This window comes from Clostridium sp. AF15-41 (genome assembly GCF_003604095.1).
Lineage (GTDB): Bacteria > Bacillota > Clostridia > Lachnospirales > Lachnospiraceae > Coprococcus.
The window spans coordinates 144,051-259,393 of record NZ_QTMQ01000002.1; the positions used below are offsets into that span (position 1 = coordinate 144,051).

Genomic DNA, 115,343 nt, shown 5'->3' on the forward strand with positions numbered 1-115,343 from the left:
AAAACAATCGGGAAGAAGATTTTTTTTGTTAATTCAAAAGGAAAGATTGTACTGAAATCCGGTTGGAAAAAGGTGTCAGGTGTTTATACTTATTATGTTTCCGGAACCGGTACGGCATCTGTAAAGCTGACGGGAAAGAAATATTATAAGGGGTCAAGAGGCTCTTGGAAAGCCCAGAGTCTTGCAAAACATAAGAATGACCGGATAAAGATCCAAGGAAAATATTTTTATGTAGATAAGAACGGATCAATGATTAAGACTGCCAAGACAGTAAAATCCGGTAATTACAAGTTCACGATTAAGGCGGATGGAACATGTACAAAAACAAAGATTGAAACAAAAACTCCAGATAATTCCAATAGTGGAAAATCAGACAATACAGGTGAAAATAATAACGGTAAGACAGATGATACAATTCCGGCTCACACGCACCAGTGGTCGCCTTTGGCAGAAGATCATACCATGTTAAAAGATACGAACTATGTAAAGCATGATGCAGTTGTTGAAAATGTATATAAAGAAGTTACGCCAGAACATAAAAAAGAAAACTATACAACTACAAGCGTGTATGTATGCTTGACATGTGTTTGGGAAAAGGAACCGAAGGAAGGAGAGCCGTGGGTAGATCTGGACGGGGATGGTAAGTGGACCGCACTGGTGGAAGGTAGCGAATACTTTAAGTATTTTTATTATTCAGACATTAATGGATTAACGAAACATATGATTAATTATCCATCTCATGGACAATCTACTGTTACACATGTCCACCTTGGTACTACCATTATTCCTGCCGAATACGCCTATGTTCCAACCACAATCACCCCAGAATGGTCCGAGTGCGATATGAATGTTAGGTGTACAGTTTGCAACGAAATGATGAAGATTCATGTGGTTAGGACCTATGATCCATACAGTGTAAAGTGTACTCCGGAAAAAAGTGGAGATTTGGTAAATATATACGGAAAGAAGTATGCCTCAGTTACGGCAGGCGTTTCGTATGAGGACTAATTATTGACACTATTATATTAATATTGTACTGTTAATACAGTTTTGATTCCTTTTTACGGCACCGAACCTAGTTCTCTGAAATAAAAAAGGAAAATAATCTGAAAATAATAATAACAACCAAGGTGAAGAATTTGAATTCTTCACCTTGATTATATTTTATGGGAAAATAGATAAAAAGTAATTTTGTATTCATCAAACCAAATAAATACCTTTATTAAATACGGAATAGGCAGGAAAGTGTGTGGTGGAGTAATAAAGAAAACCTCATGGTAATTTAAAACTCAATCTGTAAATTCTCACCGAGGTGTAACAGGAAAACCAGAAAAGTGGGGGAAGAAATAAAGGAAAAAATTTGGGCCGACCGTCGCAGTTCCCGCCTTGTGTGGGGGCTGCGACCAAAATTAATTCGCATAATACGCAATGCGATTGGTAGGAAAGATGGGGAGAGGTTTAGCTGTTGTATTAGAACGTATCGCTTCGATCATTTGACAGACCGCCCATCTGCTTGCGGTAAGCATTCGGTGTCAGACCATATTCTTTTTTAAAACAATTTACAAAATGACTGCAGGACGCAAAATACAGAAATGAACTGATTTCTGTACAGCTTGCCTGGCTGTTTAACAGCATGTAGCGGGCCGCCCTGCATTTTTCTTTTATGATATATTGTGAGAGACTGCAGTTCATATCTTTTTTGAACAGACGGGTCAGATAGTCCGGGTGGAGCTTCACTGCATCGGCGACATCCGATACCCGGATCGGTTCTGTGATATGGCTGTTAATGTAGGAGACGACCTGCATGACATGATAAGACAGTCCGGGACTGTTATGAAGCTCGTGCATGGCAAGTACAAAATCCTTCACAACAGCCCCTTTTCGCGGATCCAGTTGTTCCGGTGTCAGACATGCATCGATCTTTCGGATATGCATATCACTTAAAGTATAGGCCTGTTCCGGATCCAACCCGGCTTCGATACAGAAACGTGTGATCATGGCAGTCAGAATGACCAGGTGGTATTTTTTGTTTTGCAGTGGGGATGAAGACAGCTTTCCCATGCCTTCCATGGTATCTGCATTCATATTTAGTTTCAGTAGCTCCATATCCCCATTTGCGATCCGCCGGTAAAATGAATACTCTGCCTCCATCGGCAGGTGATAAGACTGTTCCTCCTGCTGCGTTAATAACAGTTTCTGTAATTCTTTATTCATGGAAATACTCCTTTCATATAATATACAGCTATAAAAAATATTTGCATACAAGCAGTACTTTTTCAAATGAACGGATTGTACATCACCCAAAATACAATCAGAACAATGAAGGTCAGCTATTTGATATAAAAATCGGATATGTTATATTCCATACATATGCATTTATAGTATCATAAATTCAGAAAATAACAATTACAATTTATTATTTGCTAAATGAAAAGGAGATCATGCATATGAAGACATGGAAAGGGTATCAGAAGGGTGTTAATCTGGGAGGCTGGTTTTCCCAGTGTGATTATTCCGAGGACAGATTCAATAATTTTATTACGGAAGATGATTTTAAAGAGCTTACAAGCTGGGGACTGGATCATCTCAGGCTGCCGGTGGATTATAATCTGGTAGAGACAGAAGACGGACAGTATAAGGAAGAAGGTTTTGCACGGATCAAACGCGCGCTGGAATTGGGACATAAATATGGTTTCAATATGATCCTTGATCTGCATAAGACCGCCGGTTATTCCTTTGATCCGGGAGAAAAACAGAGTGGATTTTTTGGAAACGAAGCTCTTCAGGAACGCTTCTACAGATTATGGGAAGAATTTGCAAAGCGCTTTGGCGGATATGGAGATAAAGTTGCATTTGAATTATTAAATGAAGTAGTAGATAAAGAAGATGGTGCCGTATGGGCAGAGATCGCACCAAAGTGTGTAGAACGCATCCGTGCATATGCACCGACAACTGATATTCTGATCGGTGGTTACTGGCATAACAGCGTGCAGGCAGTCAGAGATATTCCGATGCCGATGGATGAACATATCATATATAATTTCCACAGCTATGACCCTCTTCTTTTTACACATCAGGGCGCACAGTGGGTAGATGACATGCCGGCGGATTATCATATGGAATTCAAAGGCAGCATGGAAGATTTTTGTGCATATGCAAAAGCACACCTGCCTGCAAAGCTTGCCGGAACGCTGTCGATCCTTGATTATAAGGGAAATCTTGATTCAGCATATTTTGAAGATCTGTTTGCCGATGCGATCGCTGTTGCAAAGGAACGAAACGTAGCACTTTATTGCGGAGAATATGGCGTGATCGAAAACGCAGACCCGGCAAACACTGTATTATGGTATAAAGCCATCCATGAAGTATTTGTAAAATACGGTATCGGTCGTGCGGCATGGTCATACAAGGAGATGGACTTCGACCTTCGCGCTGACCGCCTGAAACCGGTATTTGCTGAACTCAAGAAATATTTTTAAGGCTGTTTATCCATATACCCGGGTAAGACAGATAGAGATGGTGGGTTGGTTGTGACATTTGCATAATTTCCGAATAGAAAGATCACATTGCCAGCGAATGCGGGTGCATGTCTGAGCCAGGAGGGCGAGTTTGCACAAGAGCATGAGCGGATCGAGCATGTGTGCCTTTCTCGGAAATGAAGCAAGTCTCAACCAACCCACCATTTCTGTCTGCCTTACCTGGGCCATGGCATTCTTTTAATCAAGGCGTTAATTCTATTTAAGAAACTTTTTCCGGCGTATGCTTGCTTATTCTTTTCGTATGGATTATAATAACAAAAGCTGATTTTTATAGTTAGAAAAGAAGTAGGAGAAAACAAGATGGTAAACGAAGAAAAGGTCAGATTAATGACCAGACTTGCCATGTATGAACAATCAACGGGAAAAGAAGATCTGGAAAAAGGCAGATACTTCAAATCAGATTATGTAAAATATAATTGCCTGAAAACCTTAGTGTCTACAACGATCCTGTTTGTGATAGTTGTAGCGGCATATATTTATTATAACATGGGTAAGCTGATTACAGAGCTGGTAGATCTTGATCTGCTTGGTATGGCCTATAAGCTATTGATCGTATATGCACTTGTATGTATATTATTTATGGTTCTTGCATGGTTTCTATACTCCCATAGATACGCCAAGGCAAAACCTCATATTATAAGATACAATCAGGATCTTAAAAAACTGATCGCATTTTATGATAATGAGGATAAGACCAAAGGAAAGAAAAGGAGGAAGTAATCATGGCATCATTGCTGAGTTTTCGAGATGGTATAAAAAATTTCTGCAGTAAATATGATAAGATCGTGGTACCGGTGATCAGATTTGTGCTTGCACTGCTGATGTTTTGGTCGATCGTACATATAACAGGGGGACATAATGAGACAGCATCCAGCGGATTGATCATTTTCCTGTTATCGGTAGTATGTGCGTTTGTTCCGGATGGACTTGGATATGTATTTGGCGGAGTAATTGCATTTATGAATTATTTTTCCGCAAGCAAGGAGATCGGAATATCATTTATCATCATATTTATTGTGATGTATTGTCTGTATATCCGTTTCTTCCCGAAAACAACATGGATCATGATGTATGCTCCGCTGTTCTTTGTACTGAAGCTGCAGTATCTGCTTCCTGTTCTGGCAGGCATGATCGTTGGACCTACAGCGATCGTACCGATGGCATTCGGTGCAATATTTTATTATTTCTCACTGGATGCGGCAGGTTATCTGAAGGAACTGGAGAAATCAACAGATCCGGAAAATATGCTTGAAAGTTACAAATATATATTCCAGCATTTGATTGATAATAAGAATTTATTGCTCACAGTTGCAGTATTTGCAGTTGTGTTGGTGATCGTATATGTTATCTACCGGATGTCTGTAGAATATTCATGGTATGCGGCTATCATTGTCGGTGGTTTATTTGAAATTATTCTTTTCCTGATTGGAAATGTCGTTTTAGAGGCAAGTATTTCGGTTGGACAGATTTTGCTTGGTTCCGTATGTGCAGTGATCATCGGAGTGATCGTACAGTTCTTTAAAACAGTTGTGGATTATTCAAGAGTTGAGAATACACAGTTTGAAGACGACGAATATTACTACTATGTTAAAGCTGTTCCGAAGATCGTTATGGCAAAACAACAGAAAAGTGTAAGAAAGATCAACGCCTCATCACAGGACTCTATGGAGGACGATACGATTAGTGGTGTTACCAGATAATAGAAATTCCTGCATATGACCTGACTATATTGTCAGGTCATAACTGTATATGACAACAGATCACGGCTCAGGCTTTGCCTGACTTATAACAGCTTGTGGAAAGGAGAGATATCAAATGGATAAGCTTATGGCTTTTTTAAAGACCTATTTTGACTGGTTTTATATTACCAGACCGGATGTTAGTGATATTATTGAGATCCTGATACTCTCGTATGTCATCTATAAAATACTGCTTTGGTTTAAGAGCAGTCGTGCTTGGACGTTGTTAAAAGGTATTGTATTGATATTTTTATTTACCATGCTTGCATCTTTATTGCAGTTCAATACGATTCTGTATATTTTAAAAAATGTATTCAGCATCGGTATTCTGGCGGTGATCATTCTGTTTCAGCCGGAGTTCCGTCGTGGACTTGAAACATTGGGACGAAAGAAGTTTTTTGACTACATCATGCACGAGGATACAGAAGAAAGAGGACTGTCTGATAAAACGATATACGAATTGATCAAGACCGTGACGGTTCTTTCTGCAAATCGGACAGGAGCCTTGATCGTAATTGAAGATAAGGTTGCTCTTGGCGAGTATATTGATACAGGAATTCCGATTGATGCGGTGGTTACCAACCAGTTGCTGCTTAACATATTTGAGCATAATACACCGCTCCATGACGGTGCGGTTATTCTTAGAAATAACAGAGTTATTGCGGCAACCTGTTATCTTCCGTTATCTGCAAATCTTTCTATTAATAAGGAACTGGGAACAAGACATCGTGCAGGGGTTGGTATCAGTGAGGTATCAGACAGCGTGACGCTTATCGTATCTGAGGAGACCGGTTCGATATCGATCGCAAAGGGCGGAGAACTGTATCGGAATCTGGATACAGAGAGTGTTCGTAAGCATCTGGAGCTTTTGAGTCAGGATGATGTAAAGAAGAAAGATGAACGTCGCCTGAAAGACAGTAAACGTAGACGTAAGAGTACAAAGAAAAGTACCGGGAAAAAGACGGACTCGAATAATATAAAAAACGGAAGGTCTTCTGACAACAGAAAGGAGGCTGACAGTGATGAAAGATAAATTATTCAGTAATTGGGGACTGAAACTTCTGTCATTGATCCTTGGATTTATCGTATGGGTGACTGTTTTGAATGTAGATGACTATTCAACTACACGGCAGATCAAAGATATACCGGTTACTTTGATAAATACAGATGCGATCACGGATAAGAATCAGTTGTACGATATTGTATCCGGTGAAACGGTAGACATAATTATAAAGGGCAGACGATCTGTTGTGAATTCGCTTGGGGCATCTGATTTTACTGCAGTTGCAGACATGTCAAAATTATCGATCACAAATGCTGTCAACATTACAGTAACAGCAAATTCTCCGTCCGTTAATAATAACATCAGTATTACGATCGTAGATAATGTGCTTCAGGTTGAACTGGAGGAAGAACAGACAGCATCCCTTCCTGTAACGGTAACTACAAAAGGAGAGACTGCAAAGGGATACACAACAGGTGTTCCGGTATCTACACCAAATCTGATAACGGTTAAAGGTGCGGCAAGTGTGATCGAACGGATAGAAAAAGCAGAGGTGCAGGTGGATGTATCAGGACGATCATCTGATGTAACAGCAACATGCACACCGATCTTCTATGATGCGAATGGTGAAGAGATATCCGGTAAGAAGTTGGAAAGCAAGGCCACGGGAATCTTGGTAACTGTACCGGTGTATAAGACGAAAAAGGTAGCTGTCAAGATTGAGACAACAGGTGTCCCGGCGGAGAACTACAAAGTTGTCAATGTAGAATATGTTCCAAGTGAGATTACGGTCGGCGGTCCTGCAGATGTGTTACAGAATCTGACAGAGATAAAGATAGATGACATTGATGTAGCCGGATGTAATGAGGATCTTGAAAGTACGATTGAGGTTGCAAAATATCTGCCTGAAGGCGTTGTACTTGCTGATGAGAATACAAGTATCAGTGTGCGTGTCACGATTGAGCGGAATATCAGCAGAACGATGACGGTATCGGCAGAAGACATTACGATCAATAATAAAATGACCGATTATGATTACTCGATTCAGTTCCCGGAGGGGAATACGGTTGTGATATCCGGTCTGTCAGATGAAGTGTCCAAGCTTACTGCGAAGGACTTAAAGATTATAGTTGATGCAGAGACATTGTCCGTGGGAACAAATACTGTTGAGCTGTCGATAGAAGACAGCGATACATATACGATCGAGAGTACCTGTAAGGTAACGATTGAGGTTACGGCTATGCCATGATACGGTAATAACAGGCAATAGTAAAACGCTGGATCAGGCAGTTTCGCTATTGCCTGTTTATATATTATGCAGAAGGGAGATTGATATATGGAACAGGTGAATGAGAAAATAGCAAGGTTAAAAAAAATTGTTGAAGAATCCGAACGTATGGTTTTCTTTGGTGGGGCAGGTGTTTCTACAGAGAGTGGAATTCCGGATTTTCGAAGTGTAGACGGACTCTACAACCAGAAATACAAATATCCGCCGGAAACGATCATCAGCCATAGCTTCTATATGCGTGATCCTGAAGAGTTTTACCGGTTTTATAAAGATAAAATGATTTATCGGGATGCAAAACCGAATACGGCACATAAAAAACTTGCCGAACTGGAAGCACAGGGCAAGCTTGCAGCGATCGTAACACAGAATATTGATGGTCTGCATCAGATGGCAGGAAGTAAGAATGTGATCGAGTTGCATGGCTCTATTCACAGAAATTATTGTACAAAATGTCACAAATTCTACGATCTGGATTATATTATTCAATCAGATGGTGTGCCAAAATGCAGTTGTGGTGGAATAATTAAGCCGGATGTAGTATTATATGAAGAGGGTCTGAACAATGACGATATCGAGAATGCAATCCGGTATATTTCGGAAGCAGATACATTGATCATTGGCGGAACTTCATTGGTTGTTTATCCTGCCGCCGGATTGGTTCGGTATTTCAGGGGAAAACATCTGGTAGTTATTAATATGTCACCGACACAGACGGACGGTCAGGCAGATCTTCTGATCGCTGACAAGATCGGAAAAGTGCTGGGACAATTATAAAAATGAAAATAAAACGAAATGGAGAAAGACATGAACAAACTAGACCTTCAAAAAAAGGCTGTTGACATCCGTAAAGGAATTATTTCCTCCGTACATTCTGCAAAAGCAGGACATCCGGGCGGATCACTTTCGGCAGCAGACATTTTTACTTATCTTTATTTTGAGGAATTACATGTAGATCCGAAGAATCCAAAGGATGAGAACAGAGATCGTTTTGTATTATCCAAAGGACATACAGCACCGGGTTACTATTCAGCCCTTGCTGAGAGAGGATTTTTTCCGGTTGAGGATCTTCTGACTCTGCGTCATATCGGTTCTTATTTACAGGGACACCCGGATATGAAGCATATTCCTGGTGTGGACATGTCATCCGGTTCTCTCGGACAGGGACTTTCCGCAGCAGTCGGTATGGCACTGGCAGCGAAGATGTCCGGTAAGGAATACAGAACCTACTGTCTGTGTGGAGACGGAGAGATCCAGGAGGGACAGATCTGGGAGGCTGCTATGTTTGCAGGTCACAGAAAGCTGGATAACCTTTTAGTGATCGTAGATAATAATAACCTTCAGATCGACGGAACCGTTGAGGATGTATGTTCCCCATATCCGATCGATAAGAAGTTTGAAGCATTTAATTTCCATGTAATTAATATCGACGGAAATGATTTTGATCAGATCGATGCAGCATTCAAGGAAGCAAAGGCAACCAAGGAAATGCCGACAGCGATCATCGCCCATACCGTAAAAGGTAAGGGAGTATCCTTCATGGAGAACAATGTGGGATGGCATGGTAAAGCTCCGAATGACGAGGAGTATGCGATTGCAATGGAAGAACTGGAAAAGGCAGGTGACGTGTTATGTCAGAAGTAAAGAAGATCGCAACAAGAGACAGCTATGGTAATGCATTGGTTGAGCTTGGAAAAGAACATGAGAACCTGATCGTACTGGATGCAGACCTTGCAGCAGCAACAAAGACCGGAATCTTCAAGAAAGCATTTCCGGAACGCCATGTAGACTGTGGTATCGCAGAATGTAATATGGCAGGCATCGCAGCCGGAATGTCAACCTGTGGATATGTGCCGTTTATGAGCTCCTTTGCGATGTTTGCGGCAGGCAGAGCCTTTGAACAGGTGAGAAACAGTATCGGATACCCACATCTAAATGTAAAGATCGGAGCAACCCATGCAGGTATCTCCGTAGGAGAAGACGGAGCGACCCACCAGTGTAATGAAGATCTTGCCCTGATGAGAGAGATCCCTGGCATGGTGGTTATCAATCCATGTGATGATGTAGAAGCAAGAGCAGCCGTAAAGGCAGCATATGAATATGTAGGACCTGTCTATATGAGATTTGGAAGACTGGCAGTACCGGTCATCAATGATGAGACAACCTACAAGTTTGAGATCGGCAAGGGCGTAGAATTACGTCCTGGAAAGGATATCACGATCATAGCAACCGGACTTCCGGTATCTGAGAGCTTAGAAGCTGCGAAGCTGCTGGCAGAGGACGGTATCGATGCACAGGTGATCAATATCCACACCATCAAACCGCTTGACGAGGAACTTGTCGTAAAGGCAGCACAGGCAACCGGCAGAGTGTTCACGGTAGAGGAGCATTCGATCATCGGTGGACTCGGCTCAGCGGTTATGGAATGTCTGGCAGAGAAGAATCCGGTTAAGGTAACAAGAATCGGTGTTCGCGATACCTTCGGTGAGTCCGGCCCGGCAAAAGACCTGCTTCATAAGTATGAACTCGACGCAGAGGGCATCTATAAGCAGATCAAAGCAGCATTATAAAATTTCATAAGATTCTTCCGGGAGTCTTTGAAACAAAATAAAAGACAGTATTATATATTATTCCGCAAGACACTTTCGTTCTATCCTCATGTAACGGTACTAAGCTCCCGCCTGTCAGCGGATCGCTAAGGACCGACATTCGGACAGGCTTGCTTCATAATATTAATACTGTCTTTCATTTTGCTTAAAGTACCGATGGCAGATTTAACTTGTAAAATTTTTATAACGCTGCTTTTTATAGATAGAGGGTATGGCGGCAGACAGGGCAATAAAATGAGATACACATATGTAGAGTATAGATAATATTGAGCTGCCCATTAATGAATAAAATGGATGAGAGATATACTATTATGGAGTAAGCCTTATCCGAGGCCGGTACTTAAGTTGCGTCTTTTGCAACTTTATGTACCGCTGCACGAGGATACGAGCGGAAGCGTCTTACGGAATAATATGTATATTCTTATTCATTTTTAATTCATTAAGGGCAGCTACGTGCAAATAAAACTATATATGTGTATCTTACATGGATTCCTGTCTGCCGCCATCCCTCTCTATCATAATTCTAAAATCTTCGGCGCAGTTCTTAAATAAGGATAAAGTCGGTTGACAGAAGCCGGAAGTTTCATTTATCATATCAAGTAGAGTATATCTAAATCTATTATTTCAATAAAATCTTTTCATTCATTGTTCCGTTCATGTTTGGAACAGATACGAAAAATCTATAAAAAGATCAGGAAATAAAACTACATAGGGACAGAGAATTGACAGATCAAAGGGACACTTATACTTATTGTCGTGTACAATCCAGTGAAACAATATGCGTTGGAGCGATAACAGGGGCTTTTATATGTGTACCGGAAAGGGAGGTTGTTTATGCAGGAACAGAAAGTCGAACAGGAAATTGATATCACGAAATTATCGAATGAATTTACCTACAGAAAATACATGATGAGCAGGGACTCCGTACGGCATTTATTTTCTAAATTAAGTGTTGCGGAATATGTCGCGCTGCAAAGTATAGAGGCGATCAGCGGAGATTCCGCTATTTATGGAGGAAAGGCATATCTGACCGATCTATCGGTGCGTATGCAGATGAGTATCCGTAAGACATCAAAGGCAGTCCGGGATCTCAGAGATCGCGGTTATGTCAAATGGTCACATGATGGAAATGGTACGGACGGAACTTATGTAACGATCACGGATGCCGGTGCGAAACAGCTTCATGAGCAGGAAACGATCATTAAGGACTTTTACGGAAATGTAATTAACAAATTCGGCAAAGAGAATATGATCAATCTGTTGATCCTGATGAAGGAGCTGGATACGGTTATGGAGAGTGAGATTGAAGAAATGCAGGTGGTGAAGAATGATGATGAGTCTGATGAAAATGAATGAGTATGTGGCAATACAGGAAAAGATATGCGAAAAAAATGATTATATCGCACCAAGATTATATGATGAATATGGAGTAAACCGCGGACTTCGCGATGACCGCGGAGTTGGTGTATTGACCGGTCTGACGAACATTTCAAAGATTGTATCCTCTAAGGTGCAGGATGGCAAGAAAGTACCTTGTGACGGAGAACTTTGGTACAGGGGTTATCGGGTGGAGAATCTGATCGGAAGCTTGGGAGAAGATGAACTGGGATTTGAAAAGGTGGCATATCTCTTGCTGATGGGTGAGCTGCCAAATGCAGAGGAACAGCATGAATTTGAGAAGATCATCGGTGGGCTTCGTACGCTGCCATCGAATTTTACAAGAGATGTTATCATGAAAGCGCCGACAGAGGATATCATGAATTCCATGACACGTAGTATCCTGACGCTTGCATCGTATGATAAGAATGCAAAGGACACCAGTGTGAATAATTCTCTGCGTCAGTGTATTCAGCTGATCAGCGAATTCCCGATGCTGGCTGTATATGGATATAATGCATATAATCACTATGTAAAGAATGACAGTATGTTCATCCATCGTCCGGCAAAGAATCTGTCAACGGCTGAGAATATTCTCATGCTGCTTCGTCCGGATAAGAAATATTCCAAGGTAGAGGCGAAGGTACTTGATACGGCACTGATCCTTCATATGGAGCATGGTGGCGGTAATAATTCAACCTTTACAACAAGAGTTGTTACGTCCTCCGGTTCTGATACCTATTCCACAATGGCGGCTGCCATGTCATCCTTAAAGGGACCAAAGCATGGTGGTGCCAATATCAAGGTTATGGAAATGATGGATAATATTCGCGAACATATAAAAGACTATGAAGATAAAGATGAGATAGAAGCATACTTAAGCAAGATCCTGAACAAGGAAGCATTTGACAATAAGGGACTGATCTATGGTATGGGACATGCCGTATACTCCCTGTCAGATCCGAGAGAGCGGGTGTTCAAGGATTATGTCGTTAAGCTGGCTCATGAAAAGGGCAGGGAAAAAGATCTCAGGTTGTACGAGAACATAGAGGAGCTTGCCCCGGAGCTGATCGCAAAGCAGCGTAAGATCTTCAAAGGTGTAAGTCCAAATGTGGATTTCTACAGCGGATTTGTATATGATATGCTGGGAATCCCGATGGAGCTTTACACAGCGATGTTTGCAGTCGCACGTATCGTTGGATGGAGCGCACACAGGATCGAGGAGCTGATCACGAATAACCGGATCATGCGTCCGGCATATATGAGTATCATGGAGAAAAATCCACAGATATAAACAATAGCCAAAAACAAAGCATAGTTTATAACATGAAAACAGACAGTTTATAAGGCCCGTTGAGGTTCTTACAGACTGTCTGTTTTTATGTATGGATTACTGTGTCAGCTATAAAATAGATCAGATAATACAGTATAAAATATACAGTAGAAAATATACAGAAGGAAATATACAGAAGGAATCCGCATAAACATATATTTTACATAAATAGAAAAGCAACGGATCACATATACTTAGAAAGAAATGTAAAATTTCCCGATGCTTTTCAGGGGTTATCAGAAAGAACCGGAAATAAGGGAAATTATTTGGGGGATGCCGGTAATACATTGAAAATAAATGATTTTACCATGATTTTACAAAGAATTTTCAAATGCTTGATAGCGACAAAAATCGGGATGGTGTAAATTGAAGAACAGTGAAGCAGAAGAGAGATAGATGGTATATGAAAGTAACACTTGAAGATGTAAAGAAGAACAAAGCAGTTCAGACATATATAAGGATGGCAGATGAATCTCTGCGCGCAATGGGATATACGGAGCATGGATTTGCACATGTAGAACGCGTGGCAGAGACAGCAAGGGAGATATTGTTGACGCTTGGCTATTCAGAACGTGAAGCGGAGCTTGCGAGTATCGCAGGGTATCTTCATGATATCGGAAACGTTGTGAATCGGGAAGGACATGCACAGTCCGGAGCAGTTATGGCATTTCGAATATTGGACGATATGGGAGCAGATCCGGAGGACACAGCTGTAATTATAACAGCAATTGGAAATCATGATGAGTCAGCGGCATTTCCGGTAAATCCGATCGCAGCAGCATTGCTGATCGCGGATAAAAGTGATGTGAGAAATTCGAGAGTCAGGAATACGGATATTTCATCTTTTGATATTCATGACAGAGTGAACTATGCCGTAAAAGAAAACAAACTGAAGATTATCAAGGATTCACATATTGAGCTGAAATTAAAGATCGATAAATCCATGTGTGCCGTTATGGATTATTTCGAGATCTTTTTACAGCGGATGATCCTGTGCAGGAAGTCGGCAGAGGTGCTTGGGCTGAAATTCTGGCTTACGATCAATAAACAACGGGTAATCTGACAGGGGGTGTATGGCGATTCAAAGAATATTTCATTACATAAAAGAGAAAATAACAGGAGCGATTCAAAGAATGAATAACGAAGAAAAGAATCTGAAAAATCAGGAGTCTGTAACTACAGATGGAACAGAGAAAGTAACGATCATAACAGGTAATACGGATGTATCTGAGGATTGGTCAAATGATGACATACGAAAGGATGAATCAAAAAACAAAGTAAAGGGTATTCGGTTTGGAAGAAAAAATAAGCAGAAGGAAGAAAATGAGAAAATACAGGAAGAGAAGCCGGTAAAAAAGGTGAACCATGTCGGACTGTATGAAAATCGTGAATTATCATGGTTGAAGTTCAATGAGCGTGTGCTGGAGGAGGCAGAAGATACCTGTGTTCCATTGTGTGAGCGGATGACATTTCTGTCTATTTTTCAGAGTAATCTGGATGAATTCTTTATGGTGCGTGTCGGTTCTTTGGAGGATCAGAAGCTGTTAAGCCAGAAGCTTCGGGAGAATAAGACGAATATGACAGCGGGAGAGCAGATCGATGCAATCTTAAAGCGTGTATCCGAGTTGAATGACAGGAAGGATGCCATCTATACGTCTATTATGAAAGAGGTTGGAGAGAAAGGCGTTCATCTGACTGATTTCAAAGCACTTACAAAATCGGAGAGCAAATATCTGGAAGAATATTTTATGAAAGAGATTGTGCCACTGTTATCTGTTATGATCGTGGGAAGAAAGCAGCCGTTTCCATTTTTGAAGGGACAGGAGATTTATGCGCTTGCGGTTCTTGGAACACGAAGTGACAAGAAAAAGATCGGAATCATTCCGTGCAGCAGTTCTGTATTCCCAAGACTGATCCGGATTCCGACGAAGGATGATACTTATATGCTGGTCGAAGAACTGATCCTGCATTTTCTGCCAAAGGTTTATAAAGGCTATAAGGTTCTTGAAAAATCCGTGATCCGTGTAACGAGAAATGCGGATATTGATTTTAATGCAGTCTATGATGAAGACCTTGATTACAGAGATAAGATGGCACAGATCGTAAAGCTCAGAAAGAAGCTGGCACCTGTACGACTGGAATTATCCCGAGATATTAATGGAGATATGATAAAGCAGGTATGCGAGTATGCAGAGATGGAGGAACCGCATGTGTTCTTAAATCAGGCACCGCTTGACCTCTCCTTCTTGTTCCAGATTGAGGATATCCTGAGAAAGGATGCAACGCTTGTCTATCAGAGACGTGTACCACAGGCATCTCCGATGCTAAAGAGCAATGAGCATATCATACCACAGATATTGGATCATGACGTATTGTTATCCTATCCGTATGAGAGCATCAAACCGTTTTTGCAGATGCTTCAGGAGGCTGCCCGCGATCCGGAGGTTATCTCTATTCGTATGACACTTTACCGTCTGGCAAGAAACAGCAAGGTGGTAGAGGCTTTGACCGAAGCTGCCGAAAATGGCAAGCAGGTTGATGTGCTGGTTGAATTAAAGGCCAGATTTGACGAGGCAAATAATATCGAGTGGAGTCGGACATTAGAGGATGCGGGCTGCCATGTTGTATATGGTATAGATGGCTTAAAGGTTCATTCAAAGCTATGCCTGATCACCAGAAAGGTTGGAGATGAGATTCAGTATATTACACAGGTGGGAACCGGAAATTATAACGAAAAGACTTCCAGATTATATACGGATCTGTCACTGATCACGGCAGATAAAAGGATCGGTGAGGAGGCAGCAAAGGTATTCCAGGCAATCCTGCTTGGTTCCGTGGTAGAAGATATGGAGCATCTGCTGGTTGCACCAAAATGTCTTCAGAATAAAGTAATTGCTATGATCGAGAATGAGATTCAGATCGCAAAGGAAGGAAAGCCGGCTTATATCGGAATCAAGATCAATTCGCTGACAGATAAGAAGATCATAGATAAGCTGATCGATGCATCCAGAGCCGGAGTAAAGATCGATATGGTGATCCGTGGTATTAACTGTTTGAGAAGCGGAATACCGGGGGATACCGATAATATTCATATTGTAAGTATCGTGGGGCGTTTTCTGGAACATTCCAGAATCTATATATTCGGAACGCATGACAGAGATAAGGTCTATATCGCATCGGCTGATTATATGACCAGAAATACACTTCGACGTGTAGAAGTAGCAGCACCGCTTTATGATGAGACGGTAAAGAATAAAGTTCGTAAGATATTTGCAACGATGCTTCGGGATAATGTGAAAGCGAGAGAGCAGCAGCCGGACGGCAGCTATAAAAAGCTTCCGATGGTCGGACCTGTGTTGAATTCTCAGGAATATTTCTATGAGGAAGCATACAAAGAAGCAGGTGATGCCTTTCATCAGTTGCTGCGCAGGCAGGATGCGGAACAGGAAAATAAATGGCAGATAATATAAGCGAATAAGCGATAAGAATAAAACAGCTGTAGAACGCGCATAATTTCTATAGCTGTTTTATTGCTGTATTTTGTATTATTAGGTTGAAAATAGCGGGTTAAATAGATATAATAAAGTAGTCGAAACAGGTAGATTTTTAGAGAATTATTTTAGGCAACAAACCTGTCACTGATAAAAATGAGTAAGGAGTTTTAACAGCAGCATGAAGCTTTCAATTATATGGAGATTATCTGACAGGGAGGAAAAGAACCTCATTACAGGGAACAGCCTGCAGAAGCAGCTGGAGGATTATACAGGTGATATTCAGCTTTTGATCTACAAGGGAAACGGACAGACATTTGAGGAGACTTTGACAGGTAAAAATCTTGATATTTCTATATATGATATAAATAAAATCCCAGAGAACAGTAATATATTTGAAGACGCCAAAAGTCATGTAACAGGTGATTATGTTACATTTACGGATAGCGGTGACCGGTGGTCAGACGGAGCATTTGTACGTCTTGTAGCAGAACTTGAGATGCATAATAAAAGTACGGTTATTATGCTGAAAAAATGCGGCCCAGATGGGTCTGTTGATGCATTTGCAGGGGATACGACAGGGAAAAAGGTGATCGATCAGGTGCTTCGTAAGAAATTCCACTGCCATCCGTTTTATTTTGGTGGAACAATTCTACGTACAGATAAAATGAATAAACTGGAATTCAAAAATGAATATAAGCAGGCAATGGAACAGGCCAGTATGCTGGATATCTGTGCAAAAGAAAAGAATGTATTATATATCAGCTATATCACATATTTGCGTGATATGGATGAAAATCAGCCATATGCAAAGAATCAGACGGATCTGTTCCGGACATTCTGGCTGCCATTTCTTGCAGAGCTGCAGACTCAGTATGAGACAGTTCCGGTATTTATTCAATATCATTTGATGCATGTGTTAAAAGGCTTTATAGAGCAGAATATGACGGATTGCGGATTTGGAGAAACTGATCCTGATCGCGAAGTGGTGTTTTCCGAGATTAAACAGCTGCTTTCATATGTAGAAGATGATGTTATGCTGAACTGCTACAAATTGAAGGAAACACAGGTTCCGGATATTGTAAAGATGTTTTATGGAAAATTAAAGTATGACGAAGAATATGTCTTTGAGAAGAAGTATTTTGATGCAGAAGCATATTATGGATCGGCAAATACGATCCTGGATAAGATAAGTAATCTGAAGCTTCAGATCGATCAGATCAAATACAGGGATGGAAATTTGTGTGTGGATGGACATGTTCATCCGATCCTTGCTGCTATGGCTGATCAGGTTTATTTTATGTTTGGTGGCAAGAAGAAAGTATTTGTTTACAGCGGCAGTTATACAGGAAAAGAGATTATGGGGCAGACGATGTATCAGGAAGCGATGATACATGTAGATATGCCATTTGAGGATCGAAAAGATTGTTATCTCTTATGTTTTGCTAATTTCGGTGATGAATCTATCAGGATTCCTTTGGGATTTGATTCGGCATATGTTCCGATAAGTGATCCAAATGTTGGAATTGAATGGAATCTTGGCGGATACAGTGCCAGATCAGAAAATGATGGTATTTATTTTTTCAAATGTTCTAATCAGGATAAATGCCAGAAAGAAAAATTATTTGAGAAGAAACTGGGAAAAGCTCGTACACAGGCTGCAAAAGAAAATTGCAGGCTCAGAAAAATGTTCTATAAAGAGACTGCAAATAAGAATAATGCAGTAGTGTTATTCATGGCTGATACGGATCAGACAGAGAGTCGTATCACGGAATTATATCAATATGCAGTATCTGAAAAAGATGGAAATGAATATTATTTTGTTTCAGAACCTGGAAGCACAGTATGGAAAAACCTGGAAGCTGCCGGGGGCAGAATGGTAGAAAAGAACAGTATGCAGCATAAACTGTTAATGCTGTTAGCAGACAGATTGATCGTATCTGTTACAGATATCAGAGGCTATATTCCATTTGACAGAGAACAGATGGATTATGTCAGGGATCTGTTGCATTTCAATGTAGTTTGTATAGGAGAGCGTGCGCAAGGAACAGATATCGTTACGGACAGATATCACTGGGAGACTCCGATCCGGCTTTATTTCTGTACATCCGAAGAACAGTTGCTTCATATACAGAAACCGGGATTCGGATTCTATGGAAGGGATATTCTGCGTTATAAAGAAGACATATCTGAAATATATAGCAGCATTAAACTGGAACTGAGCGAGGAAAAGAAACCGGAAAAGATACATTTGCTTCCGAATCAGTCAGAAGGACTTGTTGACTGTAAGAAGACCACAGAACCGGATACTACAGAACATAAGGAATGGGAATCTCAGGTTCAGGAGATGGTAGAGCTTGCAAAAGAGAACAAGGTAAAACCCGGTAGGAAAAATGTAACAGATGCTTATTACGGTCGTAAGATCGTTCCAAATACGGTTGCTCTGGTAGGACTTGGAAAAGGCGTGCGTGGTTCCATGCAGTATATCCTGAATGAACTGAATTCAAATGACTGCTTCAGGGATTTTAAGATCTATGTGCGGACGGATGAGGAAACGGATGCAACAGTTCAGACCTATATTAAGAATAATAACTGGACGCGGACACAGACCATTATAAAAGATGCACAATATATGGAGATAATAGAGTCTGCACAGTATCTGCTCACTGAGGTATATTTCCCGGTTGGCTGGGTGAAAAAGGATGGCCAGACCTATATCAATATCTGGCATGGCACACCATTAAAGAAGCTGGGACTTGCCAAGAATGCAAACGGAAAGCATAAAGATGGAAACACACAGAAGAATTTTATAGATGCAGATTATCTGTTATATCCAAATGAATACACAAAGGTGCATATGCTGGAGTCATATAAGGTAGCAACACTGATGCAGGGAAAAGCTTTGAACCTTGGTTATCCAAGAACCGGCGGAATGCTTGCAGCATCAAAAGCAGATCTGCATGAGCTTCGTGCCGAGCTTGCGCCGAACGGTGAACATCTGTATGCATATATGCCTACCTGGAAAGATTATCTGGATGTAGAACAGGTTATAGATGAGTCAAAAGAATTATTAGATTATCTGGATGCAAATCTCAGAGATGATCAGATCTTATATGTAAATCTGCATCATAAAGTCAGTGATTCTCTTGATTACAGTGTATATAAGAGAATTAAGAAATTCCCGCCGACGGTAGACAGTTACCAGTTGCTTGCGCTTACAGATGCATTGCTCACGGATTACTCCAGTGTATTTTATGATTATCTGGTGCTGCGCAGACAGATCATTCTGTATTGCAATGATTATGAATTATATCGCAAGAAACGTGGAACATACATGGATCTGATGGAGCTTCCATTTGACAAAGTGCGTACGAAAGAAGAAGTGCTGGAAGCAATTAACCGCGGAAAGACATATGACGATGAAGCTGCATATAAGGAATTCTGCGCTTATGATTCTGTGGATAATGCGAAGAAGCTCTGTAGTCTGTTTACAGGTACAGAGGAATATGTAGATGTAGAGCCAATTTCGGATCATGCGAAGAAACAGGTGCTGATCTATTCGGATTCCTGTGGAGATTCGGAAGATACCAGACGTCTTCGAACCTATATAGAATCTGACGGACATGATGATATGGATGTATTCATTTCATGTAACCGATATCTGACAAATGACAATAAGGATACAGCTTATCCGATGCTGAATAAAATACCGGTTATTGGAACTCATGATGAATATCATTTGAGTGGAGCAGGTATTGCAGCACAGAAGCTCTATGACAATAAAAAGATCACGATCGAACAGGCAATACAAATATGGAAGTATGACTATGCAGCTGCGGGACGACGTTTCTATGGACATGCCCCGTTTGATCTGATCGTGTTATATGATGTCGTAGATGCACAGAAGCTTCTGTCATTGACATTTATGGAAACACCAAATAAAATATTATGTATCAGTGATGACATGTTCAGGAAACTGGTGGTGGAAAAAGATCAGTTTCTTAAGGATGCCCTGAAGGTGTGCCTGCCATACATGAGGGGAATATTTGTAAAGACAGAAGAACAGCGGATGATTTTCAAAGCCATATACGGTGATGCATATGCAGTTCAGCTTATTACAAATGAAAAAGATTTAAAGAATCTGATTGCGTTAGCTGTCAGGGATGAAGGAGAATGATATGAAGAAGGTAATTACGTATGGAACATTTGATCTGCTCCATTATGGACATATTAACCTGCTCCGCAGAGCAAAAGAGATGGGCGATTATCTGATCGTTGCATTATCAACAGATGAATTTAACTGGAATCAGAAGAAGAAGAAATGTTATTTTTCATATGAAGAAAGAAAACAGCTTCTGGAAGCAATCCGCTATGTAGATCTGGTTATTCCGGAGGAAAGCTGGGAGCAGAAGAAAGAAGATATCAAGGAATTTAAAGTAGATACCTTTGTTATGGGAAATGATTGGGAAGGAAAATTTGACTTCTTAAAAGAGCAGTGTGAGGTTGTATATCTGCCAAGAACACCGGATATCTCAACGACACAGATCAAAGATGATTTAGGAAAATAAAAGGCGGTTAATCAGCATGAAGGTTCATGTGCCACATTTGAAGTTAGAGCATAAGACAAGAAGACTTGTATATGTAGGAAATGGTGCAACATCAGTAGACAAAGAATATAATAAGACAGAATCGGCAGATTGTGACCGGCGTTTTGTCAGTACTATATGGAGCGGATTCTCATATCCGAAACTACAGAACCCTTTTGTAAGAGAAGATGCAGACTGTATCGGGTTTTATGCCAGAAGACGGACTCCTGCTGTATGGGAATGGTACTGTACGGATGGAAACTGGCACAGAACAGAGGCGGATATGCCGGAAAAAATGCTGCTTCCGGTTGGATCATCAGTGAAAGAGCTGTATAAGGATGAGAATAGTATTTATTTTGTCACACAGTGGGAAGATAAGCATGGAATTCGCGTGAACTGCGGATCAGATATATTCTCAAAGCCTTTGATGGGACATGCATTTGGTGGCATGGATGACAAGACTTATCATAATACGATGGCAGCACTGGAGCATGGGATAGGAACAGGTTATAAGGATTTTGAGATCGATTTTTCCTATACTACTGATGGTCGGTTGGTACTTAGTCATGGTTGGTCGCCGAGTAACTGCAAGTGTCTCGGAATTACATATAAACCGGATTTTGATAACATGACATATGAACGTGTGATGAATATGCCGATTCATGGGAATCCGATCATGGATGCGAGACAATTTTATGAAAGAGTAAAGGACGAACCGGACTACAGGTTTGAGGTGGATTTTCATAGTAAGAAAGATGGAAATGAAATTAAAGAAATCACAGAAATTTTGTTGGATGATTTTCAGCATGATGAGGCATTCCTGGATCGACTGCTGGTACAGGTATACAATAAGACAATGTATGAACAGATAGATTCTGTATATCTTTTTAAAAATTATATGTATCTGATTGGACGGCGGACGGAAAGGCTTGATTCCATTATTACGTATTGTCTGGATCATGGAATATGCAGCATAGCTATTCGGATGAATTATGTGAATGAGAAAATGATTCATAAAGTTCATAATGCAGGATTGTATGTATTTTGCTATACGATTAAGAAAGATGCAGATTATGCAAAACACCTGTTGGATTCCGGTGTTGATACAATCTGTACGGATTTTGTTACAGAGGAGCTGTTGGATGAGGCGGATGGGTTTGGATATTTTCCATTCTATATATGCTATAACAGTGACCGAGCTGATGTAGAAAATCATTATTCAGAAGATGTTCAAGATCAGTTTTTACAGACGAAGAAGGGAAATCTGGAGTACAAGGACAAAACGGTTTGGGAGAATGACGGAACAGGAACACTTCGTAAATGTGAATTTTCGGTTCCGGGAAAACGTTTCGTTGGTTGGAAGCTTCGCGTAACCTTAGATGGAAATACATTCTGGTATTGTAAAGATGGATTGTATCATATCAAGAAGGATTTCGATGAGACAAAGGATGTCATACCTTACATATTTGCAGATGAGGCGGTCATTCCTGTCTGGAAGGTAAAACGAAACATGAAATTAGTGATGGTAGCTATATGGGAGGATCTTGGGTGATTCTCCCATATTTTCTAGGTTTTCCGATGTTCTATCCGCCTGTGCCTGCTGTCAGGGTGGAGAGGAAAACATAAAGTGTAATTTCCGTTATGATGCCGGCACAAAGCCCTTGTCTGAACCCATAAGGGTGAGTTAGGGCGACTGACGGCAAATAGGCGTGCGGGCAGAATAGGAAATGGAACGCGTTTTCTCTCCACCCTGACCGCAGGCACAGGCGGATGGAATGCGGCATATGTTGATAGCTTGTTTTTACCAAGCACGGCTGACCGCAGGCACAGGCGGATGGAATGCGGCATATGTTGATAGCTTGTTTTTACCAAGCACGGCTGACAGCAGGCACAGGCGGATGGAATGCGGCATATGTTGATAGCTTGTTTTTACCAAGCACGGCTGACAGCAGGCACAGGCGGATGGAATGCGGCATATGTTGATAGCTTGTTTTTACCAAGCACGGCTGACAGCAGGCACAGGCGGATGGAATGCGGCATATGTTGATAGCTTGTTTTTACCAAGCACGGCTGACAGCAGGCACAGGCGGATGGAATGCGGCATATGTTGATAGCTTGTTTTTACCAAGCACGGCTGACAGCAGGCACAGGCGGATGGAATGCGGCATATGTTGATAGCTTGTTTTTACCAAGCACGGCTGACAGCAGGCACAGGCGGATGGAATGCGGCATATGTTGATAGCTTGTTTTTACCAAGCACGGCTGACAGCAGGCACAGGCGGATGGAATGCGGCATATGTTGATAGCTTGTTTTTACCAAGCACGGCTGACAGCAGGCACAGGCGGATGGAATGCGGCATATGTTGATAGCTTGTTTTTACCAAGCACGGCTGACAGCAGGCACAGGCGGATGGAATGCGGCATATGTTGATAGCTTGTTTTTACCAAGCACGGCTGACAGCAGGTACAGGTAAATGGAATATCGAATAACAAAGATAAAACAGGGAAGGAAATATGATTATGAAGATAGTGTTTTTGGATCGTAAGACGATAGGAGAAGATATTGACTTGACAGACTTTGAGACTTTGGGTGAGGTTGTAACATATGAAATGTCACAGCCGGAAGAAGTTCCGGAGCGGGTAGTAGATGCAGATGTTATCATCGTGAATAAGGTACCGGTAAACGAGCAGACGATCGGAACTGCTCAGAATCTGAAGCTGGTCTGCGTAGCAGCAACCGGAACAAATAATCTGGATAAAGATTATCTGGATAAACGGGGAATTGAATGGAGAAATGCAGCCGGATATTCCACCACGATCGTTGCACAGCACACATTTGCCATGCTCTTTTATCTGCTCGAAAAGCTTCGGTATTATGATGATTATGTAAAGAATGGATCATATCAGAAAAATGATGTATTTACCTGGTTTGGCGAGCCGTTTACAGAGCTTGCCGGAAAGACATGGGGCATCATCGGACTTGGAGCGATCGGAAGGAAGGTAGCGGATATAGCAAAGGCATTTGGCGCACATGTAATCTATTATTCAGCATCCGGCAGACCGGTACAGGAGGGCTATGAGCAGGTTGACCTGAATACACTTCTTCGGACATCTGATGTTATATCGGTTCATGCGCCATTAAATGAATATACCGAGAACCTGATGGATAAAGCGGCATTTGCAAAGATGAAACGATCCGCGATCTTCCTGAACCTTGGACGTGGACCGATCGTAGTAGAAGAAGATCTTGCGGAAGCCTTGAAGCAGGGCACGATCGCAGCCGCAGGCGTAGATGTCCTTCGGACGGAACCGATACAGCCGGACAATCCTTTGCTTGCTATAAAGGACAGCCATAAGCTATTCATCACGCCACATATCGCCTGGGCAAGCACCGAAGCCCGCACCCGCCTGATGCAGATCGTCCTTGACCATGTAAAAGGTTTTGCTGAGAAGAGATAGCATTATACAAAAAACGCAGGGATAGCTTAATATGCGGAAGCTGAATGTGATACCTGGAATCGTCATTGATCTGAACGCATATATGGGTATAAATGATATAAGATCAATCTGATACCCGGAATCGTCATTGATCTGAATGCATATATGGGTATAGATGATATAAGATCAACCTAATACCCGGAATCGTCATTAATCTGAATGCATATATGGGTATAGATGATATAAGATCAACCTAATACCCGGAAATTATTAAGAAGATGGGTATGGTGTGAAATAAAATGATTTCAGGGTATGAAAGATTTCTATGGATGATAATACCCGAAAGTAAGGTAGAGATAAGGGTATAGATTATTAAAATGAAAGCAGATACCCAAAAAACAAAATTTGATGTGGTATGAAGTGTTATAAAGTGGTTTAATACCCACCAATTATATAACTATATAGCTAAGGGAAAGAATTAACGGCGTAATACCTGATGCGGATACGACCTTTAATTGATATAACTAAGAAAAAGAATTAACAGAGCACAGAAAAAATAAGAGGACTCGGAGGTATGGAACTGTACCTCCGAGCCCTCTTTATATAAGAGAGATGAAAAAAATCCCGGTCAACTATTTATACATTTACTGTTATGCAGTAAACCTGCCGGTGCGTTGGTATTAAGGATGCACATTTTGCAGCCTTATGTACCGCTACAACGTAGGTAGAGCAGAAGTGTTTTGCGCAATAATATGTAAAGTGTATAAATAACGACCGGAACTTTTTCGGTATATATTATTCAAAAGGCTGCTTATTATGACGGCTGAAGAAATCACGCGTTTCCCTTACAACCACACCGCTTAAAGCAAAGATGGCGATCATATTAGGAATAGCCATCAGTCCGTTGAAGATATCGGCGATCGTCCATACAGCAGAAACTGTCATGTAAGGTCCGATAAATACAGCAAGAATGTATAACCATCTGTAGATCATGATGGATTTCTTTTTGCCGCCGGATAAGTATTCCAGACAACGCTCAGAATAATAATCCCATCCAAGGATAGTTGTAAATGCAAAGAATACCAGACAGAGCATTAACAGGAAGCTTGATATCGTTGCAGGAATCGGAAGTCCCTCGTTAAAAGCATATGTGGTAACCTGAACACCCTGTAAACCTTCTACTTTCCATGCACCGGTAAGAACGATGGAAAGACCTGTCATTGTACAGATAATGATGGTATCGATGAAAGTACCTGTCATGGATACAAGACCCTGACGAACCGGTTCCTTTGTCTGGGCAGCGGCTGCTGCGATAGGAGCAGAACCAAGACCGGCTTCATTTGAGAAGATACCACGCGCTACACCTTTTTGCATAGCAACGATAAATGAACCGGCGATACCACCTGCAACAGCAGAAGGCTTGAATGCGCTCTTTACAATGATAACAACAGCCTCAGGAATCTTAGTGATGTTACAGATCAGTAACATCACACATATAACAATATAGATAACAGCCATAAATGGAACGATGATCTGGGATACGCTTGCGATACGCTTCAGTCCGCCGATCAGAACGAGTGCAACACATACACTTAAGATCAGGGAAGCGATAACAACGGTCCATGAATAAGTACCGATCCCTGGAATATTAATCGTCCACTGCATGTCAGGATCAAAGAATGAATTAACAGCGGAAGAAATACCATTTACCTGAGAGAAGGTTCCGATACCGAACAGACCTACACAGATACCAAAGAAAGCAAATATTTTTGCAAGCCATTTCCATTTTGATCCCATACCTCTTTCGATATAGTAGAATGGTCCGCCAAGTGCATGGTTGTCCTTGTCAACGACACGATATTTGACAGCCAGAAGACCTTCTGCATATTTGGTTGCCATTCCGAAGAATGCAGCAAGTACCATCCAGAATAATGCTCCCGGTCCACCGGCTCCGATCGCAGTTGCTACACCAACGATATTACCGGTTCCGATCGTAGCGGAAAGAGCAGTACACAGTGCACCAAAGGAAGTAACTTCGCCTTCGCCTTCTTCTTCGTTTTTGATCATCCATTTGAGTGCTAATGGCAGTTTGCGGATCTGAAGAACGCCCATCCGGATTGTGAGAAGAATTCCACCGACCATAATAAGGACCATAAGTGGAGGACCCCACACAAAATCATCGATTTTTGTTAAGATTTCATTTACAGTTGCCCACATGATTTTCTCCTTTTCATTTTTTGTATTGTGGTGATGTGTTATTCTCATAAATTATATGAATAAAGTAAAGAATTATATTACAGAAAAATCAAATATTTATAAAAATAACACAATATTTTAATATAATACATACTTTTCTACGCTAATGCAACAGAATTCGTTTAATTTCGTGAAAAAACAGCGGTAAACACAGCAAAAATTACAAAAAGAAGACTATTTTTTGACTTGCGGAGTTGGGAATCCGATAATAAAATTACTATGGAAATAAAAATGCCGGATAATATCAGATGCGGTTCATAGGAAAAAATACCATATAATACAAGATAGGTTTCATATAAATGCGTTGCAAAATACGGAGTCATATTAACATACTGCATTACATGGTAAAGAATATATATTAACGGACTGCGTTGCAAAATGGTAAATGTTTAAATAGAAAATACAGGAATTTTACAGGAAAGGATATAATCACAGAATGAATCAGAAATTAACTATCAGGGAATGGCTGCCGCTCATCGGAATGACGGTAGCGGCATTTATATTTAATACATCGGAATTCATGCCAATCGGTCTTCTGACCGATATCGCGGATGATTTTCAGATCACGGAGGCAAAAGCGGGGATGCTGATCTCAGCATATTCGTGGGCGGTTATGCTGTTATCACTGCCACTTATGCTGCTTGCATCAAGGATCAGCTTCCGAAAGCTGCTGTTGGGAACGATTGCATTATTTGGAATCGGTCAGGTATTATCAGCGGTTGCAGCCGGATATGCGATGCTGATGGCGGCAAGGATCATAGTTGCCTGTGCACATGCGGTCTTCTGGTCGATCGCATCACCGGCAGCAGTTAAGATCGTGCCGGAGAAGTTCAGGTCGTTTGCGATGAGTATGGTAGTAACCGGTACATCCATTGCGATGATATTTGGACTTCCGCTTGGAAGGATCGTTGGATTATATGTAGGATGGAGAATGACATTTTTCTGTGTTGCAGTTGTTGCATTTCTTGCCCTTATCTATATGGCATTTGTATTTCCGAAGGTTGAAGGCGGTACATCCTTTAAAATGAAAGAACTGCCGGTGATATTGAAGAACCCGGTTATGCTTGGGATCATATTAATGTCGTTCTTAGTTGCGGGTGCATACTATACAGGCTACAGCTATATTGAGCCGTTTTTGAAGCAGGTAGCAATGTTTAAGGATAATCTTGTTACTATAACTTTAATGTTGTTTGGAGCTGCCGGAATTCTTGGAAGTTTTCTGTTCTCCTGTGTATATGACAAACACAGATATCATTTTATCCGTGCATCGATCACATTGATCGCTGTTGTCATGCTTTGCCTGAAACCGGCATCGAAATTTACATGGACAATGATATTGATCTGTATGCTGTGGGGTATGGCTGTAACGGCATTTAGCGTTACTTTCCAGTCAGAGACGATCAAAGCGGTTCCGGAGGAAGCCTCCGCTGTGGCCATGTCAATGTTCTCAGGAATCTATAATCTGGGAATCGGATGCGGAACCTGGATCGGTGGTCTGGTATGTACACATGCATCGATGGGGTATATCGGATTTGCAGGGGGGATCATGGCAGTTATAGCAATCCTGTATTGCAGCTTTATACTGATCCCACAGATGAAGAGAAAGTAGATAAATACTTGTATAGAATGCGAAACTATAAACTGTGATGATCAGTTGGAAAAGGCATGGTTAATAATCTCTAAAAAAAATATAAATTTATCGTTGACATGAGTAATCCCCGGTGCTATACTCATGGACATAGCAAAGGCGCTACGAAATATTCGTAGTGCCTTTTTCTTTTATCGGGAGGTATAAGTTCCCCGGTACAGGACAAAGAAAAACCTGATATCCGGCTATACGCGCGGACCGGATGAGGGGAAAAATGAAGTAAAATGCGATGCAATGGGGCGTCTGTTATGGATAAGTCTCCGTGTATCGCATTTTTGAGTTTTAGGAGGTAAGAACTATGACAAGTGAAATTTTAGATGCAATTTCTGGTGAAGTGTACGGTGTCTGGTTCCTGATCGGAGCGGCATTGGTATTCTGGATGCAGGCAGGATTTGCGATGGTAGAAACAGGATTTACCAGAGCAAAGAATGCCGGAAACATTCTGATGAAAAACCTGATGGACTTCTGTATTGGTACAGTTGTATTTATCCTTCTTGGTTTTGGACTCTTACTTGGTGAAGACATGGTTGGTTTGATCGGTAAACCGGGATTTGACATATTTACTGATTATGCAAATTTTGACTGGTCCAACTTCGTATTTAACTTAGTGTTCTGTGCAACAACAGCGACAATTGTATCCGGCGCGATGGCAGAACGTACAAAATTCATTTCTTATTGTGTATATTCAGCAGTTATCTCAGCAGTTATTTATCCGATTGAGGCACACTGGACATGGGGCGGCGGCTGGTTAGCTCAGATGGGCTTCCATGATTTTGCCGGTTCTAACTGTATTCATATGGTTGGTGGTATCTGTGCATTGATCGGTGCAGCAATCCTTGGACCTCGTATCGGTAAGTTTGTAAAGGGCAAGGATGGTAAGGTTGAAAAAGTAAATGCATTCCCTGGACATAACCTTCCGATCGGTTGTCTCGGTGTATTTATCCTCTGGCTTGGCTGGTATGGATTCAATGGTGCAGCAGCAACAACCGTTTCAGAACTTGGTTCCATATTCGTAACAACAACAATTGCTCCTGCTGTTGCAACAGTTGTAGCAATGATCATTACCTGGGTAAAATATGGTAAGCCTGATGTTTCAATGTGTCTGAATGCATCTCTTGCAGGTCTGGTCGCAATTACAGCTCCTTGTGATGTCTGTGATGCTTTCGGTGCTATCGTGATCGGTGCTGTTGCCGGTGTATTGGTTGTATTCGGTGTATGGCTCTTAGATTACAAATTACATATTGATGATCCTGTAGGTGCTGTTGCAGTTCACTGCTTAAATGGTATCTGGGGAACAATCGCAGTTGGTCTTTTCGCTACAGATACAGCTCCTGCATTTGCAAGAGGTATCGGTGATGGTGTAACATATGGTGCAAACCAGATCGCAGCCAAAGGTTTATTCTATGGCGGTGGTTTCAAGCAGCTCGGTATTCAGTTCGTAGGTATGGGCGCAACCATCCTCTGGACAGCAGTTACGATTACAATTGCATTCCTTCTTATTAAGAAGATCTTCGGCCTTCGTGTATCAGAGGAAGAGGAAATTGTTGGTCTGGATTCATGCGAGCATGGTCTTCCATCTGCATATGCCGGCTTCAGTATTGTTGATGTATCAAATACAATGACAATGGATGTAAATGAAAATACAGATCTTGGTGTAGCTGATTATGATAAGGCTTCTGACACATTAAAGAATGCAGCAGTCAAGGTTGCGGAAGCTCCTGTTACAGCATCCCCAAGCGGTATCTACAAGGTAGTTATCATTGCAAAGCTTGCACGGTTTGAGATCTTAAAGAAAGCTTTAAATGACCTCGGTGTTACAGGTATGACAATGAATCAGGTTATGGGCTGTGGTATCCAGAAGGGTGCCGGCGAGATGTACCGTGGTGTTGAATTAGATGCAACCCTTCTTCCAAAGGTTAAGGTAGAAGTCGTAGTCAGCAAGATTCCTGTCAGTGCAGTTATTGAAGCTGCTAAGAAGGCTCTGTATACCGGACATATCGGTGATGGTAAGATCTTCGTATACAGCGTTGACAAGGTTGTTAAGGTTCGTACCGGTGAGGAAGACTTTGCAGCTTTACAGGATGTAGAGTAAATTACAAATAACCTATAATTATATAGAAGAAAGAGCCAGGCCGGTGAGCACCGGTCTGGCTTTTTCTTTTAAGTGTAGAAATGGAAATCAGATAGTTCACAAAATCTTCACACAAAATTAGCACTCACATCTTGACAGTGCTAATAAACGGTGCTATAACATAGATAAAGATAAGGAAAGGGATTAAGAAAGAAGATAAAAGAAAGAATCCCGGAACTTATAACATACAAATTCGACACTTCAGTTTCTCTGACAGTGCTAAACATACAAAAGTCTAAGTGCCTCAAGGTTCCATAAGGAGCTGAGATTTCCGACACTGGTTTGAAATTGAAAGGAGTAATGACTTATGTTAAGACCTAGTATTTTTGGAGAAAGTTTATTTGATGATTGGATGGATGATTTCCCATTCGGTAAGGAATTTGAAAAGGAAATGTTTCCAGAGAAAAGCCCGTTGTATGGCAAACATGCTAAGAACATGATGAAGACGGATGTCCGTGAAACAGATGACAGCTATGAAGTAGACATTGACCTTCCTGGATTTAAGAAGGATGAAGTAAATGTCAAACTGGAAGATGGCTACATCACTATTTCCGCTGAAAAAGGTCTGGATAAGGATGAGAAAGATAAGAAGACCGGTAAGTATATCAGACGTGAACGTTATGCCGGCAGCATGAGCAGAAGTTTCTATGTTGGTGACGGTATCAGTCAGAAGGATATACATGCAAAATATGAAAGTGGTATTCTTCGTCTGACCCTTCCAAAGAAAGCACCGGAAGCAATCGAAAAGGAGAACTTCATTGCCATCGAATAAAATGTGTTGATATCGAGCCGTGCGAATAAAAACATGACCCCTTATGTATATGTATACAGATATAAGAAAGGGAGTGTAGATCATGGATAAGAATCCAAAGCATCCATTGAAGAAAAAGAAAGCAGTTCAGAAGGTATGTGCAACAGCTAATCATAATGCACAGGAGGTTGAAGCTGCAGTACCAAAGTCAAAGAAACATACTTATTAGAGTGAATAAATCAACAAACAAAGAAAAGGTTCCCCGCATTTGCCTGTAGCCCGAAGAACTACAGGAGACAAGTGCGGGGGATTTTTTTGCTTTATAGGAACAGAAGTATCATCGGAAGAATTTCCATCGAAGGGCTTTGGTGACAAAATCAAAAAAATATACATGGAGAAGTGTAAAAAACCACAGTTATGTGATACTCTATAAACGGAGGTGGTTTTATGCAGAAACAAAAAGGAGCAAAAATAGGAGCATTTGTTTTCTTTTGCTTTGGCGTGATGATGCTTGCACTCGGAGTATGGGGCATAACAACCCTGTATGATCAGGGTGGAATCTTAACATGGGGGATCGTACTTGGATTCGGATTAATATTTGCATTGACAGGTGTTGTATTATTTATTAATTCGATGGAAAGTGTATCCAATCGGGTCAAACAATTACTGGGTTGCATTCTGGGAACTTTGGTATTCATGAGTTTTGGCTTTGTGGGCCTTTTTGCAAAAGGACTAGGTGTCATGAGACTTTTCCTTCTGTTTTTCGGGGGCATAGGAGTGCTGCTTCTGATCCAGGGAATTCGTAACTTTTTAAAAGGAGACAGCGGTGATGCAGACCAGAAATCCGGCAGGGTTCAATGGAGCGGCGGTGTCGGTGATAGAATTAATGGACAGGAAATGGACGGTGGATATCAGCCATATCAGACGCCGGAATATGGAAGTTATGACGGCGAATATAACGACCAGTCCGGATACAATAGTCAGTCCGGATACAACAGCTTATATGGTGTGTATGGCAGTCAGCCGGCAGACATAATAATAGAAAATAGCGAGAAAACATCACCAGGGGCTACAGATACCGGGCAGAATTCACAATGGCAGCAGGGAACTCCGGGCACACCATTTTCAGGAGATGCTGGAAACAAGGTCTATACCAGTCAGGTGAATAGTGGTGGTACAGTATATGGAAGCGGTATGTCGCCTGAATTTGATCAGATGATGAATGGCATGGGTATGGATTCTGCACAGCGGGAGCAGGCAAGAAAGGTTGGTTCCGCAGTTCGGAAAGGCGCGAATATTTATGCCGGAGTCATATGTATTGTAGTCGGAGCCGGCTTTATATTAGTAAATGGCATTAGTGTGCTTAGCTTTATTTTTATGCTCATTCAGACGGCCAGCCTCACGATTGTTATGGGTTCTTTGTTTCCAACGGTAATGTCAGCGGCATTGTTGATCGTAGGTGTATTCATGATTGTTCGTGGTGTGAAGATCCTCCGGGAAAAATAAATGATACTTATCTGAAAGACATACAAAATCACTTGCATAAGTGAAGCGACAGAGCAGATCGGTAGAAACAGTGTGCGATTTACATACAGGCAGGAGGACAAAAGGTGAATCAGATGGAGTTAACGATTTTAGATTTTATACAGGAGCATATGAGAAATGCATTTCTTGATGTAGTGATGCCATTTGTATCGACACTTGGAAATGCAGGGGTCATCTGGATCGCACTTACGATCGTGCTGTTGATCAGTAAGAAACACAGAAAGACAGGAATCCTGATGGCACTTGCACTGGTATTTGATGTTATACTTTGTAATGGCATATTGAAGAATGCGGTAGCAAGGACAAGACCCTTTGATGTAAATACAGCGATTTCCCTGTTAGTGAAGAAGCCGACAGATTATTCATTCCCATCCGGTCATACGGCAGCGTCCTTTGCAGCAGTAACTGCATTGTTTTTTGCAAAAGAGAAATATCGGTATCCGGCACTGGTGCTTGCGGTGCTGATCGCATTTTCCAGACTATACCTGTATGTGCATTACCCGACCGATATCTTAGGTGGCATTCTGGTTGGAATTCTGTGTGGAGTAATAGCATATCTGATTACAAGAAAGAAACTGAAGTTTGGTTCAATGAACGGACAGAAAGAAAATGGGGGGCTGGTTATCACCTGAATAAAGACGAATAAAGAATTAACAAAATTTAACATTTATTTTCGTTTTCTTTTCATAGGAATGTAGTAGAATGGTGTAAAAGTTTTGATAACACAGACCAGAGAGGAAATCTTATGGACGATACAAAGGCAAATCAGATCAATCCTTCGATCCGGGGACTGACAGAAAACGAAGTAAAGAAACGAATCGAAAAAGGGCTGACGAATCAGACCGATATATCGACGGATAAAACGACGAAAGAGATCATTCTGTCGAATACACTTACATACTTTAACTTAATATTTCTTATTATCACAGTATTATTGATCCTTGTTGGTTCCTTTCGGAACCTGACCTTTCTACCGATCATCATAGGTAATACATTGATCGGTATCATACAGGAGCTGCGTGCGAAGAAGACACTGGAAAAAATGAATTTCTTAAATGCACCTCATGCAGATGTAGTCAGAGATGGGGTTTTACAGCAGATCCGTTCGGAAGAACTGGTAAAGGATGATGTCATTTTACTGACAGCCGGAAAGCAGATCTGTGCAGATGCGGTTGTTATCGATGGCAGCATTCAGGTAAATGAATCCCTCCTTACCGGTGAAGCGGACGAGGTAGAAAAGACGAGCGGCAGTTCGCTGTTATCCGGCAGCTTTGTGGTGTCCGGTGAATGTTATGCCAGACTGGAAAAGGTCGGAAATGAATCCTATATCTCAAAACTCAGCATGGAAGCAAAGACCATGGGAAGCGGTGAACAGTCCGAGATGATCCGGTCGATCAACCTGATCGTAAAATGGGTTGGTATCATCATTATACCGATCGGTATCATTCTGTTCTGGCAGAGCCATTTCGTAAATGATGACTCGATCCGGAAGAGTGTAACCTCGACGGTTGCAGCTATCCTTGGTATGATCCCGGAGGGGTTATATCTTCTTACTACGATTGCACTGGCGCTCAGTACGATGAATCTGGCAAAACGAAAAGTCCTGCTGCATGATATGAAAAGTATCGAGACGTTGGCGCGTGTCGATGTGCTGTGCGTGGATAAGACCGGAACGATCACAGAACCGGTTATGAGTATCAAGGATGTATTCTTAAGTAAGGACAGCCGGAATCCGTTAAAGACGATAGACGAATTAAAGGGGCTGCTGATCGATTATACAGCAGCGTCACAGGATAATAACGCTACGATGGAGGCATTGAAGAAATATGCCGATGAGGCAGACGGTAGTGTCGGAAAACACAGAGTACCGCTTGATCGTCTGGCATTTTCATCCAGTTTGAAATACGGTAGTATTACATTTTCGGATGGCATCTATCTGCTTGGCGCACCGGAATTCATCATGCGAGATGATTATGCGTCAATCGAGAAAGAGATTCTTCCTAATGCCGAAAAGGGAGATCGTGTGCTGTTATTTGGAAGATATGAAGGAAGCAGTATTGCAAATGGATTATCTGACAGAGTAACACCGCTTGGCTTTGTGGCACTGGCAAATCCGATCCGTGAAAATGCGGTAAAGACCTTTGCATACTTTAAGAGTCAGGATGTAGCGATCAAGGTTATATCCGGTGATAATCCAAAGACGGTATCACAGATCGCAGTTCAGGCGGGTATTGACAACGCAGAAAGTTATGTGGATGCAACGACACTTGATACGGATACGAAGATTAAGGAAGCCGTACGGGAATATACGGTATTTGGCCGTGTGACGCCGAAGCAGAAGCAGAAGCTTGTGCAGGCACTTAAAAAGCAGGGGCATACCGTGGCCATGACAGGTGATGGTGTCAATGATATCCTTGCAATGAAGGATGCGGATTGCAGCGTGGCGATGGCGTCCGGTAGTGAGGCTGCAACACAGGCAGCACAGGTCGTTCTGTTGGATTCAGATTTTGCACATATGCCGGATGTGGTATACGAAGGACGACGGGTTGTAAATAATGTACAGCGTTCCGCCAGCTTGTTCCTTGTTAAGAATATATTCTCACTGTTGATGTCGCTGTTCTCGGTTATCTTTATGATCACCTATCCGCTGGAACCGGCGCAGATCTCATTGGTCAGTATGTTTACGATCGGTGCTCCCGGATTTCTGCTGGCACTCGAACCGAACAGAGACAGGATCAAAGGACATTTCCTTACAAATGTTATGTTCAAAGCATTTCCGGGTGGTCTTACTGATGTAATTGCGGTTGGTGCGTTGGTAATCTGTGGTGAGGTATTTGCCCTGCCGGGAGAAAGCATCGGTACGATCGCAACAATGGTGCTTTGCGTTGTTGGCTTTATGATCCTGTTTAAGATCAGTGAGCCGTTAAACAAGATGAAATATGGTGTGATCGGACTGAACATCGTTGGATTTATATTCTCAGGATTTTTCCTGAAGAAGTTATTTGCATTGACTGATCTGTCAAATATCTGCGTACTGCTTATGGTGGTATTCGGATTCGCGGCAGAATCCCTGTTCCGCTACCTCACCCTGTTGGTGGAGAAGCTGCAGGAATACTATAAAAAGAAAAAGCCAAAGCTTAAGAAATATCTGGAGCTTAAATAGAGACAGGCAGCCTACAAAGCAGGGCTGCCTAATTTTTTTGAGGTCAGAAAAAATCCTTGACTTATATATAAGAGGTGTTTGTGCGTATTGACATCACATTTTATTTCCTATAAAATTAATGATACAGTACGTATCAAAAAGGAACATGGTAATGAACAAATCAGAGAAACAAAAAGCAAAAGAAAATGAACGACGACAGCGGATCCTGGATACTGCATTTCGCATCTTTGTAGAAAAGAAGATTGAAGCGGTAAGTATGGGCGAGATCGCAGAGGCGGTCGGTATCGGCAGGGCGACCTTATTCCGGTGTTATTCGAACAAGACAGAACTCGTGATCGCAGTCTGTATGGCACAGTGGAAATCATATCTGGACGAGCTCGATAGAAACAGACCGATTTCATCGGTTCAGGATATTCCGGCGATCGATCGATTCATATTCACGCTGGACAGTTATATTGAAATGTATCTGAATCATAAAGAACTGCTTCAGTACAATGATAACTTTAATCACTACGTCACGCATGAGGGCGTAGACCAGGAACAGTTTGAGAATATTCATACGTCGGTGTATTCGGCTGATACCCGATTGCATATGATGTATGAGAAAGCAAAGGAAGATCATACCTTTCGCACGGATATACCGGAGGATGAATTTATCCGTGTGACCGTACATACGATGATGGCAGCATGTACCTACTACGCGGGAGGCTTTATATGGGGCGCAGAAGATAACAGGGATTATATGCCGGAGTTGATACGTTTAAAGGAAATGATCATAAACTATGCGACAGCATCCGTATAACAGGATGCAGGGGTACTAGGGATATAAGGGATACGTGCATGAACGAAAGGGAGGTAAATATGAGTAAATTAAAAACAAAGAGAAAAAAGCATTATCTGGCAGCCGCCATGCTTGCCATGCTTGCGATTGCGACGCCCATAACGCTTTATGGGTCTGTGACAACGTATGCACAGACGGATGACGCGGCCGGGGCAGAATCTGGTGAAGATACTGGTGAAGTAACCAATGAAGAAACCGGATATCACTATCAGAAGACTGGTGAACCATTGGTGGAGGAAAAAGATAACAACGGAAATATATGGCGAATCTATGCAGCTGCAGAAAATACAGCAGATACGGAAGCTACGGCAGACACAGCAGATGCAGTGGATACAGAAGATACATCAGTGAAAAAATATATTGCTACGATCACATATGGAGGCGTAGATACAAACAGCAGCAGGGCTGGTGAGTTTAGTGTATTCTCAGGTTATGCAGACGTATTTGCCAAGTACAATATCGTGCAGGTAGAAGTTGGAGAAGGACTGACATATTTTAATGTATATAGTCCACCAGAAAATCTCCAGTATGAATATATCTATCTTCCAAGTACGATGCAGAAATTAACAACAGCACTGGTGCAGCAACAGAAGAAGCTGAAGGAGATCACGATTCCGGCATCTGTTACAGAATTCAATTCAGGTTCGTTCAATCATGGCATGTTCTATATGGATGAGTCACTGGAGAAGATTACATTTGAGGAAGGATGCAAGCTTACTTCATTTGGAAAGAATGTTCAATATTTACTTTACGGTTGTAAGTCTTTAAAAGAATTTACGGTTCCGGCTTCCATTGAAACGATACCGGAGAGGTGCTTTTATAATTCACAGTATCTTGAGACGATCCGGTTCGAAAAAGGCTCAAAGGTTGAAAGCATAGGAAAGGAAGCTTTTTATGCCTGTTACGCTTTGAAAGATGTTGAATTAGCGGAAGGACTTACAACGATCGGAGAATCAGCATTCCGAAATCTGGATCAGATGGAGAAGCTTGTGATTCCTGGTACAGTCACAACGATCGGTATATGTGCATTTTATGATTGTGACGGATTGCAGGAGATCGTGATTCCGGATTCCGTGACATCAATTGGAAAAGCAGCATTTGCTTATTGCGGTAATGTTACCAATATACAGCTTCCTGGCCAGTTAGAGACGATTGAGGAGCAGGCTTTCATGGGATGCTCAAAGGTAACATCACTCCGGATTCCGGACAGCGTTAGGACAATTAAAGATGAAGCGTTCCGTTATATATATATAACCGAGCTGCCGTATATGCAGAACGTGACTACCATTGGAACTCGGGCATTTAGCATCAGTAATCTGCGAAGCCTTGAATATCCAAAATGCTTGACGGATTTTACAGCGACTTCATTGGATGGTGGCGGAAATGCAAAAATCAAGTACATAACATTTGAAGAAGGATGTGCCTTGAATACCTTGCCGGAAGGCTTATTTTCTACATATAAAGAAAATAATACAAATCTGAAAGAACAACGTGAGATTAAGCTGCCTCTTTCTTTAAAAGAGTTAAATATGAATGTATTTTGTGGTTCATGGAACCGAACGATGGTAGAGATTCCGCACAAAGATAACGATTCTTTACAGTTAACTTTAACAGATTATGGAGATAAATCAAAAGAGACGATAGCGAATAGTTTAAAGAGCATGTACTATATGGTACATTCATTTGAGATTTACAGATGCCTGACGGAGACCTTTGGTGTGCCAAGAGATCACATCACTTTCCATGAGGAAAAGGTGGGTTGGAAGTTGACCGGTGTAAAGGATGGCATATATACCTATACGGCAGAATGTAGTACATGTGGAGAAGTCAGCAAGAGCTTGACCTATGATGAAAATGGATTTGCAACGATGGATGGTTCCTATCAGCCGGCTGAGCAGGTCACGGCGGAGAATTGTAAGGCATTTGGATTAGACGAAAATTACATAGGATACTATGCAGTAAGCAATGCCGGACAGTTATACTGGTTTGCTGATTATGTAAATGGAAACGGAGATGATGCTACGGCACATCTGTCGGAGAATGTCGTTCTTTGCAATGATATTGAGATGAATGATACAAGTGAATGGGATGTATGGACAGATGAAACGACAAATGTGATCAACTGGCCATCTCTCGGATCTTATAATGTTAATTTTACGAAATATAACATTATATATCAGGGAGTTTTTGACGGAAATCATAAGACGATCCGGGGCTTGTATCGGAAAAATCCGGGATATGATAATCAGGGCGGACTGATCGGATATATCGGCAGATCGGGAGCTTTAAAGAATCTGACGATAGAGAAGTCTTATGTAACTGCATGTGCAGTATTTGCAGGGTTCAATAATGGATCCGTTACGAACTGTACAGCCGGAAGACTGCGCACAAAATATTGTGGGCATGGCGGTGCTGTTTTTGTATATAAGAATTATGGAATTATGGATGCCTGTGTGAATACAGCAGATGTAGAATGGATCGATAAACAGCGTGAAAATTGCTTTGGCATAGTAGATATGAATTATGGCATTGTAAAAAACTGTGTCAATCGTGGAGCAATCAATAATACCGGAGGACGCATTAGCGGAGATGTGGGAGGAATTTGTGATTGGAATAAGGGCAAGATCCTGAACTGTTATAATGAAGCGCCAATTACATCAACCGGTCAGGCAGCCGGTATTGTAAGAGATAACAAGGGATATGTTGCTAACTGCTATAATAAAGGAGCACTTACAGGAACATATGTCGGAGGTATTGCAGCAGGAACCGGCGTGGCAGAAGGCGGTGATGTAATAATCGTAAATCCATCCATTGGGGGGTGGGAAGATACATCCGGCGGATCTTCTGATGATTCGGGAAGCGGTTCTACGGAAGCGGAGGAATTGGTTCCGGTTTCTCTGTCACAGTATGGAATCTATTATTGTTATAATACAGGAGCTGTTACAGCTTCGGACAGTTGCGCCGGAGGTATTGCTGCTTATGCAATATGTAGTAAGGGTACGATCTACGGCTGTTATAATACAGGAGATGTTGAAGGTGGTTCCCATACCGGAGGAATTGTAGGAGGGGTAGAGAATGCTCTGATAAGAGACTGCTATAATTATTCCACGAATATAAAGACAACAAATGTTGCAACCAGCTTCCAGAATAATGAACCGCATGCATTTGCAGCGCCTATTGCAGGTTGTGTTTCATCTTATTTGGGAAATGCAGAGGTATCTGCCTGCTATTATGTGGGAGATATTGATGTGAAAGCTTACGGATATTCCATGGATTTGAAGGGACATAAGGTGACATTTACTGATAATGAAGCTATGACAGCGGAAGATTTTGAATCCGGTAAGGTCGCCTGGAAACTGCAGAATGGTATCAATGAAGATCTGAAGGCTTCCGGAGGAAAGCAGTTATTTGTATGGAAACAGATAATAAGCGGAGCAGTAATCGAACGATATCCGTATCTTGATTTAACAGAGGAAGAAACAAGTAGAAGCGTTATGCAGATGACCTTCCATTATACGACCGGTGGTAAAGAGCTTGCAGGATATGGATATACGAATTGCAACCATGCAGTTACCGAGGCCCAGGCACCGACTGTAACAGGAAAAAATGATGCGATTCATACATTCGACTGGTATGAAGATAAGGAACTTACGACCTTGTATGATTTCACGCATGTATTAACTGCAGATAAGGATGTATATGCAGAAGCATATGACCTGTATACTCTGGAATTTAAATTGACGGAAGGTAGTTATGCATCGGCAAGCGTTGATAAGAAGAAAGTGACAGAGCTTATCACCGAGACCGGTGAGACTGTTGTATTTACAGTAACACCGGATACAGGATGCATATTAGAAGGGGTAAGCTTGGATGGAAAGACACTGAAGCCGGATGAGGATGGCAATTATACGATATCCGATATCTCGGCAAATCATACGGTAGAGATTACAACAAAGGAAACAGAAGTTACATTTACCTACAAGGCCGGCGAGCATGGAACAGTAAAATGGGTAGGTGACAAGACCGGTTCCGGTGAATTGACAGAGACGATCAAGGCAGTAAGCGGAACACCAAAGGGAGTTCTTCCGGTGGCAGATCTTGGCTGGCATTTCGTGAAGTGGGTTGACAGCAAGGAGGGTAGTCCGTCCTATTCCATAACCGGACTCTATCCAACTGCGGTAAACGGTGTTTTTGAGGGCGAGACCTACACCGCAATCTTTGAAAAGAATATAGAGACTTATGCGATCTCCGGAACTGTTCGCGATCCCGAAGGCAATCCTGTACCGGGTGTAACAGTTAAATTAAAAGGAAACGGTGATACAAAAAAGACGACATCAGCAGAAGATGGCTCTTATCGGTTTGAGAAATTAGAAGAGGCAGAATATCAGTTAGCAGCCATAAAGTATTATGAGAATAACTGGAAGGCAGAGAGTGAAACCGCTGGTGTCAGATTAGAGGGATCGGATGTAACCGGTCGGGATCTTAAGCTTTCGATGAACAGAGCGACAAATACGAAACCTGACGGATGCATCGAGTATTACAGAGTTACACTTACAGAGAATGCGCAGGACTATCTGGAAGAAACAGGTGGCGACGTAGTTGAAGATTCAGACTATACATTATCGGCAAGAGATAGATACAGCAATGCCCATGCGGTTGTGTATGTATACGAAGCGGTGAGGGGATTTGATGGCAACTATTATAAACTGTCTGATGAAGTGGCAGAGGCACTTAAGACAGATGGCAGATGCTATACCATTAAGAATATTGGAAAAGACTACATCATAGATGTGAAAGCAGAAGATGTGATCCCGAACCGGTATGAGGTTACAATCCCATCCGGTGGGGATGATTATACGATCCTTCCGGAGAAAGAGGGAGATACGATCAGTTATGGCGAGGATTATTCCTTTACAGTTAAGGCTGCAGCCGGTCGATGTGTTCTTGTATCTGCAAATGGCACAAGGATAGAATTTGCAGATGGAAAGTATACGATCAAAAATGTGACAAAACCACAGAAGATCGTGGTTGAATTTGCGGATCAACATACCTGTGGAGAATGGAAGGTTGTTACACCTGCTACCTATGATGCGGCAGGAGAAGAAACAAGAACCTGTTCTGTATGTGGAGCGGTTGAGATAAGAGAGCTGGCGCAGCTTATCTGTGATCATGAGGCAAAACGTCTGATAACAGATAAGGAAGCAACCTGTACGATGGCAGGAAGCGGACATTATGTTTGTGATACCTGTGGAAAGACGGTGCAGGAGAATGTCAGTATAGCAGCAAAGGGTCATATCTGGACTGCATGGACAGTGACAGTGAAGCCGACTACCTCAAAGGCAGGGGAAGAAAGCAGAACCTGTTCCGTATGTAAACAGACAGAGAAACATCAGGTTAGTAAGTTAAGCCAGAAGAAGTATAAGATTACATATAAGTTAAATAAGGGTAAGAATAACAAGAAGAATCCGAAGACCTATACATCAGCGAAGAAGGTTGTATTAAAGAAACCGACCCGGAAGGGATATGCATTCAAGGGCTGGTATACAGATCGTAAATGCACGAAGAAAATCACTTCGATCAAGAAAGGTTCAAAGAAAAATTATACCATATATGCGAAGTGGTCGAAGGTAAAGGTGAAGAAGACAACCGGACTTAAGGTTATGAATACGAAGGGCAAGAATCTGGTTGTGAGGTATTCAAAGGTATCCGGGGCAAAGGGATATCAGATCACATATGCGACCAATTCTAAGTTCACCAAGGGTAAAAAGGTTGTCAATACAACGAAGAGAACGAAGACCATACAGAAGCTGAAAAAAGGAAAGACCTATTATGTACGGGTTCGTGCATATAAGAAGGATTCCACAGGCAGGAAGGTATATGGTAAGTACAGCACAGTAAAGAAGATCAAGATAACAAAATAATATATTGCGAAGTGAAATGGTTGTTTTGTTAGACAAGGCAGAGTTAATTGCAGCAGCAGGTATATTCCCGGATATATTTATTGTATGGTCAATTGATTGTAAAGGAGCATGATTAAGAATGCAATCAGGGGCAGGATAAAAAGTTTGCTTTTTATCCTGCCCCTGAATCTGATTATTTATTCTATTTATCAGCATCGATTACTGATTGGATCTGTTTCATAAGAGTGTCATAGTTATTCTGGTCATCGATACCGCCGAGCATAGGATCTCCGACGATATTACCATTCCTATCGACAAGTATGGTTGTAGGAAATGCCATGATGTCGGAGGCATATTTACCTATGTTTGAATCAGAGTCAATGGAAATATTGCGGTATTTGGCACCCTGACTGTCAAGAATGGCTGCGGCTTCCTTGATAGCATCTTCGTTTCCGTCAAAGGTCTCTGTGTTGATACCTACTACCTCGCCTCCCATCGATTTGATGGCATCGTTTAATTCATTAAGCTTGGATAATTCTGCGACACAAGGTTTGCAGCCAGTAAACCAGAAATTAACGACAGTTACTGCATTATTGGAAAACAGGCTTTCGTCAACAGAATTACCATCAAAATCCTTGCCGGAGAAACTCTTGAAAGGTGTGATTTCTTCGGAACTGTCGTTCTGGTCGGTGCTTTCTGATCCTGTATTATTTTCGATTTCGGATATCTGCTTTTCAATCTGTCTGATGGTTTCAATATCATCGTTAAGTGTTTTCAGTTCATCATCTGTAAAGGATTCCTTGTTTGATTCCACGGTGCCGGCCAGATAATCGGCATAATCTCCGCTTGGATCAGCGCTGCTTTTATTCATCATGCCAAATACCTTGTTCCATACATCTGCATGATCTGCAAAGATCTGGTTCTCCTGCTGATATAAATCATCCAGCTTCGTGTTGGAATTGTCCGCAGCTTCAGTGGTGGCTTCTGTCTGGGTTTTTTGTGAACTCTCAGTTGTGGCAGATCCTGATCCGCTACATGCCGTGAGAGATAATGCTGCACAGAGAGTGATAATAGATAGTAATGTTTTTTTTGTCTTCATAGATAATTGCTCCTTTAAATAATAATTTAGATAATATTAGTGTGGCTGATTGTTACACGTTGGTTTTGGAAGATTGCTTATGTCCCTTTTGGGAACATGGTCTTCCCATAAACTGGTAGTGGATTGCGTCTTTTGGACAGGCCTTTATACAGGCTCCGCATCGTATGCATTCCGGATGATTCGGAGTCTTACAGACATCGACGTCCATTTTGCATACCTTTGAACATTGGTTGCATCCGACACATTTGCTGCTTTCAACCTTGATATTCAGAAGGCTGACCTTGTTAAATAATGAATAGATTGCTCCAAGCGGACAAATCCATTTGCAGAAAGGCCTGTAGAACAAAATACTCAGTATAATAACCGTAATTAAAATAAGGCACTTAAAAGAAAAAAGCTTTCCGAGAGCAGACCGTATAGCGGTATTTCCAAGTGAAAGTGGTATAGCTCCCTCTAAAACACCCTGTGGGCAAATATACTTACAGAAGAACGGATCACCCATTCCTATGGAGTTCGTTACAAGCATCGGCAGAAGTATAACGAAAACGATCAGGATGATATATTTCAGGTATCTTAACGGTTTCAGCCTGGCTGTGGAAAACTTTTTTCCGGGAATTTTGTGAAGCAGATCCTGAAACCATCCAAATGGACACAAAAATCCACATATAAATCTTCCGAGAATCACACCGAGTAAAATGAAAAAACCGGTTATGTAGTAAGAAAATTTAAATTTGAATGAGCCGACAACTGCTTGGAATGCCCCGATAGGACAGGCTCCGGTAGCAGCAGGACAGGAATAACAGTTTAATCCCGGTACGCATACTGTTTTAGCTTTGCCCTGATAGATCTTGCCTTTAAATAAATTGGGGATGTGAATATTGGTAAGCAGCGTGGCAGCTGCCTGTATCCATCCGCGTATTCTGGCTGTTTTTTTTGATATTGATTTGTTCTTATCCAATTCCTACACACTCCAGACATAATTTTATTGCTTTGCTGAGCACGGCAGCCGCTTCACCTCTGACTACACCATAGCTGATCATTGCTATACCTGTGATGAGTAAAACGATCTGAGATATTTTCCTGTACTTCAAGATATTGCAGCTCCTTTCTTGATTGTGTTTGTTGACCAACTGACCTGGGTATTATACAATAGCTGATGTAAAATTTTTGTTAAGAAACAGGTGAAAGATTTTTGAGATTATTAATAGTTGAAGATGAGAAACAAATATGTGATATGGTTGCGAAAAGCCTGTATGGTGTTGGGTATGAAGTGGATACCTGTTATGATGGGGAAGAAGCTCTTGAATGTATCCTTACGGAGGATTATGATCTGATCGTTTTGGATCTGAATCTGCCCGGTATGGATGGAATGGAAATCTTAAGAGAACTCAGACGAGAAAATGAGGAGACAAAGGTTATTATATTATCTGCAAGAGGACAGATCGCGGATAAGGTTGAGGGACTTGATGCAGGTGCAAATGATTATATGGAAAAACCATTTCATATAAAGGAACTTGAAGCACGTATCAGAAGTCTGACAAGAAGAAAATTTGTGCAGAAGGATGTATGTCTGGAAAGCGGCGGGATAAGCTTTGATACGATAAAACGTGAGGCATATGCAAAAGGGAAAAAGGTTTCCCTTACAAGAAAAGAAAATGGTATTTTAGAATATCTGCTTCTCAATCTGGGAAGACCGGTAAGTCAGGAAGAATTGATGGAGCATGTCTGGGATGCATCCGTGGACAGCTTTAGTGGAGCAATCAGAGTACATATGTCCTCGCTTAGAAGAAAGCTTAAGGCAGTGCTCGGATATGATCCGATTTTGAACAAGGTGGGAGAAGGGTATAAAATACGAGAGGAGGCCGACAGATGAAAAGAATATCGCTACAGTGGAGACTTACATGTATAATTACATTATATATTGCGCTTATATGTGGATGCCTGACTATGCTTATTTATAAAAATGGTGTGTACTATATTGATTCTCTGCAAGAGACTGTTGATGCCAGGGGAGATGATAACGGAAGCTCTTCGGATGAAATATATATCAGCATTCCGGAGGATAACTGGGATGATTTTGCAAATGATTTTTCCGTTCAGGTGTACAATAACAAGGCAGACTACAAAAAAAACAGCCTGATAATTTCAGCCTTGCTGGCGCTTCTGGGTGGTGTGGCCACGTATTTTATCAGTGGACATGCCCTAAAGCCGATTGGTAAGTTTTCTGATAAGATTGAAGAGGTACAGGCACAAAATCTGGCAGATTCACGAATAGAAGAAAACAATGTTAAAGAACTGAACCAACTGAGTGTTTCGTATAACAAGATGCTTGAACGTCTCTCGGATGCATTTGATATACAGAGACAATTTACCGCAAATGCGGCACATGAGCTTCGAACCCCATTATCTTTAATGCAGATACAGCTTGATTCATATAATTCCAATCCGCATCCGGGCAATGATGCAGATACCGAGCAAACGATAAAGATGGTTACGGAACAGAATGACAGACTCGGTAAAATGGTAAAAACCCTTCTGGATATGAGCGAGCTTCAAACTGTGGGGAGAGACGATGTAATAATGGTCAATGCTCTTGTTGATGAAGTATTGGCGGATCTGGAACCGCTTGCACAGGAAAAAAATATAAAACTTATTGGAAAATGCACGGATATAAGGATGATCGGAAGTGATATCCTTATTTACAGGATGGTATACAATCTTGTTGAGAATGCTATAAAATATAATCATTCTGGGGGACGGGTTACAGTGACCGCATATCAAAAGGAAAAACATATTTACCTGTCAATAGAGGATACCGGAAATGGAATCCCGGAGGAACTCAGGCAGCGTGTGTTTGAACCGTTCTTTCGTGTGGATAAATCCAGAAGCCGGGAACTTGGTGGTGTCGGACTTGGACTTGCGCTTGTTCATGAAATCGTAAGTGCGCATGATGGGACAATTACAGTCCGGTCTAATCCATCCGGAGGTACGATTTTTGATGTGAGTTTTACCCAGTGATCATTCCTGAAATGTGTGTGAAAAAATAAAATAAAAATAATTAGCACTCACCTCTTGACAGTGCTAACAAAAAGTGTTATGTTAACTACTGTAATGAAAGCGTATCTTGAATTACAGTAGTTTTTATATGTCAGGAGGTAAATGATTATGGATATGGACAAATACACAAGAAAGTCGCTTGAAGTAATAGAAAAAGCGAAAGATAAAGCCCTGGAATATGATAATCAGGAGCTTGCACAGATTCATTTACTTGCAGGATTGCTTGAGATAGACGAAAGCCTTATTTCGAAGATTTTTGAAAAACTCGATATAGATGTAACAGCAGCGGTAAATAGGGTGGAAGATAAACTTGCATCACTGCCAAAGGTAAGTGGCGGAAATCTGTATGCCGGAAATAATTTTTCAAAGGCGCTCATTCAGGCTGAAAAGGAAGCAAAGCAGATGGGAGACAGCTTTGTATCGGTTGAGCATCTGTTCCTTGGACTGATCGAAAAAGCCGATTCCGATGTGAAGCCATTGCTTAAAACATGGGCGATCGATCGGAACACATTTTTAAAGGCTCTGGCAGATATCAGAGGAAATAAAAAGGTAGACAGTGAGAATCCGGAAGATTCCTATGAAGCAATGGAGAAGTTCGGATATGATCTGGTGGAACGGGCAAGAGAGCAGAAGATTGATCCGGTTATCGGACGAGATGCTGAGATACGAAACGTGATCCGGATCCTTTCCCGTAAGACCAAGAATAACCCGGTTCTGATCGGTGAACCCGGTGTAGGTAAGACAGCGGTTGCAGAAGGTCTGGCACAGCGTATTGTCAGAGGTGATGTGCCGGAAGGCTTGAAGAATAAGAAGATATTCGCACTGGATATGGGTGCGCTGGTTGCCGGTGCCAAGTATCGTGGTGAATTTGAGGAACGTCTGAAGACGGTTCTGGATGAAGTAAAGAAATCAGAAGGTGAGATCATCCTCTTTATTGATGAGCTGCATACGATCGTTGGAGCCGGTAAGACAGATGGTGCAATGGATGCAGGCAATATGTTAAAGCCTATGCTTGCCCGTGGCGAACTGCATTGTATCGGTGCAACGACACTTGACGAATACAGACAGTACATTGAAAAGGATGCCGCTCTGGAACGTCGTTTCCAACCGGTACAGATCGATGAGCCGACGGTAGAAGATACGATCTCCATTCTTCGTGGTATCAAGGAAAGATATGAGGTGTTCCATGGAGTTAAGATCTCGGATGGTGCATTGGTAAGTGCAGCGGTACTTTCCAATCGGTACATTACAGATCGTTTCCTTCCGGATAAAGCGATCGACCTTGTCGATGAAGCCTGTGCGATGATCAAGACGGAGCTTGATTCTATGCCGACCGAAGTTGATGAGATTACAAGAAAGATCATGCAGCTTGAGATCGAGGAAGCCGCACTGAAGAAAGAGGAAGACCACCTGAGCAAGCAGAGACTGGCGGATATACAGTCAGAGCTTGCGGAGTTAAAGGATAAAGCAAATAACCTGAAAGCCAAATGGGAGAATGAAAAGGCAGGCGTTGAGAAGATCCGTAACCTGAAAGAGGAGATCGAGAAGATCAAGAATGATATTCAGGTTGCCCAGAGAAATTACGATCTGAACAAAGCAGCCGAATTGCAGTATGGCAAACTTCCGGCAGCTCAGAAAGAGCTGGAACTGGCAGAGCAGGCCGCATCGGAGAAAGAACGAAAGCTGGTACATGAGGTCGTATCAGAAGAAGAAATTTCGGAGATTGTATCCAAGTGGACCGGTATTCCGGTAGCCAAACTGACGGCGAGTGAAAAGAGTAAGACACTGAATCTTGCAGATGAACTTCATAAGAGGGTTGTCGGTCAGGATGAAGCTGTTGAATATGTCAGCGATGCGATCATCCGTTCCAAAGCAGGAATCAAGGATCCAAGCAAGCCGATCGGCTCATTCCTGTTCCTTGGACCAACCGGTGTAGGTAAGACAGAGCTTGCAAAGACACTGGCAGAAGCTTTATTTGATAATGAACAGAACATGGTTCGTATCGATATGAGTGAATATATGGAGAAATACAGTGTATCCAGACTGATCGGAGCGCCTCCTGGATATGTAGGCTACGATGAAGGCGGACAGCTTACCGAGGCAGTTCGTAGGAAACCATATTCGGTTGTCTTATTCGATGAAGTTGAGAAGGCACATCCGGATGTATTCAATGTATTATTACAGGTATTGGATGATGGACGTATCACGGACTCACAGGGTAGAACGGTAGACTTTAAGAATACGATCATCATTATGACATCGAATATCGGTGGTGTGGATATCGCAGAAGGCGGTGGCGAGATTACTGATGAGATACGGGAGACAGTTATGAATAAACTGAAACAGCACTTCCGTCCGGAGTTCCTGAACCGTATCGATGAGACGATCATCTTTAAGTCATTAAGCAAAGAGAACATCGGCAGTATCGTTGATCTTATGGTCAAGGATCTGAACAAACGTCTGGCCGGACAGGAGATTACGATTAAGCTTACAGATGAGGCCAAGAGTGCGATCATCGATCAGGGCTATGATCCGGTCTATGGTGCAAGACCATTGAAGCGTTTTATTCAGAAGAATGTCGAGACACTGGTTGCCCGTATGATCCTTGCAGGTGAAGTATCCACCCAGTCAGCGATCATCATTGACTATGACGGTCAGAAATTGACAGCGAGAAATGAGAAGTAGTAATATAAACAGGTAGTAAATGCCTGGTGACAACTAAAATAAGCAAGATAAAAGGGATTGGCATTGAAAATATTTTTCGGTGTCAATCCCTTTAATCTTATTTTAATGATGGTATGCCATTGTATATTAGGATAGGGAGGTTGTGCCCATGCGCATTTTGGTTGTTGAAGATGAATTGGATTTAAATCATATAATATGTAATAAACTGACAAAAGAAGGATACAATGTAGATTCCTGTTTTGACGGGCAGGCAGCACTTGATTATCTGGAGACGGCAAGTTATGATGGAGCTATAATGGATATTATGATTCCGAAGAAAGATGGTATGTCGGTTTTAAAAACAATCCGGGCAGAAGGAATACAGGTTCCGGTGCTTTTTTTGACTGCAAAGTCCGAAACGCAGGATATTGTCAGAGGATTGGATGCAGGAGCCAGTGACTATATGACAAAACCATTTGAGTTTTCGGAATTGCTCGCAAGGTTAAGGGTTATGCTTCGTACTGTACATATAAGTAATGACAGTATTTTGAATTATGGGTCATTACAGATTGATACAAATAATCACCGGGTTGTCCGGGATGGTGTGACTGTTGATCTTACAGTCCGGGAATATGCAATCCTGGAATATCTGGTGCGTAACAGGAACATTGTTGTTACAAGAGAGCAGATCCGTGCTAATATATGGAGCATTGATGATGATATCAATTCAAATGTAGTTGATGTATATATTCGATATCTTCGCAGGAAAATCGATGATCCTTTTGAAGAAAAACTGATACATACGATCCGGGGAGTAGGTTATAGACTGGAATGTTAAAAAAGAAAATCTCATTTATTAATTTCACTGTTATTGTTTGCGGACTTATCATTGCAGCAGGAACGATATGTCTCTTATTGATGCAGAAGAATCTGATCACAGAGGATACTAAATATCTGGCTTATACAGAACTGGCGCAGGAAGTGAAACGTGCAAAAAAAAATATAGGATTTGATGAGAATGAAAATCCGTATATAAAAAGCGATTTTTACGATCTGGAAGAGAAAGATACTTATAACGAAAATGTATATGTGTTTTTACAGTCAAGAGATGGAAGTTTTCTTGATGGCAGAATGCCGGATGATTCCAGAACCGGCCTTGATATCGGATTACAGAGCCTTACAAAAGTAACCTTTCAGGGAGAGCGTTATTACGTAGCAACCAGACGTGGAAAAATGAGGAATGGAACAGAGGATAGCAGTTTTTATCTGGTATGTGCTATGATATCGGAACAGGCGGTGAAAGACAATTATCGCGGACTGTGGCATCAGTCATATTTGGTGATAGGAGTTGTTGGCGCATTTTTTATTTTATTTGCCCTTTTATTAAGATATCTGATCGCTGTACCAATGAGACAGTTGAATGAATCGATAAAAAAGAGTGGGGAGAATCTGGATTTTACGGATAGTCTGGAATATAAAGGACGTTTTAAAGAACTTCAGATGTTAACAGATGCAAATAATCATTTGTACCAGAGAGTTCAGCAGGAGTTGGAACGTCAGGAAGAATTTAATGCGAATGTATCCCATGAACTTCGGACGCCTATTGCTGTTATGCATGCACAATGCCAGGTGTCGAGAGAGTTGGCAGAAAAGAAGCAGGATAAAGAAGCGATAAAAAGTATAGAGGTATTTGAGCGACAGACAAACCGTATGAAGAATCTGGTCGATCAATTGCTTCAGATGACTGCAATAGATAGAAAGGGGACAACGTTCAGTATAGAAGATATTGATGTTCGGGATGTAATTGAATCTGCATGTGATGATATAGCATATATTGATACGAAACAGATTACATTTGAATATTCCCTTCAGCCGACTATCATACATGCAAATATGAATCTTATCTATATTGTTATAAATAACCTGCTTTCAAATGCTGTAAAGTATAGTAGTGAAGGAGCTAAAATCTATGTGTCCTGTGGAGAGAAAGAGGGAAAGTCGTATATTCGTATTCAGGATGAAGGCTGTGGAATAAAGCAGGAAAATATATCCAAAATATTTGAAAGCTTTTATCGGGAAGAAAAAGATCGTAATGCGGAAGGTTTTGGTCTGGGACTTTCACAGGCAATGAAGATTGCTGAGTTATATGGGGGTGGGATTTATGTTGAAAGCACAAAGAATAAAGGAAGTATTTTCACATTTTTTATTCCAAAACCCTAAAAATATATAGAAGAATGTCGAATTTTTAATAGAGCTTTAATATTGGATTTTTATAATCCGATATTAGGGTTCTTTTTTTTATGTAGAAAGAACAATATATCGAGTAGGACTTGCTTGGAGGATTATATGAGAAATTATAAACGATTGATTCATTTGTTACTTGGACCGGTTCTATTCCTGTTGGCATGCTTTCTTTTACCGCATGCAGTTCTGCCGACATTTGCAGAACGGGCAGCAGTTGGAACGGTATTCTGGATGGCATACTGGTGGGTAACAGGTCCGGTAGATTATGCAGTAACGGCGTTTTTGCCGATTGCGATCAATGCCGTAGTTCCTATGGCGGAGATGAAGACTATAATATCGAATTATGCGGAGGAAACGATTCTGCTGCTGCTGGGAGCTTCGCTCATAACCGTATTATGGGAAAATACAGGACTGGATAAACGAATTGCGATCACGTTTCTGCGTCTGATCGGAAACAGTCTCAGAATACAACTTGTGTTCTGGTTTGTGTTGTCAATGGTATTATCTGCGGTGCTTCCGAATGCAGTCGTATGCGCAACGATCACACCGATCGCAGTTTCTATGCTGAAATATATTGGAATGGATGACGTGAAAAACAGTAAGACGGCATCGAAGATCCTGCTGACGATCGCATATGCGACAGGTCTTGGAGGTCTGGCATCTCCACTTGGTGGGGCTATGAATCTGGTAACGGTGGAATATATCCAGCAGTTGACCGGAAAAGAATATATGTATTCCTCCTGGGTTATCCGGTTCCTTCCAATTATGCTGATCTTAACGCTGATCAATGTAGTATTTACTCTTCGTGATGTAAAGAAGACAGATCTGTTAGGTGGTTCCAGTGAATATTTTGCGGAACAGTACCGGAAACTTCCAAAGATGAGCTTTGAAGAAAAATCTGCACTTGTGCTGTTTGTAGTGGCAACAGGTCTGGCATTTACCAGACAGCTTTATCAGGATATATTGCCGGGATTAAAGCCTGCATATGTATTTATCATCTGTGCAATCATTGCCTTTCTTTTTACAAATAAAGAGGGAAAACGGATCATGGTCTGGAAACAGGTGCAGGGAAAGATCGTCTGGGATCTGATGTATATATTTGCCGGAGGTCTGGCGCTTGGAAGCCTGATCAATGCAACAGGTGTTGCAAAAACACTTGGAGAAGTGATTTCTTCCTTTGATATGAAGGGCGGTTTTGTAACGATCCTGATCATTCTGACTGCAACACTACTGTTGTCGGATGTGACCTCAAATACAGCTACGGCAGCGGTTGCGATTCCACTTGTGATCTCAATCACACAGGGATGTGGGCTGAATCCGATTCCGTATATATACGTAGCATCCATTGGTGTGAACCTGTCTTATATGCTGCCAACGTCGATTCGTGCGATTCCGGTGGGATATGGACTGGAACCAAAGTATATGTTCCGGGAAGGCTGGAAGATTTCCCTTATCATTATTCTTGTAATGTCGATCATTTGCACATTGCTGTTAAAATACTGGAGCACATTCAGTACGGTGTAAAAAAAGCCATACAGAAACGGGCGTGAAACAAAGAGAAAGAAATGGAGAGAAGGCATGTCTGTCGTATCATACATATTTATAGTATTCTTAGCAGTTACAGTTTTGATATATTATATAGTACCAAAGAAAATCCAGTGGTGGGTGCTCCTTGCCGCAAGTGTGGTTTTCTATGCTTATAGTGGGATTGATGATCTCCTGATCGTAGTTGGAACCGCATTTCTGGTATATCCGTTGACAATGTTGATGGAGAAAAATCTGGAGGAACAGGACCGGCTGCTTCTGGATGCAGATAAGAGAACTGCAAGAAAGATAAAAACAGCACAGAAAAAGAAACGAAAGAAATATCTAGTGCTAGCATTGCTGATCGTAATAGGTGCGCTTATTGTATTCAAGGTGACAGGATTTGCCATCGAGAACATCAAACGTTTTCTTCCATACGAAGCGATACAGCGGATTCCGGACTGGCATTTCCCTGCACCGCTTGGAGTTTCTTTTTATTCCTTTATGATGATCTCTTATCTGGTTGATGTCTATAACGGAAGGATCCATGCACAGAAGAATTTTCTGAAATATCTGTCGTATGTATTATATTTTCCACATATTACGCAGGGACCGATTGCGCGATATGAACTGGTTGCGCATCAACTATGGGAAAAGCATAAGTTTGATTATGATACGGTGATAAAAGGTACATGGTTGATTCTGTGGGGAGCACTTAAGAAAATGGTGATGGCAGACCGTATCAGTCCATTTGTGACAGAAGTATTTAAACATTCTGATCAGTATGAAGGTATGATCTTCTTTCTGGCGGCGGTTATGTACTCCATCCAGATTTACTGTGATTTCTCCGGATGCATGGATATCGTACGTGGCGCATCGGAGTGCTTTGGCATTACGCTTGGAGAAAATTTCAGGCGGCCATATTTTTCCCAGACGTTGCCGGAGTTCTGGAGAAGATGGCATATTTCACTCGGAGCGTTCTTCAGAGAATATGTATTCTATCCGGTATCGACTTCAAAGATCCTGTTGAAATGGAATACCAAGGTGCGGAAATATCTGGGAAATACCATAGGAACCGGATTTGCCTCTTGTGTACCGATCCTGTGCGTATGGATCCTGACCGGACTCTGGCATGGGGCAAAGTGGAATTATATCGGCTGGGGATTGTTTCACGGAATTCTGATCTGCTTATCGACATTATTTGAGCAGCCGGTCGCTAAATTAACAGAGAAACTGAATATACGGACAAACTGTATAAGCTGGAATATATTCCGGATGCTTCGGACATTTTTATTATGTGTGATCGGACGTATCATTTTTATGGGAAAGGGAATCCGTGCGAGTTTTCAAATGATTACATCCTGTATAGTAGATTACAGAAAAATTTATGATCTGGTAAATGATTTTTCTATATCTCAGCGGGAGTGGGGAGTAATCTTTATCGGTGTACTGATTTTGTTATGTGTATCAATTGCACAGGAGATTCGGGAGCAAATAGGAATAAAGGAAGATATCAGAGACTGGCTGCTGCGTCAGAATCTTTGGCTGCGATGGACGGTTCTTATTGCCGGTATTTTATGCGTGCTGATATTTGGAGTATATGGAACCGGCAGCCAGATTGTATTTATATATGAGCAATTCTAAAAGGAGCTAAAATGAAATTAATAAACACAAAAGGATTTCAGATTATAAAGAAAATAATATCTGTTATAATATTTTTCGTTATATTAGTATATTTGGTTTCTAAGACTGGTCAGTTTGCAAGACCGGATGATAATGATACAGATATGTGGGCAACATATTATGCGGAAGATAAAAATACTATTGATGTGATCATGATTGGTTCAAGTGCCTTGTATCGTTATTGGATAGCTCCGCAGGCATATGAAGAACAGGGGTTTACGTCCACGGTTATAGGAAGTGCCAGTCAGGATATCTGTCAGATACCATATATTATGGAGGAAGCAGTCAAAAGTCAGGATGCAGATTTGATCGTGGTAGAGCTTAGAAATATAGTAGCGAGAGATCAGTATGATGCGATTAGTCCGGAAGAACAGAAATATCGATTTGAGGTTGTAACATCCGGAATGAATCCGTCAATTACACGTTTAAAAATGATCAATGATTTATATGATGAAGATTTGATAAGTAAGATGGAAATGATGTTCTCGGTATTAAAGTATCATAATAATTTAATGGAATACGACAGAGACTATTTGATCGAGCGATTAAAAAATGAACCGGTTTCAGACAAATATGTAAATGTAAGAGCAGATGTAAAAGCAAAGAAAAAACTGGTATATGAGTCAGATGATGATACGATATTATCGGAGAAATCTAAAACTTATATAGATGCAATTGAGGACAAGGCAAAAGAGCTGGATAAAAAGGTGCTTTTAATATTTACCCCATATAAACCACGCAAAGATCAGATCGTTGAACAAAAGCAGATCGGTGAATACTGTAAGAAACAGGGATATGATTATCTGGATATGAATCTTTATGTGGATGACATAGGGCTTGACTTTTCAACGGATTTATACAATGGCAAACATACCAATGTTGCAGGTTCGCAGAAAGTGACAACATATCTGGCAGAATACATGAAACAACAATATGGATTGAGTGCTGATTTGGATAAAAAACAAAAAGCTGAATGGCAGCATGCCTGTGAACTATGGCACGAAGAGAGAACTACACTTATGCAGAAATGGGAAGATAATATTGTAAAGGAGAAATAATATAGAAATGGAAACAGTGCTTCATTATATAAAAAAATATTCGGAGACACAGCCGGATACACCGGCTGTCTGTGAGTTAAAAAAATATCTGACATATTCGGAGTATTGGACAGCGATCAGAAAGATGGCAAATGTGCTGGTCCGAAATGGTATAAAAAAGGACGCACATGTTATTTTGCGATGTACTCAGGATATTAATTATATGGTTTTGTTTTCGGCTTTGCAATATATACAGGCACTTGTGATTCCTGTAGAGCGATCCACTTCACCGGAGCGTATACAGGAGATTCGGGATAAGGTGGATGCAGAATGGCTGATCTCAAATAGAGAGTCAGAGGGAATGTGCTGGTTATCCACAAAGAAGCTGGTGGAGCAGATGAAAAGTGCAGAAGAACTGGAATATCCACTTCCGAATTCAGATACATGGTCAATGTTGTTATTCACGACTGGTACGACTGGGAACTCAAAAGGTGTTGTCATGTATCATAAGAATGACGTTGCTATCGCCGGAAATGTCATGGAAGGAACACAGATGAAACCGGGAAATGTGGAGATCATACCGATGCCGCTTAATCATTCCTTTGGTATAAGACGGTATCAGTCGGATATGATTAATGGCGGAACCGTTTGTCTGATGAATGGCATGGCGCTGATCGGCAATCTCTGGAAGATGCTCGAGCAGTATCATGCAACATCTATGGCGATTTCTCCGGCAACGCTCGGAATGATCTTTCACCTGTCAGGTGACAGGATCTCCGAATATGCGGATCAGATTGATTATATACAGGTGGGGTCAGCACCACTTCCGGAAACAGATAAGGAAAAATTACTCCGGTATCTTCCGAATACAAGACTCTATAATTTTTATGGATCATCAGAAGCCGGCTGTTCATGTATTCTGGAATTTAGCCGACAGAATAAGAATGGTTGTATCGGATATCCGACCGTCAATTCTCTGGTGCGTTTTATAGATGGAGAAGGAAATGTTATAGAGAATGGATCCGAGAAACAGCCTGCTTTACTGGGTTGGGGTGGTTCGATTGTTATGGAGGGCTATTACAATGATCCGGAGCTTACTGCGAAAACGGTAGTGGATGGATATGTTATGACAAATGATCTTGGCTATATGGATGAAGATGGCAGTATTATTCTGGTTGGACGGGCGGATGATGTTATTAACTATGGCGGAAGCAAGATCTCGCCGGCAGAGGTAGAAGCTGTTGCGATCCGGTATCCGGGTGTGGCAGATTGTGCCTACAGTTCCGTTCATGATCCGATTACCGGAGAATTACCGGTTATGCTGATTGTACAAGAGGATGGTTTTGACGAAGCTGCATTCTTGATCTATATGCAGCAACAGGTAGAAAGCTATAAGCTACCACAGAAGATATTTTATATTGAAGAAGTACCGAAGACATTTAAAGGCTCGCTTCTTCGAAAAGAAATAAAAAAGATAGCAGAATCAAAGAACAAAGGAGAATAAGATTATGAATGATTTTATTGCAATGTTAAAAAAGATCAAGCCAAATGTTGACTTTGAAAATGAAGATGCATTGGTAGATGATGGGATACTGGAATCTCTGGATATTATAACGATCATTGCGGAGATTGCAGACAAATACGATGTTATCATCCCAAGTGATGAGATCACATCTGATAATTTCAATTCTGCAGAAGCCTTGTATGAGCTGGTAGAAGATCTGAAATAATTTTATCGTAAATATGTGCTGATAGTAAAAAGTATAACAGGAAATAGAATGCCCTCAAAGAATGACAGGTCTGCCAGCAGGCAGAGAAGATGTCAAACTTTGAGGGAGTTTTTGTTATAAATCTGTGAAGTGCGTCGTAAAAAGTAAAGCAGGATGTTATACTGAACAGGTAAATTACAGATGCTATTTGCCTCTATGTATGAGAAGCCGACAGGACGCATATCAGAAAATACATTATCTGGCAGAAAGAATAAGATTATGAATAAGGTAGAAAAGAACAAGAAAAAAAGGCATATTCACAGAATCCTTCTTCTTACAGGAGTGCTTCCGGTCATAGTGATAAATGCAGCAGCGTGGGCTGCTCCGTGGATCAGTGAAAAGGTGGGATGGGGAAACTGGTGTGACTGGTATGCCGAATATGTGAATCCGGTTATCGTTGCAATATTTGCAAGATTTGGCAATCTGTTTTCCTTTTCGCTCGGAGAGGTTATGATCGTTACGGCGATTCTGCTGATCCTTGCATTCCTGATTTTGAATATTCTGTTGATCTTTTTAAGAAAACATAAGAAATATCGGAGATTTTGCAGGATCTATGACCTTGTTGTTGCATATATAACGGTTGTGGTCTGTCTTATTATGACCGGAAACTGTACGATCTACTATCACTGTTCAGCGATTTCTGTAAACGGGGAAACAGAGGAACGGCAGTATAAGGTAGAAGAATTGCAGGAGCTTCGCAATTATATCGTAAAGCAGTGTAACGAATACAGTACAAAAGTAGAGCGGGATGAAAACGGACACATAACATATGACGGAGATATGCAGGAACAGGCACGAAATGCACTTCGGAAACTGTCCGGCCGGTATCCACGGTTATCCGGGTACTATCCGAATGTCAAGCATATGATATTCTCCGGGCTGATGAGCCAGAGCTATATGGCGGGATATTATTTCCCATTTTCGATGGAAGCAAACTGTAATGCAAATATGTATATCACAAATTATCCGGCGACCTATTGCCATGAGCTGGCGCATCTGCATGGGTATATCTATGAGGATGAGGCAAACTTTATATCTTATCTTGCCTGTATCAGCAGCGAAGATCCATTCTTTATTTATTCCGGGTATCTGAGTGTATTATCTTATGTAGATAATGCCTATTATGAGGCTATCGGGGAGGACGCGGAGCTATATCTGGCAAATGAGAGGATATCCGAACAGGTGCTGTCAGATGATATCTTTCTACTTCCGGAGACATGGGAAAAGGTGGAGGATAAGGCCATTCTATCGACGGATACCGTCAATCAGGCATCCAATACCTTCACTGAAACAAGTCTGAACCTGAACGGTGTCTCAGACGGTTTCGCAGCCTATGACCGCGTAACCGGACTGTTATTACGATACTACGATGAAGAGTTGTATTAAATGGTATGTTCATAAGAATTCGGCAATCTCTAACAGGATCATAGAAAAAGATTAACAGGTATCCGGTTTTATATACCTTTATGTAACAGACCTTTTTTCACGTCGGTCCTTAGCGAACTGCTAAAAGCAGTGAGGTTAGTACCGTTACGTGAAAAATAGAGCGCGAGCGTTCTGTGAAATAAAGGGTATATAAAACCGGATACCTGTTAATCTTTTTGCTAAATAGAACGAAAGTGATTTGCGAAATGAATGATAGCAGCTAGCTTCTTCCGTACGGTACATTATAATGCCAGCAGCTTCCTGCAAAGGGCAACATGCGCGTCCCCGTCAGTCGTACAGCTGTTATAGATCTCGACTGTTCCATCTCCGGTAGAATCTGATTTTAAGCCTGCTGCGATCAGGCGGCGACGCAGTTCTACGGCAGTTCCGTGGCTCCCGACAAAAATCTTGATGTCCGGACCGACAACGGTTCGGATCATTTTTTCCACAAACGGATAGTGTGTACAGCCAAGCACGATCGCATCAATTCCCTTTTCCAGATAAGGCGAGAGAACCTCTTGCAGATAATCATGAAGCTTCGGACTGTCCAGATCTCCGTTTTCCACAAAGCCAACCAGCTTTGGACATGGTACACGGTAGATTACGGATCGGTCTTCGTATGTATGCATCAGTGACAGAAACTTATCCTGTTTTAATGTCATAGGGGTAGCCATAACCGCGATCCGGTCATGTTCCTTCCAGAGAACGGCTGGTTTTAATGCCGGTTCAATACCGATTACCGGGATATCGGGATGGTCGGTACGGAGCATGGTGGCAGCGGCACTGGTTGCTGTATTGCAGGCAATCACGATCGCTTTTGCATCATGTTCAAGCAGAAATTCTACACAGCTCCGACTTAGGTTCTGAATGTCGGTGACTGAACGTGTACCATATGGAGCATGTGCAGAATCACCATAATATATATAATTTTCCTCCGGCATCAGTGCAACGATTTCTTTTAAGACGCTGATACCGCCAATGCCGGAATCAAATATACCGATTGGGCGGGAATTATCTTTCATTTGTAAAACCTCCTAAAAATACCTGCATTTAAAAATTATACTACTATATGAAAAGAAAAGACAACCTATAAGTAAAAAACGATATAAAACATTTTAATAAGGCAAAAGAATAAGGTGAAAATCTTCAGAATCGGAAGAAACTGGAAAAAAAGTTGCGTATTCTGCAGTTGCCATATATAATCGGGGAGTGAACAGAGATATAAAATAAATAAAAAGACAGTAAACGGTCGGATCATATAATTCAAAACAGTCGGCAGACAGTCAGGAGGAAAAGAATGGAAGTAGAACACATAATCCCTATAAGCCGGGATTTGGAATCTCGGGTTAAAGAAAAAATGATCGAATATTATACAGGAGATGCCAGACGGATCCATCATTTTCTGAAGGTTCATTCTTTTGCCAAGCTGATCGGTGAGATGGAAGGCATTGCAGGAAAAGAGATGGAAATACTGGAAGTAGCCGCACTTGTGCATGATATAGGAATAAAGAATTCAGAAAAGAAATATGGATATAATACAGGGAAAACGCAGGAGAAGGAAGGACCGCCGGAAGCAGAAAAGCTGCTTTTGTCTTTGACGGATGATACTGCATTTATTGAAAGAGTATGCTATCTGGTCGGTCATCACCATACTTATTCGAATATTGACGGAACGGATTATCAGATACTGGTAGAAGCAGATTTTCTTGTTAATCTGTATGAGGATAAAGAACATATTAAGGCAGTCTGGTCTGCCTATGAGAAGATTTTCCGGACACGGTCGGGAAGAAAGCTTTGCAGGGAGATTTTTGAACTGTCATAAATATAAGAAAATCTTAACCGATTTTTAATTATTGCCGTAGTTCATGTGCTTGCAGGAATGGGATAAATTATATATAATGAGATGATGTGCTGAATGTTACAGGAAAAGGTAATATTCATATGACCGGAAATATTGAGAAAAGATATGGATACAGAAGCCTGAAACAGATTATAAAACACAGAAGATATATGGTTATTAGGAGGACGTAATGAGTAAATACAAGATTAATACAACATGTGTACAGGGAGGTTATGAACCGGGAAACGGAGAACCACGACAGGTTCCGATCTACCAGAGCACGACATTCAAATATGCAACAAGTGAGGATATGGGTAAATTATTCGATCTGGAGGCAGACGGATATTTTTATTCCCGACTTCAGAATCCTACAAATGATCTGGTTGCAAAGAAGATCTGTCAGTTAGAGGGTGGTGCAGCTGCAATGCTTACCGGTTCCGGTCAGGCTGCAAACTTCTATGCAGTATTCAATATTGCAAATTGCGGCGATCATGTTGTTGCATCGAATTCTATCTATGGCGGAACCTACAACTTATTTGCTGTAACCATGAAGAAGATGGGAATCGATTTCACATTTGTTGATCCGGATGCATCCGAAGATGAGATCCGTGCAGCCTTCCGCCCGAATACCAAGGCGTTATTTGGTGAGATCATAGCAAATCCGGCTCTGACTGTATTAGATATTGAGAAGTTCGCAAAGGTAGCTCACGAGCAAGGCGTACCGCTTATCGTAGATAATACATTCCCGACTCCGATCAACTGTCGTCCGATCGAATGGGGAGCAGATATCGTAACCCATTCCACAACCAAATACATGGACGGACATGGAGCAGCTATCGGTGGATGTATCGTAGATGCCGGAAAGTTCGACTGGATGAAATACGCAGACAAATTCCCGGGACTTACCACACCGGATGACAGTTATCATGGAATTACATATGCAGAGAAGTTCGGAAAAGAGGGCGCATTTATCACAAAGGCAACTGCACAGCTGATGCGTGATTTCGGTTCTGTACAGTCTCCGCAGAGTGCATTTATCCTGAATCTCGGACTGGAGAGTCTGCATGTCAGAGTAAAGCGTCATTGTGAGAATGCACTCGCAGTTGCAAAATATCTGGAACAGAATGATAAGGTTGCTTATGTGAATTACTGCGGACTGGAAAATGACAAATATCACGCACTTGCAGAAAAATATCTGCCAAACGGCTCCTGCGGTGTTGTAAGCTTCGGTGTAAAGGGCGGAAGAAAAGCAGCGGAAGAATTCATGAAGCACTTAAAACTTGGCTCAATCGAGACACATGTAGCTGATGCAAGAACCTGTTGTCTGCATCCGGCAAGTGCAACACACAGGCAGATGAATGATGAGGAACTGACAGCATGTGGTGTATATCCGGATCTTGTTCGTTATTCATGTGGACTGGAAGATGCGGAAGATCTGATTGCGGATCTGGAACAGGCATTTGCACAGATCTAGGATCTGATCCGGCCTGAAAATAGAAAGAAGAAAGCCACAGCAGAGCTGTTATACAGAATAACAGATGGAATACTCTGTTGCGGATGGAGGAAGAGATGAAGTTAAGAATTGCCAAGGGCTGTATTGTAATTATGCCTGTGATCGGTACACTGGGACTGTTTATATTTACATTTGTCGGAAAGATCATATACGGATGGGGACTGTTTGTTATCATGCTGTTATTATCGGGTATTATCAATCAGTTATTTTTCCGTTGCCCGCACTGTGGAAAGTCAATTCCTGCAAATGCGACACTGAATCAGAAATATTGTCCGTTATGCGGGGCTGACCTTGGTCTTATTGATTCACCGTTCAGTTATTATTCAAAATGCAAAAAAAATAAGAATGGACAGTATCAGGCATATACTACAGTTGGGTATCTGGCATTTATTGTTGGTACAGCAATCGTATTATTTATCGTTGTAGCACTTTTGGGATTTGACAGTGTATTTAAAGGAACCGGACGGATCCTGATTCTTGCGGCACTGGCGCTTGGATTTTTGATCGGTATGATGTGCAGATGTATCGTAGGGTCAGCTGCGAAGCTTGATAAAGAACATCTGTATTACAGTAAGATCCCCGGAAGATGGAAATGTTATGATATTTCTGATATAAAGGAACAGGCAAAGCTGCATAAGCCGTTTTACCATGTGGTAAGAGGGTATATTATGATGACCAATCAGGGTGTCGTGGCCATTCCGGTAGCTACTTATAAAGGTGGAAAGGAATTCCTTCAGAAGCTGACAGAATATATTAACGAGCCAATGGTGGATATTATGCCTGAGATGGTGGCATCCAAGAGAAGTGAAGAAGGCAAGAAGGCAGAAGTTGAATACAGAGCCTATAAGGACAGTATAAAAGAGAAAGGTGAAAATTAAGTATGGAAAGCGGCAAGATAAAGAATGAAGCATTGTTGGAGGCAATTGAGATTTTTAAGGCCGAAAATAATCAGCAGAATCTAAAGAATTTTATTGAGAAGTTATTACAGGCAAGATTTATCCTGCCGGCGACACTGGATCCCAAACCGGTGAAAGACGATCAGGGCAGGATCATGGGAGACGGAAAATTCAAAGTGAACTTCCGGGTTATCACAGATAATACAGGAAAGAATTTCTTCCCATGCTTTACAAATGATGAAGAATTCGAGCATGCGATCAAAGAAGTGGAAGTTGAGAAGATGGCACTCACTTATAAAGAGGTTGCTCCGCTGGTTCTGAATTCAAAGGGACAGATTCAGGGTATCGTGATCGATCCGTATACAGTTGGAATGCAGGTGCCGGATGCTCTGATTAAGACAGTTGATGAGAGCAGAAAGAGTGTTCTTGAAGAACAAAAGAATACAAATATTAAGAAACACACTATTCCTGCAAATACAAAGATCCGTTTGAGGAGCCCGAAATATATGCCGGTTGATATGTTAGAGGAAGCAAAGAAATTCTTTGTAGAACGCCCAAATATAAAGGCGGCTTATATTCAGATGATGGAAAAAGAAAATTCAGATGAAGAATATCTGATCACAATTGATTTTGAAGGTGATGAAGAAGATTTATTTGATTCACTTCTTCCGAAGATAAAACCGCTTGCGTTCGGTATTCCGATCGCACTTACCGGGACAGATAACGGACTTGGAAAAAAAGTTCTGGAAAATGCAGAGCCGTTCTATAAAAAAGAAAATTAGGAGACAATAATGGTTAAAAAATATCTTATCATGTTCCTGATATCTATGGTTCCGATCGTAGAGCTGCGAGGAGCAATTCCATATGCAGCGGTATTCGGAATACCGACATTGCGGGCATTGATCATCTGTATGCTCGGAAACATACTTCCGGTTCCGGTGATCTTCTGGTTTGCCAGACGGGTTTTGATGTGGGGAAAAGACAAAAAATATATCGGAAAATTTTTTACATGGTGTATTCAGAAGGGTGAAAAAGGCGGACAGAAGCTGCTTGAGAAGACAGGCGGTGGAGTCTATATCGCACTGATGCTGTTTGTAGGAATCCCACTTCCGGGTACAGGAGCCTGGACGGGTACTCTGGCAGCCAGCTTCTTAGATCTTGACTGGAAGAAGAGCGCACTTGCCGTTATGGGTGGTGTTGTACTTGCAGGCCTGATCGTGGGAGTTGTAAGTTATGGACTGCTTGGCGCGATCGCAGCATTATTCTGATGCTGCAAATAATATAGAATAAATGGACAGAAGATATGCCTGCAGGGTGAGTGAATCCGGGGAAACTACAGGTAGATAAGGAGATAGATATGGTAAATCCGGCATCAATTTTTAAGATAAAATCCGCATGGGAGAAATTCGCATCCAATCATCCGAAGTTTCCGATGTTTTTACAGGCTGCGATGGCAAGCGGGATCAAAGAAAACTATATTATAGAAGTAAAGATCACGGATCCGGAGGGAAAGCAGATCTGTACAAATGTAAAACTGACAGAATCGGATATGGAATTATTCCATACCTTAAAGGATCTGAAGGGGTAAATGCAGACAATCCAATAAATGCGGCATATTTCTTTATAAAATTAAAAAATAGAGAATATGTCTAAAAACAGAAAAAGATTTCTTGACTTGCACTGTATACTTGTGTTATTGTTAAACGTGCGATGAAAGAGGTCTTTTTTTTATGCCTTAAAATAAGTAATGGAGGTAGATGGAAGTGCGCGTTAAAATAACATTGGCATGTCAGGATTGTAAACAGCGTAATTACAATATGACAAAGGATAAGAAAACGCATCCAGACAGAATGGAAACAAAGAAGTACTGCAGATTCTGCAAGAAGCATACAGTACACAAGGAAACAAAATAGTTCCGGACCAGTGAAGGAGGATTGGTTTAATGGCAAAAAGTGAAGAAAAATCAACAGCTCTCAAGAAAAGCTGGACCCAGGAACTAAAGGGTGAATTCAAGAAAATCACATGGCTTGACAGAACAACCCTGTTTAAGCAGTCAGCCGTAGTAATCGTTTCAACGGTAATCCTCGGAGCTATTATTGCAGTCGTTGACTGGCTTATACAAATAGGCTTGAATTTCATAATATAATGAGTAAAGGTTGGTGAATTATATGGCAGATGCAGAAAGCGCAAAATGGTATGTAGTCCATACCTACTCAGGTTATGAAAATAAGGTTAAAGCTGATATTGAGAAAACAATTGAAAACAGAAAATTACAGGACCAGATATTAGAAGTATCTGTACCCGTAGAAGAATCCATTGAGGTTAAGAACGGTGTACAGAAAGCTGTTACCAGAAAACTGTTTCCCGGCTATGTCCTGCTCAATATGATTATGAACGATGCTACATGGTATGTAGTTCGTAATACAAGAGGTGTTACAGGATTCGTAGGACCGGGATCAAAACCGGTTCCGTTATCAGATGATGAGATGAAGTACCTTGGAATCAACAAGGAGACAATCGTGATCGATGCGGAAGTAGGCGATATGGTTGAGGTTACAGCAGGTGCCTGGGAAGGTACCGTGGGTAGTATTAAGGCAATTAACCCAAGTAAACAGACCATTACCATCGATGTAGAAATATTTGGCCGTGCAACATCTGTAGAGATTGCATTCGCTGATATCAAGAAATTGTAAGAGTGAGTGGAAGGGTATCCCCCGTTATTACCACAATATTTTTGGAGGTGCGCTAAGATGGCGAAGAAAGTAGAAGGATATATCAAATTACAGATTCCTGCAGGAAAGGCAACACCTGCACCACCTGTTGGACCGGCTCTTGGTCAGCATGGTGTTAATATCGTTGCATTTACAAAAGAATTCAATGCTAGAACTGCTAACGAAGGAGATATGATCATTCCTGTTGTTATTACAGTTTATCAGGATAAGAGCTTTAGCTTTATCACTAAGACTCCTCCTGCAGCACTTCTGATCAAGAAGGCTTGTAATATCAAATCCGGTTCAGCTAACTCAAAGAAGACAAAGGTTGCAACTATCTCAAAGGCTAAGGTTCAGGAAATTGCCGAACTTAAGATGAAAGATTTAAATGCTGCAAGCCTTGAAACTGCTATGAGCATGATCGCTGGAACAGCTCGTTCAATGGGCGTTACAGTTGAAGAGTAATTAAGAATAAAAACATTTTGGTGGGAGGGTCGCTCCCGATAAGACCACAGGAGGTTTATAATGAAGAAGAGTAAGAAATATATAGATGCAAGCAAGCTCTATGACAAAACAGCCGTTTACGAATTCGAAGAGGCAGTTGCTTTGGTAAAGAAGATGGCTACAGCTAAATTTGATGAGACAATCGAAGCTCACTTAAGACTGGGCGTTGATGGACGTCACGCAGATCAGCAGGTACGTGGTGCAGTTGTATTACCTCATGGAACAGGTAAGACAGTTAAGGTTCTCGTATTCGCTAAGGGAGCTAAGGTAGACGAAGCTCTTGCTGCCGGTGCTGATTACGCAGGTGGTGAGGAATTAGTTCCAAAGATCCAGAAAGACGGATGGTTAGATTTCGATGTTGTTGTAGCTACACCTGATATGATGGGTGTTGTTGGACGTCTTGGTCGTGTACTTGGACCTAAGGGCTTAATGCCAAACCCTAAGGCTGGTACAGTTACAATGGACGTAACAAAAGCTGTTAACGATATCAAAGCCGGTAAGATAGAGTACAGACTTGACAAAGCCAATATTATCCATGTGCCAGTGGGAAAAGCTTCCTTTACAGAGGAACAGTTAGACGAAAACTTCCAGACCTTAATGGATGCTATTGTAAAAGCAAAGCCATCAGCTGCTAAGGGACAGTACCTTAAGAGCGTTGTAATTGCTTCAACAATGGGTCCTGGTGTAAAGATTAACACAACAAGATTTGCGTAAATCTTATATACCAATATATTGACAGAACGACCATCATGCAGGACGCGCCTGTGTGGTGGTCGTTTTGTACTATATGGAAAATCTTTAAGGGAAGGTAAAAACTTCCTTGACATATACAGGCTGCTCAGCTAAAATTTTTATGGGTAAACGCTTTAGTGTGGAAAAACATAAAAGCGAAAAAGTAAAGCCAAGATCAGACATGGAGGATAGTCACATATGAGACAGAAGAAGATTCATTACATCTATAACGATGCAATGGAATGTATGGATTTTGATGAAAGAAAAAAGCTTCAGGGAGAGAGACTGAGAGCTACCGTAGAGTTGGAATATAATAATGTTCCGGCTTACAGAAAGAGAATGGACGAAGCCGGAGTAAAACCGGAAGATATTAATGGAATTGAAGATATCGTAAAGCTTCCATTTACGCAGAAAACCGATTTGAGAGATAATTTCCCATATGGACTATTTGCTGCAGATCTTAAAGATATTGTACGTATTCAGGGTTCTTCAGGAACAACCGGAAAGCCGATCGTATCAGGATATACGGAAAATGATATTAAGGTATGGACAGAGATGGTTGCCAGAGCACTGACTGCTGCAGGCGGTACAAAGGATGATATCATTCAGATTGCTTATGGTTATGGTTTATTTACTGGCGGACTGGGGGCACATCAGGGTGCAACAGAGATTGGGGCTACAGTAATTCCAATGTCATCCGGTAATACACAGAGACAGATTATAATGATGAAAGAGCTTGGTGCTACGATGCTTTGCTGTACACCATCTTATGCAACATATCTGGCAGAAACCATCCATGAAATGGGAATCAAGCCGGAAGAATTAAAACTGAAATCCGGTTGTTTTGGTGCAGAGCCATGGACAGAGGAAATGAGACAGCATCTGGAAGATCTGCTTGATTTTGATGCACTCGATATCTATGGACTTACGGAGATCGGTGGTCCCGGTGTTGCATTTGAATGCATGGAAAAGCATGGTATGCATATCAATGAAGATCATGTGCTTGCAGAGATCATCGATCCGGTAACAGAAGAACCGCTTCCGGATGATACACCGGGTGAACTGGTATTTACTACACTGACCAAGACAGGTGCGCCTATGATCCGTTACAGAACGCATGATATCTGTACTTTACATCACGGAACATGTGCTTGTGGAAGAACAACAGTTAAGATGAGCCGTATCACAGGACGTACCGATGATATGCTTGTTGTTCGTGGCGTCAATGTATTCCCAAGTCAGATTGAAGCTGTACTGATGGGTGTGAAAGAAGCATCTGCACATTATATGCTGGTAGTTGATCGTGTGAATTCACAGGATAAGCTTACTGTTCAGGTGGAATTAAAGGATGATGTTGATATAAACGATGCGGATAAGCTTGAGAAGCTGGCTGCATATATCAAGACACAGATCAAGCAGACTCTACTGATCAGTGCCAAGGTAGAACTGCTTCCGCCGAAGTCTATTGCTCGTTCCGAGGGTAAGGCAAAGCGTATCATCGATAACCGAAACACCGGCTTCTAAACCTGGATATACGATAGGGGCTTACTTCTTGTTTTTTAGTTCTGCCATCATAAATGACTTGTTGCGGTTTCTATTCACTGCATATGTCTGATTCGTAAATACTCCTGTGCCAACTCGCCTTCGGCTCAGACAGGCACTCGTATTTACTGACAATATGCAGCGAATAACGAAATCCTCACATATGTCATATTATGATGGCAGGACTAATAACCAAGGGTAAGCCCCTGCCTTTATATGTACAGCATGCAGTTTTTATAGTGCGTTATGGTGAGTACGATTAACTGTGTAGAATATTTCCCCTGGTTTTTATATACTGCTAAAAACCGGATGTGTTCGGTTGTCAGATTATTGTGGCAGAGAGTGCTTGCAGATAGCTTTGGTTGTGCCTATAATATAGACTATGAGATTAAACAGGCAATTGCAGAAACGTATTGTAAATAGAGCATTGAATATTCTGCAATGCCTGTTTTGAACAAACAACCGGGAGGCAGACAGATATGAAAGCGGGATATATACTCCGAGTCAGATATTTTCTGGCACATAATAAAATAAGGGTGGTGCTGTGTCAGCTTGCGTTTCTGGTCGTTTCGTCATTTATCCTGATTCCTGTTGTATTTCGAGGATTTTATCTTGCAATTAAATTATCCGGTTACAGTTCTGTCACGAAGGAGAACTTTTTAGATGTTCTGGTAAAACCGGGAACGATCATATATATGCTGCTTTTGATCGTATTGCTCATGGTATTTATGTTATTGAACCTTACGATGTATGTTGTGCTGTTTGATGCGGCACTCAGGCACAGCAGACAAGGACTGTTCGGATATCTGGTACAGGTTGAGAAGTATTTCTTTCGTTTCTTCGGTAAAAAGAAGATTGGTCGTATCTTTTATATGCTTCCATTTGCATTTGCGGTATATATGCCGCCGTTTTTGATGGCGTTGAATAATAACACAGTTACCAAATATCTGCTGAAGCTTTGTATCAGAGAAACAGGCAAGAAGGCATTTTGGATAGGATTTATAGTAATCTATCTGATCAGTATCTGGATTATGTCGGTAAAAATTCCATATATCCGTTTGTTGATACTGGGGAATGAGGAGACTGCAAAGGCAGCGGGACAGACCAGACTGACCTGTCGGGAATCGGTGCATCATTTTATATTCCAGGCGTTATGGGAGATATTTGTCGGATTGTTCTGCGTATTGTTATATGCGATTTTTATCGTTGTAAGTGTATTGGTGATAAAAGCAAAATCCGATGGAGATAATGTGCTTATTCTGTTCTATGAGGTATATAATAATATCAATATCGTGGTAGGTGCTTTGCTGCTTTTTATCTGCGGTATGTTCAATATATCGGCGGTATTGCAGCTTGCTCGACCGAAGATGCTTATGTACCATGTGGATGATGCAGATCTGAAAAAGCAGACTCATTATGTACTTGTAAGTCTGGTTGCTGTAGCCTGTATGCTTGCAGTATATCTGAATGTTCGTTTTTTGTCTGCCGGTGCTACACCGACATATGCTTCCCTTGGGGCAACACTGGTCACAGCGCATAGAGGTTCCAGCAGCGAAGCTCCTGAAAATACGATCCCGGCATTTGAGAAGGCGATCGAAGAAGGGGCAGACTATGTGGAGATGGATGTTCGGTTGACTTCGGATGGAGAATTGGTGCTAATGCATGATCCGTCGACGGAACGGACGACAGGCGTTGATAAGTTAGTCTGTGACAGTACATATGAGGAACTGCAGCAGTTAGATGCCGGAGCAGAATATCCGGAAGAATATGCCGGAACCAAGATTCCGACTTTGAAGGATGCGATCGACACCTGCAAAGGTAAAGTAATGATGAATATAGAACTGAAAACAGTTCGGAATGATGGTGAACTGGAGAAAAAAGTTGCTGAACTGCTCCGGGAGAATCATATGGAAGAGCAATGTATTGTCACATCTTTTAAGCAACGATCTCTTGTGCGGATCAAGAAGGATGATCCTGATATTGTAACCGGCTATATATACAGCTTCGGATACAGCAATCGGACGAATTATGAGGCCATGGATGTATTAAGTATTGATGCCAGATATCTGACCAGGCAGGTGGTAGCCGGAGCGCATAAGAAAGGTATCATGGTGTGTGCATGGACGGTAAATACCAGCAGTGAGATGCGTCGTATGATGGCGATCGGTGTGGATAATATTATTACGGATCGCGTGCCTCTTGCAAAACGAACCTTAAAGCATAAGGACAGCAATGCCGTATCAGATATGGTAAAATATATATTTGAACAGTAAAAAAATTATCAATACTATAGAAATTGAGAAAAGAATGTGCTATAACAGAAACTATGAATATTATTTTTTACGAAACAGAAACTGAAAGGATGAGTAGTTATGGAAAAGAAAAACATTGACTGGTCTAATATCGGTTTTGGGTATATCAAGACAGATAAGAGATATGTATCAAACTTTAAGAATGGTGCATGGGATGAAGGAACATTAACAGATGATGCCAATATCGTATTAAGCGAATGTGCAGGTGTTCTCCAGTATGCCCAGACAGTATTTGAGGGATTAAAGGCATATACAACAGAGGATGGCAGGATCGTATGTTTCCGTCCTGACCTGAATGCAAGCAGAATGGCAGATTCAGCAAAGAGACTTGAGATGCCTGCATTCCCGGAAGATAGATTTGTAAAGGCAGTAGAAGAGACAGTAAGAGCGAATGCTGGTTTTGTTCCACCATATGGTTCAGGAGCAACACTTTATATCAGACCATATATGTTTGGTACAAATCCTGTAATCGGTGTTAAGCCGGCAGACGAGTATCAGTTCAGAATGTTCTGTACACCTGTAGGTCCTTACTTTAAGGGTGGTGCAAAGCCGATTACAATTAAGGTTTCTGATTTCGATCGTGCGGCACCTCATGGAACAGGTCATATCAAGGCCGGTCTGAACTATGCAATGAGCCTTCATGCAATCGTTACAGCTCATCAGGAAGGTTATGATGAGAATATGTACTTGGATGCAGCAACCAGAACAAAGGTAGAGGAGACAGGTGGAGCAAACTTCATCTTCGTAACAAAGGATGGCACAGTTGTAACACCTAAATCAAACAGTATCCTTCCATCTATTACAAGACGTTCTCTTATGGTAGTTGCTGAGAAGTACCTCGGACTGAAGGTTGAGCACAGAGAAGTATACTTCGATGAGGTAAAAGATTTTGCAGAGTGTGGTCTGTGTGGTACAGCAGCCGTTATCTCGCCGGTAGGCAAGATTGTTGATCATGGCAAAGAGATCTGCTTCCCAAGTGGAATGGAGAAGATGGGACCGGTTATCCAGAAGCTCTATGATACATTAACAGGTATCCAGATGGGCAGAATCGAAGCTCCTGAAGGATGGATCAAAGAGATCAAAGTAGACTAATTATAAAAAGTTCTTATAAATAAAAAGATATGGCGTAAGTTCCATTTGGAATCTACGTCATATCTTTTTTTAGGCATTTCCGTGAAAATCCAGAAGCTCACGAACGTCTACCTCAAGTGCATCTGCAATATTAAACAACAAATCCAGCGAAACGGATCGAACGATGTTAGGGGCTTCGATGGCACCCAGATGTTGTCTTGAAATGTCCAGTTTTTCTGCAAGTTGTTCCTGGGTATAGCCCTTATGCTTGCGATAATACGAAATATTATACCCCAATTCTATATATCGCTTATCATTATGAGTCACCTCAGCGTGTTTACTCATTTAATCACCTCAACCATATATTTTATGTATATTCCTACAAAATATAAATTAGACATGATGTAACAACTGATATTAAAAATATGACATTTAAAATACAAAGATAAAAACGATAATTATAAAAATGGCTTAATCTAGCCATATGGTTAGTTCATTTACATAAAAATGTCGCAGTTTTTTGTAGAAAGCATATATTTTCTGTGCATATATACAAAAATAAAAATAGATGCTTGGTAACACTTGATATTTAAAATATGACAATATATACTTCAAATATGTAGATTGATATCTTCAAAATTACAACAAAGGAACAGAAAAATGGAGGTAATTATGAAAAAGAATGTTTTCAGGAGAGGAATGGCATTTGCATTAAGTACTGCAGTTGCAGTCAGCATTGTGCCGCCATTGGGAACAGGCTCAACAGCAAGAGCTGCTTCGGATGCAAGCCCGGTGAAGTATGAAGTGAATCTCGGTATGTCATCTTTGTATACGGATTCAACATCATGGAGTAAATCAACAGGAGCAAAGGTATATTATGGAAATCTTATATCTGATGCGACCGGTAAAAGTCCTGTTGCATATCGTGTGCTTGGAAAAAGTACTGAGACACAGAGTGTAGGTGCTGCACAGGATTATGTATTGCTTGATTCAGATTCTATTTTATACCGTAGTTATTTTGATGAATCATCGAATGGATGGAACGGTAGTGATCTGGAGAAATTATTGAACAGCAAATATGTTGATTCAAGAAATGCAGAGCAGGGTGCGTTGTTTTCAAAAGTAGAAGCGAATCTGCTTATGCCTACGACATTAAAAGAAAATACATATACGATACGAACTTATCTGGAAGATGAATCAAGAACCGTATCTGTAAAGGATGAGGCAGCTGAAGATTATATCTTTATTCTTTCGGCAAAGGAGATTCGGAATCTATATGCAGACCAGCAGTCTACCAATAAGAATGTATCGGGAGATTATTGGTGGTTACGGTCTTCTAAGGCTAATTCAATGAAAGTGGTATGGTTGGATTCATTGGGTAATTTTCAGTTAGATGCCGAATGTATGGATGATAACATTGGTGTTTGTCCGGCATTTAATATGAATACAAGTGGAGTCCTGTTTTCAACTGCAGTCGGATTCGATAAGAAGAAAGCAATAACAGCATCTTCCGCACAGATAAAAGAGAGTGCGGTAAATGATTGGACTTTGACTTTGAAAGATACAAATAAAACAATACAGTTAACATCAGGAAAAGAAGCGGTTCTTGCTGCTGATGGAACAGTAACGATTCCATATACATATTCAGATAGTAGAAATTCACAAAATCCGGTTAATCAGGTATCTGTATTAATAACGGATAAGGCATATACCGATAAGGATGCCAAGGTGTTATATTATGGAGCATTATCCGGAAATACAACACAGTCAATAGGCACCGGTACATTTACTTTACCACAGACATTGACAGGTACTTGGGGAACAGATTATCAGGTATATCTTCTTGCTGAGTGTGTAACAGATGGAAATTATTCTGATTATGCAAGTCTGCCATATTGTCTGGCTTCTGTTAGCAAGGAGACAGGGGTGCGCGAGACCGTAAAACAGCCGGTTGCTAAAGTTTCGGATGATAAGACCTCTTTGATAATCTCATCAGGAACAGAGGGCGCAGATATTTATTATACTTTAGATGGAAGCATTCCTGATCAGAAAAACGGAACCAAATATACAGGGCCAATATCTTTTCCGACCGGAACCAGCACTATAACAGCCATTGCTGCAAAGGATGGTATGGATAACAGTATGGTTATACAGTTGATCGTTATCAAGGGAGCAGATGGTACTATTGTAATTAAGACCGATGGAACATCAGATCCGACACCAACACCAAATCCGACACCATCTACTGATCAGAAAAAAACAGAAGAACAGTATAAGCCCGGAACAGTCGAATATGAAAAATGGCTGACCAGTGATAAGGTAGATTCTCTGACAAAGGGGCAGTTGACCGGTAGAGCATCTGCAACAACAAAGGCAGTTACGCTTCGTTGGGAGAATCTGAAGGATGCAGACGGTTATATTATTTATGGTAATTACTGCAATACAAAGGCTAAGAAATACAAATACAAAAAGATTAAAACAATTAGTGCAAAAAAATTTAAGAATAAGAGCACTGCCAGCTGTAAGCTTACAAAAGTAGTTGGCAAACAGAAGCTTAAAAAGAATACATTTTACAAATTTAAGGTAGTTGCATATAAGAATGTTAAAGATTCCAAGAGCGGAAAAACAGTAAAAAAAGCAATAGGAAAATCATATCAGCTTCATACAATTATTGAGACTAAGTCCGGTAAATACGGAAATCCAAAGGGCGTTATTGTGACAACCACAAAGAATAAGAAGATATCAGCTGTCACATTAAAGAAAAAGAAATCTGTTCTTTTAGATGCCCGTGCAAGTATGCCGAAGAGAAAGAAGCTGAAAAAACATTGTGAGGAAATCCGTTGGATTTCAACAAATAAGAAGATTGCAACCGTAACACAGGCCGGAAGGATCAAAGCTAAAAAGAAGGGTAAGTGTTACGTATATGCGCTTGCGCAGAATGGGGCAAGAAAGAAGATCAAAGTTACAGTTAAGTAGAAATGATTAAATTCACATGGAGGAAATTATGAAAAAAGAAATATTTAAGCGGGGTGCAGCGCTTGTGCTGGGAGCTGTTATGACTATCAGCATCTTACCGCCGCTTGCTTCGATACCAAAGGTAGAAGCCGCTGTACAGAAGACAAAAACGGTTTCGGGTCTTGGAATTGATGGCATCATCAATCCATATGGTTCAGATACAAGTTCTGACGACTGGAAGGGCAACTATGTATACTACGGAAAATACAAGGAAAGTCCTATCCGTTATCGTGTATTAGATACAGATTCGAAAAAAGACTTCCAGACAGGAACAGACAGTATGCTTCTTGACTGCGAATCCGGAGTTGAGGTTCTCTATTATGATGTAGATGCGTCTGCGAATGACTGGAAAAACAGTGATGTTTATAAGTGGATGAACAGCACAGACACAGCGATATATAATGCATATACTCAGAGCAATATGAGTGGATTTTTAAGATACTTTTCAGATGCAGAGCAAGCTGCGATTGTAAGCAGTAACAAGAAGATACGTTCCGGTGAAGACGGAAAGGGTGAGTTTGCTCCCGGTGCAATCAAATACTATAAATTTGTACCATTGACAGGCGAAAAAGTATTTGCATTAGATGAAGCAGAGATAACAAATAAATCGTATGGATATCCGAATTCACTTTCAACCATGAAACAACGAGGCAAAAACAAAGTCGGTTGGTATTTTCTTCGATCAGGATACGGAAGCACATCAACAAAGTATCATTTTTATGGTCAGGTAAATTGTGTAAATTGTGAGGGAGCTTTTCATGATGTAACCTTAACAGGCGCAGCAGATGGTAAAACTTATGGTTATGCAAATCCGGCATTTAATATTGACACCAATAAGGTGTTATTCAATTCACTTGTAGAAGGAACTGCCGGAAAATATGGTGCTGCCTATAAGTTAACAATGCTTGATAATAACATTAAGCTTGCTGTTACATCAAGCAGTACAACGAAATCAGGCAATATTGTGGCTGTTCCATATAATATCTATGGATCAAATGGCACAAGTGTAAATCAGTTGTCTTATCTTGTCACAAATAAGCAGTTTGATGCTGAGGGTGCAAAGATAAGAGCATATGGCAAGATTGCTTCCGTCAGTGGCGGTAAAGCCGGTAATGCAAAGTTGAATCTTGCAGCTATTGCAGAACAGGTTGGCGGTGGATGTACAGCTGATACACTCTTTGATAATTATATGGTTTATCTTGTTGCAGAGAGTGTACAGGCAGATAGGGATCGTACAACAGATATAAACGAAGGTTTATTTGCTGATCTGGCCAGTACACCGGTATTATTGTCAAAACCGGCAAATGAAGGTATGGTAGCAGATGATGATAAGACTGTAATAGAGAATGGTACTTCAGGTATCGATACACCATATGGTTCACATCCGGGAGAAACGCTTGATGTGAATGAGGAATGGAAGGGCAGTTATGTATACTATGGTCAGTATAATGGAGAACCTGTAAAATATCGTGTACTTGATACAGCATCAGGAGAAGATTTTAAGACAGGAACAGATAGTATGCTTCTTGACTGTGACGAACAGCTTATTAAAATTCCGATCATGTTCTCATCAGGTACTGTTTCATGGGAAGACAGTAATATGTATAAATGGTTAAATAACGAATCATCCAAAAATGATGCGAATGCACCGGTTAACTGTATCTCGGATAAGATAGACGGATTCCTGTATGGCTTCTCGGATACAGAGAAGGAGACGATTGTCGCATCTACAAAAACCGGAAAAAATGCTAAGGATGGAGATACATATTTCTGGAATAAAGCTGAGATCAGCTATATGCCGATTACAAACGAAAAGGTATTTGCTCTTGACCTTACGGAAGCGGCAAACACAAGCTACGGTTATCCAAATACTTATAAAAATGCTGCTCAGAGAAGTAAACCGGGAAATGGCTGGGGATGCCGTACAACTTATCATTGGATAAGTACCGGTACTGCAAATTCATACCCATATGCTATGGGATATTCAAATACAGGTGCTGTAAGCATGGGTGTAACGTCGTCACCATATTATCCGTCACCTGCTTTCAATATAGATAAGAAAGATATTTTATTTACAACCCTTGTAGACGGAACAGCAGGTAAGGTCGGTGCATCTTACAAATTTACATTACTGGATTCCGGCATGAATGTACAAATTACCGACAGTGTAATTACAAAGACAGGTAATACGATTACTATTCCATACGAGATAACAGGAAAGAAAAAAGATAATGTTTCACAGCTTTCGTATTTTGTTACCGATAAGGTATATAATGCCGACGGAGCAAAGATTAAGGCATACGGTAAGCTAACAGATGTATCATCTAACCTGACAGGAAGCCTGCAGATGGATCTTGCATCAGTTGCCGCAAAGATTGGAAATGGATGTACAGCAGATAATCTGTTCCAGAGTTATAAAGTATATATTGTTGCAGAAGATATTAGTGCGGATGATCCGGCGACTATGGGAATCGATGAATCCTTATTTACAGATTATGCAAGTATGCCGGTGATCTTATCAAATCCGGTATCGGCAGATGATAGCAAACAGCAGCAGGTTGAGATGCCGGTTGCAGAAAAATCAGCAGATGGTACCTCGTTGATTCTGTCAAGTAAGACGGCAGGTGCTACAATTATATATACAATAGATGGAACAACACCATCAGCCTCAAACGGAACAGTATACAACGGACCGATTAAATTAACAAAAGACAGTACTACAATTACGGCAATAGCTGGAAAAGACGGAATGAACAACAGTAAGATCGTTCAGGTTATTGTTCTGAAGGTTGCAGGCAAGATTACACAGATTACAGTTGTTGAAGATCCGAAGCCGGGTGAATCCAAGCCTGATACACCTGCTCAGAAGCAGGAGACAACTTCGGTAAGCTCTTATGTACCGGGAACAAAGAAATTTGATAACTGGGTTAAGAGCGATGCTGTTGATAAGTATACAATGGGACAGTTAACCGGTAGAGCATCTGCCACAACAAAGACAGTTACTTTACGTTGGGAAAATGTAAAGGGAGCAGATGGATATATAATTTATGGTAATTACTGTAATACCAAAAAGAAAGTATACAAATACAACAAGATCAAAACTGTAAGCGCTAAGAAATTTAAGAACAAAAAGAATGTCAGCTGTAAGGTTACCAAAATTGCAGGTGGTAAGAAATTAAAGAAAAATACATTCTATAAGTTTAAGGTAATAGCATACAAGAATGTGAAGGATGCCAAAACAGGAAAGACTGTAAAGAAGGCAATTGGTAAATCATACCAGCTTCATACAATTACTGCTACCAAAAAGTACAAATACAGCAATCCGACAGCTGTTGTAGTTAAAACAACTAAGAAAAAGACTGTTTCAAAGGTAACAGTGAAAAAGAAGAAATCTGTACTGCTTGAAGCAACTGTAAAAATGCCAAAGGGCAAAAAATTAAAGAGACATTGCGAGAAGATTCGCTGGTTTTCAACAAATAAGAAGATAGCTACAGTTACTCAGGCCGGTAGGATCAAGGGCAAGAAGAAAGGAAAATGCTATGTATATGCCATAGCACAGAATGGTGCGCGTAAGGTCTTAAAGGTTACAGTAAAATAAAGCCTCCCAATATACAAAGTATTAATATACAGGAAGACCCGTTTGTCAATCGACAGGCGGGTCTTTTTTCATTCATTTTTTATGGGAATTTAATTGACTTTTATATAGGTAGTGATAGAATACCTCTACATGCGAAAATTATAGAGAGGTGAAACTATGCAGATAATTAAGAATTTGAAGCCATATTGGAAATCGGTTCTGATCATTGTTCTGTTATTGATCGTTCAGGCATATTGTGATCTGGCATTACCGGATTATACGTCGAAGCTGATCGATACCGGTATCCAGAATTACGGCATTGATCATTGCAGTCCGTTGCAGATCCCGGAAAAAGCGTATACCATTATTAAAGGGTTTATGGATGAAGATGATGTGACGGTGTGGGAAAAGTATTATGAGCAGTCGGATGATGGCATATACCATATGACAGATGACGGCAAGGATCATATAGATGAGATCGATCAGGCGTGTATGGAGCCGATGATGATGTATTATTATCCATATACGATGGTGGATTCAGATGAAGATAATCAGTTAAAGCAGATGCTTGCAGCAAGCGGTATGACATTGGACGAGCTGCCGCCTGAGATGTGGAGTCAGATGGGAACGCAGATGAAGCAGATGATCGATTCCATGCGTGACAGTATGGGGGATGATATGATGATGTCATCTGCCATTACCTGTACAAGAACCTGTTATGATAGTATGGATTATAATTATAAGGATATCCAGATGTCCTATCTGAAACGTGTCGGTGTAGAGATGATCCTTATGACATTGTTAATGGTTGCATCGGCGATACTTACCGGTCTGGTAGCCGCAAGAGTAGCTGCAGGTGTGGGCTGTGATCTGCGAGAAAGCATTTTCAAGCGGGTTATTTCATTCTCAGATGCAGAGATCAATCGGTTCTCGACTGCATCCCTGATCACGCGTTCGACAAATGACGTTCAACAGATCCAGATGGTTACGGTTATGCTGCTCCGTATGGTTTTATATGCACCGGTTCTGGCAGTTGGCGGTGTCATAAAGGTTGTAGAGAGTGGCGCCAGCATGGGATGGGTGATCGTAGTTGCGGTAGCAGGTATCCTGGTTGTTCTCGGAGTGTTAATGGCAATTGCACTTCCAAAGTTCAAGATCATGCAGGATCTGGTTGATCGTGTTAATCTTGTGTCCAGAGAGATCCTGACCGGTATTCCGGTTATCCGGGCATTTGGCAGAGAGAAGTTCGAAGAAGAACGTTTTGATAAGGCGAATAAGGATCTGACAAAGACATCATTATTTGTAAACCGCGTAATGACATTTATGATGCCGGTTCTGATGTTTATTATGTATGCGGTTACGATCCTGATCGAGTGGGTTGCGGCTCACAGAATCGATTCGGGTGAGCTTCAGGTTGGATCCATGACAGCGTTTATTACTTATACGATGATGATCATTATGTCCTTCTTAATGATCGGTATGTTATCCGTTATGCTTCCAAGGGCAGGTGTGGCAGCAGACCGAATCAAGGAAGTTATTGATACAGAGAGTACGATCTGTGACAAGCCGGATTGTAAGAAGTTAGAAGCTGTAAAGGGTGTTGTCCGTTACGAACATGTAAGCTTCGCATATCCGGGAGCGGATGAAGATGTTCTGACAGATCTTGATTTTGAAGCAAGACCGGGCGAGACGACAGCAATCATAGGAAGTACCGGCTGCGGTAAATCTTCCCTGGTGCAGCTTATGCCAAGATTCTATGATGTCACAGGTGGTAAGATCACGATCGACGGAACGGATATCCGGGATGTATCAATTGAGAGCCTTCGGGAGAATATCGGTTATGTGCCGCAGAAGGGTGTGCTGTTCTCCGGCACGATCGCATCTAATATCCGGTTTGGTGCAGAGGATGCAAGCGATGAACAGATGAAGAAAGCGGCAGCGATCGCACAGGCAACAGATTTTATCGAGGAAAAGGATAAACAGTATGACAGCAGCATTTCACAGGGTGGTACAAATGTTTCCGGCGGTCAGAAGCAGAGACTTGCGATCGCCAGAGCAGTAGCCCGGAATGCAAAGATATATATATTTGACGACAGCTTCTCCGCTCTTGATTTCAAGACGGATGTAGCAGTCAGAAAAGCACTTCGTGAAGATATGACAGACAGTACGGTATTCATCGTTGCCCAGCGTGTCAGTACGATCTTACATGCAGACCAGATCTTGGTACTGGATGAAGGAAAGATCGTAGGCAAGGGTACACACAAAGAGCTGATGGAGAATTGTCCGGTATATGAACAGATCGCCCGTTCGCAATTATCTGAAAAAGAGATTGCGGCGAGCATAGCGTAAGAACTCAGGAAAGGAAGGTAACAGACATGGAAGGAAACAGACCAAGACGTGGTGGACGACATATGGGACCTCCTGGAATGGGAGGCGGCGAGAAAGCAAAGGATTTTAAAGGAACCATATCGAAGTTGGTTCGTTATTCAAGGAAATATCTGCCGGCAGTGATCGTGGTCATGGTCATTGCGGTGTTCAGTACAGTATTCAATGTTGTCTGCCCGAAGGTACTCGGTAAGGCAACGACAGCATTATCAGAAGGCATTATGCGGAAGATAAACGGAATCGGTGGAATCGATTTCACCTATATCGGTAAGATTCTCCTGTTCTGTATGGGACTGTATCTGTTAAGTGTATTATTTAACTTTACACAGGGTATCATCATGACAGGTGTAACCCAGAAGCTATGTTACAAGATGCGTAAGGATGTATCTGAGAAGATCAACCGTATGCCACTTAAGTATTTTGAATCCAGAACCTATGGTGAGGTATTATCTCGTATTACAAATGATATTGATACGATGGGAAACGGATTAAATCAGAGTATCACACAGCTTATTACTTCGGTATCGACTGTTATCGGTGTATTTATCATGATGCTTACGATCAGCCCGCTTATGACGATGATCGCAATTATCATCCTGCCGATCAGTGTGGCATTAATGGGTATCATCATTAAGAAGTCACAGCGTTTCTTTAAACAGCAGCAGGAGTATGTCGGACATATCAACGGACAGGTTGAAGAAGTTTATGGCGGACATACGGTAATCAAAGCATTTAACAAAGAGGAAACAACCTTAAAGGAATTCCATGAGACAAATGAAGTCTTATACAAATCCGCATGGAAAGCCCAGTTCTTTTCCGGTCTGATGCAACCGGTTATGATGTTTGTCGGCAATCTCGGATATGTAGGCGTAGCTATTTCTGGTGCGGCTCTTGCCATTCGTGGTACGATCACGATCGGTGATATTCAGGCATTTATCCAATATGTGAAGAATTTTACACAGCCGATCCAGCAGGTAGCACAGGTTACAAATATGATGCAGCAGATGGCAGCAGCGGCGGAACGTGTATTTGAACTGTTAGAGGAAGAAGAGGAGGTTCAGGTTGTTGAGCATCCTGCTTCTGTCGAGGATATAAAGGGTGAAGTAGATTTCCGTCATGTAAAGTTCGGATACGATCCTGAGAAGATCATTATACATGATTTCAGTGTTCATGTTGATCCGGGCAAACAGGTAGCGATCGTTGGTCCGACCGGAGCAGGTAAGACCACTATGGTTAAGCTGCTGATGCGGTTCTATGATGTAAATGAAGGAGCCATCCTGTTAGATGGTCACAATGTTAAAGAATATAATCGAAGAGAGCTTCGTGATGCTCTCGGTATGGTTCTTCAGGAAACATGGCTGTTTAAGGGGACGATCATGGAGAATATCCGTTATGGAAGACTGGATGCGACGGATGAGGAAGTAATTGCGGCAGCAAAGGCAGCTCATGCACATCGATTTATCTCGGCACTTCCGGGTGGTTATCAGATGGAACTGAATGAGGAAGTGACGAATATTTCACAGGGACAGAAACAGCTTCTTACGATTGCAAGAGCAATCCTTGCAAATAATCCGGTTCTGATCCTGGATGAAGCGACCTCTTCCGTTGATACCAGAACAGAACACAGCATTCAGCGCGCGATGGATAATCTGATGAAGGGCAGAACAAGCTTTGTTATTGCGCACCGGTTATCTACGATCAAGAATGCAGATATTATTCTGGTCATGAAGGATGGCGATATCATTGAACAGGGTAATCATGAGGAACTGATGGCACAGAACGGATTTTATGCAGAGCTATATAATTCACAGTTTGAACAGGTATCTTAGTGCAGTATATAAGATATAAAAACAGAATATGAACAAGTGCAGAACAGTCTTGCTTTTCTTATCTGATTATAAGAACTTCTTTTATTCGGATAAGAACAGGACTGTTTTTACTTTGCAGGACTGTTGTTTATAATATGATAAAAATATTTTTTTGTATGACAATATGTCGAAATTGTATAAAATGTACAGAAAATAACGCGGTGTAAACTTTTTTTAGTCATTTTTATATACTTTTCTGCCTAATTATGCTAAACTGAAAAAAGGATTTTGTATTTTAGAGGGGAGCATGTATGGAGCGCAGAAAAATTGGAGTTATTATCGCGCAGGCGGAAGAGAACTCACAGAGCCTGTTTATGAAAGGATTAATGGAGGAGGCATATGTCTATGGATACGATATATGTGTATTTTCCATGTACTTAAGATTTCAGGATACTCTGTATAGACAGATTGGGGATTCGAATATTTATAATCTGATTCAATGGGATGCATTTGATGCGATCATTGTTCTTCCGGATACCATTCAGGCAACCGATATAGCAACCCGGTTAGAAGACAAAATTCACGAGGTATTCTCAGGAGTTGTTCTTTTCGTAGATAAGGACAGTCGTTATTTTCCGACTGTAAAGATAAATCATTATAAACCATATAAGAAATTGATCGATCATTTGATCGAGGTTCATCATTATTCCGATATTATGTTTTTAGACGGGTGGAAGAATCATGTTCATTCCATACAGAGAGAACAGGCATATAGAGACAGTCTGACGGAGCATGGAATTCCGGTTGATCCGAATAATATTTATTATGGAAATTACTGGTATGATTCCGGCAAAGAGGTTGTGAAGCTGATTCTGGATTCCAGAGAGAAACTTCCGGAGGCGATCGCATGTGCAAATGACTGTATGGCGATCGGGGTAGCGGCAGAATTATTCAGTAATCATATTCATGTACCGGAGCAGGTAGCAGTGATTGGTTACGATTCTACCGAAGAAGGGAAAAACCTGAAATGCAAGTTAACATCCGCTGATATTCCGGCCAGAGAATGCGGCAGATATTGTGCGAAATATATCCATGCATCCTTTGAGAAAGAACCGATACCGGAATTTGAATCAGAATCCGTGATCTTTCAGGGGACAAGCTGCGGATGCGAAAGGAAAATGCAGCCAGAAAAATATTTTGATGAAAAAGAGAATTTCTGGAATACGGATCATGCGAAGATGGGATACTCTTCTTATTATAACAAGTTTATGGAGGATTTGTTATCTGAACGGGATCACAGAAGTTTTTTCAATACGATATTTCAGCATGTATATCAGGTGCGGCCATTCCATTCGCTTAGTATATGCATGAATGATTACTGGAATTCATCGGAGGTTATGATCAGTGAGGACGCAATGCGTTCTAACGGCTATACGGACAAGATATATCGTATCATAAAATGTGGACCGAGTGAACACACAGACAATCGTATCAGCTTTGATGACATATTTGAAATGAAAGAGATGATACCGGAACTATCTGAGCAAAGAGAGTGTCCGGAGACATTTTTCTTTACACCATTGTATTTTGATAACCGAAGCTTTGGTTATGCAGTTATTGGTTTTACAGATACAGAAGCACAGTTTACAGAAGTTTACATAAACTGGTTAAAGAGTATTATGCAGAGTATGGAAGCGTTTTATCGTCAGAATGGTCTGCGGGAGTTGTTGCGCCAGATGGAAGCAACACAGATTCGTGATGCAATGACCGGCTTGTATAATTATAAGGGCTTCTTACAGAAGGGAAATGAGCTTTGTGAAAATGCGACATTTGATGGTAAATCAATAGCGGTGATCGCGATTGATATTAATAAATTAAAGGATATCAATGCAAGCTATGGAAGAAAAGCAGGGGATGCCGCTATTTTAAAATTGGCGCAGCTGATATCGGAAAGTCAGGATGATGATGCTATATGTGCCCGTATCAGTAATGATGAATTCGTTGTTGCATTCCCGGTTGAAGCATCTGATGAAACATGCGGAGAGGCGTTTATCAAACGTCTGTCGGATAAGATAAAGCAGTATAATGAATTGCGCAAAGAGGCATATGAGATTGAAATCTGCACGGGTATCCGTTGTGATATGATCTCCGGTTCGGAAGCCCTGGATCATCTGATCAATGAAACTATCAATGTGAAGAACAATAAGAAGGCCATAGAGCAAGGAAAAGAGGAAAGGGCAGGTGTTCTGACGGATAAACAGAAAGCGGATGACCATTTGATGGAATTTATTCTGGATAATAACCGGTTTGTTTATCATTTCCAGCCAATTATCAATGCCAGAACAGGAGATGTTTATGCATATGAGGCTCTAATGCGTGCGGACACAGAGCGTAAGATTTCGCCGCTTGATATGCTGGAAAGTGCAGATCGTCTGAACCGTTTATATGATATAGAAAAAGCGACATTTTTTAATGTGGTTGATTACATAGAGGAACATCCTCAGGATTTTGAGGGTAAGAAAGTATTTATTAACAGTATTCCGGGGTATCAGCTGACAGGTAAGGATAAGAAGAAATTAACTGAGATTATGGAACAGCATGCAGGAGAGCTTGTTGTTGAATTTACAGAAGAAACAGAGATGGGGGATGTTCAGTTAAAGGAGCTGAAGAACTCCTTTGCAAAGATGAACATTGAGACTGCCATTGATGATTATGGTTCCGGTTATTCCAATGTAAATAATCTGCTTCGATACATGCCTCGGTTTGTAAAAATCGATCGTATGCTTATGACAGATATACACAAAGATATCCAGAAACAGCATTTTGTAAAGGATATTATAGAATTTGCGCATGATAATGATATTCTGACGCTGGCAGAGGGAATTGAATTGACACAGGAGCTGCGGGAGGTTATTAAGCTGGGCGTTGATCTGATTCAGGGTTATTATACATCAAGGCCGCAGCCGTATGTTGTGCGTTCAATCGATGAACGTGTGATGAATGAAATTGTTCAATATAATCAGAGCCTGAATGCCAGACTGTATAAGAAAGAATATGAGACGGATTATAATGATACGGTTTCCTTGGTACAGCTTGCCGCTAATAAATATACAAGCATTAAGGTTAAGAAAGCGCGGGGAATCAATAAAAAGATCATAATCAAAGGTTCTGTTGGTTTCCAGCCGAATATACTGATGTCTGTAGAAGATGGATTCCGTGGCACCATCATACTTGAGAATGTCAGTCTTGCGGGAGAACGCGGAATTCCGTGTATTGATATCGGTAAGAAATGTAATGTAAATCTTCAGATTGCCGGAGAAAACGAACTACGTACAGGAGGTATCAGAGTTCCGGACAGTTCAGTGCTTACGGTTGTAGGAGACGGTAATTTGACGATCAATCTGAATTCGGGAAAATACTTTGGCATTGGTAATTCATTGGATGAGTATCATGGCGAACTCAACTTCTATCAGGATGGTGGAATCATCATTAATGCAAATGGTATGAAGGGCATTGGTATTGGTTCCGGACTTGGCGGTTTTATCAACATCAAACGCGGACATTATGAGTTTGATATGAAAGGTCAGGAAGGAGCCTGTATCGGATCTGTAAACGGTGATTCCGAATTGCTTATAGAATACTGCGACATGGATATTTATTCCGGTATATCAAACGGTACGATCATTGGATCTGTAAATGGTGATGCAGATATTAAGCTTGAGAATATATCGGCAAAGCTTCAGGGGGCAGGTAATATTATAACCGGTATCGGAACGATTGCCGGTAACAGTTGTATGGTTCGTCTGGAAAATGTAAATATCTCGTCGAATATCCGTGCAAAGGAATGTTATGGCATCGGATGCCGTGCAGGAAGAACGGATATCTATATCGGGTATGCGGCAGTTAAAAGCGTGGTACAGGGCAAGGCGGCGGTTGCCTTTGGTAATTCGGTCATGTCTGCCAAGCTGTACTGTTCCAATGCTGATATTGGAACGAATGCCGTTACAGAGTTCAATTCAGATATCGGAGCACTTGAAAAGAATATACAACTGGAGAACGGTCGTGCAGAGTTTATCCTGAATGGACAGGAGGTCAAACGTCAGATTCTTGCGGCAAGGTTATAAGAGGATATACACAGCCAAAAAGCGAGGGCTGTAAAAAATACACCCCTACAGATTGATTGTGCATATAATAAACAATGACACATTTCGTTTCTACTCGATGCACTCGCATGATTAGTCAGCAGACGCCCAAACTCACCCTGACGGGTTCAGACAAGGGCTTAGTGCTGACTGCTAGAGTGCATCTCATAACGAAACTACATGTATGTCATATGTTTATCATATACACATCTAATCTGTGGGGGTGTATTTTTGTTTGCTCCCGCAGATTGATTGTGCATATAATAAACAATGACACATTCCGTTTCTACCCGATGAGCATATGTAGTAAATAAAAAAGACAAAACCGAAATGGTTTTGTCTTTTTCTACGTGCATGAGAGGATTCGAACCCCCGACACCTTGGTCCGTAGCCAAGTGCTCTATCCAGCTGAGCTACATACACACGTTGTTCAACAACAGATAGTATTCTATACCAGTTCTATAAATTTGTCAAACAAAATCTAAGATTTTCTTAAAAAATTTCTGTATTTTTTTCAAGACACAATTTGATCTGTGGCTGAGCACCATCTCCATAGATCATATTTTTAATCTCCTGCATTTCGAGGTCTGTTTGAGAGATAACATCAGCACAATGTTTTAAGCGACCGGAGATAAGTTCGGGATCGGCGACATCCTTTTTATAACGGAGCTGGTGGTCAAGACTTGCCCAGAAGTCCATCGCGATGGTACGGATCTGAACTTCTACCCGCATATTTCTTGTATGGTCGGCAAAGAAGACAGGAACTTCTATGATCAGATGAAGACTACGGTAACCATTTGGCTTTGGATGGCTGATATAGTCTTTTGCCTCAATCAGAGTAATGTCATTCTGACTGATGAGCTTCTCTGCAACGGCGTAGATGTCATCGATAAAGGAACAGATAACACGGAGTCCCGCAACATCATTCAAATTATATACGATATTTTCTACGGATACCTGACATCCTCTTGAAGACAGCTTTGTTGCGATGCTGACCGGTTTCTTGATGCGTGATTGGATAAATTCAATCGGATTTCGGTTGTAGCGAACGCTGAAATCTGTATTTAATACATCCAGCTTGGTCTGAACTTCCTTGATCGCACAGGAGTACATCATCATAAGCTCCTCGAATCGTTTCATGTCTTCTATAAAAGGATTCTGCTCCGGATATAGAAGAGCGTCAATATAGCTTCTGTATATATTTGTATTTGTATTATTATCTTTAGCAGACATATTCATAATCTCCGTTTCTGTTTTAGGCAATCTTTATTTTATCAATTTGCATGAATAGACAAAAAATCATTGTCCTTATCATTCTACTACATTTTGAAGGTAGAGTATACTATAAAAACGTGATAAAATGAGCATTGCGACGGATGTGCTTGCACATATCGGCATAATGCGAAAAAAACATAGAGCCGACAGGCGATATGATAAAATGAGCATTGCGACGGATGTGCTTGCACATACCGGCATAATGCGAAAAAAACATAGAGCCGACAGGCGATATGATAAAATGAGCATTGCGACGGAATGTGCTTGCACAAGCCGGCATAATGCGAAAAAAACATGGAACCGACAGGTGACATGATAAAATGAGCATTGCGACGGATGTGCTTGCACATACCGGCATAATGCGAGAAAGAAGTGAATTATATGAGATATTTGGATCGGCTGATTGCATCAGAGGTTCTTCCGAATGCTTATAAAGAGTGGCGGGGATACCGACAGAAGCTGACAGACTTTATAGAAGAAAATTGTGTGGCCGAAGGAGGGTGTAAGCCTGTTCTTGCTATATGGGGAGCAGGACGGTCAAATGACATCGATCTGGCAAGACTTGCAGAGAGATTTAAGCTGGTTTTGATCGACCGGGATGCAGAGGGACTTGCACAGGCGTGTAAGACCTATGGATTGGAGGAAACAGATGCTATTTGTGTGGATCTTCCTTTCTGGAATGTAGAGCTTGAGACTTATGAAATGTTTGAAGCATTGCTTGCAGAGGGTGAAGAAGCAGAGATCGTGATCGAGCATTTGAAACAGGTTGCATTTGACAACAGCCACAGGGTATTGCCGGAGATCGGACGAAGGTTTGACTACAGCGTCTGCGTAGGACTTCACAGTCAGTTGAATGCGAGATTTGCAGGCCTGTTATATATGTATCGGGAGAATTATGACGAGGAAGAATTGCAGATGATCGAGAATGCGATCCGGGCATTAAACGAAGTTGCGGTTACCCGGACAAATGATGTGATCTATATGCTGACGGAGAAATTAATGGTGTTCGGGTTAGAATGGGCAGTTGTAAATGAATCCGCTATGGATCAGTGGGAGAATCTTGTCCCTGAAGAAATTGAAGGAGCATTGCAGCTTCGTCATGACATCGGAATGCATAAGGATTTTGATATCCGGATTGAAGCGGAGCGGCGGTTGTTCTGGCCATTTGCATGGAAGGAGCGAAAGGGGTATGTGATGGAATTGCTGGCAGTACAGCCTCTTGAATAATAGAGAATTGGGTCTATACGAATCCGGACAGAATATTAGCAAATTGAAGTGGAATGAACAGTAATAGAAAATCGGAAAAATTCCATAAAAAACAGGGGTAAAAACGTATAGCGGTTATAGGGAGAGACAAATGACAGACAGAGAATTTGGAAAATATATGTCTGCGATCGCACAGGGAGACAGGGAGAGCCTTCGGGCAGTGTATGACGAATATCTGAAGCTGATCTTTGCGGTGGTCTATGATACGATCCGGCAGAGAGAGGAAGCGGAGGATGTGACATCGGAGTTCTTCATCAAGCTTTATCGGATCGCAGACAGTTATAAGAAGGGAACCGGTCATAAGAGATGGCTTGTGACGATCGCAAAGAATATGGCGATCGACCGGATACGAAAGATCGATCGTGAAATGCTGGTGGATGAAATGCCGGAGCGAGACGAAGGAAAGACGATGGAGAGTCAGGTAGTGGAGAATCTGACATTGAAGCAGGCAGTTGCCACGCTAAAGCCGGAGGAGCAGGAGATTCTGGATCTGAAGGTAGTCGGAGGATTTACATTTAAAGAAATCGCGGAAATGAAAGGGCGACCGATCGGAACGATCACATGGATCTATAATCAGGCAATACAAAAATTAAGGAGGTGCAGGCTGTGAGAGATGAACAGAATAAGAACAGACAGACGGAAGAAGACAGATTCATAGAAGCTTATCTGAACCGGATCGATGCGGATGCACCGGATCTGTGGGATCGGATTGAAGCAGGGCTTGACCGTGAAGCAAAGGATGTAGAAGAAAAACAAAAGAAAACCTCTAAGGTAAAATATGTAATTCCGGTTCTTGCGATCGCAGCGGTTCTTCTGGCCGCAGTGATCGCGACACCGTTGCTGTCTGATTCTAAGCGACATTCGAAAGAAATAAATGCAGGCAGGACAACGGATGTTTCAAATGATGGGCTGGATGCAGCAGAGAATTCAAATATATCCGATCGGGCGGAAGATTATGTGGATGAAACAGCGGATTCCATACCGGAGACAGTACAGAATGAAACTGCCAACAGACCGACACAGAATACAACAGAAGCTATACAGATGAATGGAGCCGGTGGAGATTCGTCCGATGTTCAGGCGGAAGCAGGCCATACAAAGAGTCAGACAGATGCACAGGAAAATGCGGGATGTACAGATCTTCAGGTGCCGGAATCAGCTGATATGGATGCATGGCAGGAAATGAGTAATATAGCAGTTACACTTCAGATCACAGAGATTGTAACAGCAGAGCCGGATGCGGTACAAAAATATGCTGCAAAACTCTTGCAGGTATCTGATGCATCCGGGAAATTAATAATCGGTCAGGACATCGTATTGCAGCCGGAAGAAGCAGAGACATTTTCGGTAGGGGAAGAAGTAACAGGTACACTTCTCCGATATGATTCTGAACGACAGGCATGGATCTTAAGCAGACAGTAGTTGATCTGTAAGAAAAAATTCCATAAAAAGAGGATACCCATCCGTATCTTAGTCATAAAGAGAATAGATAGCTGTAAAATTTTGTTTTCACATTCGACGATTGATAACGTCGGAGGTGATCAGAGCAGAAATTATGCAGATATCGGATAGTGACTAAGATATGGAGGGTATTTTTTATGAGAAAAATCAGACGGATGGTAAGTGTGGTTATGATCTCCTGCATGATGGCGGGCTGTCTTGCAGGCTGCGGAAGCTGGAAAGAAACAGGAGGCACGCATGGAGAACGACAGGGAACGGAAAGCCGGTCAGGTACGGAGCGGGAGAGCATCGCAGAAAGATACAGACAGGAAGCCGTAAAAGAGGAATTTGAAGAAAATATAGCGGAATCCGGACAGTCACAGAAAAATATGGCTGTGCCGGAAGGTATAGAAGAAGGGGCTTATGATAGTGCAGTTTCGGCTGCCGATACATATAATTCCGTAACGGACAGTGCATCAAATTCTGAATATGTAAAAATCGGATATGGAGAATCCGGTTATGATACCAGAGAGTATGACTATCAGGAAGAACACCGTTTTGTGTCTGCTAAAGATTTCCCGCTTTCAACATTTGCGGCAGACTGTGATACAGCTTCCTACAGCAATATCAGAAGTTATATCGAAGAAGGAATGCTGCCGCCTGCAGGAGCAGTCCGGGTCGAAGAAATGATCAATTATTTTGATTATGACTATGTATCAGGCCCGGAGGCTGGGAAGAAGTTTGCAGTATATACGGAATATGCGGATTGTCCATGGAATAAAGATACAAAGCTGATGATGGTAGGACTGAATACGGCCGCGATCGATATGAGTGAGAAGAAAGCATCCAATCTGGTATTCCTGATCGATACATCCGGTTCTATGTATGAGGAAAATAAACTGCCGCTGGCACAGAAAGCATTTAAAATGCTGGCAGAGAATCTGGATGAGAACGACAGGATCAGTATTGTTACATATGCGGGTTCGGATACGGTTGTTCTAAATGGCGTGGCAGGTTCGGAGGCCTATACGATATGCGAGGCACTGGATTCGCTGGAAGCATCCGGCAGCACAAATGGAAGTGCGGGACTGATCACGGCATATGAGATCGCAGAGCAGCAGTTTATAAAAGACGGAAATAATCGGGTGATCCTTGCGACGGATGGGGATCTGAATGTCGGGCTGACAAGCGAGAGTGATCTGGTAGGATTGATCACTGAGGAGAAGGACAGCGGTATATTCTTGAGCGTTCTGGGATTTGGCTCTGATAATCTGAAGGATAACAAATTAGAAGCATTGGCAGATCACGGAAACGGTAATTACTCGTATCTGGATTCTGTCTATGAAGCAAAGAAGGTTCTGGTTGACGAAATGGGTGGAACCTTATATACGGTTGCAAAGGATGTCAAAATGCAGATTGAATTCAATCCGGAGCAGGTGAAAGGTTATCGGCAGATCGGATATGAGAACCGTACGCTTTCCGCAGAAGATTTTGCAGATGATACGGTGGATGGCGGCGAGATCGGAGCCGGTCATGTGGTGACTGCACTCTATGAGGTGGTTCCGGTCGATTCGGAATTTGACGTGCCGGAGGCAGAGACAAAATATACATCGAAAAAGCAGAGTACAGATTATTCCGGCGAACTGGCAACCGTGAATATCCGTTACAAAGAACCGGATGGAGATAAGAGCACACTGGAAACAGCCGTTATAAAGGCAGAAAGCGGTCAAAAGGGAATGTCCCATGACCTGAGCTTTGCATCGGCGGTTGCGGTATATGGAATGCTGCTTACGGACAGCGCATATAAAGGAACAGCGACGTATAAGATGGTGGAAGAACTTGCGGAAGCAGGAATCACGGTTCAGACGGATGAAAGAAGCATGGCTCAGGCAAGCAACGACCAGTTATACCGGAATCAGTTCCTTGAACTGGTGCGGAAGACGGAGAAAATACCTCAACGTGAACCGGCAGCACAGATGTGGCAGTGCGATTAACAGACGGCCGGTTGTTTATACTCGAAATTCATAATAAATATAAGCCGTAAAAGGTGTTTTTTTCTCTGATATATGCTTTTTTATTTTTAAACGTATAGAAGCACTTCCCTTTTATTGATAATTCTTGTATAATAAAGCATTAGAGTTGCCAAAAGGCAAATATAAGAAATGACAGGAAGGATAAATTAATGGGTGAAAAAAAGATAATGCTCGGTAATGCAGCGATCGCCAGAGGCGCATATGAGGCCGGTGTAAAGGTATCAGCAGCATATCCGGGTACTCCAAGTACAGAGATCAGTGAGAATATTGTAAAATATCCTGAGATATATGCAGAATGGTCTCCAAATGAAAAAGTTGCAACAGAGGTTGCGATCGGAGCATCATTTGCCGGTGTCCGTTCAATCGTATCAATGAAGCATGTAGGTGTGAACGTAGCTTCAGATCCATTATTTACAGCAGCATATACCGGTGTAAAGGGTGGTATGGTTTTGGTAGCAGCCGATGATCCGGGTATGTATTCATCACAGAATGAACAGGATTCCAGACTGGTAGCAAGGACAGCGATGATTCCGGTGTTTGAGCCATCTGACAGTATGGAAGCAAAGGAGTTCACAAAGTATGCATTTGAATGCAGCGAGAAGTACGATACTCCGATCATGCTCCGTACAACAACCAGACTGGCACATTCACAGGGCGTTGTTGAATTAAATGACAGAGTAGAAGTAGAAGACAAGCCATACGAGAGAGACATTAAGAAGATGGTTATGATGCCGGGTAATGCGATCCCTCGTCATGTATTTGTAGAACAGAGATTAAAGGACATGGCAGCAGACGGTGCGGATATGCCGATCAATCGTGTAGAGATGAATGATACCAGCGTTGGTGTTATCACCAGTGGTATTCCATATCAGTACGTAAAGGAAGCAATGCCAAATGCCTCCGTATTAAAGCTCGGTATGGTAAATCCGCTTCCTAGAAAGTTGATTGAAGACTTTGCGGCAAAGGTTGATAAGCTGTATGTTATTGAGGAGTTAGAGCCTCATATCGAGACACAGGTAAGAGCATGGGGCATCGATGCAGTAGGTAAGGAGCTTTTGACCGTTCAGGGTGAATACAGTGCAAATATGTTAAGAGAGAAGATCCTTGGCGAGAAGGTTGAGCAGGAAGAACCTGCAAAGGTTGCACCTAGACCACCTATCCTTTGTCCGGGATGCCCGCATAGAAGTGTATTTTCAGTATTAAACGAACTGAAGATCCATGCAGCAGGAGATATCGGATGCTATACACTGGGAGCAGTTGCGCCGCTTAGCGTAATTGATACAACCGTATGTATGGGATCTTCCATTTCTACATTACATGGTATGGAAAAAGCAAAAGGAAAAGATTATATCAAGAACTGGGTTGCGGTTATCGGTGATTCCACATTTATGCATACAGGTGTAAACTCTCTGATGAACATGGTTTACAACAAGGGTACAGGAACCGTTATCATCCTTGATAACTCAACAACCGGTATGACAGGACATCAGGATCATGCAGCGACCGGTAAGACCTTGCAGGGTGAGCCTACATATGCGATCAACATTTATAAATTGTGTAAGGCGATCGGTATTGACAGTGTACATGAGATCAATGCATTTGACATTGACGGTTTAAAGAAGCTGATCAAAGAGGAAGTTGCAAAGGATGAGATCTCTGTTATTATCACCAAGTCTCCTTGTGTTCTTTTAAAGACAACCAAGGTAACAGGTGTATGCAGAGCTATTCCGGAGAAATGTAAGAAGTGCGGTATGTGCTTAAAGCCGGGATGTCCGGCAGTTATCAAGCAGCCGGATGGAACGATCCAGATCGATGAGACCATGTGTAATGGTTGCGGACTGTGTATGAAGCGTTGTAAGTTTGATGCGATCGAAAAGGAGGAATTCTAATGGCTGTAAAGAATATTATGATAGTTGGTGTCGGTGGACAGGGAACTCTTCTTACAAGCCGTATCCTCGGTGGTATCACGACAGCAGCAGGTTATGATGTAAAGCTCTCCGAGGTTCATGGTATGAGCCAGAGAGGCGGTAGTGTTGTTACATATGTAAGATATGGTGAGAAGGTTGCGGAACCGATCGTAGAAGAAGGTCATGCAGATGTTCTGATCGCATTTGAGAAGCTTGAAGCTATGCGTTATGCTCATTTTCTGAAGAAGGACGGCGTGATTATTGCAAATGATCAGAGAATCGATCCGATCACGGTTGTAACCGGTCAGGCAGAATATCCGGAACACATCTTAGAGACATTGTCAGAGAAGCATAAGGTGATCTCCATCGATGCGATGGCAGAGGCAAAGAAGCTTGGCAATCCAAAGGTATTTAATACGATCATTATCGGTGTTGCTGCAAAACATATGGATTTTGACCATGACAAATGGGTAGAGGTTATCAAAGCAACGGTTCCTCCAAAGACAGTTGAGATGAACCTGAAGGCATTTGAAGTCGGATATGCATTATAAAGATTAAAATTAAATAAATGGTTTATTACAGAAGCATCTGTGAAAAACCGTCAGGGAAAATACCTTTTGTACATAAGAAACAGTTCATGCAGATATGTACAGGAGGTATTTTTACATTATGTATAATAATTGGAGCAAAAAATGTCGATTTTTAGGTACTTTTGACAAAAAACAGTGGACGATATGGCTTATATAGTGTAAAATCAAAAATGTGGGTGCTTTCATGCGAAAAGAAAATTGGTGGAAACGTACAAGGAGAATTCGTAATGAATAATGATACAATAAATGTTGATATCAGTAAAAAATGGCGGTTGTTGTTGTGGAAGGTATTTCTGTCGGCTGCGGTCATGTTCATGGTTGTGGAAGTAATCATATGTCTGGTAAAAAAAGATTTGGGAATGACGCGAGGAGCGTATATGGGGTTATATGTAGCAATTCCTCTTGTCATATATGCAGGGGTGTTGTCCGGAACCGTATATGTTTTGAAAAAAAACAAGCTGACCGAGAACGGAGCTGACTGGCTGGTATCCATGATGATGTTTGTGATCTTTATTGTTCCGGCATTTGAGCATTATAATGCAATCGTACTGGCGCTGTTGCCTATGGTTTCAATCGTGATCACAGCCGTATTTGCGAATCAGAATATTACACTGGTGATGACGCTTCTGACATTCTGCAGTCTGATCATTAATGATATCCGTCTGTATAGCCTGTTTGAGTGGAAGGAGATTAGCTTTGGGGCGTATGTAACAGCTTCATTTGGGTTGGTTTTAGTTTTGAGCGTGGTAACCTTCCTGTTGAATATGCATACGAAAGAGCTGATGGAATCCATCGGTAACTTCACAGTTCGTCAGATGAATCTTATGACAGAGCTTCGTAAAGATCCGTTGACAGGATTATATAACAGACGTTCCTTTGAGGAGAGCCTGGAGAAAGAAATCCAGCGTACAGAAGAAACCGGGGAGAAAGCATATATTGCGATTTTTGATATCGATCATTTCAAGAATGTAAATGATACATACGGACATAGCAATGGTGATGTGGTTATCAAGGCACTTTGTAAGATGCTAAAGGAGAAATCCAAAGACTATGGTCTTGCATTCCGTTACGGTGGAGAGGAATTTGTTATACTGTTCAATAATATTGAACTGCCGAAGGTTATCAATGTAGTAGAGGATGTAAGAACAGAATTCCGATGCTACTACTTCCAGTTCATGAATAACAGTGGAATCACCTGTAGCTGTGGTGTTGCGGAATATTCCAAAGGAGAGAGTGCAAAGGCCTGGTTCAATCGGGCAGATAATTCGCTGTATCAGGCGAAGGAAGCCGGACGTAACCGAACCGTTGTGAGCGAATAAGATAATAAAAAAAAGAAATCAGTAATTTAAAAACAGTGATATCTAAAAAACAGAGAAATTGGTATTACAAGTATGCCAATTTCTCTGTTTTTTTACATGTTTTCAAATTGGTATAAAAAAATATAAAATTGGTATTGCAAAACCAGTTGATAGGTGGTATATTATGTTTACAAAGTGGTTCACAAAAAGAACCACAAAAGGAGATGAAAATGGAGAAGGATATGGAATATTATATTCAGGTTTCCGGTCGTATCATGAAAGATAATCTTGATAAAAGAAAGTCTCTTACCCAAAAGATATGCGACTGGTATCTGGATCAGGACAAAGAAGATATATGTCTGATCGCATCCGGATCGTCCCTGAATGCAGCATATGCAGCTCGACCATTTCTTTTAAAATACAGTAAATTTGATATCAGTGTATTAAGTACAGTGGAATATCTGGATGTTTACCGGGAGAGAGAAAAGAACCGGTTTACGATTTTAATATCCCAGAGTGGATGCAGTACAAACATAATTGAAATTATGAAGGAGCTGGATAAAGAGCATCAACCATTTGTTTTGTTAACAGGGAATGAGAATGGCAGTGCAAGCAGATACACGGATCGTCTTGTGGAGTATGGAGTTGGGAATGAAACGATTGATTATGTAACTCTTGGATATTCTACTTTGGTCGAGTTTCTGATGCTTATGATACTGGAGATAGGTTTTCAAAAAAAAGAAATCAGTGATCAGGAATATGAAACTGCAGTAAGCCAGATCCGGAAAGCTTGTGAAATGCAGGAGCTTTGCCTGATACAGGCGAAAGAATTGGTACAAAAACGATATCAGGATCTTTTGTGTATGGAAAAAGCAATACTGGTCGGCGATGGAGCCAATCTGGCAACGGTCAGAGAGGGAGCGTTGAAATTTCAGGAAACTCTGAAAGTCTCGACGGTATATTATGAGAGCGAAGAATTTATACATGGACCGGATATGCAGCTAACTCCGGATTATTCGGTTTTCTTTATAGACTGTGGTAAAACCTCTGATCGACTGTATGATATTTATAAAGCAACATCGTTGATCACGGAACATTGCTATATGATTACGGATCAGGTTCACGATAAACGAAATGGACAGATTCGGATACCATGCCGGCTTCCGGCAGAGATCACACCGTTATATACAGCTGCATTGTTTCAATATATAGCGGCTCATGTAACAAAAGAAAAAAATAATTTTACTTGTCATCCGCTGTTTTCCCGGATGGAACAGGCTGTTTCGCCAAAAACAGAAGACTATGACAGGATTATGAAAGAAAAGCTTGAAAGGAGCAGAAGGGAGGAGAACGGATGAGAAAATATGTCTTAGCAACACACGGAAAGATGGCCGAAGGAATGTTGACAACGATTGAAATGCTGGCAGGTACACAGGAAAATCTGACCTGTATCAATGCTTATACAGATGAATGCCCGGATCCGCTTCCGGAATTAAAGAGAATTGTTGAAGCGAATTCAGAGGCAGAGATTGTGATAATGACAGATCTTTTAGGCGGAAGTGTGAATAATAATGCATCCGCATTATTGTCTGATCCAAGGATACATGTTGTTGCCGGTGTGAATCTGGCTGCAGTGATCGGTATCCTGTTGAGTGCAGAGGATCAGGATACGGCATCTGTAATTGAAAGTGCGGTTGCAGAGGCTAAAGATATGATGGTTTATTGTAATACAGTAAATGCAACGTATGATGATGATGATTTTTAATCTGTGTATTGACAGAAAAGAAAGGAGAAGGTTTATATGATTAAATCAATTCGTGTTGATTATCGTCTCTTACATGGACAGGTAGCAGTGTCATGGACAGCATCATTAGGGGCAGATTGCCTGCTGCTGGTAAGTGACACGGTTAAAAATGATCCGCTGAGATTAAACGCACTAAAGATGGCGAAACCATCCGGAACAAAGGTTGTAGTAAAAAATACAGCGGAAGCTGTAGAGGCATTGAAAAGCGGGGTAACTGATAAATATAAATTATTTATCATCTGTGAAACGGTAGAAATAGCCAAAGCAATCATTGAAGCTACAGGAGAAAAGACATTAAATATCGGCAACATTGCATACCATGAAAATGCAAAATTATATGGTAGAAGCGCATATATGGATGCAGCCGAGCTGGCTCTGGTAAAAGAGATGGTTGATGATGGCGTTGATGTATTTATTCAGATGATCCCGGCTGATAAAGTAATTAAATGCAAATCGCTGTTTTAACGGATGAATGGAGGGACAGATTATGATATTAAAAACAATACTTATTTTTCTGATCGGCCTGCTTGGTTATTCAGAATGGCTGCTTGGTACAAGCTGCCTGCAGCGACCGATCGTTCTTGGACCGTTAGTAGGTCTGGTAATGGGAAACCTTCCGGCCGGTATTATTATGGGTGCAACTATGGAACTTGCACTTGTAGGAGCCGTATCGATCGGTGCATATAATCCGCCGGATCTGATCGCAGGCACTGTGCTCGGTGTTTCACTTGCGATTCAGTCAGGAGCCGGAGCGGAAACAGCTTTAGTACTTGGTATTCCGATCGCAACCGTAATGCTTGCGGCAAATACCGGTATCTGCCAGCCGTTGATGCTTGTTATGATCCACAAATGTGACCGTGATGCTGAAAAAGGTAATATACGGGCATTTAACAGAGATTATCTGATCGCAGGATATCTTCAGAATCTTTTTGGTATTGTCTGCATCCCACTTGCATTTTATTTTGGCAGTGATGCAGTAACAGCACTTCTTGGTAAAATACCTGAATTTGTTCAGTCCGGTATGGATATAACAGCAGCACTGCTTCCTGCACTTGGTTTTGCAATGCTTGCACAGCAGATGATGAATCGCAAGGTTGCACCATTTTTCTTCCTTGGCTTTTTCCTGGTATCATACCTTGGAATATCCACAACAGGAGTTGCGATTTTTGCCGTACTTATTGTGATAATCGGAGTAACATTCGGCATATTCGGAGACAAGCAACAGGGGGCAGCACCGGTAGTTGAAAACGCAGATAACGGAGGTGATTTTGATGAGTTCTAAGATACATGCAGACTACGATAAGGTAGTTACGAAAAAAGATCTCACAAAGGTGTTTTTAAGAGAGATCACATATGAACATACATGGAATTATGAACGAATGGGAAATGTAGGATTTTGTTTTTCCATGTATCCGGTTTTAAAGAAACTGTATCCGGATAAGAAGGATCTGGCAGCTGCTATGAAGCGTCATCTGACGTTATATCAGACCAGCCATTATCTTGCAACATTTCAGATGGGTATCACAGCCGCAATGGAAGAGGAAAATGCACAGGATGCAGATTTTGATACAGATTCGATTGGCGCAGTAAAAACAGCATTAATGGGACCTATAGCAGGAATCGGCGATTCTCTGTTCTGGGGCACGATCAAGGTAATCGCAACAGGAATCGGATGTTCACTTGCCTTGCAGGGGAACATTCTCGGACCTATTCTCTTCCTTTTGATCTTTAACATTCCGGCATATCTCTGCAGATGGTTTGGAGTATTCCTTGGATATAAAATGGGTCGTGAATCCATGGCAAAGATTGTTGAATCCGGTTTGATGAAGGTAGTTATGGAAGTAGCCTCTATCATGGGTATCATGGTAGTTGGCGGCATGACGATGGATATGACGTCGATTAATTTTGTAACGCAGATCGGAAGCGGCGAAGAAGCAAGTACAATTCAGGATCTGTTAAATGGCATTGTCCCGGGCCTTCCGGTGCTGTTGCTATTTGGAGTTACTTACTGGTTATTGAAGAAGAAGGTTAATCCGTTGCTTATTATGTTGATCATGCTTGTACTTGGAATAGCAGGAGCATTCTTTGGCTTCCTTGGTTAAAAAGGAGGTAGTAGTAAGGTGAAAAAAATAGTAATTGATATGCATGTACATCCTGCATTTTTAGAGCCGGTATGCAAAACGGAATGTCAGAATGAATTTGCAAAAAAGATGTATGGCTTATACAAGACGGATCAGATCCCGGTTGATGCACTGTTAACCTTGATGGATTGTTCCGGAGTGGATAAAGCGGTTTTGCTTCCACTGGATCTGACTACGGAATATGGAGGCATACTAGGAACAAATGACCAGATAAAGGAATTGACAGCAACATATCCGGATCGTTTTATCGGATTTGCCAGTGTAGATCCTCACAGGCCGGATGCGACAGAGATACTTGAAACAGCATTTGCAGAGTATCATCTGGCAGGCCTGAAGCTTCATCCGTCAAAGCAGAAGTTCTATCCGGGAGATGAATACATGGAGCCGATATATCAGATATGCGAGAAGTATAATAAACCGATCGTGTTTCATTGCGGAATGTCGGTAGAGCCGGATACCTTATCTAAATATGCGAGGCCGGTTGAGTTTGAAGAAACAGCATACAGACATCCAAAGCTTCGAATCTGTCTTGCACATTGCGGATGGCCATGGGTGCAGGAAACTTGTATGCTGATGCTCAAATACAGAAATGTTTATGCGGATACAGCATTCCTGTATTTTGATACAGCCCCGGAGTTTTATCACAAGGTATTCGAAGTGGATATGGGACCGCACTGGATCGATCGAAGCTTCAGACATCAGATCATGTTTGGCTCTGATGATCCGCGGTTAGAGATGCGGAGAATGAAAAAGGCTATAGAAGCTATGGATATAAGAGAATCTACCAAGGATCTGATATTTGGACAGAACGCGATTGAGTTTCTGGGATTGGAGGTATGATGGTAACACATAGCAGTATAGAGGTGCTGACAAAAGAATATAACTGTCTGGTGAAAATTACAGATGATATCAGGCAGGTTGTAGAAAAAAGCAAAATCAGAAATGGTGTTGTATATGTTATAACAGCACATACGACAACAGGAATTGCAGTTAATGAAGGACTGGAGTGCCTGGAATATGATATTGGGCATCTGATGGAAAGACTTGTTCCTGAGGACGGAGAATATGCCCATGGAAGGCTGTTAGATACCTACGGTGCGATGGCAGGCAATCCGACCGGACATTTAAAAGCCCATCTGACCGGAAATCATTGTGTATTCCCGGTTATAGATGGAAAGCTGAAAAGTGGAAGTGCACAGGACATATATCTGTGTGAATATGATGGACCGCAATATAGAACAATTTATATAACAATCATAGGAGAATAAAAAATAACAGGAGGAAAGAACTATGGCATTAAAAAAATTTGACGCAGAGAAATATTTAAAGGACGGAGCAAAGACATACTCATTAAGAGGAGAGGTTGAGGCATTGATTGACCGGATCACGGCAAAGGAATATGACAGCGTATGTATGATTGGTATCGGTGGAACATGGGCAGAATGGTATCCGGTTGTAGAAGTAGCCAAGAAATATACAGATCTTCCAATCTATCTTGAAAATGCAGGTGAGTTTCTGGTAAAAAATAAAAAACATATTACAGATAAGACTCTTGTATTTACCTCTTCTGCATCAGGCAATACTATGGAGATCTTGAAGGCAGTAAAATATTGTAAGGATCAGGGAATCAATGTATATGGATTTACAAAGGATGAGACAACTCCTTTAGCAAATCTGCTGACAGACCCGATTTATAATGCATGTGGTGACTGTGAGCATTCTTACTTATTATACTATTTTGTAATGCTCCGTATCTTAAAGAACAGAGGAGAATTTTCACATTATGACAGATGGGCTGATCAGATGGAAAATCTGTTTAAGGATCTCCTTGCGGTAAGAGAAAAATTTGAGCCAAGAGCGATCGAGATCGCAAAGACATATGCACATGAACCATATACAATGTTTACAGGCTCCGGTGTCCTTTGGGGTGAGACCTATCTCTTTACAATGTGTATCTTAGAGGAGATGCAGTGGGTTCGTACAAAGACTGTTTCATCTGCTGATTTCTTCCATGGACCATTGGAGTTAGTTGATGACAGAGTTCCGGTATTTGTAATAAAAGGTGAGGACGAATATCGACCATTAGATGAAAGAGTAGAACGATTTGTAAAAGAACATACAAAGAAAGCTGTTATTATTGATACCAAGGATTACATTCTGGATGGTATCGATGATGAGTTCCGTGTAATCTGCTCTCCGATGATCATTACCGCGATATTAACAGAACGACTTGCTATTCATTATGAGCAGAATACAGGACATAGTCTGGAATTCAGACGTTACTATCGTCAGTTTGAATATTAAAAAGGTCAGGCGGTTATTATGGTTGAATTCACATATGTAATTACAGATGAGCAGGGACTTCATGCCAGACCGGCTTCACAGTTTGTTATGGCTGCTGCAAAATGTAAGAGCACAGTATCCGTAACATTTGGATCCAGAACCGTAAACGCAAAAGGAGTTATGGCAGTTATGAGTCTGGGAGCAAAAAAAGGTCAGGAAATCCTGATAAAAGTAGAAGGTGAAAACGAGGCAGAAGATGCAGCAAACCTGAAAGCGTTCGTTCAGGAACATCTGTAAAAGGATCGGATTTTAAAGAGGTGACAATATGGTAATATTACAGGGTAAAAGTGTATTTGGCGGAGTTGCTATCGGGAAGATACAATTCTTTAAAAGGGACGAAATCCAGATAAAACGACGTCATGTCGATGATCCGGAGGCGGAAATACGCCGCTTCCGGACTGCAAAGGAAAAAGCACTTTCTGAATTGCAGCAGTTATATGACAAGGCACTTACTGATGTGGGAGAAGCAAATGCCATGATCTTTGAAGCACATCAGTTAATGCTTGAGGATCCGGATTATAATGATTCTGTAGAGAATATTATAAATACACAAAAGGTAAATGCTGAATATGCAATAGGTGTCACATCTGATAATTATGCAGCAATCTTTGAAGCGATGGATGATGCCTATATGCAGGGAAGGGCAGCAGATGTAAAGGATGTATCGAACAGGCTCCTTTCCCAGTTTGCAAAAAAACAGAATGCTTCATTTGAAATGACGGAGCAGGTAATCATCGCGGCAGATGATCTGGCACCAAGCGAGACTGTTCAGCTTGATAAAGATAAGGTGCTGGCATTTATTACAGTGGAAGGCTCGGCAAATTCCCATACAGCGATTCTTGCCAGAACCATGAATATTCCGGCTGTTATAGGAATCGGTGATACATTAACACCGAAATATGACGGAAGACTTGCAATCGTAGACGGTCAGGAAGGAAAGATCTATATTGATCCGGATGAAGAAATCCTTGTTGCCATGAGAAAAAAGCAAGCTGTCGAACAGGAACAGCGTGAGCTTCTGGAGACATTGAAGGGCAAAGAAAATGTAACCAGATCCGGGCAGAAGATTAACCTTTATGCCAATATTGCCAATGTATCAGATGTAGGAGCGGCACTCCGAAATGATGCCGGTGGTATCGGGTTATTCAGAAGCGAATTCTTATATCTGGAAAATGAAACTTATCCAACAGAGGAACAGCAGTTTGCAGCTTATAGACAGGTAGCGGAAATGATGGCCGGAAAAAGGGTGATCATCCGTACGTTGGATATCGGAGCAGATAAACAGGTTGGATATTTTAATCTGGAAAAAGAGGATAATCCGGCAATGGGGTTCCGTGCGATCAGGATATGTCTGACCAGACCCGAATTATTTAAGACCCAGCTTAGAGCTATTTTCAGAGCATCCGCGTATGGCCAGATTGCGATCATGTTTCCGATGATCATTTCGGTATCAGAGGTTCGTCGTATTAAAGAGATAATGGACGAGGTGAAGACCGGACTTCGTGCAGATGGAATAGCATTTTCCGATCAGATTGAAACCGGTATAATGATTGAGACTCCGGCTGCGGTTATGATCAGCAGAGAGCTGGCAAAGGAAGTGGATTTCTTTAGTGTCGGAACAAATGATCTGACGCAGTACACTCTGGCAATTGATCGCCAGAACCGGAATCTGGATTCCTTCTATGATTCACACCATCCGGCGGTGTTATCTATGATCCAAATGGCAGCAGAGAATGCTCATGCAGAAGGAAAGTGGATTGGAATATGCGGTGAACTTGCAGCCGATCTAAGTCTGACAGAAAGGTTTTTACAGATGAACATTGATGAGTTATCAGTTGCACCGGGTATGATACTTCCGTTAAGGAAAAAAATAAGAGAGTTATAAAAAGTATACAGAGACAGATCCGCACATGTACGGGTCTGTTTTTGGTCTTATAAACTGACATTTCCTGCTTGTTTGCGTTTGGAAAAGTTGCTATACTTAATAGAGTACAGGAGGGAGTTTGCCATGAAATTGATGAATAAAGATGAGTTTATTGCGTATGAATTAAAATTTTACTTTATGAAAAATAAACTGAAAGAAGGAGAAAAACTCCCATCTGAACGGGATCTGGCTGAACAGTTTGGGGTACAGAGAGCTACCGTCAGATCTGCATATAAATTATTAGAGGATGAAGGGATCATAGAATGCAGGGAACGGAGCGGCAACTACATAGCCCACAGAAGAATGATATCCAATCTTGACCGGATTCGATCATTCAGTGAAAAGCTGGAAAAGATGGGGGCACAAACAAGAAGCAGACTGTTGGCGTTTGAGCGTGTGGAAGTAGATAAGGAACTGAATAAAAGTATTAAGCTTCCGTTAGGAACTCCGTTATTCAAAATTACCCGTATCCGTATGGTCGTAGAAGAAGACAGGGCTGTTCCGATCACCATAGAATATTCATATATACCGGAAAGCAAGGCTCCTAAGCTGATGCGGTTTGATCTGGAAGATAATTCGTTATTTGATATTTTGATTCAGGAATATCATCATATTCCCAAAAAACAGGAATTAACAATCGGAATTGTATATGCTGATGAAAATGAAGCCAAAGCCTTGAATGTTGACAAGCTGACTGCTCTTGTAAAAAAAGAGGGAATCACATATGACGAGAAAGGTGAGGTTCTGGAATATCTGCAATCGGTGATCAATAAAGAATGGGTCGCATTTGAAAAAGAAGATCCTGTCATTAAGCAAAAGATGGAGGAGGTGCTCCATGGATTATAGAATGCCATTATATATTCAATTACAGGATTCTATTATCAAGAAAATAGATGAAAAAAAATATCTGCCGGGTGAAGCAATACCAAGTGAGAGAAAAATGGCGGAAGCCTATGGTGTGAACCGTATGACCGTAAAACGTGCGATCAGTAAGCTTGTAGAAGAAGGATATCTGGTTTGTAAACCGGGTTCCGGAACGTATGTTGCACAAAGAGATAAGAAAAAGATCGATCTGGATAATTCAAATGAAGCAGGAAATACCGGCATCACAGCGACGCTCCGTAAGGGTGGAATGGAGGTAAAAAACCGCCTTCTCGGAACCGGTGAGATCACAGGAAGTAAATATCTGGGATATAAGCTTGGAATTTCGGATGATGAGATGATATATGGAATTTACCGGGTACGATCAGAGGGTGATATACCATTTGCAGTGGAGTATACATATGTACCGATAAAATATTTTGATGATTTGGATGAATTTGATTTCGCCAAAGTGTCTTTATATGATTATATGGAAGCAAAAGGACATATGCCATGCCATTTTGTACAGAAGCTGGTCATATGTGAGGCAAATGAACGGCTCGCAGAGCTGCTGCAGGTGGAACGTGGAACTGCGATTTATAAGATCGATTATCAGGGTGCGGATGCAGATTATAATATTGTAGAGTTTACCATGAGTTATCTGAATCCTGCTTATACAAAATTCCGATTTGATGTTGAGGTTCCTTAAAGGAAAGACATAAGCGCTTCTGTTACGGATCATATGGATCTTGTTATGCCGGCTTCGGTTTATAATATTAGTACTTGAAAGGTGTTATTTGAAAATGCAATTCAAAAAAGTAGAAAAGAAATGCGAAGGTAAATTTATTACCCGCTATGATATAACATATGAGACAGTGGATCATCAGAAGAAGGTATATGAGATGATCAGCCGGAATGGTGACATTACGGATTTTGAAGGACTGCATGGCAAAATGGCAGATGCAGTTGTGATCATTGCTACGGATGAGACCGGCGAGAAGATACTGATCGATAAGGAATTCCGTCTTGCGCCGGGAGAATGGGTATATAACTTCCCGGCAGGTCTGATCGATCCGGGTGAGACGCCGCAGGAGAGTGCGAAGCGTGAGCTTCGTGAGGAGACAGGGCTGGAATTATATGAGATCGATGATTTCATCGGAACCAGCTACAGTGCGGTCGGTTTTTCAAATGAAACAAATGTCTGCGTTGTTGGAAAGGCACGGGGAGAGTTCCATAAGAGTACCTCTACATTAGAAGAGATCGAAGCCGGCTGGTATACAAAGGCAGAAGTCAGAGAACTTCTTAAGAAAGCGAAATTTGCAGCGAGAACACAGGCATACTGCTATGTGTGGAGCAGAGAATAGAGGATAAAAAGTAGAATCTAGAGGAGCACAGGGGACGAAACTTGAAGTGAAAGCCGGCACAACGGTTCTTACAGCCTGCAGCAACCGTATCGTTTGCAGATAAGGATTGTAAATATCTGGACAGAAAGGAAAAATATGATGTTTCACAAAGGTTATGAAAGAAAGATCGATCAGTTAGTAAATGAACTGACATTAGAAGAGAAAATAAAGATGATCCATGGTGCGGGTCTGTTCCGCACCGGGGCAGTAGAAAGACTTGGAATCCCCCCAATCGTGATGTCGGACGGCCCGACAGGGGTGCGGTTCGAATTCTTTAATGATAACTGGGGCAGAGCCGGACATAATGATGATGGAGTTACATATTGTCCGAGTAACAGTGCGATCGCTGCAACCTGGAACCGGGAACTGGCAGGAAAATCAGGAACGGTACTTGGAGAGGAAGCCAGAGGACGTGGCAAGGATATCATACTTGCGCCGGGTGTCAATGTTATGCGGACGCCACTTTGCGGAAGAAATTTTGAGTATTTCAGTGAAGATCCATATCTGATATCAGAGATGGCGGTTCCGGTGATCGAAGGGATCGAGAGTTCTGACGTGGGTGCCTGTGTGAAACATTTTGCTGTTAATAATCAGGAAACAGAGCGGAACTGGGTGAATGTCGAGATCGATGAACGAACGCTCCGTGAGATATACTTGCCTGCATTTGAAGCAGCAGTAAAGAAAGCAAAGGTAAGATCTATTATGGGTGCTTATAATCTGTTCCGTGGGGTTCATTGCTGTGAAAATAATGAACTGCTCGGTGAGATACTGCGGAAAGAATGGAATTATGACGGCCTGATCGTTTCGGATTGGGGTGGCATCCACGATACAAAGGCCGCAGCAGAAAGCCCGATCGATGTAGAGATGTCAATCTATGCAAACTTCGATGAATACTGCATGGCAGATCCATTGTTAAATGCGGTAAGAAATGGTGAGATCGAAGAGGAAAGAGTTGATGAAAAAGTAAAGAGTATTCTCCGATTCATGCTACGTGTCAAGATGATAGATATTGTAGAAGTCGAAAGTGGGGACAATGAACAGACGGCTATATCCGCTGGCTGCACGGAACAGAAGCCGGCTGTCTATGCGGTTCGTGACCGGAGCCGGAAGAAAGGAAGTTATGATACTTCAGCACATCAGGATGCAGTGTTAGAGACAGCCAGAGAATCAATTGTACTGTTAAAGAATGAAGAACAGAGACTGCCGCTTGCACCTGAGAAGACACATCGGCTTCTGGTGATCGGACATAATGCAGCAAAGCTTCATTCAAATGGTGGCGGAAGTGCGGAGATTGCGGCACTTTATGAGATCAATCCACTGCTTGGTATTAAGATGGAGCTTGGCGGTAATTGCGAAGTGACCTATGCAGAAGGTTATTATGTGCCGGATAAGAACAGACAGCAGGTACTGAATTGGCAGGAGGTAAGTCTGGATGAACTGGCATCGGAGCAGGGGGCTTATGAAGGAAATGATCCGGAAGGACAGAAGATCCAGAAGGCACTTCGTGAAGAGGCGGTTGCACTTGCTTCTGAATATGATGATGTGATCTTTGTTGGCGGTTTAAATCATGATACAGATGAAGAAGGATACGACAGACCGGATCTGAAGCTTCCATATCATCAGGATGAACTGATCACGGAACTTTTAAAAGTGAATCCGAATATGGTCATTGTCATGATGGCGGGAAATCCGGTCGATATGAGTGCATGGATTGATGATGCAAAGTCGATTGTATGGATGAGTTATGCAGGAATGGAAGGTGGCAGAGCACTCGGTGAAATCCTGTTTGGTGAAGTTAATCCATCCGGTAAACTTGTGATGACCATGCCGAAATCTCTTGATCAGATACCGGCGATGGTTTTTGGAGATTTCCCCGGAAGAACCTTAACGGAAGAAGAGCATGAAAGAATGAATGCGAAATTGACGGAGACATACAGAGAAGGTGTATTTGTCGGATATCGGTATTATGACAAATATCAGATCCCGGTACAGTTCCCATTTGGCCATGGATTATCTTATACGGCATTTTCCTATGGGGATATGCAGGTAAAAGAGCCGGATGGTCAGACATTCAAGGTACAGATCCCGGTAACAAATACCGGAAAGCTTGCCGGAAAAGAGACGGTAGAGCTGTATGTCGGAGAAACGGAAGTAAGTCCGGAGAATCCTGTGAAGGAGTTGAAGGGCTTCTGCAAGTTATCACTTGCACCGGGAGAAACAAAGTATGCGGAATTTGAATTGACAGCCGATGCATTCCGTCATTTTGATGAGAAGACGGATGCGTGGAAGGTCATAGCAGGAAGTTATACGATCTATATCGGAAGTTCTGTTTCTGATATTCGATCGGTAACAACCATAACAATAAAATAATGAATAGATAAAATGCCGGTATGAACGGTCTGTCTGCCGGTACTATGAAACATCACGTTTGCCTACCTTCTTTCATACAATTTTATATGCATATGTCTCCGCTGCGATAAAGTCGTTTGCAGCTCCGACATAGCACAAAATTGTATGAAAATCAGTCGGCTTCTCTATGGATGTTTCATAGTACCGGCAGGCAGATTGTTCATACCGGCTTTTATATACATATTGTTTTATTGATATTCGTTGAGCCATTCTATTATGCCGTTTGCGATCGCGGCGGCGTAATCGTCCATGTTATCATCGTAAAGCTCTACGTCTTTTTCGTTGCTGATAAAGCCCATCTCGATGATCAGACTTGTCATATTTGTCTGTTTGATAACGATGTAATCGTTGTCACTGTCAAACTGTGTTCCGGTACGGACACCACGGTTATCGGAGATTCCGACCTTTTCCAGATTGGACAGGATGGTTTCTGCGATCGCATGGTTCTTTTCGGAACCGGAGCTGTAGATCCATGCTTCTACACCACAGGCCTCAGGATTTGCTGCGTAGTTCCTGTGGAGTGCCAGATAGAGATCTGCGTCGCAGTCATTTGCAATCGTAGCACGTTCTTCGGAAGAAACGGTAGAATCATCATCACGCGTCATAACAACCTTTACTCCGTTTTTCTTTAATAGTTTTGCAACCTTTAAGGAAAGCTTCAGGTTTCCGTCTTTTTCATGAATATTATTAATTCCGGTTGCCCCGATGTCGGAACCGCCATGTCCCGGATCCAGACAGACTGTGTATTTTCCGTCCGGTTTTATGATCGAGACAGTATCCTTGCTGCTTTTTGACCGACTGACCGCCAACAGGACGGACAGAACGATAACGGCGATGAGCAGGACGATGTTAACACCGATCAGGAATTTTATGACAGACCGCATCTGTGTAACGGTCAGTTTCTTTTTTGTTTTTCCAGCCATAATGTATAAAACTGCCGGAGCAGCCCTTTCTGTTTCTAGTTTATTCTCAACTAAGATACTCTAAAATGATCGGATTTTCAATACGATAGAAAAGATTTAATATTTACATATATCGGTGAAATGCGGTGTAACATGGAACCGGCAGGCGATATAATTTGGCATTTTATATAGAAAAGTGCGAAAGAAATTAATAATTTTCTGAAAAATTTAATATTGTCAAATGAAAACGTGGGTGTTACCCTAAATACAGGGTGGCAGGGAGAAGATAAGAAAAGGAATAAAAGATGATCGTAGATTTTCATACACACACATATCCGGATAAAATAGCTTCAAAGACACTTGAACTGTTAGTAAGTAGATCAAAGACAAAGCCGGCATCAGATGGTACACTTGCAGGCTTGCAGCATTCAATGACGCAAAGCGGTGTTGATATCTCTGTTGTCCTTCCTGTTGTAACTGCACCACATCAGGTGGAGCGGATCAATGCCGTGGCAAAGGCAGTAACAGCCCAGTTTACGGGGAGTGGCGTCTGGTCATTTGGCGGAATCCATCCCGGAAATGATAACTATAAAGAGATTTTAAATGGTATCAAGTCTGCCGGATTAAAGGGAATTAAGCTGCATCCGGATTATCAGGATGCCATGTTCAATGATATCCGTTATAAACGGATCATCAGTTATGCAACAGAGCTTGGTTTGGTCGTTGTGGTTCATGCCGGAGTAGATATCGGACTTCCCTCTGTAACACATTGTACACCGGACATGGTGTGCGAAGTATTAGATGAGGTTCAGCCGGAGCGGCTCGTTCTTGCACATATGGGTGGCTGGAATCTCTGGGACGAGGTACTTGCTAAGCTGTGCGGAAGAAATGTATATATGGATACAGCATTTTCCTATGGAGAGATTGCATGGCTTTCGGGTGCTGAACATCGTTGGAAGCTGGCATCGGAGGAGATGTTCCTGAAACTGATCAGAGCACATGGAGCAGACCGGATCGTATTTGGAACAGACAGTCCGTGGACAGATCAGAAGCGAGCCATAAAGGACATACAGGCACTTCCGTTATCAGATGAAGACAAGAAAAAGATCCTTGGAGAAAATGCATTGCAGCTTTTGGGACTGCCGGATGCAGAATAGAAAATATAAAATGAAATATACAATATATTTGAAAGCATTAGAGGATTCATACATAAAAGTAAAATAAATTCCCGATAAATTAGTAAAAATAGACATTGCACAAAAATTAAAAATGTGTTACAATTTTGTTACAATAAGAAAGGGAGAGAAGATAGCTCCTAAGACATCCGAAATTTAAGTTGTTGTTTTTTTCACAAAAAAATATTCATAAATACAAGGGACTGCCTGTAAGACGGCGGTCCCTTTCCCTTTAATTGCAATCAGGTTCCTCTCGTCTGACGACTCGATGATTAGCGGTCGTCAAATTGAAAACAATTTTGTGCAATCAGGTTCCTCTCGTCTGACGACTCGATGAACATTGACCATCATATAGAAATTTGTGCTCTTGCGTTGCAAGCACAATTTCTGCATGATGGTTGATTGCACAAAAAAAAGAACCAGATCACATCTGGTTCTTAAGAGCTGGGCTACAAGGATTCGAACCTTGAAAATGCTGGAGTCAGAGTCCAGTGCCTTACCATTTGGCGATAGCCCATTGCTGTCAACAGATGATATTATATTATAACAGTTTGAAAAAAGCAAGCACTTTTTTAAAAAAATTACAAAAAGTTATTTATACGCAATGAACACGAAAAATTTGAGAATAAAAATCAATGGAAATAGAAAATCCAGGTAGAAATAATAGCCCGGCTGTTGTATAATGGGAACACTTGTGGAGATGACATTATAATAGGAAATGGAGAATACATATGTACAGTTTTGATGCGATCGTAAGATACAGCGAAACGCATGGAAGACCGGAAGCAAATGCGGCAACGATAGCAAATTACTTTCAGGATTGTGCGATCTTCGATTCAGAACAGGCAGGAATTGGAATTGAATATCTGAAGGACCATAACCGGGCATGGTTTCTGATCTCATGGCAGATCGATGTGGAGCGGTATCCGGTATTACAGGAGAAGATCAGGGTTGGAACCTGGGCATATGATTTTAAAGGTTCTATGGGATATCGTAATATAGTTATTCGGGATGAGAATGGAGCGAATATTGTACAGGCAGCTTCCCAGTGGAGTTATATTGATACTGATACGCTTCGTCCTGTAAGAATTGAGCCTGAAGTAGGAGCAGCATATCCTCTTGCAGAAAAGCTTCCGATGGAATATGCTCCGAGAAAGATCCGGCTGATCGAAGGCATGGAAGAGACAGACAGAAGGGTTGTTCTGCCTTATCAGATTGATTCGAATAACCACATGAATAATGAAGCATATATTGCGCTGGCGTTGGAATATATCGATTCGGATGACATGATCTGTCAGATCAGAAGCGAGTATAAGCGGCAGTTTGTAAAAGATGAATGTATCGTAATAAAGAAAGCAGAAAGAGATGATCTGATACAGTTTGTATTTGCAGATGAAGAAGATCAGACCAGATGTATAGTAGAATTTAAAACAAAGAGAACGGGGAGACAGACAGCATGATCAAGATTGGCGAATGGAACCATTTAGAGGTTGTAAAAGAGAAAGATTTCGGCATTTACCTTGCCGAGAAAAAATACGATGACGAGGAAGTTCTGCTTCCGAAGAAACAGGTACCTGCGGGAACAAGAATGGGAGATCAGTTAGATGTATTTATCTATCGTGATTCCGCAGATCGTCTGATCGCAACAACAAATCATCCGATCATAACGATGGGAGAACTTGCAGTATTAAAATGTGTCAATGTGACAGGCATCGGTGCATTTATGGACTGGGGACTGGAAAAAGATATCCTGCTTCCTTTTAAAGAGCAGACAAGCAAGGTAAGGGAAGGTCAGTCGTATCTGGTCCGGATGTATGAGGATCGTTCCAAGCGTTTGTGCGTCAGCATGAAAGTATATGCCTATCTGGAGACACAGTCCCCATATAAGGCAGGAGATGCGGTAAGCGGAACGGTATTTGAATTTAATCAGAATCTTGGAGCATTTGTTGCGGTTGATAATCGCTATTCAGCCCTGATCCCGATGAAGGAGATCCATTCCCGGATCAATGTGGGTGAGACGGTAGAAGCCCGTGTGGCAAATGTCAGAGAAGACGGCAAACTCAATCTGAGTTTACAGAAGCCGATCCGTGAGCAGATCAACAATGACAGCGAGATGGTATACAATATCATCGAAAGCTATGGAGGAACTTTACCATTTAATGACAAGGCAGATAAAGAAGTGATCGAGAAAGAGTTCGGACTCAGCAAGAATGCATTTAAGCGTGCGGTCGGACATTTGTTAAAAGAGGGTAAGATCCGGATCACAGAGAAAAACATTATCATCAAATAACGGATTCATAAATGAGCAGGAATGTTCAGCAGAAACAAAAAGACAGCTATGCGTGTTATATGGCTGAAAAGCACCAGGAAATGAAAGGATGAATATGAGTAATTTCAAGGTCGAATTAAAAAAAGTAGTAGACGACAGCTATGAGATCGAGATCGGATATGAGCTGGAACAGAAGCTGATCGATGATCTGAAGGCTGGTCTGGTTGGAGAAATATCCAAATTCGTAGTAGTCACAGACAGTAATGTAAAAGAGCTATATGCGGACAAGATTTATAAGATGCTTGAAGAAGCAGGATACAAGACAGATCTTATCAGTTTTCCGGCAGGAGAACTGAGTAAGACCAGAGCGACAAAGGAGTATGTAGAAGATACCATGCTTGCAAAGGGATATCGGAGAGATTGCTGCATTATCGCCGTTGGCGGTGGCGTGGTGACAGACCTTGCAGGATTTGTAGCCGGAACCTATGGCAGAGGAATTCCATTTATCAATTATGCAACGACATTACTTGCGGCAGCGGATGCATCTGTGGGAGGAAAGACAGCGGTCGATACACCGCTTGCAACCAACCTGATCGGACTGTTTAATCAGCCGCAGAAGGTATATCTGGATATCGCAACATGGAAGACACTTCCACAGCGGCAGTTATCTTCAGGTCTTGCAGAGACGATCAAGCATGCCTGCCTTGCAGACAGGGAATTCTTCGATTATCTGTCAGAGCATATCGAAGATGTGTTTGCAGTAAAGGATGAGGTATGCAGACATATCGCAGAGAAGAACTGCGAGATCAAATATCAGGTCGTTATGAAGGACGAGCGGGAAAGCGGCTTGCGTGAGGTCTTGAACCTTGGACATACGGTTGGCAGAGCCATCGAGACAGTCAGTGATTATAAGCTGTTGCATGGAGAGGCCGTTGCGATCGGTCTGGTTGCAGAGGTGAAGATGGCAGAACATTTTGGCTACTGTACAGCAGAGGATGAAGCAGCTATGGTTGCCATGTTGAAGCAGGCAGATCTTCCAACGGAGATTCCGGATTATATAGACCGTGAAGCTCTGGTTAAGAAGCTGTATACCGATAAGAAGGTCAGAGACGGACATT

The 115,343-nt window shown here is 41.6% G+C and carries 89 protein-coding genes, 2 tRNA genes and 1 pseudogene (1 of these 92 only partly in view); 81 read left to right on the forward strand and 11 right to left on the reverse strand.

Annotation, left to right across the window (positions count from 1 at the left end):
* Positions 1 to 1,008 (forward strand): annotated as a pseudogene (locus tag DWW43_RS02075) (hypothetical protein); the annotation flags it as partial.
* 462 nt (positions 1,009 to 1,470) lie between these two features.
* Here the strand turns inward: DWW43_RS02075 and DWW43_RS02080 are convergent.
* A complete protein-coding gene (locus DWW43_RS02080; protein ID WP_119962573.1) occupies positions 1,471 to 2,214 on the reverse strand; it encodes an AraC family transcriptional regulator in 744 nt (247 codons plus the stop codon).
* Between the two features lie 233 nt (positions 2,215 to 2,447).
* Here DWW43_RS02080 and DWW43_RS02085 point away from each other — a divergent pair, with 233 nt between their 5' ends.
* The 16 genes from DWW43_RS02085 to DWW43_RS02160 all read left to right on the forward strand — a co-directional run bounded on the left by DWW43_RS02085 (position 2,448) and on the right by DWW43_RS02160 (position 24,421).
* The gene (locus DWW43_RS02085; protein WP_044945127.1) at positions 2,448 to 3,479 is read left to right on the forward strand and encodes a cellulase family glycosylhydrolase; all 1,032 of its coding nucleotides are present in this window, start codon (positions 2,448 to 2,450) and stop codon (positions 3,477 to 3,479) included.
* Between the two features lie 360 nt (positions 3,480 to 3,839).
* On the forward strand, positions 3,840 to 4,259 hold the full coding sequence (locus tag DWW43_RS02090) for a hypothetical protein (protein ID WP_008401032.1): 420 nt from the start codon (positions 3,840 to 3,842) through the stop codon (positions 4,257 to 4,259).
* 2 nt (positions 4,260 to 4,261) lie between these two features.
* Positions 4,262 to 5,239 (forward strand): hypothetical protein, encoded by a 978-nt coding sequence (locus DWW43_RS02095; protein ID WP_119962574.1) that lies wholly within the window; start codon positions 4,262 to 4,264, stop codon positions 5,237 to 5,239.
* A gap of 115 nt (positions 5,240 to 5,354) precedes the next feature.
* Positions 5,355 to 6,311: a diadenylate cyclase CdaA gene (gene cdaA / locus DWW43_RS02100; RefSeq protein ID WP_192919792.1), complete on the forward strand. Its 957-nt coding sequence runs from the start codon at positions 5,355 to 5,357 to the stop codon at positions 6,309 to 6,311.
* Positions 6,301 to 7,530, forward strand: coding sequence for a CdaR family protein (locus DWW43_RS02105; protein ID WP_119962576.1), 1,230 nt, complete (start codon positions 6,301 to 6,303; stop codon positions 7,528 to 7,530). The genes cdaA and DWW43_RS02105 overlap by 11 nt, the downstream gene beginning before the upstream one ends.
* Before the next feature lie 87 nt (positions 7,531 to 7,617).
* The gene (locus DWW43_RS02110) at positions 7,618 to 8,343 is read left to right on the forward strand and encodes an NAD-dependent protein deacylase (RefSeq protein WP_192919793.1); all 726 of its coding nucleotides are present in this window, start codon (positions 7,618 to 7,620) and stop codon (positions 8,341 to 8,343) included.
* A gap of 30 nt (positions 8,344 to 8,373) precedes the next feature.
* Positions 8,374 to 9,210, forward strand: coding sequence for a transketolase (locus DWW43_RS02115; protein WP_119962577.1), 837 nt, complete (start codon positions 8,374 to 8,376; stop codon positions 9,208 to 9,210).
* Positions 9,198 to 10,136, forward strand: coding sequence for a transketolase family protein (locus tag DWW43_RS02120; RefSeq protein WP_119962578.1), 939 nt, complete (start codon positions 9,198 to 9,200; stop codon positions 10,134 to 10,136). The genes DWW43_RS02115 and DWW43_RS02120 overlap by 13 nt, the downstream gene beginning before the upstream one ends.
* An 873-nt stretch (positions 10,137 to 11,009) precedes the next feature.
* A complete protein-coding gene (locus DWW43_RS02125; protein ID WP_008401039.1) occupies positions 11,010 to 11,531 on the forward strand; it encodes a MarR family winged helix-turn-helix transcriptional regulator in 522 nt (173 codons plus the stop codon).
* Positions 11,509 to 12,846, forward strand: coding sequence for a citrate/2-methylcitrate synthase (locus DWW43_RS02130; RefSeq protein ID WP_342413212.1), 1,338 nt, complete (start codon positions 11,509 to 11,511; stop codon positions 12,844 to 12,846). The genes DWW43_RS02125 and DWW43_RS02130 overlap by 23 nt, the downstream gene beginning before the upstream one ends.
* 442 nt (positions 12,847 to 13,288) lie before the next feature.
* Positions 13,289 to 13,948, forward strand: a complete 660-nt coding sequence (locus DWW43_RS02135; RefSeq protein WP_119962579.1) for an HD domain-containing protein — start codon at positions 13,289 to 13,291, stop codon at positions 13,946 to 13,948.
* Between the two features lie 70 nt (positions 13,949 to 14,018).
* Positions 14,019 to 16,355 carry a polyphosphate kinase 1 gene (gene ppk1 / locus DWW43_RS02140; RefSeq protein ID WP_243104373.1) on the forward strand — a complete coding sequence of 779 codons (2,337 nt, stop codon included), beginning with the start codon at positions 14,019 to 14,021 and terminating at the stop codon, positions 16,353 to 16,355.
* Between the two features lie 202 nt (positions 16,356 to 16,557).
* Positions 16,558 to 20,553: a CDP-glycerol glycerophosphotransferase family protein gene (locus DWW43_RS02145; protein WP_119962581.1), complete on the forward strand. Its 3,996-nt coding sequence runs from the start codon at positions 16,558 to 16,560 to the stop codon at positions 20,551 to 20,553.
* A 1-nt stretch (position 20,554) separates the two neighbouring features.
* On the forward strand, positions 20,555 to 20,944 hold the full coding sequence (gene tagD, locus DWW43_RS02150; RefSeq protein WP_044945138.1) for a glycerol-3-phosphate cytidylyltransferase: 390 nt from the start codon (positions 20,555 to 20,557) through the stop codon (positions 20,942 to 20,944).
* 16 nt (positions 20,945 to 20,960) lie between these two features.
* Complete coding sequence (locus tag DWW43_RS02155; protein WP_119962582.1) at positions 20,961 to 22,514, forward strand: phosphatidylinositol-specific phospholipase C/glycerophosphodiester phosphodiesterase family protein; 1,554 nt, start codon at positions 20,961 to 20,963, stop codon at positions 22,512 to 22,514.
* 962 nt (positions 22,515 to 23,476) lie between these two features.
* Positions 23,477 to 24,421: a D-2-hydroxyacid dehydrogenase gene (locus tag DWW43_RS02160; RefSeq protein ID WP_347475230.1), complete on the forward strand. Its 945-nt coding sequence runs from the start codon at positions 23,477 to 23,479 to the stop codon at positions 24,419 to 24,421.
* 774 nt (positions 24,422 to 25,195) lie between these two features.
* Here DWW43_RS02160 and DWW43_RS02165 read toward each other — a convergent pair.
* The gene (locus DWW43_RS02165; protein ID WP_118675625.1) at positions 25,196 to 26,617 is read right to left on the reverse strand and encodes an alanine/glycine:cation symporter family protein; all 1,422 of its coding nucleotides are present in this window, start codon (positions 26,615 to 26,617) and stop codon (positions 25,196 to 25,198) included.
* Positions 26,618 to 27,092: 475 nt separating this feature from the next.
* Between DWW43_RS02165 and DWW43_RS02170 the strand changes: the two genes are divergently transcribed.
* From DWW43_RS02170 to DWW43_RS02205, 9 genes are all read left to right on the forward strand, one after another.
* Positions 27,093 to 28,265: a sugar transporter gene (locus DWW43_RS02170; protein WP_008401053.1), complete on the forward strand. Its 1,173-nt coding sequence runs from the start codon at positions 27,093 to 27,095 to the stop codon at positions 28,263 to 28,265.
* 337 nt (positions 28,266 to 28,602) lie between these two features.
* Positions 28,603 to 30,396: an ammonium transporter gene (locus DWW43_RS02175; protein ID WP_192919818.1), complete on the forward strand. Its 1,794-nt coding sequence runs from the start codon at positions 28,603 to 28,605 to the stop codon at positions 30,394 to 30,396.
* A 346-nt stretch (positions 30,397 to 30,742) separates the two neighbouring features.
* Positions 30,743 to 31,207 (forward strand): Hsp20/alpha crystallin family protein, encoded by a 465-nt coding sequence (locus DWW43_RS02180; protein ID WP_008401058.1) that lies wholly within the window; start codon positions 30,743 to 30,745, stop codon positions 31,205 to 31,207.
* Between the two features lie 82 nt (positions 31,208 to 31,289).
* Complete coding sequence (locus DWW43_RS12375; protein WP_008401060.1) at positions 31,290 to 31,415, forward strand: hypothetical protein; 126 nt, start codon at positions 31,290 to 31,292, stop codon at positions 31,413 to 31,415.
* Between the two features lie 218 nt (positions 31,416 to 31,633).
* Positions 31,634 to 32,692 carry a hypothetical protein gene (locus DWW43_RS02185; protein ID WP_119962584.1) on the forward strand — a complete coding sequence of 353 codons (1,059 nt, stop codon included), beginning with the start codon at positions 31,634 to 31,636 and terminating at the stop codon, positions 32,690 to 32,692.
* 113 nt (positions 32,693 to 32,805) lie between these two features.
* Complete coding sequence (locus DWW43_RS02190) at positions 32,806 to 33,363, forward strand: phosphatase PAP2 family protein (RefSeq protein ID WP_119962656.1); 558 nt, start codon at positions 32,806 to 32,808, stop codon at positions 33,361 to 33,363.
* Between the two features lie 113 nt (positions 33,364 to 33,476).
* On the forward strand, positions 33,477 to 35,894 hold the full coding sequence (locus DWW43_RS02195) for an HAD-IC family P-type ATPase (RefSeq protein WP_119962585.1): 2,418 nt from the start codon (positions 33,477 to 33,479) through the stop codon (positions 35,892 to 35,894).
* Between the two features lie 151 nt (positions 35,895 to 36,045).
* Complete coding sequence (locus DWW43_RS02200) at positions 36,046 to 36,696, forward strand: TetR/AcrR family transcriptional regulator (RefSeq protein ID WP_243104374.1); 651 nt, start codon at positions 36,046 to 36,048, stop codon at positions 36,694 to 36,696.
* 59 nt (positions 36,697 to 36,755) lie between these two features.
* Positions 36,756 to 42,656 (forward strand): leucine-rich repeat protein, encoded by a 5,901-nt coding sequence (locus tag DWW43_RS02205; RefSeq protein ID WP_165852997.1) that lies wholly within the window; start codon positions 36,756 to 36,758, stop codon positions 42,654 to 42,656.
* 181 nt (positions 42,657 to 42,837) lie between these two features.
* Here DWW43_RS02205 and DWW43_RS02210 read toward each other — a convergent pair whose 3' ends face one another.
* Genes DWW43_RS02210 through DWW43_RS02220 form a run of 3 tightly spaced genes read right to left on the reverse strand, consistent with a single transcriptional unit; the run spans position 42,838 to position 44,828 of the window.
* Positions 42,838 to 43,734: a TlpA disulfide reductase family protein gene (locus DWW43_RS02210; protein ID WP_119962588.1), complete on the reverse strand. Its 897-nt coding sequence runs from the start codon at positions 43,732 to 43,734 to the stop codon at positions 42,838 to 42,840.
* Between the two features lie 52 nt (positions 43,735 to 43,786).
* Positions 43,787 to 44,692: a 4Fe-4S binding protein gene (locus tag DWW43_RS02215; RefSeq protein WP_119962589.1), complete on the reverse strand. Its 906-nt coding sequence runs from the start codon at positions 44,690 to 44,692 to the stop codon at positions 43,787 to 43,789.
* A complete protein-coding gene (locus tag DWW43_RS02220; RefSeq protein ID WP_117785383.1) occupies positions 44,685 to 44,828 on the reverse strand; it encodes a CD1871A family CXXC motif-containing protein in 144 nt (47 codons plus the stop codon). Before DWW43_RS02220 ends, DWW43_RS02215 begins: the two co-directional genes overlap by 8 nt.
* Before the next feature lie 98 nt (positions 44,829 to 44,926).
* On the opposite strand from DWW43_RS02220, the gene DWW43_RS02225 reads away from it, so the two are divergent.
* The 11 genes from DWW43_RS02225 to DWW43_RS02275 all read left to right on the forward strand — a co-directional run bounded on the left by DWW43_RS02225 (position 44,927) and on the right by DWW43_RS02275 (position 59,098).
* A complete protein-coding gene (locus DWW43_RS02225; RefSeq protein WP_008401070.1) occupies positions 44,927 to 45,607 on the forward strand; it encodes a response regulator transcription factor in 681 nt (226 codons plus the stop codon).
* The gene (locus DWW43_RS02230) at positions 45,604 to 46,752 is read left to right on the forward strand and encodes a HAMP domain-containing sensor histidine kinase (protein WP_117822955.1); all 1,149 of its coding nucleotides are present in this window, start codon (positions 45,604 to 45,606) and stop codon (positions 46,750 to 46,752) included. Before DWW43_RS02225 ends, DWW43_RS02230 begins: the two co-directional genes overlap by 4 nt.
* A 147-nt stretch (positions 46,753 to 46,899) precedes the next feature.
* Positions 46,900 to 49,476, forward strand: a complete 2,577-nt coding sequence (clpB, locus tag DWW43_RS02235) for an ATP-dependent chaperone ClpB (protein WP_119962590.1) — start codon at positions 46,900 to 46,902, stop codon at positions 49,474 to 49,476.
* Positions 49,477 to 49,624: 148 nt separating this feature from the next.
* Positions 49,625 to 50,293, forward strand: coding sequence for a response regulator transcription factor (locus DWW43_RS02240; protein WP_119962591.1), 669 nt, complete (start codon positions 49,625 to 49,627; stop codon positions 50,291 to 50,293).
* Positions 50,287 to 51,675 carry a HAMP domain-containing sensor histidine kinase gene (locus tag DWW43_RS02245; RefSeq protein WP_119962592.1) on the forward strand — a complete coding sequence of 463 codons (1,389 nt, stop codon included), beginning with the start codon at positions 50,287 to 50,289 and terminating at the stop codon, positions 51,673 to 51,675. Before DWW43_RS02240 ends, DWW43_RS02245 begins: the two co-directional genes overlap by 7 nt.
* A gap of 126 nt (positions 51,676 to 51,801) precedes the next feature.
* A complete protein-coding gene (locus DWW43_RS02250; protein WP_119962593.1) occupies positions 51,802 to 53,223 on the forward strand; it encodes an SLC13 family permease in 1,422 nt (473 codons plus the stop codon).
* A gap of 54 nt (positions 53,224 to 53,277) precedes the next feature.
* Positions 53,278 to 54,867: an MBOAT family O-acyltransferase gene (locus DWW43_RS02255; RefSeq protein WP_008401077.1), complete on the forward strand. Its 1,590-nt coding sequence runs from the start codon at positions 53,278 to 53,280 to the stop codon at positions 54,865 to 54,867.
* An 11-nt stretch (positions 54,868 to 54,878) separates the two neighbouring features.
* The gene (locus DWW43_RS02260; protein WP_119962594.1) at positions 54,879 to 55,964 is read left to right on the forward strand and encodes a hypothetical protein; all 1,086 of its coding nucleotides are present in this window, start codon (positions 54,879 to 54,881) and stop codon (positions 55,962 to 55,964) included.
* A 7-nt stretch (positions 55,965 to 55,971) separates the two neighbouring features.
* Positions 55,972 to 57,447, forward strand: a complete 1,476-nt coding sequence (locus DWW43_RS02265; RefSeq protein WP_119962595.1) for a class I adenylate-forming enzyme family protein — start codon at positions 55,972 to 55,974, stop codon at positions 57,445 to 57,447.
* Positions 57,448 to 57,451: 4 nt separating this feature from the next.
* A complete protein-coding gene (locus tag DWW43_RS02270; RefSeq protein ID WP_008401081.1) occupies positions 57,452 to 57,673 on the forward strand; it encodes a phosphopantetheine-binding protein in 222 nt (73 codons plus the stop codon).
* 258 nt (positions 57,674 to 57,931) lie between these two features.
* Positions 57,932 to 59,098 carry a DUF3810 domain-containing protein gene (locus DWW43_RS02275; protein WP_165852998.1) on the forward strand — a complete coding sequence of 389 codons (1,167 nt, stop codon included), beginning with the start codon at positions 57,932 to 57,934 and terminating at the stop codon, positions 59,096 to 59,098.
* 281 nt (positions 59,099 to 59,379) lie between these two features.
* Here the strand turns inward: DWW43_RS02275 and murI are convergent, their stop codons facing one another.
* Positions 59,380 to 60,159, reverse strand: coding sequence for a glutamate racemase (gene murI / locus DWW43_RS02280; RefSeq protein ID WP_119962597.1), 780 nt, complete (start codon positions 60,157 to 60,159; stop codon positions 59,380 to 59,382).
* A gap of 275 nt (positions 60,160 to 60,434) precedes the next feature.
* Between murI and DWW43_RS02285 the strand changes: the two genes are divergently transcribed.
* From DWW43_RS02285 to DWW43_RS02350, 14 genes are all read left to right on the forward strand, one after another.
* Positions 60,435 to 60,959 (forward strand): HD domain-containing protein, encoded by a 525-nt coding sequence (locus DWW43_RS02285; RefSeq protein ID WP_119962598.1) that lies wholly within the window; start codon positions 60,435 to 60,437, stop codon positions 60,957 to 60,959.
* A 208-nt stretch (positions 60,960 to 61,167) separates the two neighbouring features.
* A complete protein-coding gene (locus tag DWW43_RS02290) occupies positions 61,168 to 62,451 on the forward strand; it encodes an O-acetylhomoserine aminocarboxypropyltransferase/cysteine synthase family protein (protein WP_008401087.1) in 1,284 nt (427 codons plus the stop codon).
* A 95-nt stretch (positions 62,452 to 62,546) separates the two neighbouring features.
* Entirely contained in the window at positions 62,547 to 63,368 is an 822-nt protein-coding gene (locus DWW43_RS02295) for a zinc ribbon domain-containing protein (protein ID WP_243104375.1), read from the forward strand.
* A 2-nt stretch (positions 63,369 to 63,370) separates the two neighbouring features.
* Complete coding sequence (locus DWW43_RS02300; protein WP_119962600.1) at positions 63,371 to 64,168, forward strand: enhanced serine sensitivity protein SseB; 798 nt, start codon at positions 63,371 to 63,373, stop codon at positions 64,166 to 64,168.
* A gap of 9 nt (positions 64,169 to 64,177) precedes the next feature.
* Positions 64,178 to 64,654 carry a small multi-drug export protein gene (locus DWW43_RS02305; protein WP_119962601.1) on the forward strand — a complete coding sequence of 159 codons (477 nt, stop codon included), beginning with the start codon at positions 64,178 to 64,180 and terminating at the stop codon, positions 64,652 to 64,654.
* Between the two features lie 89 nt (positions 64,655 to 64,743).
* Positions 64,744 to 64,974: a hypothetical protein gene (locus tag DWW43_RS02310; RefSeq protein WP_165852999.1), complete on the forward strand. Its 231-nt coding sequence runs from the start codon at positions 64,744 to 64,746 to the stop codon at positions 64,972 to 64,974.
* A gap of 175 nt (positions 64,975 to 65,149) precedes the next feature.
* The gene (gene rpmG, locus DWW43_RS02315) at positions 65,150 to 65,299 is read left to right on the forward strand and encodes a 50S ribosomal protein L33 (protein WP_008401093.1); all 150 of its coding nucleotides are present in this window, start codon (positions 65,150 to 65,152) and stop codon (positions 65,297 to 65,299) included.
* Positions 65,300 to 65,328: 29 nt separating this feature from the next.
* Entirely contained in the window at positions 65,329 to 65,532 is a 204-nt protein-coding gene (secE, locus tag DWW43_RS02320) for a preprotein translocase subunit SecE (RefSeq protein ID WP_008401094.1), read from the forward strand.
* A 22-nt stretch (positions 65,533 to 65,554) separates the two neighbouring features.
* Positions 65,555 to 66,079, forward strand: a complete 525-nt coding sequence (gene nusG / locus DWW43_RS02325) for a transcription termination/antitermination protein NusG (RefSeq protein ID WP_008401095.1) — start codon at positions 65,555 to 65,557, stop codon at positions 66,077 to 66,079.
* 57 nt (positions 66,080 to 66,136) lie between these two features.
* A complete protein-coding gene (rplK, locus tag DWW43_RS02330; protein WP_008401096.1) occupies positions 66,137 to 66,562 on the forward strand; it encodes a 50S ribosomal protein L11 in 426 nt (141 codons plus the stop codon).
* A 60-nt stretch (positions 66,563 to 66,622) separates the two neighbouring features.
* Positions 66,623 to 67,315 carry a 50S ribosomal protein L1 gene (gene rplA, locus DWW43_RS02335; protein WP_008401097.1) on the forward strand — a complete coding sequence of 231 codons (693 nt, stop codon included), beginning with the start codon at positions 66,623 to 66,625 and terminating at the stop codon, positions 67,313 to 67,315.
* Between the two features lie 216 nt (positions 67,316 to 67,531).
* Entirely contained in the window at positions 67,532 to 68,857 is a 1,326-nt protein-coding gene (locus DWW43_RS02340) for a phenylacetate--CoA ligase (protein ID WP_119962603.1), read from the forward strand.
* Between the two features lie 497 nt (positions 68,858 to 69,354).
* Positions 69,355 to 71,148: a glycerophosphodiester phosphodiesterase family protein gene (locus tag DWW43_RS02345; RefSeq protein ID WP_119962604.1), complete on the forward strand. Its 1,794-nt coding sequence runs from the start codon at positions 69,355 to 69,357 to the stop codon at positions 71,146 to 71,148.
* Between the two features lie 99 nt (positions 71,149 to 71,247).
* Positions 71,248 to 72,279, forward strand: coding sequence for a branched-chain amino acid aminotransferase (locus tag DWW43_RS02350; protein ID WP_008401102.1), 1,032 nt, complete (start codon positions 71,248 to 71,250; stop codon positions 72,277 to 72,279).
* A gap of 69 nt (positions 72,280 to 72,348) precedes the next feature.
* Here DWW43_RS02350 and DWW43_RS02355 read toward each other — a convergent pair whose 3' ends face one another.
* The gene (locus tag DWW43_RS02355) at positions 72,349 to 72,603 is read right to left on the reverse strand and encodes a helix-turn-helix transcriptional regulator (RefSeq protein ID WP_119962605.1); all 255 of its coding nucleotides are present in this window, start codon (positions 72,601 to 72,603) and stop codon (positions 72,349 to 72,351) included.
* 327 nt (positions 72,604 to 72,930) lie between these two features.
* Between DWW43_RS02355 and DWW43_RS02360 the strand changes: the two genes are divergently transcribed.
* The 5 genes from DWW43_RS02360 to DWW43_RS02380 all read left to right on the forward strand — a co-directional run bounded on the left by DWW43_RS02360 (position 72,931) and on the right by DWW43_RS02380 (position 87,167).
* Positions 72,931 to 75,234 carry a chitobiase/beta-hexosaminidase C-terminal domain-containing protein gene (locus DWW43_RS02360; RefSeq protein ID WP_165853000.1) on the forward strand — a complete coding sequence of 768 codons (2,304 nt, stop codon included), beginning with the start codon at positions 72,931 to 72,933 and terminating at the stop codon, positions 75,232 to 75,234.
* Positions 75,235 to 75,262: 28 nt separating this feature from the next.
* Complete coding sequence (locus DWW43_RS02365; protein ID WP_165853001.1) at positions 75,263 to 78,871, forward strand: DUF6273 domain-containing protein; 3,609 nt, start codon at positions 75,263 to 75,265, stop codon at positions 78,869 to 78,871.
* A 783-nt stretch (positions 78,872 to 79,654) separates the two neighbouring features.
* The gene (locus tag DWW43_RS02370; protein ID WP_347475238.1) at positions 79,655 to 81,199 is read left to right on the forward strand and encodes an ABC transporter ATP-binding protein; all 1,545 of its coding nucleotides are present in this window, start codon (positions 79,655 to 79,657) and stop codon (positions 81,197 to 81,199) included.
* Positions 81,200 to 81,225: 26 nt separating this feature from the next.
* Positions 81,226 to 83,064: an ABC transporter ATP-binding protein gene (locus DWW43_RS02375; protein WP_119962609.1), complete on the forward strand. Its 1,839-nt coding sequence runs from the start codon at positions 81,226 to 81,228 to the stop codon at positions 83,062 to 83,064.
* A gap of 290 nt (positions 83,065 to 83,354) precedes the next feature.
* A complete protein-coding gene (locus tag DWW43_RS02380; RefSeq protein WP_119962610.1) occupies positions 83,355 to 87,167 on the forward strand; it encodes an EAL domain-containing protein in 3,813 nt (1,270 codons plus the stop codon).
* Positions 87,168 to 87,534: 367 nt separating this feature from the next.
* Here the strand turns inward: DWW43_RS02380 and DWW43_RS02385 are convergent.
* Together DWW43_RS02385 and DWW43_RS02390 are read right to left on the reverse strand one after the other, a co-directional pair.
* A tRNA-Arg gene (locus tag DWW43_RS02385) sits at positions 87,535 to 87,608 on the reverse strand.
* A gap of 69 nt (positions 87,609 to 87,677) precedes the next feature.
* Complete coding sequence (locus DWW43_RS02390; RefSeq protein ID WP_347475233.1) at positions 87,678 to 88,418, reverse strand: GTP pyrophosphokinase family protein; 741 nt, start codon at positions 88,416 to 88,418, stop codon at positions 87,678 to 87,680.
* 423 nt (positions 88,419 to 88,841) lie between these two features.
* Between DWW43_RS02390 and DWW43_RS02395 the strand changes: the two genes are divergently transcribed.
* The 21 genes from DWW43_RS02395 (at position 88,842) to DWW43_RS02495 (ending at position 109,840) form a co-directional block, all read left to right on the forward strand.
* Entirely contained in the window at positions 88,842 to 89,687 is an 846-nt protein-coding gene (locus tag DWW43_RS02395) for a hypothetical protein (protein ID WP_119962611.1), read from the forward strand.
* Between the two features lie 130 nt (positions 89,688 to 89,817).
* On the forward strand, positions 89,818 to 90,336 hold the full coding sequence (locus tag DWW43_RS02400; RefSeq protein WP_008401115.1) for an RNA polymerase sigma factor: 519 nt from the start codon (positions 89,818 to 89,820) through the stop codon (positions 90,334 to 90,336).
* Positions 90,333 to 91,148, forward strand: coding sequence for a hypothetical protein (locus DWW43_RS02405; RefSeq protein WP_119962612.1), 816 nt, complete (start codon positions 90,333 to 90,335; stop codon positions 91,146 to 91,148). The genes DWW43_RS02400 and DWW43_RS02405 overlap by 4 nt, the downstream gene beginning before the upstream one ends.
* Before the next feature lie 176 nt (positions 91,149 to 91,324).
* On the forward strand, positions 91,325 to 93,160 hold the full coding sequence (locus DWW43_RS02410) for a VWA domain-containing protein (RefSeq protein ID WP_243104376.1): 1,836 nt from the start codon (positions 91,325 to 91,327) through the stop codon (positions 93,158 to 93,160).
* A 188-nt stretch (positions 93,161 to 93,348) separates the two neighbouring features.
* Entirely contained in the window at positions 93,349 to 95,088 is a 1,740-nt protein-coding gene (iorA, locus tag DWW43_RS02415; RefSeq protein ID WP_021943606.1) for an indolepyruvate ferredoxin oxidoreductase subunit alpha, read from the forward strand.
* Complete coding sequence (locus DWW43_RS02420) at positions 95,088 to 95,657, forward strand: indolepyruvate oxidoreductase subunit beta (RefSeq protein ID WP_008401121.1); 570 nt, start codon at positions 95,088 to 95,090, stop codon at positions 95,655 to 95,657. The genes iorA and DWW43_RS02420 overlap by 1 nt, the downstream gene beginning before the upstream one ends.
* A 266-nt stretch (positions 95,658 to 95,923) precedes the next feature.
* The gene (locus tag DWW43_RS02425) at positions 95,924 to 97,015 is read left to right on the forward strand and encodes a GGDEF domain-containing protein (protein ID WP_243104377.1); all 1,092 of its coding nucleotides are present in this window, start codon (positions 95,924 to 95,926) and stop codon (positions 97,013 to 97,015) included.
* Between the two features lie 209 nt (positions 97,016 to 97,224).
* Positions 97,225 to 98,352, forward strand: coding sequence for an SIS domain-containing protein (locus DWW43_RS02430; RefSeq protein ID WP_119962614.1), 1,128 nt, complete (start codon positions 97,225 to 97,227; stop codon positions 98,350 to 98,352).
* Entirely contained in the window at positions 98,349 to 98,759 is a 411-nt protein-coding gene (locus tag DWW43_RS02435; RefSeq protein WP_008401129.1) for a hypothetical protein, read from the forward strand. The genes DWW43_RS02430 and DWW43_RS02435 overlap by 4 nt, the downstream gene beginning before the upstream one ends.
* Before the next feature lie 36 nt (positions 98,760 to 98,795).
* Positions 98,796 to 99,263 carry a PTS sugar transporter subunit IIB gene (locus tag DWW43_RS02440; protein WP_008401131.1) on the forward strand — a complete coding sequence of 156 codons (468 nt, stop codon included), beginning with the start codon at positions 98,796 to 98,798 and terminating at the stop codon, positions 99,261 to 99,263.
* A gap of 22 nt (positions 99,264 to 99,285) precedes the next feature.
* The gene (locus tag DWW43_RS02445; protein ID WP_165853002.1) at positions 99,286 to 100,080 is read left to right on the forward strand and encodes a PTS sugar transporter subunit IIC; all 795 of its coding nucleotides are present in this window, start codon (positions 99,286 to 99,288) and stop codon (positions 100,078 to 100,080) included.
* On the forward strand, positions 100,070 to 100,900 hold the full coding sequence (locus DWW43_RS02450; protein WP_008401134.1) for a PTS system mannose/fructose/sorbose family transporter subunit IID: 831 nt from the start codon (positions 100,070 to 100,072) through the stop codon (positions 100,898 to 100,900). Before DWW43_RS02445 ends, DWW43_RS02450 begins: the two co-directional genes overlap by 11 nt.
* Before the next feature lie 18 nt (positions 100,901 to 100,918).
* The gene (locus DWW43_RS02455) at positions 100,919 to 101,779 is read left to right on the forward strand and encodes an amidohydrolase family protein (RefSeq protein WP_347475234.1); all 861 of its coding nucleotides are present in this window, start codon (positions 100,919 to 100,921) and stop codon (positions 101,777 to 101,779) included.
* Positions 101,776 to 102,207 carry a secondary thiamine-phosphate synthase enzyme YjbQ gene (locus DWW43_RS02460; RefSeq protein WP_119962616.1) on the forward strand — a complete coding sequence of 144 codons (432 nt, stop codon included), beginning with the start codon at positions 101,776 to 101,778 and terminating at the stop codon, positions 102,205 to 102,207. Before DWW43_RS02455 ends, DWW43_RS02460 begins: the two co-directional genes overlap by 4 nt.
* 22 nt (positions 102,208 to 102,229) lie before the next feature.
* Positions 102,230 to 103,243 carry an SIS domain-containing protein gene (locus DWW43_RS02465; RefSeq protein ID WP_119962617.1) on the forward strand — a complete coding sequence of 338 codons (1,014 nt, stop codon included), beginning with the start codon at positions 102,230 to 102,232 and terminating at the stop codon, positions 103,241 to 103,243.
* Positions 103,244 to 103,261: 18 nt separating this feature from the next.
* The gene (locus DWW43_RS02470; protein ID WP_117785315.1) at positions 103,262 to 103,519 is read left to right on the forward strand and encodes an HPr family phosphocarrier protein; all 258 of its coding nucleotides are present in this window, start codon (positions 103,262 to 103,264) and stop codon (positions 103,517 to 103,519) included.
* Positions 103,520 to 103,547: 28 nt separating this feature from the next.
* On the forward strand, positions 103,548 to 105,167 hold the full coding sequence (gene ptsP, locus DWW43_RS02475) for a phosphoenolpyruvate--protein phosphotransferase (RefSeq protein WP_008401139.1): 1,620 nt from the start codon (positions 103,548 to 103,550) through the stop codon (positions 105,165 to 105,167).
* Positions 105,168 to 105,290: 123 nt separating this feature from the next.
* Positions 105,291 to 106,052, forward strand: a complete 762-nt coding sequence (locus tag DWW43_RS02480; RefSeq protein ID WP_119962618.1) for a GntR family transcriptional regulator — start codon at positions 105,291 to 105,293, stop codon at positions 106,050 to 106,052.
* On the forward strand, positions 106,042 to 106,776 hold the full coding sequence (locus tag DWW43_RS02485; RefSeq protein WP_119962619.1) for a GntR family transcriptional regulator: 735 nt from the start codon (positions 106,042 to 106,044) through the stop codon (positions 106,774 to 106,776). The genes DWW43_RS02480 and DWW43_RS02485 overlap by 11 nt, the downstream gene beginning before the upstream one ends.
* Before the next feature lie 94 nt (positions 106,777 to 106,870).
* Complete coding sequence (locus tag DWW43_RS02490; protein ID WP_008401142.1) at positions 106,871 to 107,431, forward strand: NUDIX hydrolase; 561 nt, start codon at positions 106,871 to 106,873, stop codon at positions 107,429 to 107,431.
* Between the two features lie 135 nt (positions 107,432 to 107,566).
* Complete coding sequence (locus DWW43_RS02495; RefSeq protein WP_347475235.1) at positions 107,567 to 109,840, forward strand: glycoside hydrolase family 3 C-terminal domain-containing protein; 2,274 nt, start codon at positions 107,567 to 107,569, stop codon at positions 109,838 to 109,840.
* Positions 109,841 to 110,067: 227 nt separating this feature from the next.
* On the opposite strand, the gene DWW43_RS02500 is transcribed toward DWW43_RS02495, so the two are convergent.
* Positions 110,068 to 110,802 carry an N-acetylmuramoyl-L-alanine amidase gene (locus tag DWW43_RS02500; RefSeq protein WP_119962621.1) on the reverse strand — a complete coding sequence of 245 codons (735 nt, stop codon included), beginning with the start codon at positions 110,800 to 110,802 and terminating at the stop codon, positions 110,068 to 110,070.
* A 284-nt stretch (positions 110,803 to 111,086) separates the two neighbouring features.
* Between DWW43_RS02500 and DWW43_RS02505 the strand changes: the two genes are divergently transcribed.
* Positions 111,087 to 111,938, forward strand: coding sequence for an amidohydrolase family protein (locus DWW43_RS02505; protein ID WP_119962622.1), 852 nt, complete (start codon positions 111,087 to 111,089; stop codon positions 111,936 to 111,938).
* Positions 111,939 to 112,400: 462 nt separating this feature from the next.
* Here the strand turns inward: DWW43_RS02505 and DWW43_RS02510 are convergent.
* Positions 112,401 to 112,473: transfer RNA gene (locus tag DWW43_RS02510), tRNA-Gln, on the reverse strand.
* 214 nt (positions 112,474 to 112,687) lie between these two features.
* Here DWW43_RS02510 and DWW43_RS02515 point away from each other — a divergent pair.
* From DWW43_RS02515 to aroB, 3 genes are all read left to right on the forward strand, one after another.
* Positions 112,688 to 113,416, forward strand: a complete 729-nt coding sequence (locus DWW43_RS02515) for an acyl-ACP thioesterase domain-containing protein (RefSeq protein WP_119962623.1) — start codon at positions 112,688 to 112,690, stop codon at positions 113,414 to 113,416.
* A complete protein-coding gene (locus tag DWW43_RS02520; protein ID WP_008401148.1) occupies positions 113,413 to 114,246 on the forward strand; it encodes a S1-like domain-containing RNA-binding protein in 834 nt (277 codons plus the stop codon). Before DWW43_RS02515 ends, DWW43_RS02520 begins: the two co-directional genes overlap by 4 nt.
* Positions 114,247 to 114,340: 94 nt before the next feature.
* A protein-coding gene (gene aroB, locus DWW43_RS02525; RefSeq protein WP_119962659.1) for a 3-dehydroquinate synthase crosses the window boundary here: on the forward strand, positions 114,341 to 115,343 show its 5' portion. It continues 110 nt past the right edge of the window; only the first 1,003 of its 1,113 coding nucleotides appear in the window; its start codon is at positions 114,341 to 114,343; its stop codon lies beyond the right edge, outside the window.

Coding starts and splice junctions, on each gene's coding strand:
- DWW43_RS02080 (WP_119962573.1), bottom strand. CDS start 2,214: ATGAATAAAGAATTACAGAAACTGTTATTAACGCAGCAGGAGGAACAG.
- DWW43_RS02085 (WP_044945127.1), top strand. CDS start 2,448: ATGAAGACATGGAAAGGGTATCAGAAGGGTGTTAATCTGGGAGGCTGG.
- DWW43_RS02090 (WP_008401032.1), top strand. CDS start 3,840: ATGGTAAACGAAGAAAAGGTCAGATTAATGACCAGACTTGCCATGTAT.
- DWW43_RS02095 (WP_119962574.1), top strand. CDS start 4,262: ATGGCATCATTGCTGAGTTTTCGAGATGGTATAAAAAATTTCTGCAGT.
- cdaA (WP_192919792.1), top strand. CDS start 5,355: ATGGATAAGCTTATGGCTTTTTTAAAGACCTATTTTGACTGGTTTTAT.
- DWW43_RS02105 (WP_119962576.1), top strand. CDS start 6,301: ATGAAAGATAAATTATTCAGTAATTGGGGACTGAAACTTCTGTCATTG.
- DWW43_RS02110 (WP_192919793.1), top strand. CDS start 7,618: ATGGAACAGGTGAATGAGAAAATAGCAAGGTTAAAAAAAATTGTTGAA.
- DWW43_RS02115 (WP_119962577.1), top strand. CDS start 8,374: ATGAACAAACTAGACCTTCAAAAAAAGGCTGTTGACATCCGTAAAGGA.
- DWW43_RS02120 (WP_119962578.1), top strand. CDS start 9,198: ATGTCAGAAGTAAAGAAGATCGCAACAAGAGACAGCTATGGTAATGCA.
- DWW43_RS02125 (WP_008401039.1), top strand. CDS start 11,010: ATGCAGGAACAGAAAGTCGAACAGGAAATTGATATCACGAAATTATCG.
- DWW43_RS02130 (WP_342413212.1), top strand. CDS start 11,509: ATGAGTCTGATGAAAATGAATGAGTATGTGGCAATACAGGAAAAGATA.
- DWW43_RS02135 (WP_119962579.1), top strand. CDS start 13,289: ATGAAAGTAACACTTGAAGATGTAAAGAAGAACAAAGCAGTTCAGACA.
- ppk1 (WP_243104373.1), top strand. CDS start 14,019: ATGAATAACGAAGAAAAGAATCTGAAAAATCAGGAGTCTGTAACTACA.
- DWW43_RS02145 (WP_119962581.1), top strand. CDS start 16,558: ATGAAGCTTTCAATTATATGGAGATTATCTGACAGGGAGGAAAAGAAC.
- tagD (WP_044945138.1), top strand. CDS start 20,555: ATGAAGAAGGTAATTACGTATGGAACATTTGATCTGCTCCATTATGGA.
- DWW43_RS02155 (WP_119962582.1), top strand. CDS start 20,961: ATGAAGGTTCATGTGCCACATTTGAAGTTAGAGCATAAGACAAGAAGA.
- DWW43_RS02160 (WP_347475230.1), top strand. CDS start 23,477: ATGATTATGAAGATAGTGTTTTTGGATCGTAAGACGATAGGAGAAGAT.
- DWW43_RS02165 (WP_118675625.1), bottom strand. CDS start 26,617: ATGTGGGCAACTGTAAATGAAATCTTAACAAAAATCGATGATTTTGTG.
- DWW43_RS02170 (WP_008401053.1), top strand. CDS start 27,093: ATGAATCAGAAATTAACTATCAGGGAATGGCTGCCGCTCATCGGAATG.
- DWW43_RS02175 (WP_192919818.1), top strand. CDS start 28,603: ATGACAAGTGAAATTTTAGATGCAATTTCTGGTGAAGTGTACGGTGTC.
- DWW43_RS02180 (WP_008401058.1), top strand. CDS start 30,743: ATGTTAAGACCTAGTATTTTTGGAGAAAGTTTATTTGATGATTGGATG.
- DWW43_RS12375 (WP_008401060.1), top strand. CDS start 31,290: ATGGATAAGAATCCAAAGCATCCATTGAAGAAAAAGAAAGCAGTTCAG.
- DWW43_RS02185 (WP_119962584.1), top strand. CDS start 31,634: ATGCAGAAACAAAAAGGAGCAAAAATAGGAGCATTTGTTTTCTTTTGC.
- DWW43_RS02190 (WP_119962656.1), top strand. CDS start 32,806: ATGGAGTTAACGATTTTAGATTTTATACAGGAGCATATGAGAAATGCA.
- DWW43_RS02195 (WP_119962585.1), top strand. CDS start 33,477: ATGGACGATACAAAGGCAAATCAGATCAATCCTTCGATCCGGGGACTG.
- DWW43_RS02200 (WP_243104374.1), top strand. CDS start 36,046: ATGAACAAATCAGAGAAACAAAAAGCAAAAGAAAATGAACGACGACAG.
- DWW43_RS02205 (WP_165852997.1), top strand. CDS start 36,756: ATGAGTAAATTAAAAACAAAGAGAAAAAAGCATTATCTGGCAGCCGCC.
- DWW43_RS02210 (WP_119962588.1), bottom strand. CDS start 43,734: ATGAAGACAAAAAAAACATTACTATCTATTATCACTCTCTGTGCAGCA.
- DWW43_RS02230 (WP_117822955.1), top strand. CDS start 45,604: ATGAAAAGAATATCGCTACAGTGGAGACTTACATGTATAATTACATTA.
- clpB (WP_119962590.1), top strand. CDS start 46,900: ATGGATATGGACAAATACACAAGAAAGTCGCTTGAAGTAATAGAAAAA.
- DWW43_RS02240 (WP_119962591.1), top strand. CDS start 49,625: ATGCGCATTTTGGTTGTTGAAGATGAATTGGATTTAAATCATATAATA.
- DWW43_RS02245 (WP_119962592.1), top strand. CDS start 50,287: ATGTTAAAAAAGAAAATCTCATTTATTAATTTCACTGTTATTGTTTGC.
- DWW43_RS02250 (WP_119962593.1), top strand. CDS start 51,802: ATGAGAAATTATAAACGATTGATTCATTTGTTACTTGGACCGGTTCTA.
- DWW43_RS02255 (WP_008401077.1), top strand. CDS start 53,278: ATGTCTGTCGTATCATACATATTTATAGTATTCTTAGCAGTTACAGTT.
- DWW43_RS02260 (WP_119962594.1), top strand. CDS start 54,879: ATGAAATTAATAAACACAAAAGGATTTCAGATTATAAAGAAAATAATA.
- DWW43_RS02265 (WP_119962595.1), top strand. CDS start 55,972: ATGGAAACAGTGCTTCATTATATAAAAAAATATTCGGAGACACAGCCG.
- DWW43_RS02270 (WP_008401081.1), top strand. CDS start 57,452: ATGAATGATTTTATTGCAATGTTAAAAAAGATCAAGCCAAATGTTGAC.
- DWW43_RS02275 (WP_165852998.1), top strand. CDS start 57,932: ATGAATAAGGTAGAAAAGAACAAGAAAAAAAGGCATATTCACAGAATC.
- murI (WP_119962597.1), bottom strand. CDS start 60,159: ATGAAAGATAATTCCCGCCCAATCGGTATATTTGATTCCGGCATTGGC.
- DWW43_RS02285 (WP_119962598.1), top strand. CDS start 60,435: ATGGAAGTAGAACACATAATCCCTATAAGCCGGGATTTGGAATCTCGG.
- DWW43_RS02290 (WP_008401087.1), top strand. CDS start 61,168: ATGAGTAAATACAAGATTAATACAACATGTGTACAGGGAGGTTATGAA.
- DWW43_RS02295 (WP_243104375.1), top strand. CDS start 62,547: ATGAAGTTAAGAATTGCCAAGGGCTGTATTGTAATTATGCCTGTGATC.
- DWW43_RS02300 (WP_119962600.1), top strand. CDS start 63,371: ATGGAAAGCGGCAAGATAAAGAATGAAGCATTGTTGGAGGCAATTGAG.
- DWW43_RS02305 (WP_119962601.1), top strand. CDS start 64,178: ATGGTTAAAAAATATCTTATCATGTTCCTGATATCTATGGTTCCGATC.
- DWW43_RS02310 (WP_165852999.1), top strand. CDS start 64,744: ATGGTAAATCCGGCATCAATTTTTAAGATAAAATCCGCATGGGAGAAA.
- secE (WP_008401094.1), top strand. CDS start 65,329: ATGGCAAAAAGTGAAGAAAAATCAACAGCTCTCAAGAAAAGCTGGACC.
- nusG (WP_008401095.1), top strand. CDS start 65,555: ATGGCAGATGCAGAAAGCGCAAAATGGTATGTAGTCCATACCTACTCA.
- rplK (WP_008401096.1), top strand. CDS start 66,137: ATGGCGAAGAAAGTAGAAGGATATATCAAATTACAGATTCCTGCAGGA.
- rplA (WP_008401097.1), top strand. CDS start 66,623: ATGAAGAAGAGTAAGAAATATATAGATGCAAGCAAGCTCTATGACAAA.
- DWW43_RS02340 (WP_119962603.1), top strand. CDS start 67,532: ATGAGACAGAAGAAGATTCATTACATCTATAACGATGCAATGGAATGT.
- DWW43_RS02345 (WP_119962604.1), top strand. CDS start 69,355: ATGAAAGCGGGATATATACTCCGAGTCAGATATTTTCTGGCACATAAT.
- DWW43_RS02350 (WP_008401102.1), top strand. CDS start 71,248: ATGGAAAAGAAAAACATTGACTGGTCTAATATCGGTTTTGGGTATATC.
- DWW43_RS02355 (WP_119962605.1), bottom strand. CDS start 72,603: ATGAGTAAACACGCTGAGGTGACTCATAATGATAAGCGATATATAGAA.
- DWW43_RS02360 (WP_165853000.1), top strand. CDS start 72,931: ATGAAAAAGAATGTTTTCAGGAGAGGAATGGCATTTGCATTAAGTACT.
- DWW43_RS02365 (WP_165853001.1), top strand. CDS start 75,263: ATGAAAAAAGAAATATTTAAGCGGGGTGCAGCGCTTGTGCTGGGAGCT.
- DWW43_RS02370 (WP_347475238.1), top strand. CDS start 79,655: ATGGTTGCATCGGCGATACTTACCGGTCTGGTAGCCGCAAGAGTAGCT.
- DWW43_RS02375 (WP_119962609.1), top strand. CDS start 81,226: ATGGAAGGAAACAGACCAAGACGTGGTGGACGACATATGGGACCTCCT.
- DWW43_RS02380 (WP_119962610.1), top strand. CDS start 83,355: ATGGAGCGCAGAAAAATTGGAGTTATTATCGCGCAGGCGGAAGAGAAC.
- DWW43_RS02390 (WP_347475233.1), bottom strand. CDS start 88,418: ATGTCTGCTAAAGATAATAATACAAATACAAATATATACAGAAGCTAT.
- DWW43_RS02395 (WP_119962611.1), top strand. CDS start 88,842: ATGAGATATTTGGATCGGCTGATTGCATCAGAGGTTCTTCCGAATGCT.
- DWW43_RS02400 (WP_008401115.1), top strand. CDS start 89,818: ATGACAGACAGAGAATTTGGAAAATATATGTCTGCGATCGCACAGGGA.
- DWW43_RS02410 (WP_243104376.1), top strand. CDS start 91,325: ATGAGAAAAATCAGACGGATGGTAAGTGTGGTTATGATCTCCTGCATG.
- iorA (WP_021943606.1), top strand. CDS start 93,349: ATGGGTGAAAAAAAGATAATGCTCGGTAATGCAGCGATCGCCAGAGGC.
- DWW43_RS02420 (WP_008401121.1), top strand. CDS start 95,088: ATGGCTGTAAAGAATATTATGATAGTTGGTGTCGGTGGACAGGGAACT.
- DWW43_RS02425 (WP_243104377.1), top strand. CDS start 95,924: ATGAATAATGATACAATAAATGTTGATATCAGTAAAAAATGGCGGTTG.
- DWW43_RS02430 (WP_119962614.1), top strand. CDS start 97,225: ATGGAGAAGGATATGGAATATTATATTCAGGTTTCCGGTCGTATCATG.
- DWW43_RS02435 (WP_008401129.1), top strand. CDS start 98,349: ATGAGAAAATATGTCTTAGCAACACACGGAAAGATGGCCGAAGGAATG.
- DWW43_RS02440 (WP_008401131.1), top strand. CDS start 98,796: ATGATTAAATCAATTCGTGTTGATTATCGTCTCTTACATGGACAGGTA.
- DWW43_RS02445 (WP_165853002.1), top strand. CDS start 99,286: ATGATATTAAAAACAATACTTATTTTTCTGATCGGCCTGCTTGGTTAT.
- DWW43_RS02450 (WP_008401134.1), top strand. CDS start 100,070: ATGAGTTCTAAGATACATGCAGACTACGATAAGGTAGTTACGAAAAAA.
- DWW43_RS02460 (WP_119962616.1), top strand. CDS start 101,776: ATGATGGTAACACATAGCAGTATAGAGGTGCTGACAAAAGAATATAAC.
- DWW43_RS02465 (WP_119962617.1), top strand. CDS start 102,230: ATGGCATTAAAAAAATTTGACGCAGAGAAATATTTAAAGGACGGAGCA.
- DWW43_RS02470 (WP_117785315.1), top strand. CDS start 103,262: ATGGTTGAATTCACATATGTAATTACAGATGAGCAGGGACTTCATGCC.
- ptsP (WP_008401139.1), top strand. CDS start 103,548: ATGGTAATATTACAGGGTAAAAGTGTATTTGGCGGAGTTGCTATCGGG.
- DWW43_RS02480 (WP_119962618.1), top strand. CDS start 105,291: ATGAAATTGATGAATAAAGATGAGTTTATTGCGTATGAATTAAAATTT.
- DWW43_RS02485 (WP_119962619.1), top strand. CDS start 106,042: ATGGATTATAGAATGCCATTATATATTCAATTACAGGATTCTATTATC.
- DWW43_RS02490 (WP_008401142.1), top strand. CDS start 106,871: ATGCAATTCAAAAAAGTAGAAAAGAAATGCGAAGGTAAATTTATTACC.
- DWW43_RS02495 (WP_347475235.1), top strand. CDS start 107,567: ATGATGTTTCACAAAGGTTATGAAAGAAAGATCGATCAGTTAGTAAAT.
- DWW43_RS02500 (WP_119962621.1), bottom strand. CDS start 110,802: ATGGCTGGAAAAACAAAAAAGAAACTGACCGTTACACAGATGCGGTCT.
- DWW43_RS02505 (WP_119962622.1), top strand. CDS start 111,087: ATGATCGTAGATTTTCATACACACACATATCCGGATAAAATAGCTTCA.
- DWW43_RS02515 (WP_119962623.1), top strand. CDS start 112,688: ATGTACAGTTTTGATGCGATCGTAAGATACAGCGAAACGCATGGAAGA.
- DWW43_RS02520 (WP_008401148.1), top strand. CDS start 113,413: ATGATCAAGATTGGCGAATGGAACCATTTAGAGGTTGTAAAAGAGAAA.